Raw genomic sequence first — 115,343 nt, forward strand, 5'->3', positions numbered from 1 at the left:
AATCTCTACTAATTTTTGTTTGCGATTTTCAAATGATTCACGGTGATGATCGCGAATGATGTAAGTCATTTCAGCTGCATCAGGTACACCCGTAAAATGATATAAGTGGTAAAATCCTTGACGTTCATCCGTTTTTTCAGGGACTTCTTCAGAGGGTAATTGATTGTGGAAATCAATACCAACTTGCAATGCATTAATCATCGTATCTTTAGCAGTACCAGGATGGACATTTTTCCCTTCAATTTTTAATTCCGCTTGCGCCGCATTAAACGTTTCATACTGCAATTCACCAACTGGACCACCATCCATTGTATAAGCAAAATCAACTGGAAATTCCGAAACCTCGAATTTATCCGCTCCAACACCGATTTCTTCATCCGGACCAAAGGCAACCATAATTTTCCCATGTTTAATCTCAGGATGGGCAATCAAATGTTCCATTGCTGTCATAATTTCAGCAATGCCAGATTTATCATCTGACCCAAGCAGCGTCTGTCCATCCGTTGTAATCAACGTTTGTCCCACATAGTTAGTTAAATTCGGAAACTCAGCTACCGATAATTCATACTTGCCATCTTTTCCTAAAGGGATGGTTGACTGGCCATCATAATTTTCAATGATTTGCGGTTGGACGTTTTTTGCGTTGAAATCAGCTGTATCCATGTGCGCAATAAACCCAATACTTCTCACATCATGTTTAACATTGCTTGGTAGAGTTGCTATCACAAAACCATTTTTTTCATTATAAAAAACATCTGACATACCGATAGTAGTTAATTCTTTTTCCAATTCTTTAGCAAAGGCAACTTGCGTAGGTGTCGACGGTGTAGTTTGACTGGCTGCATCCGAGCGAGTTTCTGTTTTCACATAACCTAAAAAACGATTGACTAAATTTTTATACATAATAATTTTCTCCTATTCTTAATATACTTTATTATTTAAATATAAAAGGATTCGTATTTGTCTGACTGACAATAAAATCAACATCCCAGTTCTCAGTTTTTTTCCATTGATTAAAAAGCGTTACAAACTGTTCTTTACAAACTTCTTCAATATAATGTCCCGGATCTATAACAGTTAACTTTTCTTCAATCATATCGTGTGCAGTATGATAATAGACATCTCCGGTAATATAAACATCTGCTTTTTTAGCTAAAGCATCATGGTAAAATTTTTCTCCACTGCCACCACAAATTGCTACTCGAGAAATCATTTTAGTCTCACGATCAGTTACAACACGCAAACCAGTTAATCCAAAGACTTCTTTTACTCTTTCGACAAAACTAGTTAACGGAATGGGTTGTGCGAGGTAACCAATTCGGCCAAGCCCGTAACGTTTGACTAAATGGTCGACCGTATAAATATCATAAGCCGGCTCTTCATAAGGGTGAACTTTTTTAACTGTCGTAATTACTTGATTCATAATTGTTTCAGGAAAAATAAACTCAATTTTAGTTTCCAAGACACGCTCTTCAACGTTTAAACTACCAATCGTCGGCTGGGCTTTAAACTTAGGACGAAAAGTTCCACTACCTTCATAGCTAAAACTACAATGGTCATAATCAGCTGAATACTCACCTACACCAATTGCAAAGAGAGCATCTTTAAGTACCTCAATAGACTCATCTGGTATCATGACCGCTAACTTTTTATAATGAACAACATGTGTCTGACGTAAAAAGTCATCCGCAGTAATATCTAATAATTGACAAAAATAATCATTTAATCCACCTTCAATAATATCCATATTCGTATGAGCAGCGTATACTGCAATATTATGTGACAATAAATCGGCATACATCTTTGTTTGGAAATTATCTGTGACTAAATTATTAAGCGAGCGAAAAATCGGAGGATGTTTTGCAATAATTAAATCAACCTGTTGCTCAATAGCCTCTTGTACTACTTCAGGTCGAACATCTAATGTCATCATGATTTTTTTGACTGGCTTATCTAATGTACCAATTTGCAACCCAACCGGATCACTCTCTTCTGCTAACCATTGGGGGCAAAATTCTTCAAATTTTCGAATAAAATCTGTACCCTTAATCATTCACTAAAACCTCCTCAATTTGCTGAATGTCTTGTTGCAATTTCTTTAATTTCTCATCTTGATTTTTAGTTGCTTGCTTTAATTGATCAATCACACGATACTTTTCTCGAACTTCTTGTTGCCATTTTTTAGCAAAAATCGGGTTTTTTCGAGTTAAGAGAACGGGACCAAATAATAATTCATTTGGTGTTAATTCAGTCATTTCTGTTGCTTTTTCTGCCACAATAATTTCGTAAAATTTATGATTTTCTTCAATCAATTCTTCATCAACAATTTGATAATTATGACTTACTAACCACTGACGTAGAATTTTTTCACCAACATTGGGCTGTAAAATAAGCCGTTCCTTACCTGTAAGAACACCATGTTGTATGCCACGATCTAAAATATCTCGAATCAATGTCCCACCCATTCCACAAATCGTAATCGCTGTGACTTGATCAGTTGGTTTAATAACTGCTAAACCATCACCTAGACGAACTGAAATTTTATCTATTAGGTTTAACGACTCAACTAAATGCTTTGCCGATTCGTATGGACCTTCAACGACTTCACCCGCTATGGCACCACTAATTTGATTTTTCAACATAAGATAAGCTGGTAAGTACGCATGGTCAGAACCAATATCCGCAATAAAATCTCCTTGTTGTATGTGTGTCGCTACCGCTTCTAGACGGTCTGATAACTGTTGATAGTCCATATAATTATTCTCGTTCCTTTCAAATTCATATATAATAACAGTATAGCATCTTTATCTTTCGAATCTATCCTATTGTTAGTGATTGGTATTAATTTTATCAAAATAAATAAAAAAAACAATAAGTTTGAAAAAATAATCAAACTTATTGTTTTGAATGTTTACCCTATAATTCATTTACTTTGCAATTTTTTGAACTCTTCGTTCTAGTACTGGTAAAACTTTTTTATAAACAACAGCAAAGACACTTCCTACTAAAACACCTTTAATTAAATTAAATGGAATAACTCCATACAAAACCATGGTTGAAATCGGCATGCCAAAATCCATTCTTAATAAATTTAGATAAAGCGGTGTAATAACAAAGTAGTTAGCAATCCCCATAAAAATAGTTAGAATAACCGTTGAAATAGTCAAGCTTTGAACTAAACTTTTAGTTGATTTATTTTTACTAATACCAAAATAAATAGGTAACATAAAAATAACAGATGCAACAAAGCCTGTCGTATCCCCAATTAAATTAGGTAAATTACCGCCAGTTGTTATAAAATGTAATGATGATCGAATAAATGCCGTCACAACACCACCAAATGGCCCATACAAAAACGCCCCAATCAAGACAGGAATATCACTGAAATCCACTTTCAACCAACCAAAAACTGGTAGGATAGGAAAATCGAACATCAATAATATAAAAGCCATCGCTGATAATAGTGACAAGACAACCATCTTTTCTGTTTTACCTTTTCTCATGAAAAAAATCCTCCTATTAGGATCACCTTCCGAGACTACTTGAGAACGAAAATAAAAAACGCCAATCCTTTGTCACTTCAGAGCATGACAAAAAACAGCGCTTCATTCAAGATATTCTCAAATAAGCTCTATCTTCTTTACTCCAGACTCTAACTGTCGGTTTTGGAATTTCACCAAATCGGCTACCTGATTGCTCAAGCAGTTCGTGGACTTTAACCACCGGTCGGGAATTACACCCTGCCCGTGAAGACGACCTTTTTTATTTTTTTATAACTTCATTATACATGAAGAAAAAAACAAAGCAAGAAAAAAATACTAATCTTTTTTAGCTGCTACATATAGTTGACTGACTTCTTTTTTGTTAACTCCCGATAATCACCAGAAGTTAGACCATGAAGTGTTAATTCACCAACTTTTTCACGTTTTAACTTCATTACAGGATAACCCAAAGCTTCAAACATTTTCTTAACTTGGTGGTTACGACCTTCGCGAATCACTAACTCAACAATTGATGTACCTTTTTTACGATCAGTTGATAAAATTTTATATGAGGCTGGCGCTGTCTTTCGTTTATCAATGACAATACCCGTTTGTAAAGGTTTTAACTCTTTATTATGTGGTGTACCTTCAATTTTTGCGACATAAGTCTTTGTCATTTCATGTTTGGGATGCATAAATAAATTAGCAAATTCACCATCATTCGTCATAAGAAGAGCACCTGATGTATCATAATCTAAACGACCGACTGGAAAAATTCGTTCCGCTACGTGAGGAAAGAAATCTGTCACAACTTTACGACCTTTATCATCAGATACAGCTGAAATCACGCCTCTTGGTTTATAAAGTAAAAAATACACTGGCTCTTCTTGATAAACAGGTACTCCATCGACTTCAATTCGATCATTTTTGCTGACCTTTACACCCTGTTCTTTAATAACTTTCCCATTAACAGAAATACGACCTTGAGCAATTAAGTCTTCTGACTTTCGTCGTGATGCGACACCACAATTTGCTAATACTTTTTGTAAACGTTCCACTATAACTCCTCCTCAATTTGACTACCTTCGTAATCACTGTCTAATTCATCAAATTTTTCTTTAAAACGATCAAAAAACAAATCCGTTGATTCAATAACAGATGCTTCTTCTTCTAGTTCTTGAATCGATGGTAAATCTTCTAACGATTTTAAACCAAAATAATCCATAAAATAATCAGTCACTCCATATAGTATAGGGCGACCTGGTCCTTCAACTCGACCTTTTTCTTCAATTAATTGGCGACTTGCTAAACGTTGCAATGGACCTGAAGATTTAACCCCCCTAATCTGATCGATTTCAGCACGCGTAATCGGTTGATTGTAAGCGATAATTGCCAAACATTCAATTGCAGCTTGTGAAATCGACTGTTTTATAGAAGATTGAGCATATTCTTTCAACAGGTCAGCATGCACGGCCTTAGTCACTAAAATAAATCGGTGATTGACCTCCATAATCTTCAAAGCACTCATATCATTTTTCTCATAATCTGTTTTAAGTTCTGTTATCAATTGAAAACATGTTTCTGTTTTTTCGTTTAAAAAATATGCTAATTCATTTAGCGTTAAGCCTTCATTGCCAGAAACAAATAATAATGCTTCAAGTTGTGTTCTTTTATTCATATGTCGCCTCTACTTATTAAAATTTCGATATAACATGATTGGTTGATGACTAGCCGTTTGTTTAGCGACTACCATACCAGCTTTCATTAATTCTAAAATCGCCATAAATGTCGTCACAATCTCAGATCGGTTGGCCACGGTAAATAGTTCAGAAAAAACTAATGCCTCTTGTACATCTAGCCGTGTCAGCCTCTCGCTAATATTAGCAAGTTTTTCTTCAATTGTATACGAGTCCGCTGTAATACTGACGTCGTCATAATATTCAACCTCTTTTTTTCGTTGAATAACCTCATGAACAGCTAAAAACAAATCAATCATTGTAATTTCATTTTCTTCTAATGGTACAAAATCTGCTTTGACATGCTCTAAATTCGCCGGTTCTCTTGTGAAAAACTGTTCTCGGACACTCTCTTTTTCACGTAAAACGGTAGCAGCATATTTATACTTTCGATACTCTAAAAGCTGTGTAACTAACTGCTCTCTCGGATCGACTTCTTCACAATAATCACTATCAGTAGCAATTGATTCTGCAACTTGTGGGATTAATAGCTTACTTTTGATTGACATCAATGTTGCTGCCATTACAATATAATCACCAGCTATTTCCAAATCCAAGACTTTCATGGAATGAATATAAGCCATGTACTGATCGGTAATTTGAGCAATTGGAATATCATAAATATCAATTTCTAAGGTCTTAATTAAATGTAGCAACAAGTCAAGCGGTCCCTCAAAAACATCTAATTTAACTTTTAATTCTTCCATAACCATTCAAACATCCTATTCATTTAAACTATGCACGCGGGAAATACTGTTTATAAACATCAGCCATACGCTGCTTACTAATATGCGTATAAATTTGGGTTGTCGAAATATCCGCATGCCCGAGCAACTCTTGAACAACCCGTAAATCAGCTCCGTTCTCAAGTAAATGAGTTGCAAAACTATGGCGCAGAGTGTGTGGTGTAACAGTTTTCGTAATTCCAGCCGTTAGAACATATTCTTTCAGATTTTTCCAGATTCCTTGACGTGAAAATCCAGTTCCTTGATAATTCAAAAAAAGAAACGTCGGTGAGTCTCGTCGATTGTGAGCTAACAAACTAGGACGTGACTCACTTAGATATCGATTAATCCAATTAATTGCAACGTCGCCCAAAGGAACAATTCGCTCTTTATCTCCTTTACCTATTGTGCGAAGTAGTCCCAAAGACAAATGCAGATCATCTAATTTCAGCGTAATTAATTCAGTCACCCTTAGCCCTGTCGCATACATCACCTCTAAAATCGCTCGGTCGCGGATTCCTAAAACTGTTGATGTATCAGGCGATTCAATGATCCGTTCAACCTCAGCAACTGATAACGTTTGGGGTAATGTTTGCTTTTTTTTTGGTGTATCAATATGCTGCATAGGATCAATATCTGTAAACCGTTCTTGTCTTAAAAACTGATGAAACTTACGCAAGCTAGAGACCATCCTGATAATTGTAGCGGACGACTTACCATCTGTTCTTAATTTTTCTAAAAAATCAAGAATAATAAAACGATCTAACTGGTCCCAATTAAGCTGATTAGTCTCTTTTAAATAAGTCAAATATTGCTCTAAGTCTCGTCGATAACTTGAAATAGTATTTTCAGACAGACCACGCTCAATTTTTAAATAATGAATATATTCTTCAAGCTCATTCATTGCTATCCCTCACTTATCGTTCTTCATTGTAACAGGTTATAGTTGCAAATACTATTATTATGTTAACTATTTTTGATTATTTTCTATTTACTGATAGACTTTTTTTACGTATCCATATACAATAAAGCTATTGCTAAAAAAATAGGGGGGAACTAGGTGTTTCCAAAGAAGAGTGACTTTAAAAACTTGGAGCTCTTTCCGATTATTGGAGTTAATGCGGATAATTATCTTAATGAAATTGAAGACATCTATCAAGAAAAAATCAAATTTTTCAAGATGTCACTTCTTCTAATTTTTCCAATTATTATCGTTTTAACTTTTTTCTTCTACAATCATTTTAAATTATCATTATTGATGACTGGCTTCTACTTGGTATTGCTATTATTAACTAGTTTTTTCATGATTTCTATTCCTATTTACAGATATTTAACTGCTGATTTAAGATTTCAGGAAAATAACCTTAAAGAAACGATTGATACTCATTTAACAGAATTAGCTAATCAAGAGTATTTCACAAAAAATGCTCGTGCAAAGCGCTTGTTAAATCAAGAATTCCAACTCATTAAATTGCAACCTGTTAAAAAAACTGATATTAACATGATTAAGTGGAACGAAAAAATTTCTAGTAAAACGATGAGCTTCTACCATATTGAAAAAACAACTGATTTAATTAAAGAAACACACTGTTTTTATCAAAATCGTCCGTTAAAACCAATTGTTTTAGTGACTATAGCGATTCAAGATAAACAACATAAATTTAGAACATGGACAACTCTGCCAATTGAGTTTGAATTGGTTGACGGTCTTGTGAGTGAACAAATCACTTTTTTAGAGAAAGATGACTATATTGTGAACCCTAAGATATTAATTGATCGCTATCACTTTAGAGAACTTTATGATAATCGCTTAAAAAAATAAAGGCTTGCGAATGACTTCATTCGGCAAGCCTTTATTTAATTTTTACTTACTTGACAATGATAACAAATTCCATGAAACGTTAAACGATGATCTGTAACCTTAAATCGGTAATCACGCTCCACAATTTTTTCAACATCATCCAATAAATCCTCTTCAATTTCTTCAATTGCACCACATTCGACACATAATAGATGATGATGAAAATGTTTGGCACCATCTTTTCGCATATCATACCGTGATAATCCGTCATCAAAATTTACTTTATTCAAAATATTTAAATCAGTCAACATTTCTAATGTCCGATAAACTGTCGCTAACCCAATATCAGGCGTTTTTAATTTAACTAACATATAGATTTCTTCAGCAGACAAATGGTCTTTTTCATTTTCTAACAAAACCAGCACAGTCGCTTCACGTTGAGGCGTTAACTTATAATTTGCTTCATGTAGTTTTTTTTTGACTTTATTTAAAGCAGTTAATGTTTGCTCCACCACTTAACGCTCTCCTTTTTAAACTTATTATAATATAGAAGTAGCATTCACAGACTTCATTTAGACTAATTATAATTTATTGCCCCAGTAAAATCAACTACTCTTCTGAAGAATCCACTGATTCAATTAAATAGGTATACTCATCATCTTGTTTAATTAAACCATTTTTCAATAAATTGCCCAAAGCTCGTTTAAATTGGCCTTTACTAATTGCGAACATTTGTTTAATATCTTCTGGTGATGACTTATCCGTAAATTTTATTTTATGCTCTGGTGACCGTTTTAAGAAAGTCAGAATCATTTCAGCATCAGACGAAATCACTTCGTGCGCACGTGGTTTTAACGATACATTTAACACACCATCTGGACGAACACCAATTACTCGTCCAGCCACTTCCTCGCCCAAACGCGGTTCAACAAAACGCTCAGACGGGTGAATGAAGCCAATGTAATAGTCACTCGTAATAAAATAAGTTCCTACCAATTTTAGACGATAAACAATGCCTCGAACATCTTTATTATGCATTGCTTCAGCCGTCGCTGGACGTGACATAGCTAAAAATTGTTTGTCATCAGCTAAAGTGACCCATAGACGTGACTTGTCATCAACAGTTAACATAACTAATACGTGATCGCCTTTCTTAGGCCAAAGCTCTTTCATTGTTGGTAGCTCATCAATCGATAAAACTACCTCTTTATCCGGTAAGCCAATATCAACAAAGGCACCTAAATCTTTTCTAGTAGCAACCACTTTTGCAAATCCAAAAACACCTTTTCTGACATGAGGTAACTTCGTTGTGAATTTTAAAGTATCTTGCTGATTTCGATACCCAAAACCTTCAACCATATCACCAATTGCAAATTGTTCTTCTTCTGTTTTGTCCAAACTAAATGTCATCCCATTTTTTTGAACAAAATAATGCGTGTCATTCTCATCAGTAATAAGACCTTGCCACACATTCCCTAATAATTCTTCCATCTTCATCATCCTCTCGATTGTTTAGTATATCATAATTCACTTAATAATTTAGGATTTATCATGTGATATAAAGAAATTAAATAGTGATTCAAATCAAAATCCGGTCTTGCTTGAATGGTCAATGTCAAAATAACAAACTCGACACCTAATAAATTATACTGTAGAGATGTTTTAATGGCTCCATTTTTAAAATAAAAATCTAGTCGTCGCTCTCTGATAGATTTTTCCTCGGTAGTTGTAGCCACAATCGGATCTTCACACTCCAAAATAATCGTATCTGCAATGCGTTGGTCTTTCATCCAAGTAATCATCTGACTCCCAATACCTTGTCCTCGATATTTTGGATTAACCGCAAAATAATCAAGTAACTTGAATTTTTCATCTTGCCAAACAAAACATGCGTAGCCTAGACACTCGTTTTCTTTTTCTAAAATATAACATGCATACCTGCCTTGTTTCATTAATTTTTGAATTAAAGCAAGCGGCTTCAACTCATCTGCTGGAAAGTCATTGACCATAAAAGTCAGATAAATATCCGATAATTCAGTAAGCGTAATTTTTTTAAACATCTTAGCTAGTACCTCCCAATCTAATATGACTGTGATAAAAAGGCTAGATAAAACAATTCTGTTTTATCTAGCACCCGTTGATATAAAAAATTCCAAAAAATTAATTGGTTGTTTTTTTCCAAAACATTGATAGCATTGTTGTAAATAATAAAATCAATGCAGAAACATAATATGGATAGAAATGATTAATATCAAATAAAATCCCAGAAGCCATTGGTCCAAGAATATTACCAAAACTTGTAAATGTTGAGTTTAAGCCATTAATTGTTCCCTGGTTATCTCCAGCATGACGTGATAAATAGGTCGTAATTGCTGGACGTAGCATATCAAACGCTAAAAATACAACGAATGTACTAACAGCCACGACCCATTTATTATGATTGACTGCTATAACACCAATAAAAATAGCACTAGCTAGGAAAGAAATACGAATTAAACCAACTTCACCAATTTTACGAACGATTGGATCAAAGAAAGCTAACTGAAAAATCAAGGCTAGTACACCACTAACCGTTATTAACATAGCTATCTCTGCAGTTGAAAAGCCAAAGTTAATCGATGCCATCACACTATAAATTGACTCAAATGCTTGTAATCCAAAACTTGAAATTAAAATAATGACAAACGGAAATGCAAAGATTGGATTTTTTAACGTTTCCATAAATGAACCCTTAGGTGTTGTATGATCACGAACAATTTTCTTCTCATACTCTTTAAGAACAAACATTGCCATTAAACCACCTAAAACAGCTAAAAATCCGGCTACAAAGAAAGGTACACGAATGCCAAAATGAGCAATAAAGCCACCCAGACCAGGTCCTATGATAAAACCACCACTAATCGCAGCGGATACTAGTCCCATTGCTTTAGGACGTTCCTCTAGTGTCGTAATATCAGCCACATAAGCTGTAACCGACGGCATAATTAATGCTGCTGCAATTCCGCCTAAAAAACGCGAAAAATATAGCCACGCAACATTTTGCCCTAAACCAAAAATAACTTCAGAAAGAGCAAAAACGAACATCCCTGCAACAATCAATTTTTTACGACCAAATTTATCTGATATATAACCTGCGATAGGTGAAGCAAGTAATTGAGAAAAAGCTAGCACTGCCACCAAGGCGCCCATAGTGGTTCCGGTCAGCCCCATCTCTTTTTGTAGCATCGGTAATACTGGTACAATCAAGCCGACACCTAAAAAAACTAAAAATAAATTCATAATAGCTAAATACAACATTGTTTTTTTATTTTCCATATAGACCCCTCCAATCAAATTCAACCCTTTCAGTTTACACTATTCTTCCTAAATTTTGCCAATATTAAGATAGATTATGAGTAAAATCTTAGATTTAGATAAAAATAATAGTAAACAGTTGACAAAGCAGCTAACCTAAAAATAAGATAGCTGCTTTGTTTGAGATGTCTGAATTTAACTAATGAGTCGTTCATTTTAAATATAAATTAAGTTAAGTTTTTAAATGTTTTTAGCACAAATAGCGAGCTAATAACAAGTAAAACTAATAAACAAATTAAAGCGACAATGGATCCTTGACTTGTTCCAATGACTTTGTTTGTAGCCGTACTTTGAAAGATACCGACAATAATTGCCACAAACGATGTTGCAACAGCACCCATAAATTGTTGTAGTGTACTAAAAATAGCATTACCATCATTTTGTAACTCTTTTGTAATTGAAGAAAGACCAACTGTCATAACATTACTATAAGACAAGCCGACACCTATCATAAAGATAACATGAGATAAAATAATTAGTGGAACACTTGCAGTGTGAATAATGGCAATTAATAATGACCAACCGATGATTGCTAACGAACACCCTAATCCTATTGGTTTTTTAAAACCAATTTTATCTAATATTTTACCTGAAACTGGTGCAAACAGAGCACCTACCAAAGCACCTGGAAACATCATCATTCCAGCTTCAGATGCAGGAACATCACCTACAATTTGAATGAAATTAGGTAAAATAAATGATACCCCTAGTAACAATCCTTGATAAACTAAAAAAGAAATTAAATAAATAGTAAAAATTTTATTTTTAAAAACAACTAGATTAAGTAATGTTTTTAATTTATTGGATTGATAGAAAAGAATGGCCCCAATAATACCAATTGCTAACGCAACCCACCCAATAATTGATGTTGCATAACTAAAGAAGCATAATAGGCCAGTAAACATCACAGAAAGATACAACACTGCTGAACCATTAATTTTATCTGTTTTACTAACTGGTTCTTTAGGAATAGCATATAAACCAATAATAGTCGATACAATCAAAATTGGAATTAGAAACTTATAAATGTAAGTCCAATCAAGCTGTGTTGTTAAAATCCCACCATACGTTGGACCCATTGCAGGTGCAATTGACGTCGTCAAATTTCCAATACCAATCATCATGCCACGCTTTTCAAGTGGGACACGAGTTAAAATAATGTTAAACATTAGAGGTAATGCAATCCCTGTAGCAACCCCTTGTAAAATTCTACCTAAAAGTAACATCGAAAAATTAACTGAGTAAGCGTTAACTAAAACACCTAAGATAAAAAACAGACTAGATACTATAAATAATTGGCGCTTACTAAAATTTTTAATTAAAAATGATGATAACGGAACAACAATTGAAATCATTAATAAATAGATTGTCGTCACCCATTGCACTTGCGATGTGCTAATTTGAAACTGATCCATCAACGTTGGAAAGGTAACATTCATTGCTGTTTCAATTAAAACTCCTGCAAAAGCCATCATCCCCGTTGCTAATACAGCTAGGTTAACGTGAAATTTTTTTTCTGACATAGTTTTTCCTCCTTACGACAAACAAAGAGACGACATTTATCTAATTAGATAAACCTCGCCTCTATCTCGGCACAAAATGTGCTATCTGTACGAATTTCTATAAATTCATTCTATGAAATATTTTTTAAAATGTCAATAATAATTTAGATAAAAAATACCTAAATTAAAATTTCACAAGTTATTAACGACAAAATCAAACATAGCAAGCTCTTTTTTCTCAACATCAAAAGCAAAATCAGGATGCCACTGGACGCCAATCCATCGACAGTCCGAATGACGTGCTTCGACCCCTTCGACCATTCCATCCTCACTAGTTGCAGTAACACGCAATTCATCTGCTACTATTTTTAATGCTTGAAAATGAAATGAATTGACCATCGTTTTTTAACCATAGACATTAGCTAACAAACTATCAGGCACAACATCAACAGGATGTGTCAAAATGTGTCGTTCAAGGGGTGCCTGCATGTGCTTAATTACTTCATCCTGACTAATATCTTGATACAAAGTTCCACCAAGTGCGACATTTAATAACTGCATTCCACGACAAACGGCAAAAATTGGTTTCTTTTGACGAATAGCTTCATTAATCAGTGCTAGCTCAAATTCGTCACGTGCTGTATTCATTAATGTGTGATCAAAAATCGGCGTTTCGCCATAAAACATTGGATTAATATTTTGTCCACCAGTCATAATTAATTTATCAATCTGCTCGACATAAGCTTTCGCATCATCAGGATGCGAAATGGGTAACAAAAATGGTAAGCCACCACTTAATTGAACGCCTTTTACATAACCGGCAGGAATATAACTAATTGGTAAATGATGTAGTGTCTTACCAGAATCGTTAATCTCATTGGCTGCAATACCAATTTTTATTTTTGTCATTTGTGCATACTCCTTTTCAAAAAGTTTAATGCACTGACTATATCAAAGGAATTAAAGCTAGTCAATTATCACAACTTATAAATCACTACTTCATTTTTTTCATTTGTTTACTTCTTAGCTGACCACAAGCAGCATCAATATCAGTACCATGTTCTTGACGAATTACACAGTTGATTCCATGTCGTTTCAATTCTTGATAAAAAGCCAAAATATCATCTGATTGACTTCGCTGATAATTATCATGCTCATCAACTGGATTATAAGGAATTAAATTAACATAGACTAATTTTTTCTTATTATGCAGTAATTGTGCTAATTCACGTGCGTGTTCTATACGATCATTAACATGTGATAACATGATATATTCAAATGTAATACGTCGATTCGTTTTAGCTAAATAATAATCAACAGCATCCATCAATTTTTCCAATGGATAAGCTTTATTAATCCGCATAATCGCTGTTCGAACGTCATTATTAGGAGCATGTAATGAAATTGCCAGATTAACCTGCAATCCATTATCAGCAAACTGTTTAATTTTTGGTACAATACCACTGGTCGAAACTGTCATATGTCTGGCCCCAATTGCTAAGCCTTTTGGATCATTCATAATATATAAAAAATTCATTACAGCATCATAGTTATCAAAAGGTTCACCTATTCCCATGACCACTATGTGACTAACCCGTTCATTTTGTGATTTTTCATCTAAGTAATGTTGGACTTGCATAATTTGAGCCACAATTTCACCAGTCGTTAAATTACGTTGTTTTTTCAGTAAACCACTTGCACAAAATGTACAGCCAATATTACAGCCAATCTGTGTCGTTACACAAACAGACAAACCATATTGATGACGCATTAAAACAGTTTCAATCATATGCTTATCTTCCAGTTCGAACAGGTATTTAACTGTACCATCTGAAGATTCTTGAGCAACAACCTCTTGTAAAGGATTTACGCTGAATTCCTCTGTTAAGCGACGAATCAATTCTTTAGATAGGTTAGTCATTTCTGTAAAAGCCTGCACGCGTTTAACATATAGCCAGTCCCATAATTGCGTGACTCGAAATTTTTTCTCACCGTTTTTTACTAACCAGTCAGCCAGTTCTTGTTGGGTTAAATTATAAATTGATGGTTTCATTTATATTCCTCACTTCCATATAGTTCACCTATTCACTATAAAAGATTGATTTCAATATTACAACTAGCTGACTAGAATTTCATGAAAATCAAATGAATCTTATAAAAAAACTTGTCTAAGTAGTAACTTAGACAAGTTTAATCGTTTTATTTATCTTCTAAAGAATGTCCTAATACATCACCTAAAGTAAATCCTGTTGATTCTTCAGGCATTTGATACTCTTCTTCCACTTCAGGTTCTTCTTTTTCTTCAAGAGCTTTGATACTAAGACCAATTCGTTTACTTTCTTCATTAACGTCTAACACTTTAACTTCAACTGTTTGACCTTCTTGTAATACTTCATGAGGTGTCGCAATATGTTTGTGTGAAATTTGCGAAATATGTACAAGTCCTTCAACGCCAGGGAATACTTCAACAAACGCACCAAATGACGTTAGACGTTTAACAACACCTGTCAAGATAGAACCAACTGCTGCTTTTGTTTCGATGTCATCCCATGGTCCAGCTTGTGTTTCTTTAATTGATAATGACACACGACCAGCCTCAGGATCAACAGACAATACTTTAACTGATACTTTATCACCAACTGCTAAGACATCTTCAGGCTTGCCAACGTGCTCATAAGAAATTTCAGAGACGTGAACTAGTCCATCAACGCCACCTAGATCAACAAATGCGCCAAAGTCTGTTAAACGAGCGACAACACCTTCAATAATATCTCCCGCTTGAATTGTTGCGAAAACTTCATCTTTCAAACGATTTTTTTCAGTTTCTAAAACTGCACGACGAGATAGAATCAGGCGATTTTCAGACGGCTCGATTTCAATAATTTTACAGATTAACTCTTCACCTTTATAACCAGAAAAGTCTGATACAAAGTGATCAGCCACCATTGATGCTGGAATAAAACCTCGAACGCCAGCGTCAACAACTAAACCACCTTTAACAACATTTGTGACAGTTGCTTTAATTAATTCATTTTTTTTCGTAAGATGCTTCAATATCTTCCCAAACTTTTTTTGCATCCACACGACGTTTAGATAATAAGTAGCTACCATTTTCTTTGTCTTTACCGATTTCAGAGATAACTACTAAATCCATAACATCACCAATAGATACAATATCGGTTACTTTATCGACTGGAATTGTTGAAAGTTCTTTAAGTGGAACTACACCTTCAACTCCAGCACCTAAAATACCAACGATAACTTGTTTGTTATCATCAATAGAAAGCACTTCACCTTGTACAGAATCACCGACTTTCACTTCCTGTACACTCTCCATAGCATCTAACATATCATTCATTTTTTCTGTCATTTTCTTTCCATCCTCCTAGACAACGGTTACTTATACTACTCAATTCATTTTACCTAAAATAATCGTACTTTACTAGCAAAAAATGTTCTTTTCTTGATTTAAATCAGATCTTTCGCTAAATCTAATATTTTATTCACCACATCGTTGATACTTAAACCTGTTGTATCAAGTAAAACCGCGTCTTTAGCTTGAACAAGTGGTGAATTTTTTCTTGTTGAATCGTAGTTGTCTCGCCAAGCGATATCTTTTTTTATTTCGTCAAAATCTGCCGGAATCCCTTTAGCTTGATTTTCTTTAAAACGTCTTTCTGCTCGTTCCTCAACGCTTGCGACAAGAAAAATTTTTAAATCTGCATTTGGCAAAACAACTGTTCCAATATCACGACCATCCATTATAATGCTATCAGATAGTGAGAACGTTTTTTGTCTTTTAACCATTTCTTCACGAATTTGCTTAAAAGCAGATACTTCAGAGACAGATTTCGTGACTTCAATGCTTCGAATCGCTAACGTTACGTCTTCATCATTTAAATAGACATGTTGACCATCAGCGAGTTGTTTAAATGTAATCTCTAAATGATTGAGTAGATTTAATAAAGCTTCTTCATCCTCTAAAGGAATTTCCTTTTGTAGCGCAGCAAGTGTTAAAGAACGATACATAGCTCCCGTATCACAATAAACAAACCCAAGCTGCTTTGCTAAAATTTTTGCTACAGTACTCTTTCCTGCCGAGGCTGGCCCATCAATAGCTATTTGAACAGTTTTTTTCATATAATTAAACACCTTTAACTTTAAATTAAAAAGTCGTCATACGACGACTTTTACTATTTAATCCGAATTGCTTGTCCATCTTGTAATGCTTGTGGATTTACTCCCGGATTTAATTGAAGTAACTCATCTACAGTCATACCGTTATTAATTGCAATACGATATAAATTAACATTACCACCTTGTCCTACAATAACTTCGCTACCAGTCGCCGCATTAGCATTAGGGCTTGTTGTATTAGCTTGTCCATTATTTTGTTGTTGTGCTTGATCAACAGGACGTTCAACATCAGCAAAAGTACTTGATGTTTCAGTTGTTGAAGGTGTTGTAGTTGTACTTGAGCTCGTAGTACTACTTGATGTCGACTCAGTTGTTGATGATGATTCTGTACTTGATTCCGATGTGCTTGATTCTTTTTTAACAACCATTGAACTTTCAACTTCTGGTTTTTTCGTGTTCATTTTTGCATTAACATTCCAATAGAGAATAGCAAAAGTTGTCACAATAACAACCAAAAACAGTAGCGTAATTAACGTGATCATGTACCAATTGCGACCTTCACCCTTTGTTCGGCGGTTTGCACGTGACGCTTCATCATCGTCATCGTATATTGGCTGTTCCCAAGGTTCTTGCTCGTTTTTTTGATCTTTCTTTTCTGTATCTTTATTATTTTTATCCACAATTATACCTCCTAGACACATCTTTAGTCATTTTATCATATTTAAAATAAATATGCCTTATATTTTTACAACAAAAATAGTTTTTTCAGTATTTCTTTAGAATTAGTTAGTCCCTGATCCTCTTTTATAGGTTGGTGATAGTTAATAGTTGGCATTTTCGCTTGACATATATCACAACACGGAATAATTATATCATATTTATCAACTTGATTGAAATATGTCAACAAACTTTTCCTTCGACAGGTTTGTCCGGTGATAAATTGTAAAATATCATATAAGCGATACGATTGTTGGTGTTTTTTTAATGCTAAATAGGCATCAAATGTTTCCCAATCCCAATTATTTTTTTTCAATTGATTGTACCATTTAACTTGTAAATCATTTAACTGCGGTAGATATTGTTCTAACTCACTATCCGTTTTATTTTTTAAAAATAATAAATCTGCTTTTTGATGATATGTTTCATCTTGTAAAAATAAATGTAGTCGTTCATCACCCGCATTGTAAAGTAAAATAGCCACACTTTGTTTACCATCCCGTCCTGCACGCCCGACCTCTTGAGTATAGTTTTCAAGACTATCCGGCAAGTGATAATGTATCACAAAACGAATATTAGTTTTGTTGATTCCCATCCCAAAAGCGTTCGTTGCACATAGCACTCGAATATCGTCATTAATAAATTGTTGTTGTAAATTAATGCGGTCATGGGGACTCATGCCACCGTGGTACGCTGCTACTTGAAAGGGACAGACCTGATTTAGAGCAGCAGCAATTTTTTCAGCCTCTTTTTTACTCGAAAAATAGATAATACCTGGGGCATCATGAGTCGATAGAAAATTCGTTAAATAGTCTAGTTTATCCTCCACTGATATCACTGAATAGTAAATGTTCGGACGATCAACTGATAATTGAATAAGTTTATATGGACGATGTTTAAATAATTGTTTAGAGATATCCTCTAAAACTGTTTCGGTTGCTGTTGCTGTCAGTCCCATTACAAGTGGTTCTTGTAGTTCTTGAATAATATGGTAAAGATGCAAGTAATCGGGGCGGAAATCATTCCCCCATTGTGAAATACAATGTGCTTCATCGACAACAAACAACGAAATATGACAAGTTTTTAAATGTTGAATTACTGTCTCTTGCACTAAAGTTTCAGGGCTTAAAAAGATATACTTATAGTCTGAAATATGTGATAACACAAAATTTTTTTCAAAAAAACTTAATTGACTATTAATCGCTACGACTGACTTTTCACCAAGTTGACGTAGCTGATTAACCTGATCTTCCATTAGAGAAATAAGTGGCGAAACAATGATTGTTTGTCCCGCTAGACAATCACTTGTAAATTGGTAGATCAAGGATTTACCCGTTCCAGTTGGTAAAACTGCGAGCGTATTCTCACCAGCTAAAGCCGCTTTAATTGTTTCTTCCTGACCGGGTTTAAAGCTGGTAAAGCCATATTTTTCATATAATAATTGCTCTAAGTTATTCACCATATTTTCCTTCTTTAATTTGTTTTATTTGATACAAGCGAAATTCATTAAAACTTAATCCATTAATTTTTTGTCGAAGTTGTTGATAGTCCCAGTTTCGACAATCAACAACCGTCTCTTTTGAAAAATGATTTAGCTCATCTAAATGACCAAACGGGTAAATTTTCAAGATATCGCTCTCTTGATTGGAAGAAATCGCTAGTTCAATTAAGTGATCACTGATTGTACTCTCTCTCAGCCCTCTAATTTTTGCAATGTCAGACAACGATTGCGTTCGCTGATAAATTTCAGCTGTTTTATCCACAGTATCAACTGGCAAATAACTAGCTTCATCTGTTAATATATTTGTCAGTACAGGAAAGTTTATCTGATTTTTAGTAATCAGCGTTAATAATTGATGTAGCCGATTTTTAAATTCTAAATATACTGCTAATTGAGTCGTTTCTAATTCACTCGCTAATTGAGTCATGGTCTGACCAGTGTGCTTGTGACCTGAAAATTGACTAACTAAAATATAGCTTTCAAGTTCGCCAATAGTTGACATTAATGAAACTAACTCATCTCGAAAGGCGATAGCTGTCATTTTATTTTGGCTCTGATACCATTTTTTAAAAACAACCAGACGAAAAGGGCTAGTCTCAACTGGTAAATACATGGTATGACCATAAGCTTGTTCGGAATAGACTTGTGTTGTTAACACTAAGCGTTGCCAAAATCGATTATCTAGACGGTGATAAGTAAGACTAGATAAATGAGATAGTTCCAACTGTTTATACCCAGATGATGTTAACAGATCAAGACCTTTAGGCGTAATGGTGACATGCTGTTCATTTAGTTGCAACAATTGATTTCGACTCAATTCCATAATATATTGATTAAATTGTGACTCATCTAACTTAGGAAACAACTTAAAGTAATCTAGTACAGCGTAAAAATAGCCGTAGACCAAGACAGAAGCAGTTTTTTTCCCAGTTAATAAATGATACAATGTACTATATCGAACTGTATAACCATGTTTAAAACATGAAAGAATAAAGTATTTCATTTTTATCACCTCACAAAAAGGAGTTTTTATCTATGTTATGTCAAATTATACCAGAAAAATGTATTGCGTGTGGACTCTGCCAAATCAAGGCACCTGAGCGCTTTGACTATTATGACAACGGAATTGTTAAATTTAAAGAAACAGATGCCTTATCACTAACTATTCCTGGTACAAAACAAACGATACCAGCTGATATCCTTGAGGCTTATCGCCACTGTCCAACACGAGCTATTCTGTTATCTGAAGATACGAAAAAATAATGGTTGGAATTTGCTAAAAAGCAAATCCCACCATTATTTTTCTATTTAATATCTCTCACAGCATATCTTGTTTCTTCTAAAGCACGCTCAGCAATAGCCGTATAACGAGCTTTCTTATCACGGATACGCTCTGGTAATTCTGGGAATAAACCAAAGTTTACATTCATCGGTTGGAAATGTTTTCCTGATGTGTGCGTTATGTAATGAGCCATGCCACCAATCGCCGTTTCAACCGGTAAAACAACTGGGTCTAACCCTTTCGCCAAACGTGCTGCGTTATTTCCAGCGACAATCCCGCTAGCTGCACTTTCTACATATCCTTCAACACCAGTCATTTGACCAGCAAAAAATAATTGACTATTTTTTCTTGATTGATACGTTGGCTCTAATAATTCTGGTGAATTCATAAAAGTATTTCGATGCATCACACCATAACGGACAATTTCAGCATTCTCTAAACCTGGAATCATGCGAATAATACGTTTTTGCTCGCCCCATTTTAAATGCGTTTGGAAACCAACAATATTGTAAAGAGATGCTGCTGCATCATCTTGACGAAGTTGAACGACCGCATACGGACGTTTACCCGTTTTAGGATCTTCTAGACCAACTGGTTTTAACGGTCCAAATGTCATCGTTTTCTCACCACGATTAGCCATTACTTCGATTGGCATGCATCCTTCAAAGAATTTCTCCTTTTCAAAGGCTTTTAAAGGTGCCACTTCAGCATTAATTAGCTCTTCACGAAAAGCATAAAACTCCTCTTTCGTCATCGGGCAGTTAAGATAGGCCGCTTCACCTTTATTATAGCGTGATTTCAAATAAACCTTATCCATATCAATAGTTGATTTTTCAATAATCGGGGCTGCCGCATCATAGAAGTACAGTCCATCAGATTCTGTAAATTCTTTAATACTCTCAGCCAACGGCTCACTTGTTAATGGTCCGGTTGCAATAACTGTAATCCCTTCAGCAGGAATTTCTGTAATTTCTTCATGATGTACTGTAATATTTGGATGATTGCTTACTTTATCAGTGACATATTGAGAAAATGTTTCTCGGTCAACTGCTAATGCTCCACCAGCGGGTACTTGAGTGGCATCAGCTGCTTCAATAATAATTGAGTCATATTGACGCATCTCTTCTTTTAGTAGACCTGCGGCATTAGTAATACCGTTTGCACGTAAAGAATTAGTACAAACTAACTCAGCAAATTTATCCGTATGATGAGCTGGTGTTTTTTTTATTGCACGCATTTCGTACAAATCCACTTTTACTCCTTGTTCAGCTGCTTGCCATGCGGCTTCACTACCGGCAAGTCCAGCACCGATGACCGTTACTTTTTGTTCAGGCATAATCATAAACCTCTTTCTCAATTTATTGTCTGAATGAAAAAGGACTGAAAACAAAGCTGTTTTTAGTCCTTAATACTTATAAATTATACACAATTTTGCTTAAATTGCTACATTTTTATTTTTGTTGTGTTTCCTTATAATCACAGTTACTACACTGAATTTGTAGACTGCCTTTAGCCTTTTTCTCAACTAGGTAATGATGGCACTTCGGACAATCACGTCCAACTGGTTTATCCCATGAAGTAAACTCACACTCAGGATAACGATCACAACCATAAAAAATCCGATTTTTCTTGGTCTTTTTCTCAATAACGTCACCTTTTTTACATTCAGGACAAGTCACACCAATCTTTTTCACGATGGCTTTAGTGTTACGACACTCGGGAAAATTACTACAAGCGTAAAATTTACCATAACGTCCTAATTTTATCACCATCGGATGGCCACAGAGTTCACAATCAAAGCCTGCTGGTTCATCTTTGATTTGTATTTTCTCCATGTTAACTTCTGCTTCGGTTAAGACTTTTTCAAAAGGTTGATAAAAACGGTCGACTACGTCTACCCATTTTTCTTTAGCAATCGCAATATTGTCTAAATCTTTTTCCATCTCTGCTGTAAAATTCGTATCAACAATTTGTGGGAAGAATTCACACATCAATCCATTCACAATTTCACCTAATTCAGTAGGCTCAAAGCGACGCGCATTTAATTTAACATAATAGCGTCTTTGAATAGTCTCGAGAGTTGGCGCATATGTTGATGGACGTCCCACGCCATTTTCTTCTAACGTTTTAATGAGAGTTGCTTCACTAAAACGAGCTGGTGGCTGAGTGAAATGTTGTTTTGGCTCGATATCCGCTGATTTAACTTGTTCACCTTCTTCTAGATCAGGTAAGATATTTTCTTTTTCTTCCTTACCTTCATCATTGCCTTCAATGTACACTTTCATAAAACCAGGAAATTTAATTTTCGAGCCATTAGCGACAAACTTCACGCCATTTTGTTCTAAATCAACGCGCATCGTATCTAAAATAGCTGGTGACATTTGACTTGCTACTGTTCGTGACCAAATCAAAGAATATAACTTAAATTGATCTTTATCTAAAAATTCTTTAACTGAATCAGGCGTACGCAAAATACTTGATGGTCGAATCGCCTCATGTGCATCTTGTGCCCCTTTGGCATTCTTGCCTTTTTTCGGATGGTTAGCCACATAATCAGAACCATATGTTTCTGTAATAAACTGATGAGCTTCTGTCACTGCGGTTTCAGACAAGCGAGTCGAATCTGTACGCATGTAAGTAATCAGACCAACTGTCCCTTCACCTTTACCAAGCTTAATTCCCTCATATAACTGTTGAGCTGCCATCATAGTTTTACGCGTTCTAAAATTTAATTTACGAGCAGCCTCTTGTTGCATACTACTCGTTGTAAATGGTACAGAGGGATTACGTTTGCGTTCTTTTTTCGTAATTTTAGTGATGTCATAATCACGACCAGTTAAACGGGCAGTAATTTCTTTCACATCTTCAGCTGTGTGTAATTTGGTTTTTTTACCATCAACACCATAAAAATTTGCTTTAAATTTCTTACGTCCTTTAACAAAATTACCTGCAATACTCCAATATTCTTCTGGCTTAAATTTTCTAATCTCTTCTTCACGGTCAACAATAATTTTTAAAGCTACCGATTGAACCCGACCAGCACTCAAACCTTTTTTCACTTTTTTCCATAATAATGGGCTAATTGAGTAACCAACCAAACGATCGAGAATCCGACGCGTTTGTTGTGCATCAACTAAATCAATGTTAATGGCACGTGGTTCTTTAAACGCTTGTTTAACTGCATCTTTTGTAATTTCATTGAAAACCACACGATTTTTATCAGCTAAATCCAAATCTAAAATGTGGGCTAGGTGCCAAGCAATGGCTTCACCTTCCCTATCCGGATCGGCTGCGAGATAAACTTTTTCAGCTTTTTTAGCATACTTTTTTAACTCTTTAATAACAGGGCCTTTACCACGAATATTAATATATTGTGGATCATAATGATTTTCAAAATCGATACCCATTTTACTTTTTGGTAAGTCTCTAATATGACCGACACTTGCAACCACTTTATAATTTCGGCCTAAATACTTTTCAATTGTTTTGGCTTTTGCTAGGGATTCAACAATGACTAAATATTTATAACTCATAAGATAATCCCTTTCTTTTCTACTATTATAATAATAAATTATTTTTGTTCAACAATCGTAAACAATCTTAGTCTATTAAATAGTCATTTGTCAAGAAAGTTATTTAATATCTTGCCATTCTTCTAAAATATCTTGAGCCGTAATGACGCATTTTGCCCCTTCTTGAATTAACTTCAAACACCCTTCAGAGTTTTCAGCTAAAGGGGTACCAGGTACCGCAAAAATATCACGTCCTTCTTCTAATCCGATTTTAGCTGTAATCCATGTGCCACTCTTTTCCTTGGCCTCAATGACACAAATACCACGTGAGAGTCCTGCAATAATCCGATTACGACTTGGAAAGTGATACGCGTTCGGTGGTGTTCCAGGTAAATACTCCGTTAGTACAAGTTGTTTTTTCATCATAAACTGTTGTAAACGCTCATTTTCTTTTGGATAGTATCGATCAAGCCCACAACCAATCACCCCTATTGTCCGACCGCCATGACGAATACATGCTTGGTGAGCAGCAGTATCATTACCTTTAGCTAAACCACTGACAATGACTACTTCATTTCCCACTAAACTTGGCATTAATTGATCAACCATCTTTTTCCCAAACTCTGTTCCTTTACGCGTACCAATCATTGCTAATTTCGTCTTTTTTACTAGCGATATATCCCCACAATAAAATAACGCAATTGGCGGATTAAAAATAGTCGTTAACTCCAGCGGATAGTCATGAGATAAAATAGTAATCATCTTATATTTCCTTAAAAATTCTTGGTAAAAATCATAAGATAATTCTGTGAAAACTTTCTGATAAGATAATTGAAAACGCTCTAAATGTTGTGGTTTAACTTGTCCAATTTGACTAAAACGTTGACAAAAAAATACATCATTCGGGTGTTCTAAGTAATAAGCTAAAATCCGTAATAAGCCTTGGTTCCCTATACCTTTTAAATGCTTCAAACGAAAAATAAAAAACTGACTATCAAACATAAAAACTCTCCTTAGCTACTTATTCTTAACTTAAAGATAAGTAATTAAAGAGAGTTATTTTTAAATCATGTCTTTAATTGGAGCAAAAGATTGCCGGTGAATTGGACAAATACCAAGTTGATTTAAGCCATCTAAATGTTCTTTCGTTCCATAACCAGCATTTTTAGCAAAACCATAACCTGGATACTGTTCATCATAGGCAGCCATCATTCGGTCACGCGTAACTTTAGCTACGATACTCGCACAAGCAATCGACAAACTCCGTGCATCACCTTTAATAATCTTTTCTTGACTAATCGGCACCGGTAAAGTCATTGCATCAATTAACAATTTATCTGGTGTCAAGCTAAGGTTATCAACGGCTTCTAACATTGCCAATTTTGTTGCTTCATAGATATTCACACGGTCAATAACGTGCTCATCCTTCATGCCAATTCCTACTGCCAAAGCAACTGATAAAATTTTATCATACAATTCATCACGCTTTTTCCCACTTAATTGTTTTGAATCATTGACTTCAATTAAATCAAAATTCATTGGTAAAACAATCGCACAAGCGACAACTGGGCCTGCAAGTGGACCACGCCCAACTTCGTCAATACCAGCAATCACTTGGTAGCCCTCCATTCGAGCTTTATTTTCAAATACAGACATGTCATCAAAATGTTGTCTGAGTGCTTCTTGCTTTTCTAAACGTCTGATAGTCGCTTTAATCGCATTCTGTACACCTTTACGGTCATCTTGCTGATAATGTCTCAACAAATCATCTTGCAAGGTTGTCACAATCTCTAACTGCTTTTTGATTTCCTGAACAGTCTCTTTACTCATACTAAACCTCGACCTCTGATACGTGGTCCAGTGTATAGCGTCCTAAACGACCATCACGAATTTCTGTGACTACCATTTTACTGGCACGTTCATAATCCTCTTGAAACCCACGACGTTCTGAAATTAATAACAGTAAATCTACCGGGGCTAGCTGTAACTCGTCATTCGTAAATTTATACCGTTCTGCCAATTGGTTTGGATAATGCTCTTGAAAGAAACTTAAACCGAATAGCGCCAAATCATCCATATGTAGCAACGTATCTTTAATGGCACCAGTTAAAGCTAATTTTTTACCAATAAGTTCATCATCAAATTTGGGCCAAAGAATCCCTGGGGTATCAAGTAGTTCTAAATCACCACCTGATTTTAGCCATTGTTGCCCTTTTGTCACACCAGGTGTATTGCCCGTACGTGCCATATTTTTTTTTGCCAAACGATTTAATAAAGTTGATTTCCCAACATTCGGAATACCGATACACATTGCTCGAATCGCACGAGGCTTAATTCCGCGAGCTTTTTGACGCTCAATTTTTTCAGCCAGTATTTCTTTTGATTTAATGATAATTTTATTTACGCCTTTACCTTGACTAGCATTAATTGTCATACAATACAAGCCCTGACTTTCAAAGTAAGATTGCCACTCTTTCGATTGTACTGGATCAGCTAAATCACCTTTATTTAATAAAACCAATCTTGGCTTTTGTTGGATAACTGAATCTAACATTGGGTTTCGACTGGAAATTGGCAATCGTGCATCGACAATTTCGTACACAATATCTACTAATTTTAATTTTTCCGCAACCTCACGACGCGCTTTAGCCATGTGGCCTGGAAACCATTGAATTGTCACTCTATAAACACTCCTTAATTTAAAAAAACTTCATATTCCATACTGGATAGTATACCATTCTTACTTTCCCAATAATATCATTTGTTGAAATTGTCCCAAACGAGCGACTATCTTTACTTAATCGACGATTATCTCCCAAAACAAAATATTGATTGTCAGGAATTTTGTCAACACCTAATAGTTCACTTGATTTCAAATCCGTCGTATAGACTAATTCATTTTTACGTTTTTTTATACCAGTTAAAAATTTTTCAGGCACTTTTTTACCATTAACATATAATTGGTCATTTTTGTATTCAATCTCATCACCAGGAAGACCAATGACTCTTTTCACATAGGTACTGCCATCAGGTGAATCGAAAACAATGACATCAAATCGTTTGATTTTAGTAAAACGTTCCATCACAATAAAATCATTTTGTTTCAGAGTTGGTGCCATTGAGTTACCGCTAATACCCATTGGAACAAAAATAAACGCCCGTAAAAACATTGCAATTAAAAATGACAAAAAAGCCATTTTGACCCAATGCCAAAAGATATCGATTAATTTCTTTTCTTTACCCACACAATTTGTCGCTCCCTCCATTAACAAATGAGTTTCTTACTTTTGAGTTAGCTCATTGTACCTCTTCATTTATAGTACTATATTCAATTTAAATAAGAAATAGCAGATGTATAAAAAAACGAAGACCAGCCAGACGTTTGTCCAACCGGTCAAAATATTTTTTAGTACTATTAGTATTGCAGATGTTTCTAATCATTTCGATTGACGAGCAGCTTATTGCACGTTTACGCCATCTTGATACACATGACATAACTTAATCTGACTATCTGGCAATAGACTTTGAAGTGGTTGAATCACTTGATGACTTTGATTTTTAGGGGCAAATACTAATATAGTCGGACCTGCACCACTAAGTACAGCACCATAAATACCTAATTCGACTTTAGCTAAACGAATTTTTTCTAACTCTGGAACTAGTAATAGTCGATAAGGTTCATGCCATCTGTCACACTCTAGTAACTTAGTCATTAATTCTATATTATTTGTTAAAAATGCCGTTAAAAGTCCATTAGCAATTGAACTAGCTGCGACTGCTTGTTTAAACGATAAGTCAACGGGAAGTACTTGACGACTGGCTTTTGTTAATAATTTATACGGTGGAATAACAGCAATTAAATCAACTTCAGTAAAATGATGCGTTGTTGCAAAATAACCCTCTGCCACACTTCCTGATACAGTGAATCCACCATAAATCGCTGGTGCCACATTATCCGGATGACCTTCAATCGTTGCTGCTAATGTTAATTTATCTTGATTTGATAATTGCCACTGATTTAGTTGATTAGCTATTTCAATACCAGCCACAATAGCTGCCGAACTACTTCCTAACCCCCTAGCTGTTGGTATCTGACTCATCATTTTTAAGCGGTGCGGAGGCGTTCCGGGCGCCACATCACAAACTGTTTGAATAATTAGGTTAGTCGCATTATGTGGTAATCCTGGGATTTGATGCTCAATGAACCATTCATCAGCTGGTCCACAAACAGTGACTTCTAAAAACATGTCTAACGCTAAACCAAATGAATCAAAACCCGAGCCAAGATTAGCTGTTGTTGCAGGAACAATGATTTTCATAACGTCTCCCCCTTTTCTATAACACTTTATAATAAGCATGAACAACAACATCGGGAATATCTCGAAAGGCAGCTAAAATGCAATCACGTTGTGCCAAAGTCATCTCATGAGTAATTAATGCCACGTGAGCTGCATCCGGACTAAACACTTCTTGATTGATTTGTTTTAAGCTGACTTGCTGATTTTCCATAATTTCAGCAATTTTCTTGAAGATACCCATTTCATCAGGAACGCTTAGCGAAAAATAATATTTTCCACGAGTTGATTTTTTAGGAATTAGTTTAGTATCCGTATCAAACGTGTGAAATGACTGACCTAGTCTTCCACTTTGCCACTCTTTAGCAATAGTTAATACATCACTCAAAATACTAGTTGCTGTGGGAGTTGCACCTGCACCAGGTCCGTAATACATCGATTCCCCAATTCCTGTACTTTTGACAAAAATAGCATTCATTTCATTTGACACACTGGCTAACGGATGAGTTTTCGCAATAAAGACTGGTGCGACATCAACAGCTACTCCCTCTTTTGTGATCAAAGTTGTTCCTATTAATTTGATAACGTAACCTAATTTACGAGCAGACTGAATGTCAGAGGCAGTCACATGTGTAATTCCTTGGCGTGTCACGTCGTCAATCTTTATAGTCATCCCATAAGCAAACTGTGTCAGAATAATCATCTTATAAACAGCATCGATTCCTTCGACATCATTTGTTGGATCTTGTTCAGCAAAGCCTAAGCGTTGTGCTTCAAGTAATGCTTCTTGGTACGTTAAACCAGATATTGTCATATTTGTCAGCATATAGTTAGTGGTACCATTAACAATGCCGTAAACTATTTCAATTGCATCAGATGAGAGACTTGATGAAATTGTCCGTAAAATAGGAATACCACCCGCTACGCTCGCTTCATAGTAAAGCGCACATGCATTTTCTTTGGCAAGTTGCTGTAGTTCTATACCACATTGCGCCATTAAATCTTTATTTGCAGTCACGACATGTTTTCCAGATTTTAACGCTTGACTAATTGCCGTTTTTGCTGGTTCAATTCCACCAAGAACTTCAATGACCACATCAATAGTCGGATCATTGATTATCTCAGCCATATCTGTCACTAAAGTCAAATGATGACGCTCAGCTAATGCCTTTTTTCTGTGACTATTTCGAACAAAAACTTTTGCTAAACAGCTATCTAGTCCAGTGATTTGTTGTACTTTATAACGATAATTCTCAAATAATTCAACTACACCAGTTCCAACCGTTCCTAGACCTAACATACCAATTCTCAATTTTTTTCCCATACAGCTGCCTCCAGTTTTTTCATGATAAGTTCATCATATTTTAATCTTATTCTTTATTATACAGAACTACTAAAAAAAAACTAGACTATTTCCATCTAAACGATACGTCTGGCTAAGTATCATCGGAAAATAGTCTAGTCTCATATTTAATGATGTGCTAAATGTTTAAATGTTTGCGTTAAAATATCCATAACGTGGTGGTCATCAATCGAATAAAATACCGTTTTTCCTTCTTTACGTGGTTTTACAATGCGATGATCACGCAAAAGTTTTAACTGATGCGATACTGCAGACTGCTCCATACCTAAATGATCAGTCAATGCTGTCACGTTTAACTCCTTGCTCGCTGCTAGAGCTAATAAAATATTGACACGTGTTGGATCACTCAATGTTTTATAAAAGCGACCAATTTGTTTTACTTGTTCTTCTGTCACGTCGTTAAATCCCATAGTAATCCCCCCAAAAGATTTTCGACTAATTTAGTTTTGTTCTGCAATTAAAGTATTAACACTTGCAAGAACATTTTCAAAAATGTCTTCTGCCTCTTCATTTGTTTTAGCAGTTGCACCAATGTAAAACTTAATCTTTGGCTCTGTACCCGATGGTCGAATGGCAATCCAGCAACCATTCGCTAAAATAAATTTCAGTACATTAGCATGTGGTTGCCCAAGTGGTTTTACTTCACCATCGGCATCTGTAGACTCACCCGTCGCATAATCTTCCGCATAATCTACTAAATACGATCCAAAGGTAGTTGGTTTCTTAGCACGTACAGTAGCCATTAAATTTTTAATTTTATCTAATCCCTCAATACCATCCATAGTAATTGAAATTGTTTTTTCAATAAAATAACCAAATTCTTGATAAAGATCTCGTAATCCATCATATAAAGTTTTTTGCTGATCCTTATAATATGCGGCCATTTCAGCAAGTAAGACTAACGCCTGGATAGCATCCTTATCACGAGCAAACGGTTTAATCAAATAACCATAGCTTTCTTCAAAACCAAAAATAAATTCTTTCGTCCCATTTTGCTCATACTCTTTAATTTTTTCCGCAATAAATTTAAAACCAGTTAGCACGTTTACCATCTCGACATTAAAGTTTTTACAAATTGTCGTAGCCAACTCGCTTGAAACAATTGATTTTAAGGCGACTGCTTGATTAGATAGTTGATTGGCATTTTTTTTAGCCACAAGAATATAGTGTAACATTAAGCTACCCAATTGATTTCCTGTCAACACTTCATACTCACCATTTGGCATGCGAACTGCAGCTCCAAGACGGTCAGCGTCAGGATCAGTAGCAATTAATACATCTGCATTTTTTTCTTTTCCTAGTCGAATCGCATATTCAAAAGCTGAATGTTCCTCTGGATTTGGTGACGCAACAGTAGAAAAATCTGGGTCAGCAATCGCTTGTTCAGGCACTAATTCGACACTATCAAATCCGGCTTGTTTCAAGGCACGTTCACCTAACATTTTCCCTGTACCATGTAACGGTGTGAAAATTAGGGTTAAATCTTTTCCAACACGCTCAACTAATTCATGATTAATCGTCACTGACTCCATCATTTTTAAATAGCGACGATCCATATCCTCGCCAATAATCGTAATATAATCTTTCGCAGACTTTTGATCCAATATATTAATATCAAGTGGGTTAGTCACACTACGAACATAATTTGTCACCGCATCAGCAGATTGGGGTGGCATTTGACCACCATCTTCGCCATAAATTTTAAATCCATTATAAGCAGCAGGATTATGACTTGCAGTAATCATAATTCCAGCAATACAGCCTAGTTCACGTACAGTAAATGATAATTCAGGCGTAGGTCGTAAACTCTCAAACACAAATGACTTAATACCATGAGCAGCTAAGGTTTCAGCAGCTGCCATAGCAAATTCTGGTGATTTATGCCGACAATCATAGGCAATTGCTACACCACGTTGTTTAGCTTCGTGACTTTTAGAATCAATAAATAATGCTAATCCTTCCGTCGCTTGACGAATCGTATAAACATTCATCCGATTAATCCCTGCACCAATAATACCTCGCATTCCTGCTGTACCAAACTCTAGAGGTGCAAAAAAAGCATCTTCTAATCGTTCAGCGTTTCCCTCAATCTTTTCTAAATCTACCCTAACTGATTCTTCAAGTGCATCAAAATTTTTCCACTGTTGATAAACATCTTTCCAAGACATATACGTCACCTCAAATTTTCTACTTACTACTAAATTAGTCCCATTATAACATTTTATTTCAGTGAATTGGAATAAAAAAAAGCGAATTCATTGCTAATCTAGCAGACTAGCAATGAATTCGTTAATCATATGTCCTTACGCATTCTCTTGAATATAATTATAAACTTCTTGACCAGCAATACTACCGTCACCAACTGCGGTTGCAATTTGACGCAGAACCGTTTTGCGTACATCGCCCACCGCATAAACACCTGGAACAGCCGTTCTCATGTGCTCATCAGTTAAAATCCAACCATCTGTGTCAGTAATACCCAGATTAGTAAATGGTTCAGTTAATGGATCTAAACCAATGTAAATAAATACTCCATCTGCTGGGAAACTAGTTTGTTCTCCAGTTAAGGTGTCTTTTAGTGTAATCGACGTCACTTTCATTTCATCACCTTGAATATCAACGGGCACTCGATTCCACATGAAATCAATTTTATCATTTTTAAATGCTCGCTCTTGTAAAATCTTTTGCGCTCGAAGTGCATCACGACGATGAATAATTGTGACTTTGCTTGCAAATTGTGTTAGGTACATCCCTTCTTCAACAGCTGAGTCACCACCACCGATAACAACTAAATGACGGTCTTTAAAAAAAGCACCATCACAAACGGCACAATATGACACACCGCGCCCTGCATATTTCTCTTCACCTGGAATACCGATTTTACGGTGTTCACTACCCGTAGCAATGATTACAGTCTTACCTTCATAAGACTCATCTTCACAAATTACTAATTTAGTCGCACCTTTATCTTCAATACTTTGAACGGTACCATAAGTGTTTTCAGCACCAAATTTTATCGCATTTTCGTACATTTTTAATGCTAACTCAGGGCCTTCAATCAAATCAAAGCCAGGATAATTTTCAACCTCACTTGTATTCATCATTTGGCCGCCAGGTGCACCACGTTCAATAATTAAAACCGACAAACCGGAACGTGCAGCATAGAGTGCGGAAGTCATTCCAGCAGGGCCAGAACCAATAATAATTACATCATACATAAACTAATTCCTCCAATTCATAGTACCATTACTTTACCCCCAGCTTATTTAAATGTCTATCTTTTTGTTTACTTTTAATGACACATCAAATACTCACTAAAACTTATTGACTTATTCTTAGAAACAGCTAAAATACTAACGGAGTACCTATTTTATGTAAAGGAAGGGAAGGTGACTCAGTGGTAACAATTAAACGTTTTTTTAGTCGACAAAACATCTCTGACAAAGAATTACTATTTTTAAGTTGGCCCATTTTTGTTGAGTTATTTCTAAGAGTTTTTATCGGTAACGTGAACGTTTGGATGATTGCTCAATATTCAGAGCCTGCCGTAGCGGCTGTTGGTTCTGCTAACCAATTATTAAATTTATCAGTTTTTATTTATGGTTTCATTACTGTTGGTGCTCAAATTATTATTGCACAATTAATTGGAGCAAAAAAACATGAGGAAATTATTCACGTTATTACAACGGCGCTAATTGGTTCCTTGGTTTTAGGAATTTTAATCAGCAGTGTTTTCATGTTATTTCCCGAGCAACTATTGTTTTTTATGAATTTACCGCCTGAAATTATTGAAATCGGTGTCAATTATTTGCAAATCTATGGTGCTAGTTTATTTATTAGTTCAGTCATTGCTGCAATTATCGCAACACTCCGCAGTCATGGTCAAACTCAAGCAGCCTTAATTATCCCAACAATTGCTCTCTTCTTCGCCTTACTCGGAAATTATATTGCTTTATATAGTCCCTTTGGCTTACCACATTTAGGCGTTGAAGGTCTAGCTATGTCAGCCGTTTTCAGTAACTTTATTGCCTTGATTTTTGCCTTTATTATTTTAAATCGGGTTATTGGTTTTAATATTTTAAAATTAAAATTTTCCGATTTTTCACGGGCAATGTTGAAACGAATCTTAACACTTGGCTTACCCTCTTCAGGAGAGAATTTGTCTTACACAGCGTCACAAGTTGTTGTTACCATGATTGTCGCTTCGCTAGGTCCGAATATGCTAATTGCTAAATCTTACGTTACTGCAATTACACAATTTGTCTATCTTATTGCGGCCTCCCTTAGCCAAGGAAACCAAATAATGATTGGACGGAATGTAGGGGCTAAAGAATTCGACCGTGCGTATAATCGTGGCATGCGAACGGTTATCATTGCCATTATTTGTACAGCCGTGATTTCCGTCATCACATGGTTTGCGATCGTGCCTATCATGCATATTTTTACTTATAACGAAGAAATCATTGCTATTGCTAAAATTATTTTCTTGATTGATATCTTTTTAGAGATTGGTCGAACAATTAATATGGCAATGGTCGGCTCACTAAATGCTGCAGGAGATGTTAAATTCCCATTAATTTGTAGTTTAGTTGTTTTATGGGTAATTAGTTTACCATTTTCTTATTTACTAGCGTTACCACTACATATGGGCTTAGTCGGCGTATGGTTAGCCTATACAATTGATGAAGGTCTTCGTGCTGTTTTTATGATTAAACGTTGGCGTTCTGGTATCTGGCGAACTAAAAGTAATATTTAATAACATAATGATGTCTATCAAAAAAGCGGCTAAGTCAATGTGACTCAGCCGCTTTAATATTAATCAGTAAGAAGTTTATTTAAATTTAACATAATCACCCGATCAACTTTAGTAATTACTGGATCATCTCTAAAACGTTGAGTCCCTGATTCAAAGATAGTATATAACTGACCATCATGTGCCGTAATTTGTTCTAGATAGGGTGGTGCTTCAATCGTTTTAATCACTTCTTTATCTAAATATCGAGTTGATTTTTTAGTATCTGGATAAATTAAAATTTTTGAATTTTCCGGCCCATAAGATTGCGATAAAAGTAAATAATCACGATAAAAGGTAATCCCTTGAATTCCGTGAACAATTTTTGCTAATTCACTAGGTTTCAACCCTTTATTTTCCAGAGTTAACCGCGTTTGATTTTTTAAACCTTTAATTAATTGGCCATGTTCATCTATGTGGTATTCTCCTAATACACCTTCTGCTACTTCAGAAAAATAACCTACATATATTTTTTGATCATGATACGTAATAAATGATGCTCGGTCAATATCATCTAATACAACAAACTGACCATACTTAACAGGTTGTTTATTGGGTTTTAGGTGATAGTTTTCCAACGTTTGAAGACTAATTGACGCAATTGCTGCCTTTCCCTCTGGAGTAATATCGCACACCCAAATATTTTTTGTCTGATGGTCATATGTTAGCCCGCCAACATGAGGTTTTCCTTGTAAAACAACAGTTTTTAAATAGCTGTGTGTCTGCCTATCGAGTACATAGATAACAGAATTATGTTCTTCATCATGACTATACGCACTAATCAAGAGATAATCTTCAGTTACTGTTACTCCTTGTGGATCCATTGATTTGCTCTGACTGAGTTGCTTATTTTTGTGAAGCATTAAAGATTCTGTTTCAATCAATCCAGGAATAATATACGTACCGAATTCTTTTCCAGAACGTTTGTCTAGATTACTAGCTTGATAAAAAGCCGGATAAGCAGCTAGAGCATGTCGTTGTTCTTCCAAATTATATAGTGTGGCGTTGACATTAGTTCCCTCTTTCAGACTAGCTTTGTTGTCATTGAATCGACAACCATTAAGACCTACCAGACACACGAATAATATCATAATAACTTTTAAATATTTCAATTAGTATATCCCTCCCGATAAAACAAAATCTATTCTAACTTATTTATCACATTTTTTCCAATTTTATTCTAAATTAAGTACTTTTCACATAAACAAAATATTATTATTTTTATTGTAAAACAATAAAAAAATATTGACTTACCATATATTTTTAGTGTAAAGTTACCTTATAGATTTTAAACGCGTCTTATAAAGGGGAATCATTATGGTTAAAACAGTGCTGTCAGTTAAAAATTTATCAAAAAAAATTAACGAGAAAATCATTATCCATCGCCTTAATTTTCGTGTTCAATCAGGAGAAATTTATGGTTTTTTAGGACCAAACGGGAGTGGTAAAACGACAACCATTCGTATGATCACAGGATTAATTAAACCTTCGGCTGGTCATGTTACTATTTGTGGACATGATATACAACTAGAACCAAAAAAAGCATTAGCAAATATCGGTGCAATTATTGAAAATCCAGAATTATACCCGTATATGACAGGCAAACAAAATTTAGATAATTTTGCACGAATGTACCCAAAAAAGATCTCTCAAAAACAAATTCGTCGAATGATTAGTTTAGTTAATTTATCTGACGCCATTCATCAACCAGTTAAAAATTACTCACTAGGTATGAAACAACGCTTAGGAATTGCTCAAGCTCTTTTACATCAACCGAAAGTCTTGATTCTAGATGAACCAACCAATGGCCTTGATCCGGTGGGGATTCGTGACCTACGACTATACCTAAAAAAATTAGCACATCAAAACGACATTGCAATTATCGTCTCTAGTCATTTACTAAGCGAGATTGAGTTAATGTGTGATCGTGTGTTGATTATTGATCATGGCAAATTTATTACTGAAAAAGACTTAAGTAGCTATCAAACAAACAACAGCAGACAATATACGTTCAAAGTATCCAATACAACACATATTTCCAATTTTTTTAGTGCTACTACCATCAGTGATATAAACCACTTTACTATTAACTGTTCCGAGGAACATATTCCTGAAGTAATAAAAAAACTTGTTCAATCTAACATTGATATCTTTAGTATTACCCAACAAAAAACGTCACTTGAAGAAGACTTTATCAATATGACACGAGGTGAAAAATAATGGCACAATTAATTAAAAATGAACTACTTAAAATTGGTTATAAAAAAACAATTTTTGTTTTTTTTATCTTTATCCTTTTTTTACAGATAACTTCCGCTTTTTTTATTCGAAATTGGTTGCCAGTTACTGAGCGTTTTTCAAGTTTTGCCACTTTCACGCAACTAAATTTCACTTTTTTAATGCCATTACTCACGATTTACTGTATCAGTTTAATTGTTCGGTCAATTGCGGAGGAATATTCCCAAGGAACTATTAAACAACTACTGATTCGACCGCACTACCGGACAAGTATTTTATTATCTAAATTAATCGCTATTTTTTGTATTAGCTTACTATTAATAATTAGTATTCTACTATTTTCAAGTCTAATTGGCGGTATCCGCTTTGGCTTTGTCACTGATGACTTTTCGATAATTTTACTTTTGCGCTACACTATTTATAAAACGATACCAGTAATTTTTTATACAACATTAGCTTTTCTAATTGTTACGATAACTACAACTACTATTTTACCAATGACCATTTCTTTACTTATCGTGTTGACTCAAGATACCTTAAACCAATTAGTTAGCCTGGCACTAAAAAAGCAAACAGATTTTTTTATTCTAACGCATATGAACATACATACATTAGATAAAGAACCATTACTATCAGAAGGTGGTAGTATGTTAAAAAATCATTTTTCACTTCTATCCTCGCCACTTTATATTTTGGCTCACCTTATCTTGATGATTATGATTGCTTGTATTATCTTTAAACGACGGGATGTTTTATAATTTATCCTAAAAAAATTGACTAATTTTTCTTTTTCATAGAGAAAAATTAGCCAATTCGTTATTTTATTTTAAAATTTTACCAAGTATTATTTTAGTGTAATTGTTTTTCAAAAATTAATTTAATGACAGGAGGAATCGAAGAAACAATAGAAATAACATCTGTTATTGTAACGATTTCATAATGTTCAATTGTTTCACCAGTAGCCTGCATAAACTCTTTTACAAAAGTTTCTTTTAAGACATACTGTAAGAAATCTGAGCCCGTATGTCGACGAAAACTATGCCACTCAGAATATACTGTCTCTTTTTCATGACTAAATGCGCGATCAAGAACTTGCATTGCAATCACTTCATCAAAAAAAATAGTAATTGCTGGTAAATATGGGTCTATTTTTTCTAATGAACTATCCGCAAAACTAAAATCACTTTGACTAGACGACTGCATGAATTCTTCTTTAGCTAGTTGTTGGACATCAATTTGAACGCTATTTTTACCATAAGAAATTTTACTAAGCATAATTTCATTTGATATACCTGTCAATTGCTTATAAATCATTGTCAACCCTCCTAACTAATACAAGATACCTTAAAATTAATATAACACATTTGTTCATTTATAAAAAGACGTTTGTCGATATTTTTATATCATTATTTTATAATAATTGAAATTAAAGAGACGTTATAAAAAAGGAACGTCTATAAAACAGCCCGCTCCTCATTCCTTATAATTCAATTAAATCGTGCGATAAGTAAATCATATTATCAATTCCGTCAGCAGTAATGACAACTTGATCTTCGATTCGCACTCCACCCCAATTGGGTATATAAATTCCAGGCTCAATTGTCAAGACCTGATTTTCTTTTAGCACAGCTTTAGAATCTGCTCGAATATGTGGTAACTCGTGTAACTCTAAACCAATCGCATGACCAATATTCCAATAATGGTAGTCAAAATAAGGTGTTCCTTTAATAGGATTAATTGACTGCTGATAAATATCAGTTACAGGGATACCTGCCCTCATAGCTTCTTCGGATAAACGAACCATTTCTTTTTCAAGTTCGTAGACTTCACGTTGCTGCTCATTTGCTTGTCCAACGACTACTGTACGTGTCATATCCGATAAATATCCATTAAATTGGCAGCCAAAATCCAATAAAACAAAATCACCGTATTGTATGGCACGATTTGATGGAATCCCATGTAATAATGATGTATTCGGACCCGAAATCACAATATTTCCATAAGGTTGCGTATCTGCTCCTTCAAAAACCATATATGCTGCTAACTTAGCAGCAATTTCTTTTTCAGTCATACCTACTTGAATATCTTCTAATATCCGGTTAAATGCTCGACAAGCAATATCACAAGCAGCTCTTAAATTAGCAATTCCATCTGGTCGCTTAATCACTCGAAGACTATCGACTTTTTGATCTAATGGTACTAGCTCACAGGTTATTTTTTTTATTAGGTCGTTGAACATTGCCACTGTGACTGAAGTATCTTCAAATCCAATCACTTTTAGTTGTTCTTTCTCGATGATTTCCTTAATACTATCTCCTAACGTACGACCTGGCGTTCGCCAATTAATAATCTCGAAGCCTCTTGTTTCCTGATTGGCCTGTTCGATATACCTAGCATCAGTAAATAAATAGTGTTTACTTGGTAATATTAGTAAATAAGCATCCTCTCCATGATATCCACTAATGTAACGTACATTTGCTTTTTTTACGATTAAACAAGCATCTAAATGATTCTCCTTTAAAACTTGATACAACTCCTCAATTGCCACTACTTAATCCCCTACTTTCTCGAGTGTCTTAATTATTATCTATTATTCTGTAACCACTGACTTAGTAATGTTTGATAGGCCTTATGTTCATCCACAAAAGGCATATGTCGACTTTTTTGAAATAACTCCCAGCGCGAATTAGGAATACGATCATACATTGTTTTAGCAATAAATGGTGTACATAAATCGTCAGTCCCACTTGTAATTAATGTTGGTACTTTTATTTCAGCTAATTGATTTGTATAATCAAACTCTTTTAGTGTCCCCGTCGGTTGATATTCGTTAGGCCCCCATGCGGTAACATACGCTTCAATCCCAGCCTGTTTTTTCCGTCTTAACGGTTCAGGAGATGAAGCAGAAGGCTGATCGGCAGCATGACGTTGCATAAAATGATCATTCGCCAGTAGATAACGAGATTGCGTGTAATCACCAGTCAACTCAGCTTGTTGAATGGCTTGCTGTTCTTCTAATGGTAAGAGTTTAATTAGTCGTTGTTGCTCAGTAGCCCATAATTTTGAAGATGGTAAAGTACTCGATAAAATTAAGCTTTTAATTCCTTCTGGTTGATAGTCACAAATATATTGAATCGCCATCATGCCACCCCATGACTGGCCTAGTAAATGTATTTCGTCTAACCCTAAATACTTACGTAAAGCGATTAATTCCTCAATCCAGGTCTCTGCTGTCCAAAGATCTGGGTTAGAAGGAATACTTGACAATCCACATCCTAGTTGGTCATACATAATTAACTGATGACCGGACTCCACCAAGCCATCAAGTACCTCAAAATAATTGTGGGTTGAACCAGGTCCACCATGTAACAAGACAAGTGGCGCTTTATCTGGTTGTCTTTTCCCTACTATGCGATAATATGTTTGATAGCCTAAATAAGGCATATATCCTTCAGTAATTGTCATCTATCATTCCTCATTTCTTTCTGGATAATCACATTATTTTATCATATAAACGTCATAATTTACTAATACTACTAGAATAAATACTAACTAATTTTTAGGACAACTTAAATTTTTTTTATCCTCTTTTCTAAATATGCCTTTTTTTGTTATACTTGCTAACAGTGATTAAAGGAGGCTATTTATCGTGGTAAATCGAAGTGATCAATTAAAACAGGCAGAAAAAGGGGCATACGTCAGTCTAATTGCTTATATAGCAATGGCTTTGCTCAAAATAACGGTCGGAAATTATGCTAATTCAGAGGCCCTTTCTGCAGATGGGATTAATAATTTTACAGATACCATCGCTGCAATTACAGTGATTATTGGTTTACGATTATCACGTAAACCTGCAGATAATGACCATCGCTATGGCCATTGGAAGGCTGAAAATGTTGCTAGCTTAATTACATCATTTATTATGTTTGTTGCTGGTTTTCAAGTCTTATCGCAAGCTTTGACTAATATTATTCATCGTCGAATCGAATCTCCAGAACCCATTGCAGCAGCTGTCGGTCTTTTCTCTGCCGTTGTGATGATTGCCGTTTATTTGTACAATATGAAACTAGGTAAACAATATACTAGTAGCTCTTTAGTTGCTATGGCAAAAGACAACTTAAGTGATGCTTTAACGAGTATCGGGACTGCCATTGCTGTATTTGCTTCAACATTTAAACTACCAATTCTAGACCAAATTACAGCGATTGTCATTGGATTAGTCATTTTAAAGACTGCTTTCGATATTTTTAAAGAAAGTTCGTTCTATCTATCAGATGGTTTTGATTTAGACCTACTTAAACTTTATAAAGAAGATATCTTGACCGTCGATGGTATTAAAGAAGTTCCTGTCCTTCGTGCACGTAATCTAGGAGCCAACATCTTTTTAGACGTAACGGTTCGAATGAATCCTAACTTGACTGTCAAAGAAAGTCACGATATTGTTGATGATATGGAACAACAATTACAAAAAAAATTCAACATTTTTGATATTGATGTTCATGTTGAACCTTATGAAGGAGACGAGATAAAATGACTCAAAAAATTGCCGTCATTGGTGGGGGTATTGTAGGATCAACTGCTGCTTTTTATTTATCCAAAAATCAACAGGATATTTTACTTTACGACGATAGTCTTGGTCAAGCAACGAAAGCGGCCGCTGGAATTATTTCACCTTGGCTTTCACAAAGGCGAAATAAGGAGTGGTACCACTTAGCAAAATCTGGGGCAGCCTTTTACCAACAACTAATGACTGATTTAAATTTACCTGACCACACGTCAATCTACCAACAAACTGGCACGATTTTATATAAAAAAAATCAAACATTGCTTGATAAACTGACCCATCTAGCGCAAACACGCGTTATAGAAGCACCTACAATTGGGGAAATCACGCAATTATCTCCGGATACGATTAAAGAATTGATACCCCCGATTGACAGTGAGCAACCAGCTTTATTTATTTCAGGTGGCGCAAAAGTAGATGGTCAGTTGTTAATTAAGGCCCTACAAGACTCATTACAAACTATTATCCGCGACCGTGTCACTCAAATTGATTATCTGAATACCGGACAATGGCGAATCCGAACAGCATATTCTGAGAATCTCGTTGACAAAATTATTCTCTCTGTTGGCGCTTGGCTACCTGAATTACTAACTCCACTAGGTTATGAAGTTGATATTCGACCTCAAAAAGGACAATTGATTGAATTACAATTGTCAGATGATACAACTAATTGGCCTGTTGTAATGCCTGTTGGAGAAATTGATTTAATTCCATTTCAAAATGGCCGCTTAGTTGTCGGGGCTACTCATGAAAATGATCAAGGCTATGATTTAACACCTGACCCAAACCTATTAAAACACTTGCAAAATTCAGGTGCAAAATGGATGCCACAGACAGCAACGCTACCTATAGAAAAAATTCGAGTAGGTACCCGTGCCTATACATCTGATTTTTTACCATTTTTTGGTGAAGTAACAACACTTCCAAATATTTTAGTTGCTTCTGGATTGGGTTCGTCAGGTCTGACAACGGGACCAGTCATTGGTAAATGCCTAGCAGACTGGATACTAGAAAACGATACGGCCTTTGAGTCGTACCGTTATCGTCCGAATGACTATATTAAAAAGTCATAATCTTTTCATATTTTTTTGTTACACTAGTTTTTAGGGATATTTAAGAGAGGAACGATGACCATGGGATTGACTTACCGTAAAAAAGATAGCTTAGAAAAATTATTTGAAGAATTTGCTATTGATCCAGATGCTAAAAAGGATACTAAAAAAACAGACCTGTCGAAAAATGAATTAGACAAGCAAAAAATCACCGACATCACAACGTTATACTGTAAATGTGGAGTCTAGAAAATAGCGTAAAAAAACCAATCTTTCACTAAATGAAAGATTGGTTTTTTTATAGATATTGCTCAATTGCTGCCCAAGCAGCCTCTTTGCCCATACCAGTTTCTGAAGAAAAAACGACAAAATCATCGGCTGGATCAAATTCCAATTTTTTCTTGATTGCTGACTCATGTTTATTCCATTTTCCACGTGAAATTTTATCTGCTTTTGTTGCCACAACAATTACTGGAATATTGTAATATTTTAGAAACTCATACATTTGAATATCATCTACACTTGGATCATGACGCATATCAATTAGTGAGATTACGGCTTTTAATTGTTCGCGTTGTGTTAGATAAGTTTCAATCATCTGACCCCATTTCGCACGCTCAGTTTTTGAAACTTTTGCATAGCCATACCCTGGCACGTCCACAAAATGTAAGGCATTTTCAATTAAATAAAAATTTAGTGTTTGTGTCTTTCCTGGTTTACTGGACGTACGTGCCAGCCCTTTACGGTCAATTAGAGTATTTATAAATGATGATTTACCAACGTTAGAACGCCCTGCTAGAGCAATTTCTGGTAACGGTGTTTTAGGATATTGTTCTGGTTGCACCGCGCTAATCACGATTTCTGCATTATGTACTTTCATGTCATTCACTTCTTTCTATTAAAATCTCTTCTATCATAACAAAAAAAAGCTAGAATGAACACAGTTCTCGTTCACTCTTTGCTTTCTATTGGTATTTTAACAATTACCGTTGTTCCTTCACCAAGTTCACTAGTTAATTTAACGGTACCACCTAAAATTGAGACATAGTGCTCAACAATTGATAATCCTAGACCAGATCCCCCAGTATTACGTTGCCGTGATTGGCTCACTCGGTAAAAGCGTTCAAAAATACGTGCCATATCTTTTTCAGAAATACCAACACCAGTATCTTCAACAGTAAAAATAAATTGTTGCTCTTGCTCAACTAGATAAATAAAAATTTGACCTTGTGGATTAGAATATTCTATTGCATTTTCCAATAAATTTTTAACAATTAACTGAAAAGCATTCCCAGGTAATAAATATTTCTGCGTTACAGCACTATCAAATGTAACCTTTATTGCTTTTTCAGCTAATTTATACTGATAACGTTCTAATTCTTCTTCAATCACTATTTTAGGACTAGTCGAAACTGAATCTAATAAATAAATATCTTTTTCTGTTTTTAACAGCATCATAATATTTTGAATCAAATTTAATAAACGCTGACTTTCCGCTTCAATAATTGTTAGAAAATCAGTGGTTACTTCAGGATCATCTTTTGCACCATTCAATAAGGTTTCAGCAAACCCCATAATAGATGTCGTTGGCGTTTTTAACTCATGTGAAATATTGCTAATAAAATCTTCGTGCAAGCGTTCAATTTGGCGAATATCAGTAATATCATAAATAATTCCGACATATTCAATTTCATCAGTATCAGACTCTAACAATTGAATTCTAACATTTAAATACCGCACCTTAGGCCCAGTTAACTTGATATCCCCTTGAGTAGGTTGCTGAGTTTCTTTGGCCTCCTTAATCAAATTAGACAATTGCTGATGCTGAAACCATTGATCAAATGGCATTACACTAAATGATTGATTAAATAGTTGCTCAGTCACACGATTCGCTAATACAACATCAAGTGATTGATTTAAAATAAAAATACCAATTGTCACATTTTCAAATAAAAAATGCAGTTTGGTTTCATTTTGAAGTTGCTTATAATATAACATAGTTGTCTCATCCATTAATTCATAGACTGTTTGATATAATTCTTCCCATTCTTCAGGTGCACTTACAACTGCTTGTTTTTGTTGGGGATGCCGAATCGCATTTTTTAAAATAGGTAAAATAAATTGTAACGGTTTTTTCGTTTGCTTGATAATATAAAGATACATCACTAAAACTGCCAATCCTATCAATAAAAAGACTCCAAAAAGATTCCATTGAAATTGTTTTAAATGACTAGAGATGCCAGTATATTTTTCAGACAAACGCATGATGCCAATCAATTGATTCTCATGATAAATCCCTTTAGCCACGTAAAGATATTTTTCACCAATCGTTTGGCTTTCTCGAATTGCCACCCCAATCTCCTTTTGATTTTCTAATATTATCTGAATTTCAGGCCGCTTATCTCGTGACCCTTTAGCATTTAATTGTTGGGACGAATCATAAATAATTGTTCCTGTTACATCTAGAATCGTTAAGCGCTCATTATCAGGAATACTTTGGTTAAATTCTCTTGTAGGAATAATCAATTTCCCTGATTGATTGACAAATGGAACTAACACATCAATTTCAGTCTCTAATTTTTCTTGCTGCTGATTAATCACTTCTGCTTTAAAAAAATAGGTGGTATAAATACCACCCACAATAAATAGTGTTGCAACAAATAAAACAATCAAGCTCGGTTTAAAAATCTTTTGTTTATTTTTCATGACGCTCTGGCTCCTGAAATTTATAACCAAAGCCGCGGACGGTAATAATATATTTAGGCTTTTTAGGATCAACTTCAATTTTTTCTCGAAGGTGACTCACATGAATATCAACTGTTCTCGATAAATGATACATATCATCTTTCCAAATCGACTGCATCAATTCATCACGACCAATAATCCGATTCACCCGTTGCATAAAATAAATAAGTAACTCAAATTCTTTTTTAGTAAAAATAATTTCCTCATCATTTTTCAAGACCCGATAAGCATCAGGGTAAGCAACTAGTTCACCTATTTCAATTGGTTTATAATCATTATCTGTCTGTTCAGTGGATTTTGGCAAATGCTCAAATCGGCGCTCGACCGCTCGAATTCTTGCAACCAATTCCCGTGGACTAAAGGGCTTCGTTAAATAGTCATCAGCGCCCATCTCTAACCCAATAATTTTATCAACTGTGTCATCTTTAGCAGTTAACATGATAATCGGCGTGTTTATTTTTTCTTTACGCAAGCGCTTAATGACATCAAAACCATTTAACTTAGGCAACATTAAATCTAGAATAATAAAATCATAGACCTGACTCAATGCTGCATTAACAGCTTCTTCACCATCGTAAGCAATATCTACGACAAAGTTTTCTTTTTCAAGATTATATTTTAACAGTGTTGTGATACTTGGTTCATCATCAACTACTAACATTCGTTTCATAATGGAGAAAGCATCCTTTCTAACAATTGTTTGCTTCAATTATAGCATAAGTTCAAACAATTCCTCGAAATTTAATTCAGTCGAGTCACTACTTAATTGTCCCATCGACAGACCGTTCAACTGACATACCATTAATTGGAATATAACCTAATTCTTTGACAACATTTTTTTGAACGTCATCACTTTTCACATAGTCAACAAAGTCAAGCACACCTTTTTTTGCATCTTTTTGGGTATACATGTGCTCATAAGCCCAAATCTTCCAAGAATTATCTTGAACATTTTCATCTTTTGGTTCGACATTATCAATAGCTAAACCTTGGATTGACTCGTCAATATATGAAAAAGCTAAATAACTAATTGCTCCAGGTGTCTCGGCAACAATTTTTCTAACTGTTCCTGAAGAATCTTGTTCTTGTCCCTTAGCAGGTTCTGCGCCCTCTAAAGCCCACTGCTCAAAAGTTGCACGCGTTCCACTTCCAGCAGCACGATTGATTAATTCAATTTTTTGATCTTTACCACCAACATCTTTCCAATTAGTAATCTTGCCTGTAAAGATGTCTTTCAATTGGTCAGCAGAAACAGTCTTCACACCAGTTTCTTTATTAACAACTGGAGCGACACCGACCACTGCCACTCGATGGTCTTCAATTTTTGATGAGTCAATCCCATCTTTTTCTTCAGCAAATACATCGGAATTCCCAATATCAACTGCTCCACTTGAAACCTGTGTTAATCCTGTCCCACTTCCTCCACCTTGTACAGTAATTGATGCATTAGGATTATCCGTCATATAAATTTCAGCAACCTTCTCAACTAATGGTTGTAACGCAGTTGAGCCAACCGCTGTGATTTCTACTTTCTCATTTGCTGTATCTTTCCCACTAGCACTGCTTTTCGTTGTATCGTTATTGCCACAAGCGGCTAAACCTACTAATAAACCAACTGTTGATAAAGATAATAAGATTTTTTTCATGTTTGTAATAGCTCCTTTGTTTTTTTATTACAAACGAAGTGTAACAAGTCTTTGTAAATTTCAAACCAATGATTGTGTAAAGTTACTGTAAAATCATTAAATTATGCCTGATAATTACTATTTTCACTTTAAAATACCCCTTTTACGTACAGTTAAAGTAAATTTTTAGTCGATTGTTTACAAAAAAAGAGCCAAGTTTAAACTTGGCTCTTCTAGATAATAAGCTTTATTTTTTTACTTTTTTCAAAGTTAATTCAGGTTGACCACTTCCGTCAACAGCTTCTTTGGTGACTGTGATTTTTTCGACATCTTCACGTGTTGGAATATCATACATAACATCCATCATAATATCCTCAATGATTGATCGCAAGCCACGTGCCCCAGTATTACGTTCAATTGCTTGACGTGCAATTTCGTTTAAAGCGCCTGGAGTAAATTCTAAATCAACCGCATCTAAAGATAATAATTTTTTGTATTGTTTAACCAAAGCATTCTTAGGTTCAGTTAAAATACGCACTAAATCAGCTTCTGTCAACTTCTCTAAAGAAGCCATCACTGGTAAACGACCAATAAATTCAGGAATTAAACCAAATTTTAGTAAATCTTCTGGAATAATTTGTGACATAATACTTTTTTCTAATGCTCGTTTTTGGTTAGTTGAGCCAAAACCAATCACTTTTTCACCTAATCGTTCTTTCACAATCGTTTCAATACCATCAAATGCACCACCAACAATAAATAAAATATTCGTTGTATCAATTTGAATTAATTCTTGTTGTGGATGTTTACGTCCCCCTTGAGGTGGCACGCTAGCGACAGTACCTTCTAAAATTTTCAAGAGTGCTTGTTGTACACCTTCACCTGATACATCACGTGTAATTGAGACATTTTCACTTTTACGAGCAATTTTATCAATCTCATCCACATAAATAATCCCATGCTCAGCTTTTTCAACATTAAAATCAGCTGCTTGTAATAATTTTAAAAGAATATTTTCAACATCTTCACCCACATAGCCAGCTTCTGTTAAACTTGTTGCATCAGCAATGGCAAATGGTACATTTAGTGTACGAGCTAAAGTTTGAGCTAGGAACGTTTTCCCTGAACCAGTTGGTCCAATCAAGCAAATGTTACTTTTTTGTAATTCCACTTCGTCATCTACAGATGTATCCGCATCCTCATGATCTTCAAGTGTCATTTGTTGTACACGCTTATAATGGTTGTAAACGGCAACAGCTAAGACACGTTTTGCACGTTCTTGACCAATCACATACTCATTTAAAATTTCTAAAATTTCTTTTGGTTTCAAAACATTAATTAAATCTGATGCCATATCATCTTGCATTTCTTCATCGATAATTTCTTTACATAAATCAATACATTCATTACAGATATAAACACCTGGTCCCGCTACTAGTTTTTTGACTTCATCTTGTGGCTTACCACAAAACGAGCACCGAACATCTGTTTTTTCTCCAGTGTTGTCATACATGCACACTTACCCCCTATTTAAAAAAGGCCTACTAAAAGGCCTAGACTATACAATTAATCTGTTCTTCATCTAATTTATAGTACCATAATAATGTAGCGATTGCATCAAAAAAGATGCGGAAAATAGCTTATCACAAATCATTTAATATGTCAAAACTCTCAACACCATAGACTAGAATTTTCTAGAATCTACAATGTTGAGAGCCTATTACAGATTAATTAACTAGTTATAAAGAAACTTAATAATTACGCTTCTTCTTTAGCTGTTGATGTAATAACATCAACGGCACGTTTCATTTTAATATCATGAGATAACATATCTTTACTTAATGCATTACGGACTGCATCTTCGTCAATGCCGTATTGTTCAGTTAATTCTTTAATTTCTGCATCAATATCAGCTTCTGTTACTTCATAATTTTCAGCAGCTACAATCGCTTCAATCACTAAATTAGTTTTCACACGTGGTTCAGCTTCGCCTTCAAATTGTTTATGTAAATCAGCTTCAGTTGTACCAGTCATTTGATAGTACAATTCAGGTGAGATACCTTGACGTTGCATATTGTTTAAGAAATCATTCATGCCACGGTGAACTTCATCGTGAACCATAACTTCTGGTAAATCAATAATTTCTGCATTTTCAACAGCTTTTGCAATTGCAGCTTCTTCAATTGCTTCTGCTGCAGCAGCTTCTTTTGATGAAATTAATTCAGCTTTTACTTTTTCACGTAATTCAGCTAATGTTTCAACATCTTCGTCGATATCTTTAGCAAATTCGTCATCTAATTCAGGTAATTCTTTAGCTTTTACTTCATGAACAGTTACTTTAAATACTGCTTCTTGGCCAGCTAAATCTTCCGCTTGGTATGCTTCTGGGAAAGTAACTTTCACTTCTACATCATCTCCAGCTTTAGTACCAATTAATTGGTCTTCAAAACCAGGAATGAATGAATTAGAACCTAATTCTAGTGAATAGTTTTCGCCTTTTCCACCTTCAAAAGCTTCACCGTCTTTGAAACCTTCAAAGTCGATAACAACAGTATCACCGTTCACAGCAGCCTCTTCTTTAATAACTAATTCAGCTTGGCTTTCTTGCTTAGCTTTTAGGTTAGCTTCAACCTCTTCATCAGTTACTGTACGATCTTGTGCAGGAACTGTTAAGTTTTTGTATTCACCTAATTTAACTTCTGGTTTAACTGTTACTTCAGCAGTAACTACCCAGTCTTGACCTTTTTCCATGCTAACAATATCGATTTTTGGTTGAGAAACTGGATCAATCCCTGCTTCTTCTACAGCTACCGAATACACTTCAGGTAAAATATGGTTTAAAGCATCTTCATAAAGTGCTTCTTCTCCATACATTTTATTAAACATTTGACGTGGTACTTTCCCTTTACGGAAACCTGGAATATTGATATTATGTTTAATTTTGTCAAATGCAGCTTTTAAGCCTGTTTCAACTTTATCTTGAGGAATTTCAATTGTTAAAATTCCTTCGTTTGTTTCTTTCTTTTCCCATTTTGCAGACATTAAATATACCTCCGAATTATCTGTTTTTACAAGTCATAAAGCTCTTGCACACCCCACAATATTACACCAATTCAGACAAATTGTAAACATTTTTAAATTTATGTGTTTCCAATTGTTAACAAAATTAAAGAATCAATTTGTTTTTGTTGTTTTTTTATGTCGGATAGTTCCGTTAGTGTCTCCATAATTTGCTCACGTTGGAGTAATTCATACTGTATTAAATCTGCCATGATCCAAGTAATCACAAATGAAGCGTCACATTTGATGAAAGGATAAGCATAGCCTACTTGAAGAGTGAGATGTTGTCGTAACTCGGGAATTAGTGACTGCTCAATTTGATACCGGTCAGCTAAATCAGTGAATGTCTTATGATAATAATTAGTTACTTCTTTAAGAGACTTGACATCTTTTGGGACTATTTCCCGTAAATTTTCTTCATAATCACTTAAAAAGAGTGGATTGTTCGATTTTAAAGAAACAAGTTGATTAAACCATTCAGTACGTATCGGACGTATAAGAAGAGGTTCTTTTAGTACTCTGTGGCATAAATTCACAAATGACTTTTGCGATAATTTTTCAATTTGTAGACTAATTATTAATTGTTGTTTAGGTTGATAAGTCGTGATTTGTAATAAATTATCGTAGCACTGCTGTATCTTAGCCGACTCGATTAATTCATATGCAGCTAAAACTTGATCAATTTGTTGACCAAGTTTTGTTTGACATTCAGTACTTAGTTGCTTCTTAATAGTTGCCAATGTTAGATATTTTTCTAATCCAACAGCTACTTGAATATAAGTCAAACTTAAAGCAACGTTGGACAAAAACAAGTGGCGATGATGCTGAATCAACACCCAACATGCTTGATAATCTTTTTCTGACAAGTAACAGTTACTTAATAATTCAATCACTTCTATATTTTGATTAAGTCGATATGCCTCTTCTAGATGTGTTAAAGCAGCTGTCTTATCACCTTCTTCTAGTTTTACTTTAGCTAAAGCTAAATGACGCTCGTATAATCTAGGTAATGATTCCATGATACTCATTCCTTTTTTTAGTATTTGTGACATAAAAAGAATCTGAGACGCCCTCGCTAAATAATTTAGGAGGCCATCTCAGACTCGTTAACTCTCATTAATCTTGTAATAATTCAAAAATTTCTAATGCAACTAGATCAATATCGTCAAATTGATACGTTTGTTGAGTAGCAACTTCAGTCAATTCAAACATGTCACTGTTACTATCAAAAGTAACAATACAACGTTCTTGTCCATCACGTTCAAAACGGCGAACTTGAATTTCACTATCATTAGACTCTATCATGGCACTCAATCTCTTAAGGATTGCTGCTAGTTGGGAATTTTTCATAGAGCTAGCCTCCTTCAAATTAGTTCTGTTTTATTGTAACAGAAAGCTTGCCAACATGCATTGAAAAGTGGCAGTTTTTTTTAAATTTATCAAATTTTTTTATTAATCCCACCAAAGTTTAATCAATGCTTGTGTTCCATCATTGCCAAATCCCTTAGATTCAAGCGATTCGTAAAGTTCACATGCTTTTTCTGTTGCAGGCAATGTCAAATTCATTTTGTCTGCTTCATCCAAAGCAATTTTTAAATCTTTCACAAAATGTTTCACAAAAAAACCAGCTGTATAATCCTCTTTTAAAATCCGTGGGGCATAATTCGTTAATGACCAGTTAGCTGCACTTCCTCCACCAACTGTATCTAAAACTGTTTCTAAATCCAGTCCAGCCGCTTCAGCATAGACTAAAAGTTCAGTCATGCCCGTCATCGTACCGGCAATCATAATTTGATTTGCCATTTTAGTATGTTGTCCGCAACCAGCTGCTCCTTGTAGATTAACTTTACTGCCAAACGCATTAAAAAGTGGCACAACTTGATTGTAAATTTCCTGATCTCCACCAACCATAATCGTCAACGTGCCTTTTTGCGCACCTAAATCACCACCAGATACTGGAGCATCTAAACTGTTTGCACCAAGCTTTTTGGCATGATTATACAGTTTTTCAGCTAGAGAAGGTGTACTAGTAGTTAAATCGACTAAGATTTTATCCCTAACATTCCCCTCAAAAATACCCTCTTTTTCAAAATAAATTGCCTCAACATCTTGCGGATAGCCCACCATGGTGAAAATTAAGTCACTTTGATTAGTTACCTCTTTAGGTGAATCACACCAAGTCGCTCCCATTGACACAACAGTATCAGCTTTTTTCTTAGTCCGATTATAGACAAAGACTTCGTAATTTTCAGCTAGTAAATGTTTAATAATCGATGAACCCATGACACCAGTACCAATAAATCCGATTTTTTTCATCTAATCACCTCATCATAATAATATAACTATTATAACAAATAAAAAAGAAAGTCGCCTAAAAAGACGACTTTCTTAACCAGATTTTATTTTTTTAGGTTTAATCACTAGTGCACCTAATCCTAACAAAATACCAACATAGTAAGTCACAATTCGCCAAAGTAAAATTGCAAAAGCCATCTTACTTGTTAGTGCGATATACGTGCCAAATAACAAGGTAAAACTGTACTCAGCCCCTCCTGTACCTCCAGGAATTGGAAAGAGGGAAATCACCATAATAATAAATGCATGAAAGACAATCACTTGAATTGGACTAACATCATTAACACCCAAAGCTAACAAAATAAAGTAAGGAACAATATAGTAGGCAACTAATTGTAAAATAGTTAATAAGCTAGCTTTAATCATTAAGAGTGGTTGATCCTTTAGATAGCGACTTTCTTCATAAAAATTCGTCATCTTCTCAAAGACACGACGTTTTAACGCTTTGGTTGTAGGCCCTTTTTTTACACGTGTCATCATATTAAAGAACCACGTCACTAATTTATTAGTAAAGGGATACCAGTACATGACCATTAATAAACAAACGACAATAATAAAATGAATAATAAAACTTAGTATAATTAAATAGGTCATTTGTTTTAAGTTAACCGAAATCCACTTAAAACCAAATAAAATACAAACAATAAAATTGATAACAATCCAGACCTGATATACGACAAACTTCATTAAACTGACTGATGTCGCTACACCTGGATCGACCCCTGATTTACTGAGGGCAACAATTTGGGCAGGTTGTCCTCCTGTTGAAAATGGAGTAATAGCATTAAATAAGTGCTCAATTAACGGAATCCGATAAGCATTCCAAAATGAATATTTAGGGTTGGTACGTTTTAAAAAAAGTTGAATGATTTTAGCTTCAATACCCCAGTGAATTAACATACACAAAAATGCAATAATTAGGTAAATGACATGAATATGATGCAATTCATCAAAAATGTCAGCTGATGATACTTCTTTAAATTCTTTGCCAATAACTAGGAAACCTAATAGAAAGGCAATGAATAAATACAAAATATTTTTCTTATTCATGCCAACCCCCTACTAAAATTTATTTTTTAAAAACTTAATGGCCGTCATGCCTTCATCATCTAAATCATTATCGAGCGTCTTATCTTGTTGAAATAAATAATAATGACGATTTGAATCTTCGTAAAATTGCTCGACACGTTCACCAAAGGCAACACTCGAAATATCGTATAGCTTTTTAGAAATATCAGCCTTATCTGGCAAATGTTTATCTTGAATGTATTCAATCAAAGTTGACGCAAATTGATTATTCTCCTCAAAAGTTTGTCCGAGACTTTTTTTATCAAATAGCCCATTTAAATAGCTATTCCCTTTCGCAACGACTTGTGTTCCAGCAGCCATGGCTTCAGTATATGTTAGTCCTTGCGTTTCTGAATCTGATGCACTCACGAAGACATCAGCAATTTGATAGAAAATCGACACTTTATTGTTGGCAATTTCTCCAGTAAAAATGACATGCTCTTCAATACTCAATGTTTTAACTAATTTTTCCAAATCTTTCTTAAATGGGCCATCACCAACAACTAATAATTTCACTTTTGGAAAAGCATTAACGATATCTGGCATACCATACAACAATGTCTGAATATTTTTTTCATATGAAATTCGGCTCACTGATAATAAGACGATCGCATCTTCATCTAAATGATAAGCTTCTTTTAGAGCAGTTTTCTCAATTTCTGCAACTGGACGAAATTTCTCAATATCAATTCCGGTTGGAATAATTCGTTTTGGTGTCTCAACCCCATATTCTTCTAATTTATCAACAACTCGTTGACTTGGGCAGATAACACCAGATAAATGCTGAATAAATAATCGACTAATATGCTTCACATGACTTGGTCGAATCAATTTCCCGTGAGCAATATAATGCAAATAATCTTCATACATAGTGTGATAGGTATGAACACATGGGATACCTAAACCCTTTGCGGTTAGTTTACCTAGAAGGCCAACACCAAATTCAGTATGAGTATGGATTAAATCTAACTCTAATTCTTTACATTTTGAATAAGCGTACGTCATGCCCCTAACCATAATTCGACGCTCTTTAAAATAAATAAACGGAATACTTGGCATCCTAATGACTCGTGGTTCATCATCACAAGCATTAGGGTCAGTAGTAGTAAAAATATAGACTTCATGCCCTCTAGCCTCTAATTCTTGTTTTAACGTACGGATTGACGTTGATACACCACTGACTTGAGGAAAATACGTATCCGTAAAAAAACCAACCTTCACTTTATAACTACCTCCTAATTAATTAAACTTATCACTTTTTATTTGCTACACTTGTATAAAATTTTTTCCAAAGAGATGCCACATTATTTTCACTATAGAATTGTGCGGCACGTCGCGATTTTTCCTCGTACTCAGATAATAATTGTGGATTTTCCTTACAGTCATTAATGACTTGGTCCATCTCTGAAACATCCTCACAAGGAAGATAGTCACCCTCAATAATTGAATGATATAAAGTCAAATTTCTTAGCATCACAGGCGTCCCACAATTAAAAGCCTCAAGGATACACATGGGAAACAGCTCATTATAAGAAGGTAATAAAAAAATATCTGCAATATTATAATATTGAACCATCTTTTCTCGGTCAACAATTCCTGGAAAAATCAAATTAGCAGGTGGATTTTTATAAACTTTCTGATAATCTTCATAGCCATCTGTCATTTTACCAAATGAGAAACCACCGACCCAAACAAATGTTATCTCAGGGTTCGTTTTGGCTAAATAGATAAAATCATCCAGACCTTTACGCTTTTGAATTTGCCCTGCCCCCATTACGATAAGTGAGGAATCAGCTAAAGATAATTCTTGTTTCCATTGTTGCTTTAACGAATCACTAACTTCATAAAAATCCTCGGTTGAAACAAAGTTAGGAATATACGTTACTCTTTCACGCTCAATACCAATTTTTTCTAACTCATCAATAAATGATGGATTTACAACAACTAACTCATCCATTCGTTGATAAAATTTAACTAAATACCAGTTAAAAACTTTTAAAAAAGGTGGATAAATTGACAAACTACCCTCTAAAGTTGCTGGTACGAAATGTACATATCCAACTAAGCGACCTCGTTTTTTTCTAAAAAAAGTCGACAAATAGTATGGTAAATCAACTGTGTGATAGTGTGAAATATCAGATGCTGAATATTGATTGATTTTAACAGAAAAATCATTTGAAAAGCGTTTTTTCAACATATTAATCAATTCATTGTATGCACTACCCACGCCCTGTCCCTTTACTTTATCAGCTGAAGAGAACATATTTATTTTTAGCAATTTTGTCACTCCTTATAATCTAAACTATAGCTAATTACTCTAAAAAATACATCAGACTAAGGTTTGATTTTAATTGTCACATTATTATAACACATCTCTCTATTTTACAATAAAACCTTAGTGAACAAAAGTGATTAACATGGCTAATAATTGAAAAGAAATAAGAAAAATAAAAAAAAGATTGAAAACACTTACCGTTTTCGCTATTCTTATAGAAGGAAAATAAAGGAGAGGTTTCATGCAAGTAGTAATTTATAGTATTGTCGGTCTATTATTTGGGATCATTAATTTTTTGATTTTTTCACCAAAAAAATGGCAAAGTCTGATTTATCAAGTTTTAAAGAGCTTTATATTGATTAATGTTACGTCCCTAGCGTTCATTCGTTTCGCTTTAGACAAAAAGTATGTTCTAAGCTCAGCTAATTATGCAACCAGTTTCATTTATAAATATTTTGCTGTAACATTAGTAGTTGGTTTTTTACTATTAATCATTCAATTATTCATGACTGGTATCTTCCAACTATCAAAAACGCAAGGCAAAAGACGGGTATCGCAAATTATCTTAAATGTTCTAGCATTTATTCTTTTTGCTCTTGGTGCCTTTCTATTTGTTGGTAGTGATTGGTTCATTTCTTATTTTGGTGAATTAACACCTGAACAATTTATCTTCAACTTCAATTCACCGATTACAGGGACTGCTTCTGATTTTTATGTCTCTATTTACAACGGACCTGTTTTAAAAGTGATTTTCATTGTTACATTATTTGGATTATTACTAGTTAATCCTTACGATTTAGTCATTAAGCATACAGCTACTGTACCTAATAAAGTCAGCAAATACATTTTATTGGCTACTAGCGTACTCTTGGCTGTTTCTGGTGTTTTATATAGCGTTCAACGGTTACGCTTAGTTGAAGTTTATAATGCTTACTTTGATGATTCACCATATATCCAAGATAATTACGTTAATCCAGATAAAACTAAGATTGTGTTTCCAGAAAAGAAACGTAATTTAGTTCATATCTATTTAGAGTCTTATGAAAATTCTTTTTATGATAAAAAAAATGGTGGCTATATGGATGATAATCTCATGCCTGATTTAATGGCTCTGACAAAAGAAGGCATTAGTTTTTCTGAATCTGATAAATTAGGAGGACCACATCAGACGTATGGCTCAAGTTGGTCAGTTGCTTCCATGGTTAATATGAGTACTGGTTTACCACTTAAAATTCCAATGAATGGTAATTCTTATGGGAAATCTGGTTATTTCTTACCAGGAGCTACCGCTATTGGAAACATTTTAAATCAGGAAGGTTATAATCAAACTATTATGTTTGGTGCTGATGCTGATTTTGGAGGATTAACTTCATTCTTTAATAACCATGAAGATTTTCATATTTATGATGTGAAATACGCACGTGAAGCTGGAAAAATACCAAAAGATTATAATGTTTGGTGGGGATTTGAGGATAAAAAATTATATGCATTCGCTAAAGAAGAGATGACCAGATTGTCACAAGAGGGCAAACCATTTAACTTTACAATGGAGAATGCTGATACACATTTCCCAGATGGTTATATTGAAAAAGATACGCCACGTCCATTTGAAAAGCAATATGCTAACGTGATTGCACATTCACAAAAAGAAGTCGTCGAACTTGTTCGCTGGATTATGGCGCAACCATTCTATGATAATACGACGATTGTTTTAACTGGTGACCACTTAAGCATGGATAAAAACTTCTTTAAGGGCTGGGACACTGATTATCACCGAACAACAACTAATTTGATTTTAAATGCTGATTTCTCAAATCACGATATTAAGACGTCACACCGTGATTTTGCCCCATTTGATATGTATCCAACTATTTTATCGAGTATGGGTGTTAAAATTGAAGGTGATCGACTTGGTTTAGGGACTGATTTAAGTTCATCTCAAAAAACTTTGATCGAGCGTGATGGATTAGACAAAGTTAATGAAGAACTCTCTCAAAATAGTAAGTTCTATAATCATGAATTTGTCTCTGAAAAAAATACCAAATAATTAATTTGAAAAGGTTTGATTGCCAGTTAGCAATCAAACCTTTTCATTATACAAAAAAACTTCTCAACTGAAAAATCAGTTAAGAAGCTTCATTAACAATTATTTAGTATATTCATTAACCAATGCTACAACTTCATCAGCTGTATCACATTCGGTAATAGCTTTATTAGCCAATTCTGCCATCTTAACAGAATCCAAACGCTTCATTAGACTACGTGTACGTAAAATACTAGTCGCACTCATAGAGAACTCATCTAAGCCTAAGCCCACTAATAGTGGTACTGCTGTTTGATCGCCCGCCATTTCTCCACACATACCAGCCCATTTCCCTTCAGCATGTGCTGAATCAATTACGTTTTTAACTAAACGTAAAATAGCAGGGTTATATGGTTGATATAAATAAGAAACGCGTTCATTCATACGGTCAGCAGCCATTGTGTATTGAATCAAGTCATTTGTTCCAATACTAAAGAAATCAACTTCTTTTGCAAATCGGTCAGCAATCACAGCTGCAGCAGGAATTTCAATCATAATACCAACTTGAATATCTTCTGCAACTTCAACGCCTTCATTCACTAATTTAGCTTTTTCTTCTAAAAGCATTGCTTTAGCATCTCTAAATTCTTTTAATGTTGCAATCATTGGAAACATGATACGTAAGTTACCATAAACCGATGCACGTAATAATGCACGTAATTGTGTACGGAACATCGTATCTTCCGCTAAACAGATACGAATAGCACGGTAACCCAAAAATGGATTCATTTCTTCAGGGAATTTTAAATAAGGAAGTTCTTTATCCCCACCAATATCCATCGTACGAACCACAACAGGTTTACCACTCATACCTTCTAAAACAGCTTTATAAGCATTAAATTGCTCATCTTCACTTGGAAAATCAGGTGAATCCATGTATAGAAACTCTGTTCGGTATAATCCAACAGCTTCTCCACCATGACTGATAACGCCTTCTAAGTCTTTAGGCGTACCAATATTCGCCGCCAATTCAAAGTGTTTACCATCAGCAGTTTCAGTTTTAGCATCTTTTAACTTGTCCCATTCGGCTTTCAAGTCTGAAAAGGCTTTTGTTTTCCCTTCAAAGTCAGAGACTTCTTCTGCTGAAGGATTAACGATAACAATACCTTCAATACCATCAACAGCTAACATATCACCTTCAACAACATGCTCAGTAATATCTTTAGTTCCTACAACTGCAGGAATTTCTAGAGAACGAGCCATAATCGCTGAATGTGATGTCCGCCCACCAATATTGGTAACGAATGCTTTCACAAAGTTACGATCTAGTTGTGCAGTATCACTTGGAGTCAAGTCGTCAGCAATCACGATAACTTCTTCGTTAATCATTGATAAATCTGGTAATTTAACACCTAGCAAATGGCTCATGACACGTTTAGTCACGTCACGAATATCAGCAGCACGCTCTTGCATATACGGATTATCTACCATAGATTCAAACATGCTAACAAAAGTATCAGCGACATCTTTTAATGCTGATTCTGCATTCACTTTATTGTCATTAATGTTACTTTCAATCGAACCAATTAATTCTGGATCAGCTAAAACCATTAAATGTGCGTCAAAAACTTGTGCTTCTTCTTCACCTAAACTTTTAGCTGCTTTATCACGGATTTTTTGAAGTTCTTTTGTTGATTGCGCTAGTGCATCAGATAGGCGAGCCTTTTCATTGTCAATATCACTAATTGTGATTTTTTCAAATGATAAATCCGGCTCTACTAAAAGATAAGCTTTAGCAACTGCAATCCCATCACTTACGGCTATACCTTTTAACTGTTTAGTCATTATTCAGATAAACCTTCTTTTTTCATTGTTTCTGCAATAGCTGCCACTGCATCTGCTTCGTCAGCACCTTCAGCAGAGATTGTTACGTCAGCACCTTGGCCAACGCCTAAAGACATAACACCCATGATTGATTTTAAGTTAACAGATTTACCTTTGTATTCTAAGTTAATGTCTGAGCTAAATTTGCTCGCAGTTTGAACCAATAAAGTAGCCGGACGTGCGTGAATACCTGTGTCTGCAATTACGTGAAAATCTCTTTTTTCCATAGTGATCTTTCTCCTTTAACAACTATATTATTTTGATGGATTACACTTTAAAATAACGAAAAATCATTATTAAAAAAATACAACCCTTTCAATCATAAAGAATACCATGTTTTACAGTTTCTTACAACTTTTTTTCAGATAATTTTAGAAACGATATGGTACTTTAAGAAAACTTTAACTATCTTTATCCAAGCGATACACAACATGTCCTTTATGTTGTGCCTCACCAATGATACGTTTTTTTTCAGGATGGTCTAACCATGCATCACGAAATGCAAGAAAATCAGTTGGTTCAATGTGAATTTCTGTCAAATCTCCTGAAACTAATTTATCAATTTCTACTTTAAAATCTTTCAACCAGATAGACACCTCCCATTCTTTTATATCTCTATTCTACCACAAATTAGGACTAAAAATCTGATAAGCGTCTTTCTTGAACTATAAAAAAAATTGGTATAATTAAGTGGAAGGTCAGAATAGGTCAACTAACTATTCGACTTATGTCTTACTAAAGGAGAGTGTACCTATGAAATGTCAAAACTGCCAAAAAAATGAAGCAACTATTCATTTACAAATGGATTTCCAAGGTCAAAGACAACAATTTGATATATGTCAGTCATGTTATCGGCATATAAAAAACTATGAATTATCAATGCAAAACAGACAACCGAGTGATCCTTTTGGTTTTAATTCCTTAAACGAACTATTTAGAAAATTAGCAGAACAAAAAGCGATGCAAGACGGAACAACTCCTCCCACACAAACTGGAGGTATGGGGCCTATTTCACCTAAATCAGGAAATAGCAATGGGTCTTTACTAAGTGAATTTGGTTCTAATTTAACGAACGAAGCAAGACAAGGAAATATTGATCCTGTAATTGGTCGTGACGATGAAATTACTCGTGTCATTGAAATTTTAAACCGTCGAACAAAAAATAATCCTGTTCTAATTGGTGAGCCTGGCGTCGGTAAAACAGCTGTTGTAGAAGGATTAGCCCTTAAAATAGCAGATGGCAATGTGCCACAAAAACTAAAAAATAAACAAGTTATTCAATTAGATGTTGTTTCCCTCGTTCAAGGAACTGGAATCAGAGGTCAATTTGAAGAACGAATGAAACAATTAATGGAAGAAGTCAAAAATGATCCAAGTATCATTCTTTTTATTGACGAAGTTCATGAATTAGTGGGTGCCGGTAATAGCGGTGATGGCAATATGGACGCCGGCAATATTCTAAAGCCTGCACTTGCTCGAGGAGAATTGCAAATGGTGGGTGCAACAACTCTCAATGAATACCGAATTATTGAGAAAGATGCTGCTTTAGAACGACGTTTACAGCCAGTAAGAGTTGATGAGCCATCTGAAGAAGAAACAATCGCAATCTTAAAAGGTATTCAATCACGTTATGAAGACTTTCATCATGTTGAATATACAGATGAAGCCATTGAAGCTGCAGTCAAATTATCAGTACGTTTCTTACCTGAAAGACATTTACCTGATAAAGCTATTGACTTGTTAGATGAAACTGGTTCGAAAAAGAATTTGACAATTCAATTTATTGATCCTAAAGAAATTGAAGAAAAATTACGACAAGCAGAATACGAAAAAAATCAAGCATCCAAAGAAGAAGATTTTGAAAAAGCGGCCTACTACCGCGATCAAATTAAAAAATGGCAAGATTTGAAAGAACAACAAGTCGCTTCTGAGGACATCCCTGTTGTAACAACGAAAGATATGGAAAAATTGGTCGAAGAAATGACAAATATTCCTGTTGGAGACCTAAAAGAAAAAGAACACACACAATTAAAATATTTAGATCGTGACCTAAAAGAAGCTGTCATTGGTCAGGATTCTGCGGTAGATCAAGTTGCTAAAGCCGTTAGACGTAATCGAATTGGCTTAAGCAATAAAAATCGTCCAATTGGATCATTTTTATTTGTTGGACCCACTGGTGTTGGAAAAACCGAACTAGCAAAACAATTGACCAAAGAACTCTTTGGCTCAATTGACCACATGATACGTTTTGATATGAGTGAATACATGGAAAAACACAGTGTGTCTAAATTAATTGGTTCACCTCCTGGTTATGTTGGTTACAACGAGGCTGGACAATTGACTGAACAAGTTCGCCGACACCCGTACAGTTTAATTTTATTAGACGAAATAGAAAAGGCACATCCTGATGTCTTACATATGTTTCTACAAATTTTAGATGACGGACGCTTGACCGACGCTAAAGGCCGAACAGTTAGTTTTAAAGATACAATCATTATCATGACCAGCAATGCAGGTACTGGTGCGATTGAAGCCAATGTTGGTTTTGGTGCGATTAAAGATGGTACAACACATTCTGTCTTAAATCAACTATCTGATTTCTTTAAACCCGAATTTCTTAATCGTTTCGATGGTATCATTGAATTTAGCCCATTGAGCAAGGAAAGCCTAACTGTCATTGTATCTTTAATGTTGGAACAAATGAACCAGTTACTAAGTGAGCAATCTATCCACGTTGATGTATCAGATGATGTCAAAGCCAAACTAGTTGAATTAGGTTATGATCCAAAAATGGGTGCACGACCTCTTAGACGAGTTATTCAAGAACATATTGAAGATGGTATTGCAGATTACTATTTAGACCATCCAAATACAAAACAACTAGAAGCCGTTCTAACAGACGAATCCATTACTATTAAAGAAAAAGATATGGTAATCGTTGGTAGTCAAGAAACAGCAACAACAGAATAGTCAATCAAAAAATACTAACCTATTTTTGTGTTGGTAATCATTTTTCTAGGAGTAGAATTATCTACTCCTAGATTTTTTATTATTAGTTATCTAATTTTTTTCTAGCGGATTCAGTTTTTTTATCTAAAGTCTTCAATAAGTTATCATTCTAAATGATATGTTTTTTATTAGTTTAGTTTTATTATTATCTACCCATTTTTACCATTTTTTGAATAAGTTGTGTTATACTTAATTCAACAATTAATGGGTATAATATAGGAGGGAACATTAATGAAACTAGTTGATGTAACAAACAGTTATGGGAATTTAGTATCAAAACAATTAGAAAATACTGATGCTAACTATGTCCGCGTTTATTCTTTTGGAAAGACTTTGGTTGTACATAGTGAAGCAAATACTCACACAGAGATAGTGATTGTTAATAAATCGAGAGACATCAAAGATTTTGAAATAGATCATGTTTTATCAAGCTTACTACATACAAGCGCTTCAAACCCTCGATTAGAAACAATTAAATCTAATGGACTAGTTGAACTTTCATTAAAGCATGTTCCTGTTAAAGAAAAAAAAGACGACTAATAATCACTATAGCAAGCATACAAGAAATAAAAAATAGATTAAATATAGCAACCCTAAAAACTTAGACTTTAAAGAGTGGAGAATTCCACTCTTTTTTTTACAATAATTTCCAACAGACGATAGACGTTTTTCAAATATGAGGTACAGAATTAAACAATTATCTATAATCAGTAGATTTCTTAGTACAATTCGCATTTTTTTCTAAACAATTAGCAATATCAGATTTTAAAAATAACGCACTATAGACGTACTAAAAAGTCATTCAGATAAGTGATTTTGTGGTATTGACTTCTACATCAGTGTCCTTTACACATTGATTTTATAATGAAAAGCAGATAAATATTGCGTACTCGTTAGCCCATTATAATTGATAGATCATTTTCTAATCGGCGTGCTTGTACCATCAACTGTTTTTTTATCGTATCTACACCCTTATAATCTAAACGATTAGTCGGTCCCGAAATACTAATTGCACAAATAATTTCACCTGACTGATTGACTATTGGAACTGCAAAGCAAGTCAGGCCATATTCGTATTCTTCTGCATCAATTGATAAACCTGTCGCTTTAATTTCTTGTGCTTGCTTTTTAAATTCAGCAACTGATGTAACCGTATTAACTGTCCGTCGCTTGCGATTTTTAAAATACTCAACTAACTCTTCATCAGTGTAATCACAAAGAAACAGCTTCCCCATACCTGAACAATACAGTGGACTAACTGGCACTAAGGCTGCTTGTAACTGATAAAAATCCCCTTCAACTGATTTAATAATAACTACTTGCTCTTCATATAAAATTCCTAAATTAACTGTTTCAGAAAACGACTGACACAACTCCTCCATATAAGGTGTTGCCATATCGGTCAGTTGATTATCTTTGAAAACGCTATTGGCATAACCTGCTAAACGATAATCTAAAGTATAGGTATCATTATCTAATTGTTTTAAAACACGGCTGTACTCTAACGTTTTAATAATTCTAAATACAGTCGTCTTAGGTATTTCTAATCGTTCTGCTAATTCTGATACACCACTACTACCTGATTCATTAATAATATCCAGTAGTCGAAAAGCATCTACAATATTTTTAATTACGGGACTTTTTTTATCCATTTTGTTAGACCTCACTCCACAATATTTTTGATTACTTTATACTTTACTATATTTATTCACAAAAAGAAATGATAAAAAAATCCTTTATTTTATCATAAATAAAATTTTTTTTTACTATTCCCTCTTGCATTTGTGATTAATTTAACTTATATTAATAATGTGGAACACGTTCCGAAAATAAAAAAATGGAGTTGACTAGTTATGAAAGTTAGTATTATTGGTGCAGGAGCAGTTGGGGCTACAACAGCCTTCTCGTTAGCAAAATCAGCATTAGTCCAAGATTTAGTGATTGTTGATTTAGACGAAAGAAAAGCAAAAGGTATTGCATTAGATATTTTACACGGATTATCATTATCACATAATCTGAATATTACTGCAGGTGACTACTCTGATACTGCAAATTCAGATGTTATTATTGTTACGATTGGCGTACCAGAAAAAGTAGGTGAATCACGCTTAATACCTCTACAAAAAAATGCTGATATTCTAAAAACTATTATTCCTCAAATTACCGAAGCAAGTCCAAATGGCATACTACTTCTTGTAAGTAATCCTGTTGATATTTTGGCTTATTTCGCACAACAAATATCCGGATGGAATCCAGAACGCGTCATAGGTTTAGGAACAACTTTAGACTCTGCACGTTTAAACTATCTATTAGCTAGAGATTGGAACCTTGCCCAAACAGATGTAAACGGCTTAGTTATTGGCGAACATGGGGATTCTCAAGTGGTTGCTTGGAGTCAAACAGCCATCAAAGGGACACAATTTGATGACTTTATTCAAGCAAATGGCTTTGATTTACCAGAAAATTATCATGCTGAGTTAGCACAAGAAGTTAAAGATACCGCTTTTGACGTATGGGAAATGAAAGGACCTAACTGCTATTGTGTGGCTTTAGCTATTGAGAAAGTTGTCAAAGCTATTGCTCTAAATGAAAATGTTATTTTACCGATTTCTCAACCTTTTTTAGAAGATGTTTATATTAGTTTACCTCACATTATTAATCGTAATGGCGTTGTTAGACCTGTTAACTTATCATACACACAAGCAGAACAAGAAAAACTTGAATTATCTTATAAAAATCTTAGTGACACAGCAGCACAAATAAAATTATAGGAGATCCATTATGAGACAGTCAGAACGTTTTGGTTTTTTTAAATTCTTAGTTGGTACACTTTTTGGTATTATTTTGGTACTAATCCCTTTTAATTTTTCAAATGGCATGGACACTATTCTATTTCATTATTTAAAATTATTTATTAATAGCTATCAAACAATTATCCAATCACTTTTAGTTATTTGCGTTGTCCTAAGTGCACTTTTATCACTGTATAACTTATTAGTGAAAGATAATTTTATCCAAAAAAATCGCCTGCTAAAAAAATTGTTTGCGACAACACCATTTTATGTCGCAAACCGATTTGCTGGAGCTGTTATTTCACTTTTGTGTTTCTTTAAAGTTGGACCTAATTTTATTATTTCTGTTGATACTGGAACAGCTATGTTAGACCTAGCAACGCAATTGTCTATCTTAGTACCTATGATGCTACTTTTTCAAACATTTATTTTAGAATTTGGTGCCATGGAATTTTTAGGTGAGCTTATTGGATTTATTGTTAAACCTTTATTCAAAGTGTCAGAAATCTGTGCTGTTAATATCATCAGTGCTTGGGTGGGACCTGGTAACGCAGCTATTTTAGGTACCCAAGAACTTTTCCAAAAAGGTTATTTTACTGTTAAAGAAGCTGCTGTTATTGGTAGCCAATTCTCAACATCTAGTGTTGGATGGGTCGTTTTAGTTAGTTCCGTTTTAGGATTAATGGATTACTTTTGGTTAATCTTTTTAGGTATTACGGTTATTGGTATGGTACTAGGTATAATCAGCGTCCGAATTCCACCAATTAAAAATTACCCTAATACTTATGTGGATGGTTCCACTGTTTCTAAAGTTACTACAAATGATTCAGGTAGCAAATTAGCTATTGCTTACAAAAACTCTGCCCATAGAGCAAATAGTGTTACATTAAAGAACTTCACTAGTAAAATCGATAATATGACCTTTTACGTTTTCTGGTTAACACCTATCATTATTTTTTGGGGCACTGCCGCACTAATTGTTTCTATGTATACACCAATTCTTGCATGGGTCTCTTTACCTGTTGAACTTATTTTAAATCTTTTTGGTGTTCCTGATGCATCAGTTACCGCAAGTGCTATTATGTCTGGTTTTGCAGATAACTACCTACCAGTCATTTTAGGAAAAGATTTAGTATCTATTGAAAGTAAAGCCATCATTGCCATGATGAGTATTTTACAATTAATTTTTATGTCAGAAATTGCAACACTCTTAAAATCATGTCAAATTATCAATAAATTCCGCGATATTATTATTATATTTTTAGAACGAACGTTTATTTCATTACCATTCGTTATTTTGTTTGTTAAGTTATTTATTAGTTAATCAAAAAGCTGTGAAGAATAATTCTTCACAGCTTTTTGCTACCATTAATAGCTCTATACTTTTTACTATGTGACACTAAAAATTAGTGGTCCTTTTGCCACATACAAAGGTAATAATATTACAAAACTTAAAAGCCACTTTTTTGAGTATAAGACGTTTTTACTAATATAGAATTTAAATCACTAGTCAACTTAAAAAACTGTCTTTAAACTATTAAAAAAGTCACAAATATTATGATGTCATCATACCTAAATAAATTCACTCAACATTTAGTTTACCCGTAATGGTGTGTTACCAGTTTCTAAAATCTCTAAGACAGAATTCAATGATATTCGCATAATATTTCTAACCGACACACATCAGAGTTAGACAGTCTATTAGAATGGACTTGTCTGACACTATAACTCTGAAGGTGGTTCTGTTGCAAAGTTAGAAATAAAAAACTGATTTCTAACTTTGCAACAGAACCGAAGATGGTATTCGTAATGCTCTTCTTTATGATTTTTCCAATGGAAAAATTGAAGCTAAGAATACCCATATAAAAACACTAAAAAGAGTTTCATACGGGTTCAAATCGTTTAACAATATGAGAATAAGAATTTTCTTGATAAACGACCTTATAAAAATTAAATAACTAAAAAAGATGATAAATCTGAGATTACTCTCAAATTCATCATCTTATAAATTTAACTCATCAGCCCAATTTGACAAAGAGCCAAAATTAGCCACATCTTAGTCTATTAGTTTAACTTAAATTCAAGATACCAAAACACATTAAATCACTAATATTTCTTAGAGTAAACTCTTCAATTCTACTTCTGGATATTTATCCGCAAACCAACGCATTGCAAACTGGTTTTCAAATAAGAACAATGGTTGGTCGAAGCGATCACGCGCTAGAATATTACGACTTGAACTCATTTTTTCGTCTAGCTGCTCCGGATCAATCCAACGAGCAATTTTCGTACCCATAGGTGTCATAATTAATTCAGTATTATATTCACCTGACATCCGGTGTTTAAAAACCTCAAACTGAAGTTGACCAACAGCTCCAATAATATACTCTTCAGTTAAATAAGTTTTATATAATTGAATCGCACCCTCTTGAACTAATTGGTATAATCCTTTATGGAATGATTTTTGTTTCATTACATTTTTCGCTGTCACCTTCATAAATAATTCAGGTGTAAAATGTGGTAGCTCTTCAAACTCAATTTTTCTCTTACCAGTAAAAATCGTATCACCAATTTGATAATTACCTGTATCATATAACCCAATAATATCCCCAGCAACTGCTTCTTGGACTGTTTCTCTTGAATCAGCCATGAACTGAGTCGAATTATTTAATTTAATTTTTTTGCCAGTTCGGAATAGTTCCACATCCATCCCTCTCTCAAATGTTCCAGAACAAATACGGACAAAAGCAATCCGGTCACGATGCGCAGGGTTCATGTTAGCTTGGATTTTAAAGATAAAACCTGAGAAGTCTTCTGAATAAGGACTAACTTCTTCACCATCTTTTGCTTGGTGAGCAGACGGTTTTGGTGCGAATTGTAAAAAGGTTTCTAAAAAGGTCTGAACACCAAAATTCGTTAATGCTGAACCAAAGAACACAGGAGTTAATTCTCCTTTAGCAATACGTTCTTCAGAAAATTCATTTCCCGCTTCTAATAATAATTCCACATCATCTAAAACTTGCGTGAAAACAGATTGCTCTTTTAATGGATGATCTTCAACTAATTGATGCGTGTCATCCAAACTTAAAAAGCGTTCGCCATTGAAACGTTCCGGACGATAAACTTCTACACGATTGTTATACATATCATATAGACCTTCAAATCCTTTTCCCATACCAATTGGCCAATTCATTGGATAAGAATCAATTTCCAAAACTTCTTCCAATTCTTCTAATAAATCTAAAGGTTCACGACCATCACGGTCTAACTTATTAATGAAAGTAAAGATTGGAATCCCACGCATCCGACAAACTTGGAAAAGTTTCTTTGTTTGTGCTTCAATCCCCTTAGCACTATCAATTACCATGACCGCACTGTCAACAGCCATTAAAGTCCGATAAGTATCCTCAGAAAAATCCTCATGTCCCGGAGTATCTAAAATATTAATTCGTTTGTCATCATAATCAAATTGCATCACAGAACTGGTTACAGAAATACCACGTTGTTTTTCAATATCCATCCAGTCAGATTTAGCAAAATTCCCTGTTTTTTTCCCTTTGACCGTTCCCGCGTTGCGAATCGCCCCACCAAACAGTAATAATTGTTCAGTAATCGTCGTTTTACCCGCATCCGGATGCGATATAATCGCAAAAGTACGGCGTTTATCGACTTCTTGTCGTTGTTTACTTTCCATAACTATCTCCCTTTTAATTCTATCTATATTTTCACCAGCCTAAAACATGGCACGCTTTAGTATATTAAATACTAACTATCTGTGATGCTAAGCTATTTATCGACTTCTCGTCATTATCTAGTTTACATAATTATCTCCCTTTTAATCCATTCTGTCTATTTTTCCTCAGATTAAAACACAGCACGTTTTAGTATATCATGATACTAACTATCTGTGAATGAAAATCATACATGTTTTAATGCTGGCAATTAAATTAAGTGAGGCTAGTTAGTCTAATAAATAAGACATGTGGCGGTGGTCGATTCCCGCGTCATCAAAAACCTCACCAAAAGCTCGGTAACCTAATTTTTCATAAAAACCCAATGCTTGAAGTTGTGCATCTAGCACTAACTCTTGACCATTAGCATTTTTTACATAATCTGCTAAATAAGTCATCAAGGCTTCACCAAATTTTTTACCACGTCCAGCTGGCAGGACTGCCACACGCTGAACTTTATAAACTCCTGGCGCTTTTTCATACATTCGAGCGGTTCCCATTGGGACGTTGTCTTCATATAAGACAATATGTACGCAACGTTCCTCATCTTCAACCTCTAGTTCAATCGGGACTTGCTGTTCAGCAACAAAGACCGCCAAACGAATCGTTAAAGCATCTTGATGAATTGCGTCATTCGCTAATTTAGTTTCTTTAATCATTATCATATAAATTCTCCCCTTTTAGCAGAAATATCAAGCATTCTATAAGTAAATATATTATACTAATAACTACAACGACTCAATAGAATCATGAGATGTTATAATTTTTTTAAAAGGAGATGACTTCATGCTAAAAAAAGTCCGAGACTCAAAATTAATGTTTTGGTCGCTTGAGTTATTAATTCTGGCTACTTTAATTTTTGTCGGCACGAAAATTAATTTCTTATTTCAACCCCTAGCAACAATGTTTACAACACTTTTTGCTCCAATTTTAATTTCAGGTTTCTTTTTTTACTTATTAAATCCATTAGTTGTCTTTTTCACCAAAAAAGGCATGAAACGTAGTCTAGCTGTTGCGTTAGTTATGCTACTACTTGTAGGAATTTTAGTCTTTTTATTTATTTTGATTATTCCAAATGTAGTGAACCAGTTATCGACACTGATTAGTCGAATGCCTGCTACAATAACAACTCTAGAACAATGGGTCAATCAATTGGCACATCATCCACTCTTACAAGATATTGATTTCCAATCTTATTTGGATAAATTCGGCGTATCCATTAGCGGAATTGCAAAATCAACACTTAATGGTTTAGGAAGCGGCTTTGGTTCATTCATCTCTTCAGTCGCTGGCGTTGTTGTTTTAATCGTAACTGTACCATTTATGCTGTTTTATATGCTAAAAGATGGCCAAAAATTCTTACCAATGATCAGCAAATATTTTCCAGAAAAGCATAAAGATGAAATTATCACTCTCCTAAATAAAATGAGTGGAACTATTTCTAAATACATCAGTGGACAAATGATTGAATGCGCCTTTGTTGCTGTCTTCACCTTTTTAGGTTATATGTTGATTGGTGTCGATTATGCATTTCTTTTTGGTATTATTGCAGGGACAACTAATATGATTCCTTATATTGGACCTTATCTAGGCTTAGCTCCTGCAGTATTAGTCACTGTCTTTGCTGATCCGTGGAAAGCTATTTTGGCTTGCATTGTTGTTCTAATCGTTCAACAAATTGATGGTAATATCGTGTATCCAAATGTCATTGGAAAAAGTCTAGATATTCATCCATTAACGATTATTATCCTATTACTAGTTGCAGGGAACATCGCTGGATTACTAGGAATGATTCTAGGTGTACCACTTTATGCAGTTTGTAAGACAGTTGTCATCTACGTGTATGATATCATTCAATTAAATAAATCTGACAAAGTCACACCACATAGTGAGTCTAAGTTAAAAGAATAACAATTGTCATGACAAGAATATTGCCAAATCATGGTAATTATGATACGCTTTTCTAGTATTATTGAAAGAACATTTTGAAGGAGAGAATAGCTTATGAACGCTGACCCCGATAGTCAGTCTGTAATAATTAATCTAATTATTTTAGTAGTGTTAACTTTATTAAATGCCTTTTTCGCAGCCGCTGAGATTTCCGTAGTTTCTGTTAATCGAAACCGTCTCGAATCACGTGTTGCTGAAGGCGATAAAACGTCTATTAAGTTATTACGATTAATCAATGATTCGAGTAATTTTTTATCAACCATTCAAGTCGGAATTACCTTAGTTACCCTTTTATCTGGTGCATCCTTAGCAAATTCGTTTGCTCGCGAACTAGCTCCACTTTTTGGTAATGTCCCTTGGGCAAAACAAGCCTCACAAATAATTGTGTTAATCTTATTGACCTATGTTTCCATTGTTTTTGGTGAGTTATATCCAAAACGTATCGCCATTAACAATCCTGAATCCGTAGCAAAATTTGTGATGGGACCTATTCGTTTGTTAGGACAAATCATGCGTCCTTTCGTATGGTTATTGTCTAGTTCAACCAATCTGCTGAGCCGAATCACACCGATGACATTTGACGACGAAAATGAAAAGATGACTCGTGAAGAAATGGCCTATATGCTGTCAAATGAAGGTGTGTTGGATTCTGATGAATTAGAAATGGTCCAAGGTATCTTGGATTTAGATACAACTCTTGCTCGTGAAGTCATGGTACCTCGTACAGAAGCTTTCATGATTGATATCCATGATTCAATTGAAGACAACTTAAATAAAGTCTTGAATCAAAACTTTTCGCGAATTCCTGTTTATAACGAAGATAAAGATAAAATTGTTGGAATCTTACATTTAAAAAACCTTTTAAAAGCAGCACATAAACAAGGGTTTGATAAATTAGATCTTCGTCAGGTCATTCATGAACCATTATTTGTTCCCGAAACAATTTATATCGATGATTTATTAGTTGAACTCAAGAAAACTCAAAATCATATGGCCATTCTGCTAGATGAATATGGTGGTGTTGTTGGTTTAGTTACTTTTGAAGATTTATTAGAAGAAATCGTTGGTGAAATTGATGACGAATCTGATGAGATTACTCTAGAAGAACAATATACCAAATTAGATGATGACCACTATATTATTTTAGGTAAAATGTCAATTGATGACTTTAATGAAAAATTTAAAACGAAAATTAAGATGAATGATGTTGATACAATGGCTGGTTTTGTTATTACTGAACTTGGTGTCATCCCTGAAAAGGATGAAAAACTATCAATCGATGTGAACCACATTACATTATCAACTTATAAAGCCGAAGGTACTCGTCTATTAGAAATTTTAGTGACGATTAATGAAATTCCAGAATCTGAAGACGATGATTACTATTATGAAGATGACAAATACCGTCGTATTAAGCAATCATCAAATAACTAAAAAATAAGAGGTCAGCTACTTTTTTGTAGCTGACCTCTTATTTTTTAGATTAATTTTTTTAGATACCACTTATCCATTGCCGAATGCTCAGTAATAATTAATGGTTGATTTAATAACTGAAAACCATAACCTTCATACAAGCGACAAGCTGTTTCTAATTTAGTATGTGTTTCAAGATAACACGCTTGATAATTTTTTTCAGCAAACCCCAATGCTTGATTCATTAACCTTTTTGCCAATCCTTGCCCACGAGCTGCCGTTGTCACATACATTTTTTGCAATTCACAGGTATTAGGATGTTCTAGTTCAGCAATCCCAACGCCACCAATAATTTGACCTTGATCCTCGATAACCCAGTAGTTTCTTGCCTTATTCGCATCATAATATTCAAATAAGTAAGCAAGATGTGGATCAGTATAAGCTGTGCCTGGTTTAGCCATATCTAGTTGTTCCAAAGACGTTCTAATTAATTGTGCTACAGCTAAATTATCGCATTCTTCCATGACTCGTAGTAACATCGGCTACGCTCCTCTCAGTATCTATCTGTAAAAATAGTTTACCTCATTAGACTTTGCGTAGCAATAATAGTTAATATTTATCAAAAATAAAGCCTGTAAGAACAACTAGTGACTAACTAAAATTCGATTAGTTATCTACTAGCTAATTGAGGAATCAATAGTATCATACCAATCGTCTGATACAGGCTCTAACCATTCTGGAATCCCAGCTGTAATTGCTAAATGTTCAAACCAGCTACCTTTCGTTGCCCCATGCCAATGTTTAACACCCTCATGTATCACAACCACGTCACCTGCACGTAAAAATTGAGCTGACGCCCCTTCTTCTTGGTACCAGCCTTCACCACCTGTTACTAAGAGGATTTGATACCCATTACGGTGAATATGCCAATTATTACGACATCCAGGTTCAAACGTCACATTCCCGACCGTTACTGGAACATGCGGATCATTCACTAAAGTATTCAAATAACTTTGACCAGTAAAATATTGTGCATAAGCATTATTTTTACTTCCTGCTGAAAAAACAACGCCTTTTTTAATTTCTTCAAATTTAGACATACCAGTCATTCCTCTCTATATTCATATCATTTTACGTTAATATTTAACTATCTAGATAAATACGGTAATCGTACTACCAACAACAATTAAGGCTAAACCAATCAAGGTATATGTTAACTCGTGAGTCGTTTTTTTCTCTTTTAAAATGACGAGACTACCTAAAGTAGAAACAACGACACTTAATTGTGAAATAATAAAAGCTGTCGCAACACCATTGGCTTGAGCTGAAAAAATATAGGCCAGTGCAGATAAACTAAATGTTAGCCCAATAATGCTTGTTTCCCAACTTTTTTTAGTAATTAATGTTTTAGGCGATTGTTTAAGTGCATAGACAACTGCACCAATAAATACACCTAACATTTGAGGGAAAAATATAGCTAAACCAGATGCATCGACAATTCGGGGTAAAGCACTATAAATCCAATACCCAATGCTCGTGCTCACTAAAATCAAAACACCTTTTTTCAATGATTGATTAGCAGACTTATTATCAGTTGTTGCAGTTAAAGTGGCACCTACAATTAATAAAATAATTGCTCCTAATCCAAATAGTTTATTTTGAATTCCTGGCCATTCTTTAAAAGCAATCACACTAATTAAAGATGTTCCAACTAACTGTAGCCCTGTTGTAATAGGCATCGTCTTAGCAACACCAATAATTTTTAATGAGTGATATTGTCCTGCTTGACCAATTACCCAAAAGGCCCCCGAAGCTAAACTAATGAAAAATACAGTTCGCGAAATCGGAGGGGGAGAAAAACCTACCTGTACGATAACTGCCACCAATAAAGCGCCAATTCCCGTACCAACAATTTGATTAACTGGCTTTCCACCTATCTTGGTTAAAATTAAGGGCTGAATCCCCCACCCAATTGCAGGTAGTAATGCCAATAAGATGTTCATATGCAGCACCTCTTTCTAAAATATTTTACTATTACTATTTAATATTCACCTAATTTATATTATACACTTTTTTAATTAAAAGTCCTTTTAATTTGATTTTCTTAATCTTTTTAATCTTTTAAATCTTAAAAGTAATATATGTAATTAGATTGATAACGAATAAATAAAACACGTCATCTAAAATACAAAAAGGCACCCACGATATGGGTACCTAAGACATTGGATTTTCAGTTAAAAACAAACTAACGGTAAACTAATCCACCATCAGTTAAAATTGCTTGGCCAGTAATATAATCTGCTTCATCCGAAGCTAAGAACGATACAAGGTTTGCAACATCTTCGGGCACTTGATAACGTTGTAAGGCAATTCCAGCGGTAAACTGCTCAAATGATTCACCAGGTTTTAACCTTCCTTGACTATGTTGAACCATTGCGGCATCAATTCGATCCCACATTTCTGTTTTGGCTATTCCTGGACAGTAAGCATTAACCGTAATTTGATGCTTAGCCAATTCTTTGGCTGCTGTGTGTGTAAATGAACGTACTGCGTGTTTAGATGCACAATACGTCCCAAGCATATCATACGATTCATGACCAGCAATACTACAAGCGTTAATGATTTTTCCCTTCTCACCTTGTTTGATGAATTGAGTTGCTGCTGCTTGTGTTCCAAATACTGTACCATTCACATTAATGTTAAAAATTGTTTGTAACTCTTTTTCTGTAATGTCTAATAACGGGGTGACAGCATCTACACCCGCATTATTAACTAACACATCTAATCGACCAAATGTTTCAACTGCTTGAGTGATTAAAGATTCTTGATCAACTTTTTTAGAAACATCACCAGTCACTCCAATTGTTTCAAATCCATTTGTTTTAAATTCTTCCACTGTTTCTGCTAATTTTTGACTATTAATATCATGTAACACAATGCTAAAACCATCTCTAGCCAATCTTTCTGCGATTCCTTTGCCTAATCCACCAGCTGACCCTGTCACAACTGCCACTTTTTTCATATGTCATTCTCCTCTAAGTTGTTAATCTAACCAAATTACTATCGGTCATTTAACTACTATGCAAAAAATATGCCAAATAAAAAAGTAGTAAACAAGCGACTATGCTCTAAGTCATCATACAAATTAGGACAACGACTGTCTCAAAATAAGACAGTCGTTGCGACATGAAACAAATATTGAGTTGTACAATTAGACACAAAAAAACCTCTGATTTCTCAGAGGTTTCAGACTGTAGACAAAGTATCAAAAATTTGATACTTTGTCTTTTTTTCTTGGTAAAATAGAGAAAAGGAGTTGCTTCCATGCTAAAAAAACAAGATATGAGCAAACGTAATCAAATTGGTTTTTATTCTCTAGAAGATTTAGTTCCCAAGGAACATCTATTAAGAGATATTGATAAATATGTAGATTTTAATTTTATTTATAAGTTAGTTGAAGATAAATACGATGAATCAAATGGCCGCCCTAGTATAGATCCGGTTCTATTAATTAAACTTCCGTTGATTCAGTATCTTTATGGTATAAAAAGTATGAGACAAACTATTAAAGATGTTGAGGTTAACATGGCTTATCGCTGGTTTTTAGGTTTGGATATCGAAGATGCTGTTCCTCACTTCTCAACCTTTGGCAAAAATTATTCTAGAAGATTTCGTGGTACAGATATCTTTGAACAAATATTTTACGGCATATTAGAACAGTGTATTGAAGCTGAATTAGTGGATACTTCTGAAGTATTTATTGATGGTACTCATATAAAAGCACATGCAAATAATAAAAAATATGAAAGTAACGAAGTTACTGAAGAAACTCTTTTTTATGTGGAATCACTACAAAAAGAAGTTGAAATAGATAGAGAAAAAAGATTAAAAAAGCCCTTAAAAAGAAGAGAGGAAAGTGAAAATCAGGTAAAACATAAAAAAATTAGTAAAACAGATGATGAGAGTGGTTGGTTCCATAAAGGAGAGCATAAACAGGTTTTTGCTTATGCTGCACAAGTAGCATGTGACAAGAATGGTTGGGTTTTAGGATATACAACTCATCCTGGTAATCAACATGATAGTCGGACATTCATCGATATCTATAATAAATTACAAAGTCACTTTACCTTAGATAAATTAGTAATGGACGCTGGATACAAAACACCTGGTATAGCCCATTTATTATTTCAAAATAATTTAACACCTATTTTTCCATATAAAAGACCTATGACCAAAAAAGGATTTTATAAAAAACATGATTATGTTTACGATGAATACTACGATCAATATATCTGCCCTAATGTGAAAATTTTAAGCTATACAACAACTAACAGAGACGGATATCGTGAATACAAAAGTAATACGTCTGATTGTAGTCAATGCCCTTTGATTGCCTATTGTACTGAGTCAAAAGAAAAGAGGAAATTAATTCAACGACATTTATGGGAAAATGATATGGAACGTTGTGAAGACATACGTCATTCCCTTGGAATGAAAGCTATATATAATAATCGAAAACAAACAATTGAGCGATTATTTGGAACGGCAAAAGAATTTCATGGCTTACGTTACACTAATTTAATTGGGAAAGAAAAAATGCACATGAAAATTGGGCTCACTTTCGCATGCCTTAACATTAAAAAATTAGCAAAAATGCTTAAATTAAGAGACCTGAAGGGCTCTATTTTTTTATCTATTTTGGGAATTTTATCAAAAATAATGATAAGATACAAAAAAACAAACCAATTACCCTTTATGAGCAACTGGTTTGTCTTCAATCTGAAACCTCTGATTTCTCAGAGGTTTTTTTCGTCTTAATATTGAATGATTAACGACGTACTTCTTTGATTCTTGCTGCTTTACCATGTAATGCACGTAAGTAGTAAAGTTTAGCACGACGTACTTTACCATGACGGATTACTTCGATTTGAGCAACACGTGGTGTATGTAATGGGAATGTACGTTCCACACCAACACCATTAGAGATTTTACGTACTGTATAAGTTTCGCTGATTCCAGCTCCACGGCGTTTGATAACAACACCTTCAAATAACTGGATACGTTCACGAGTTCCCTCAACAACTTTAGCGTGTACACGTACAGTGTCCCCTGGTCTAAAGTCTGGGATATCAGAACGTAATTGTTCGTTTGTAATTGCTTCGATTAATGGATTCATTTCCACATTCTCCTTATTCCAAAATACTCATATGAAATTATCTCACACAGCGGAGTATCGTAATAGATGAGCTCTTCACTCACCAAATTATCTTAACATAAAGAAAAACGTATGTAAAGACTTATTTCTTTACAAAAGGCCTTCTTCTTTTTTAATTTCTAACAATAGTTTTTCCATCTCATCTGTTAAGTCGATTTTTTCTAGCATATCTGGTCGACGTAACAAAGTGCGACGTAAAGACTCTTTTAATTGCCATTCCGCAATCAACTTATGATTCCCATTAGTTAACACACTTGGTACTTCTAGTCCTTCGTAATTAGCTGGTCGCGTGTACTGTGGGTGTTCTAACAAGCCCGTAGAATGAGAATCTCCTTTAGCCGACTCATTATTGCCTAACACCTCAGGTAATAAGCGTACGGTCGCGTCAATCATCACCATTGCGCCTAATTCACCACCAGTTAAAACGTAATCTCCTAAGGATACTTCATCCGTCACTAGCGAACGAATTCGTTCATCATAACCTTCATAATGACCGCAAATAAAAACTAAATTTTCTTCTGTAGCAAATTCTTCAGCCATCGTTTGATTGAATGGCTTACCAGCTGGATCTAATAAAATCACGCGTTGCGTCTGTCCTGATGTTTCTGTTTTAATTGCTGCTAAAGCATCAGCAATTGGTTGTACTTTCAGTAACATTCCAGCGCCACCCCCATAAGGATAATCATCGACTTGTTGATGTTTATTCGTTGAGTAATCTCGGAAGTTTTTTACGTGGATATCCAGTAAATTTTTCTCAACAGCCTTGCCAATGATTGATTCGGTCATGGGTCCGTCAAACATTCGAGGAAATAGCGTTAATACATCAATTCTCATTAATCTATCAGCCCTTCTGGTATCTCAACCACGACTTTTTGATTGGCTGCATCAACAGACAGCACAACTGATTCAATATAGGGAATTAAAATATCTTTCTGATTTTTCGCTGGTTGTTGGATAACCCACACATCATTAGCTCCTGGAGACAAAATTTCTTTGATAGTTCCTAAATGAGTACCATCTTCTTCAAAAACGTTTGCACCAATGATTTCGTGATAGTAAAATTCATTCGCAGGTAGCTCAGTTAAATCCGTCATAGCGACTTTTAAGATTCCATCACGATAATGTTCCACATCGTTAATCCATGGGTGATTGTCAAAACTCAAGATATCAAAGTTTTTATGTTTGCGATGTGACTTGATTGTCAATGGCATCATCGGTTTTTTATCTTGAAATAGGTACAATGTATTGCCAACTTTATAGCGTTCATCAGCAAAATCCGTTTGTGAAATAACGCGGACTTCTCCTTTAATTCCTTGTGTGTTCACTATTTTACCGACATTTAAATAGTCTGTCATCGATAAATTCCTCACTTTTACTTTTTTATTTTATATTGTATCACGAAACTATATCCATGACCAAAAATCAAACAAAAAACAGATTACTACTAACTATGTCAGTGGTAATCTGTTTCATTTTACGCTTCTTCACTTGTAGCATGCTCTAAAATATTTAAACGAACTTTTTTCGGTTCGTCCGTACGAATACTGTAAACGATTGTGCGGATAGCTTTCACTACTCGCCCTTGTTTACCAATCACTCGACCAATATCATCAGGGGCTACTGAAAGGTTGTACTCCATGAATTGCTCAGATTGAGTCACTTCAATAGAGACTTGCTCAGGATGATTAACTAACGGGCGGACAAGGGTTAATACCAAATCTTTTACATCAGTCATTCAAATCCCACCTTATTTTTTAGTGTATTTAGCTTCGTGATGTTTTTTCATAATACCTTCACGAGATAAAATGTTACGTACTGTATCAGAAGGTTGTGCACCTTTAGATAACCAATCTAAAATAACTTCTTCATTCACTTTTACTTCAGCTGGGTTTAGTAATGGGTTGTAAGTTCCTACAACTTCAATGTAACGTCCATCACGAGGTGAACGAGAATCTGCTACTACCATACGATAAAAAGGTTTCTTTTTAGAACCCATACGTTTTAAACGAATTTTAACTGCCATTATATAGGCACCTCCACATTTCTTTTCTTAAACACAAGACATAGTTTAACAGATTTAAAATGCCATGTAAAGTGTTTTTTCTTTACAGGTTAATTTTTTTATAAAATGGTGGCAATTTGAATTGATGATCAGCTTCGAATGCTTGTCCAACATCAATTAATAACTGATCATTTCCCTTTGCAGCCATCAGTTGAATCCCTATCGGTAAGCCGTTGTCAGCTATATGGGTTGGTAAACTAATCGCGGGTTGACCTGTTAAATTAGCTAATTGTGTATAAGGTGTCAACCATAAACTTTTTTCAAACATGTTATAAACTAATTCAGCTAACTCTAATTTAGTTAATTCGGCTGCTCCTAACATCGCTTGACGAATCTTATCACTTTGCAAATCAGTTGTAATTAAAGGAGCCGTTGTTGTCGCTGTTGGTGATAAAAATAAATCATAGTCGTCAAATAGAGTCTCCATAATGGCTGTTGCATCATCCCAAACTTGAAAAGAGGAAACATAATCGGCTGCTGATAATTTTAGACCATACTGATAAATTGTCCAAGTCATTAACTCCATATCTTGACGTGTTAGAGGACGATTTAATGCCTGACTAATATCAGCCATCATACTAGCCGTCTCGCCACCATTCATTTGATAGTAACTACGAATTAACTGCGTTCCATTAATGGGATAATCAATCAATTCAACTGAATGACCAGCTTTCTCTAAAAATTTAACCGCATTTTTCACCGCCATTTTTGCATCTTCTGAGACTGGATTGCCAATTGGAGATTCCCAACAAACAGCTATTTTAAGTGGACGATTTTCTTTAGGTAAACGCGGACGTGGCATGATAAATGGCGAGATCTGACTGTCTGGAGCCATCAAAGGTAGTAAAGTTGCCATATCACGCATCGAAACACCTAGTACAAAATTGACCGATGCTCCTTGCCAGTCACGCCAGCTATTAGGTCCATTACTAATCGCTCCACGACTCGGTTTCAAACCAATTAAACCACTAAAACTTGCAGGAATACGGATCGAACCACCGCCATCACTTGCGCCAGCGATTGGTGAAATACCCGAAGCCACTACACTAGCAGCCCCACCACTACTGCCACCTGAAAAATAATCTAGGTTCCACGCATTACGTGTGGGACCATAAATCGTAGCATCAGTAATATTTTTAAATCCATATTCTGGGCTTGTCGTTACACCAAACGGTATAAAGCCCGCTGTTTCAATTTTTTTGAACGTAATGATTGGTTTCATTTGCCCGAACCTCCCTAAATAATCGTGAACCAACTGTTTGCTTGAATCCCTTTTTGGCCTGACCTAAATCTTTTAAGGCAAATGGGACACCATAAAAAGGCTGGTTAGCTGATGAGAGCATTTTTTGGTTTAATTGTGCAAAAGCTAATTCAGGATTAAGTTCAACAAACGCATTTAACGCTTCCATCTTATGCGCTCTTTTGAGAGTTTCCGTTAGTAATTCACTCGGTGACAATTGACCAGTTTTAATTAGTTGAGCATAGTAAGTCGCATCTTTAATCATTTTTAGTCTCCATTCTCATTTATCATTAATTATAGTGTACATTTTTTTCATCTTCCCTTACAATAAAAAAGAAGATAACTAGTGTTTTTCATCTAAAACGCTCAAATATCATGGTCTATCTAAACAATTTTGTTTATTAATTTTTAAGGAGCTATCATATGATTAAAATTAATCAAGAATTACACTTAAAACCTTATCGTACAATGGACATCCAACCTATGTGGGAGCTAACTTATCAAAATGACTTAGAATGGATGAAATGGAATGGTCCTTACTTTAACGATCCAATTCTAGAATTAGGCTCTTACAAACATGAAGCCCATGCCTATTTTGTTAACTCACCTTTAACCGCTATCATTGAATACAAACATCAATTAGTCGGTCAAGTCTTCGCTTATTGGGATGATGGTGCCATGAAGCATTGGTTAGAAATTGGGATTTGTATTTACGATAGTCGCTTTTGGAATTTAGGCATTGGTGAAACCGCTATTAAACACTGGATTTCTTACCTTTTTAACAAATTGCCTACAATTACTCGAGTTGGCTTTACTACTTGGTCTGGCAATAAAGGCATGATGGCAATTGGTGAAAAGCTCAATATGACACAAGAAGCACGGATTCGTAAAGTACGTGTCGTGAATGATACTTACTATGATTCCATCCGCTATGGAGTCTTACGTGAAGAATGGCACATGTAGCCGATTAAACGTCTATTCCTCGACTTGTCAGCCACAAACTGACTTGTCGAGGATTTTTTAATTCGATAAATTTATCGGAATAGTCCCGGCCAACTAGTTTGTAATGCTTGCGACGACTACGACTACGTCCTTTGGCTAAAACCCACCAAATAAATGGCCAATCTATTTTTTCGATACATCCATCTGCCATGTCTGAACGTGTTTTGCCTTTATTTTGTCGGTAACGATTTAGCACACGCATGAGACAACGCAAACGAGAAAAATTTAAATAGATAATCTCGTCAGCCATGTCTAAACGTTCTTGCTGATAAAAACCTGTATAGTTACCGTCGATTACCCAACTATCATATATTGTCATAAACTCTTTAACTAATTGTTGCCCTTCCTCTTTTTCACGTATTACCCAGTTCGGTTGAAATTGGATGGTATCTAGATGAAGAACAGGTATTTGATAAAAAGAGCCCAACTGCTTGGCTAACGTCGATTTTCCACTACCACTAAATCCTAAAATAGCCAGTTTCATATATATCACTCCCTTTGTCTTTTTATTTGTCATAATAAAAAGAAGATGCCACATCTCGCGATATAGCAACCTCTTTGTGTTATCTATTTTTTCTTCTTATTTTTTTTATTCTTTTTAACTTTTTTCTTATTTTTCTTCATCATGCGATTCATCGCCATTTTCCCAAGTTTTCCTTGTACACCATTGCCAAACATATTTTCCATGCCAGCTGGCATATTGCCTTTTGTCATTTGTTGCATCATTTTTCGCGATTCGTTAAATTGCTTAATCATCCGGTTAACTTCAACAACACTGTTACCAGAACCAGCAGCAATTCGGCGGCGACGACTTGGGTTTAATAAATCTGGATTTTCGCGCTCAGCAGGCGTCATAGAAAACACAATAGCTTTTTTGCGAGCAACATCTTTTGGATCTACTTGTAAATTATCTAATCCTGGCACATTATTCATCCCAGGAATCATTTTTAGTAAATCTTCCAAGGGTCCCATGTTCATTACTTGGTCTAATTGCTCAATAAAATCATTGAAGTTAAAACTGTTTTCACGCATTTTCTTCGCAAGTTCTTCTGCTTGCTCATCATCGTATTCACGTTGTGCCTTTTCAATCAAGGTCAACATATCACCCATACCTAAAATTCGACTAGACATCCGGTCAGGGTGGAATTTCTCAACATCGGTTAGTTTTTCACCAGTCCCGATAAATTTAATTGGTTTACCTGTTACTGCACGAATAGATAGTGCAGCCCCACCACGAGTATCACCATCTAATTTTGTTAACACAATTCCTGTCACATCTAATTGTTCGTTAAAACTTTGTGATACAGTTACCGCATCTTGTCCAGTCATTGCATCAACGGTTAATAGGATTTCATCTGGGTGAGCATATTCTTTAATCTGTTGTAACTCACCCATCAGTGCTTCATCAATATGTAAACGACCAGCCGTATCAATAAAGACATAGTCATTTTTATTTTGTTTGGCTTGTTCTAAACCTTGTTTCACAATCTCAACTGGATTAACATCTGTCCCTAGCTCAAAAACAGGAATATCTAGTTGTTGACCAATAACTTTTAATTGATCAATCGCTGCCGGACGATAAACATCGGCCCCAATTAATAATGGGCGTGCGTTTTCATTTTTCTTTAAGAAATTAGATAATTTACCAACAAACGTCGTTTTACCAGCACCTTGTAAACCGACCATCATCACAACAGTTGGAATTTTTGGTGATTTATTTAATTCAGACACTTCTGAACCCAATACTTTAGTTAATTCTTCGTCAACCACTTTAACAATTTGTTGTGTCGGGTTTAACGACTCTAAAATCTCAACACCAACCGCACGTTCACCAACACGTTTGGTAAAACCACGAACCACTTGTAAGTTAACATCGGCCTCTAGCAAAGCCAAACGTATCTCACGCATCATTTCTTTTACGTCTTCTTCTCTAACTGTTCCTTTTTTCTTTAACTTACTCATTGCGACCTGTAAGCGGTCTGTTAAACTCTCAAAAGCCATATTATCGTACTCCTAATCTTTTTAATCTTCTTCTATTTCTTGAATCCGGTCCAACAATTCACTGATTGCTGTTGTATCGTTCGGTTCATTAACAAGTTTTTCTTTAATTACTTGAATGAGCTCACTGCGTACTACATAATTTGAATATAGATGTAGCTTTCGCTCATATTCTTCGAGCAATTTTTCTGTCCGTTTAATATTATCATAAACTGCTTGACGACTAACACCGTATTCTTCAGCAATTTCACTTAATGAATAATCATCAGCATAATATAACTCAATATAATTCATTTGCTTTACAGTTAGCAGGGTAGAATAGAACTCAAATAAGGCATTCATGCGATTGGTTTTTTCGATTTCCACCGTCACCCCTCCTTTTATAGTCAAACTAAGTCCATAACATTATATCACAAGATGAGACGTTTGTTGACGAACTATGAGAAAAAAGAGCCTCACTTATTGAGACTCTTCATTTTGCTGCTTATCAGTTGTATCATCCAGTCCATCTCGTTTTAAAGGAATATAGAACGTAAACGCAGATCCGTGATTAAGAACACTTTTTAACGTCATTTTCCCATCATAATTTTCAACTAATTGTGAGGCAATTGATAGGCCTAACCCATTACCACCAGTATGACGCGCTCGCGCTTTATCAACTCGATAAAAACGATTGAATACTTGCTCAATGTTTTCAGGTGAGATACCTTCACCAAAATCTTGAACCATAATTTCTAGATACTTATACGACAAACTCATAGAAATTAAAATTTCTTTGCGATCTGTCGAATATTTTACAGCATTATCTAAAAGAATAATCAAAATCTGCTCTAAATGATTCCGATAAATCTTGATTTCTTTCTCCTTAGACAAATCATCGTCTAAGTTAAACGTAAACTCTGGATAGAGCATCCGAAAGTTGTTAACCGTTGTATGCACAACTTCTTTCGCGTTAGAAACTCTATCTTTGTAATGAAAATCTGATTGCTCTGCTCGCGATAAATCAAGCATTTCTTGTACTAAACTTTTCATTCTGACAATCTCTTGTAAAGACGCATCTAGCGATTCAGCTAAGACTTGAGGATCATCTTTACCCCAGCGATTTAATAAGCTCAAGTGTCCTTCAATCACAGCAACAGGTGTCCGTAATTCATGCGACACATCTTCGACGAATTGTTGCTGTTGTTGTATAAAACGTTGCATACGCTCCAACATATTGTTAAAAGCCTTCGCTAAATCAGCAATTTCATCTTCTGCTTTTGGCACTGGCATCCTAACACCAGTATGCGGTGCTTCCTCAATACTATTAATTGTTTTCGCCATTTTACGCAAAGGATATGTAAAGTAAGTCGATAATAAAAAGCCAGCGACTAAACTGATAAACATCCCAACCACGCTAACCACAACTAACGTCTCTAATAATTTTTTCCGAATGGAATAATAATTCGTCAACTCAAAAAAGCCTTGAGCGTAACCAACTAAATCATCTCCTTCATGCGAATAAATTGGTCGTGTCATTAAGATTCCTGTCCGATTGTTAAATGTTTCAATCATCATTTTTCTTTGACCCTCAACATCGAATGGTAAATAAAAATTCTTTGTTTCGAATAAAACGACACCTTCATCACTATAAATTTTGACATTTAACTCAGGCTGTGATAACTCAGAAATAAAACTATTTAGATTCATTAAATTCGACTCTAACGTTTCACGGTCATAGTATTTATTCCCTAAAAAGTCCCCAGCAGTTTCTTTAAGATAAAAAACCGAGCTACTTAGCGTCAATGGATCACGTGATCGACCTAAGCGGGAAACAATTTCATCCATCGTCCGATTAAAATTAGCTTCTTCTTGGTTAACAATTACTTTACTTGTAATCTGATACGTCACAAAACCAAACGCGGTAAATAAGACAGAAATGGACAAAGCAGTTAGCAATGTCCATTTTAGTGTGATTGATTTAAACGAAAATTTTGATGACTCTCTTAATTTCTTAATGCGAGCTTTCATGAGCGCATCACATACCCAGTACCACGAACAGTCTGGATATAACTATCTTCACCAGCTACATCAATTTTATTACGTAAGTAACGAATGTAAACATCCACAACATTAGTTTCGACTTCAATTTCGTAACCCCAAACTTTATTTAAAAGCACATCACGTGATAAAACCACATTAATATTTTCCATTAAAATTAGTAAAAGCTCATATTCACGTTTGGTTAACTCAATAATTTCATCGCCACGGCGTACAACACGATTTTCTTTTTCAATTGTTAAATCGCGATAAGTCAATGTGGTTTGCTTCGTTACATTTTTATCGCCCTCAATATCAATTCGGCGTAATAATGCCCGTAAACGCGCTAATAATTCTTCAATCGCAAACGGCTTAACGATATAGTCATCTGCTCCATGATCTAATCCTGAGACACGATCGATAACTGAATCTCGAGCTGTCATCATAATAATCGGTGTATTTTTAACTTGGCGAATGCGACGGCATACTTCAAGCCCGTTTAATTCAGGTAGCATTAGGTCTAATAAAATTGCCTCCCAATCACCCTCAACAGCAGCCTCTAGTCCTGTCCGTCCATTATAGTGCACTTCTGTTTCGTAACCTTCGTGTTTTAATTCTAGCTCAACAAAGCGTGCTAGGTTTTTTTCATCTTCAATAATTAAAATTTTATTTGACATAAAGACACATGCCTTTCTACTTTTTTCCATCAGTAATTAATCATTACCTAATCATTATAACGATATCTTAATAAAAAAGCTACGTAAATGTTTAAATTAGGTTGTAACTTTTGGTTATGACTGCATAATAAAGCTCTCAACCTTATCAGATTGAGAGCTTCTCAATACTAACTATTTTGTTTCACCGTACCAATCGTAATGGAATACACCTTCACGATCTTTACGTAAATAAGTATGCGCACCAAAGTAATCTCTTTGAGCTTGAATAATATTAGCCGGTAAATCAGCTGTACGATATGAATCATAGTAGGCAATCGCTGATGAGAATGTCGGACTTGGCACACCAGATTGTACTGCTAATGAAACAACATCACGAACAGCTTGTTGATAATCTGTCGTAATTGATAAGAAATACTCATCTAATAATAAATTCTTCAATTTAGGATTACGTTCATAGGCTTCAGTAATTTTTTGTAAAAATTGCGCCCGAATAATACAACCAGCACGGAAAATCTTTGCAATCTCACCATAATTTAAATCCCATTGGTACTCTTCGCTTGCCATTCGCATTTGTGCGAAGCCTTGGGCGTAGCTCATGATTTTACTAAAATATAACGCTTGACGAATTTTTTCAATCATCGCTTGCTTATCCCCTGTAAATTGTGGGGCTTCAAATTGTGGAATTACCTTGCTAGCCGCAACACGTTCCTCTTTAAGAGCAGAAATATAGCGAGCAAAAACAGATTCTGTAATCAATGGCAATGGTGTTCCTAAATCTAAAGCATTTTGACTTGTCCATTTACCAGTTCCTTTATTACCCGCCGCATCTAAAATAACGTCAACGATTGGTTTACCAGTTCCTAAATCGTCTTTACGAGTTAATAAATCAGCTGTGATTTCAATCAAATAGCTATCTAATTCGCCAAGATTCCACTCTGTAAAAATGGCTGCTGCTTCATCAACAGATAAGCCTAAAACACGTGTTAAGATATCGTAAGATTCTGCAATCAATTGCATATCACCATACTCGATCCCATTATGTACCATTTTGACATAGTGGCCAGCACCATTAGGACCAATATAAGTCACACAAGGTTCGCCATCATTGGCTTTTGCTGCCATTTCAGTAAAGATTGGTGCTACTAAGTCATACGCTTCACGCTGTCCACCAGGCATCATAGCAGGTCCTTTTAATGCGCCTTCTTCACCACCAGAAACACCAGTTCCGATAAAGTTAATACCAGAGTCAGCTAACTCTTCATTCCGACGAATAGTATCTTTAAAGAATGTATTTCCACCATCAATTAAAATATCGCCTTTATCTAAATAAGGAAGTAAAGCTTGAATCGTCATATCAGTTGGTTTTCCTGCTTTAACCATCAACATAATTCTTCTAGGTCTTTCTAACGAATTAACAAACTCTTCAATTGTATAAGTTGCCACTAAATTTTTATCAGCATGCTCCTTAATGACTTCTTCCGTTTTCGAAGCCGAACGGTTGAAAATAGCCACACTGTACCCTCTACTTTCAATGTTTAAAGCCAAATTCTTGCCCATAACGGCCATACCGACAACGCCGATTTGTTGTTTTGTCATTAACTTACCTCCTAATGTATTAAAAAAAGTATTCTTTACCATTATACAGTATTTCCAACAAAAATATAAGTTTCAACATCAGATTAACCAAAAAACAATCGATTTATTTTAGTTTGACTAGTCAATTATTTAATTGTTAATTTTAACATATTAAGATTTTCTTTCATCACTGACAAATAATCTTGCCCAGCTTCTTGATCTTTTTTTGATAAACTTTCTAAAGGATTTAGCACTTTGAGTTCTGCTCCAGTTGCTGAGGATATTGTTTTAGCAATTTTAGCAGAGCCAATGTTTTCAACATAAATAATTGAGACTTGTTCTTTTTTAACTAAATCTTCAATTTGCTTTAATTCTTTTGGTGTTGGTTCTTGATCGGGATTCAACCCAGAGATTGGTATTTGTGTCAAATCATACTGATGTGCCAAATAAGAAAATGCTTGATGCTGTGTCACAAATTTACGCGTGGTTGCCCCTTTAAAAGCTGAAACATAATCATCATTTAATCCTTCCAGTTTTTTTGATAGTCTTGACTATTTTTTTCAAAATTCGCTTTTTTATCAGGAAATTTATCTGTTAAATTAGCTGTAATAGTCGCTACTTCTTGTTTAGCTAAAACTGGGTCTAGCCAGACATGTGGATCATAAGCATGGTCATGCCCTTCATGCTCATCTCCTTCTTCTTCATGTTGACCATCAAGCAACTTAATACCTTTAGATGCTTCGATGATTTGCACTTTATCAGTATCGATATTTTTTAAAACCGCTCCTACCCAAGTCTCCATCTCATTTGAATTATAAACAAAGACATCAGCTTCTTGAATCTTCGCCATATCTTTTGCACTTGGTTCATAATCATGCGGTTCAACACCGGCTTCAATTAACATTGATACATCTGCATCATCTCCAACAACCTGCTTAGTAAAATCATACATTGGATAAAATGTTGTGATGATTTTTAACTTCTTATCTGAGCTTGTTTTTGTGTCTTGCTGTGCGTTTTTACTCCCGCAAGCAGTAACTAGAAATAGCACTGACAATAAACCGATAAATGATAGTATTTTTTTCATGGTAATCTCCTCTAATACGTAATTATTACAATCTGTAATCCAGTGTAACTAGTTTTCAATTGTTTTTCAAGTAAAAATAAGCTTGTAGCAATAGATTAATTGACAATCCCTTGCTACAAACTTATTCACTTAGTTATTTACGTTTTTTTCCACCGAAAGCATCTTTCATTTTATCGAAAAAACCTTCTTCTTGCTCAACCACCGCTTTACCGCCACTTGCAATAACAAAATCACGTAGCGCTTGTTTTTGAGCATCATTTAAATCAGTTGGTGTTTCAATCGTCACAGTGACATGTTGATCACCGTTACTATTACCACGCAAACGTGGTGCACCTTTACCTTTCAAACGGAAAGTCGTTCCGGTTTGTGTTCCAGCAGGTATTTTCAGTTTTACTCGTCCATGAACTGTCGGTACTTCAACTTCATCACCTAGAGTTGCTTGAGCAAATGAAATCTTTTGATTGTAGTAAATTTCAGAACCATCACGTTCAAAAATCGGACTTTCTTCTACTCTGAAAATAACAAATAAATCACCATAAGGTCCACCATTGTATCCTGCTTCACCTTGGCCTGCTAAACGCATTTGTTGTCCACTTTCAACACCCGCAGGAACGGTTACTTTTACAGAATGTGACTTCATCATTCGACCAGAGCCATGACATGTTTCACATTTTTCTTTGATAATTTTACCAGTTCCATGACACTCATCACAAGTTTGACGGCTCATCATCCGACCTAGTGGTGTTTGACGTTCAACATTAATTGAACCCGCACCTTGACATTTTGGACAAGTTTCAGGATGAGTTCCTGGTTTAGCACCAGATCCACCACATGTCACACATTCATCTTCACGATTGTAACGAATATTTTTTTCTAAACCAAAAATAGCTTCATTAAAAGTCAAATCAAGTGTGTACTGTAAATCAGATCCTTGTCTCGCAGCTGTGGCTGAATTAGAACGACCGCCTCCGCCACCAAAGAAAGATTCGAAAATATCTTCAAAACCACCAAAACCGCCGCCACCAAAATCACTAAATCCGCCACCGAATCCACCACCAGCACCAAAATTAGGATCCGTACTTGAATGACCATACTGATCATAGGCTGCACGTTTTTGGGGATCACTTAAGACTTCAAAAGCTTCAGATATTTCTTTAAACTTATTTTCTGCGTCGGCCTCTTTGTTAATGTCTGGATGGTATTTTTTGGATAATTTACGATACGCTTTTTTTATTTCATCTTCACTTGCTGTTTTAGATACGCCTAAAACATCATAAAAATCCCTTTTTGCCATAGTATCTTACCCTCCATTTAAAGATGTATCTTAGTCCAATAAATCATATCATAAAATTGATTTATTCGATAGCATTTCATGCAAAAATCAAGAAAAGAAAAGCCAAAAGCTCAATGCTTTGGCTTTCTCTTATACTATGCACTTATGCCTTATTTTTTGTCATCATCATTGATTTCTTCAAAATCAGCATCGACAACATCATCTGCACCAGTTTCAGCTTGTTCTGGATTAGCTTCTGCTTGTTGTTGCGCAGCTTGTTCATATAATTTAACAGTCAATGCTTGAACGATTTCGTTTAATGCATCACGTTTTGTTTTCATTTCTTCGATGTTATTTGCTTCAACAGCAGCTTTTAACTCGTCTCTTGCAGCTTCAGCTTTTTTCACTTCTTCTGCGTCAACTTTACCTTCTAATTCGCCTAAAGTTTTATCAACTGAGAATAACAAAGCATCAACATCGTTACGTAAATCAACTTCTTCTTTACGTGCTTTATCTGCTTCAGCATTGGCTTCAGCATCTTTAACCATTTTTTCAATTTCTTCATCTGATAAACCTGAAGAAGATTTAATTGTAATAGTTTGTTCTTTTTGTGTACCTAAATCTTTTGCACGAACATTTACGATACCATTTTTATCAATATCAAATGATACTTCAATTTGTGGTACACCACGAGGAGCAGCAGGAATATCAGTTAATTGGAAACGTCCTAATGTTTTGTTATCCGCAGCCATTGGTCGTTCACCTTGTAAAACATGAATATCTACAGCAGGTTGATTATCAGCAGCTGTTGAGAATACTTGTGATTTACTTGTTGGGATCGTTGTATTACGATCAATTAACTTAGTAAATACGCCGCCCATTGTTTCAATACCTAATGATAATGGAGTTACATCTAATAAAACAACATCCTTCACATCACCAGAAATAACGCCACCTTGGATTGCAGCTCCCATTGCTACTACTTCATCCGGGTTAACTGATTTGTTTGGTTCTTTGTTAGTTTCTTTACGTACTGCCTCAACAACTGCAGGAATACGTGTTGATCCACCAACTAAGATAACTTCATCAATTTCAGAAACAGTGATACCAGCGTCTTTAATTGCTTGACGTACAGGAATTTTAGTACGTTCAACTAAGTCAGATGTTAATTCATCAAATTTAGCACGAGTTAGAGTTACTTCTAAGTGAAGTGGTCCAGCTTCTCCAGCTGTAATAAATGGTAAGCTAATTTGTGTACTTGTTACACCTGATAAATCTTTTTTAGCTTTTTCAGCTGCATCTTTCAAACGTTGTACAGCCATTTTATCTTTAGATAAGTCAATACCGTTATCTTTCTTGAATTCATCAACTAAGAAGCTAATGATTTTTTCATCAAAATCATCTCCACCTAAGTTGTTGTCACCAGCTGTAGACATAACATCAAATACGCCATCACCTAGTTCAAGAATTGATACGTCAAATGTACCCCCACCTAAGTCAAATACTAAAACTTTTTCTTCACGGTCAGTTTTATCTAAACCATAAGCCAACGCTGCAGCTGTTGGTTCATTCACGATACGTTCAACTTCTAAACCAGCAATTTTACCAGCATCTTTAGTTGCTTGACGTTGTGCATCATTGAAATAAGCTGGTACAGTAATAACTGCTTTATCAACTTTTTCTCCTAAATAATCTTCAGCAAATCCTTTTAAATATTGTAAAATCATCGCTGAAATTTCTTGAGGTGTATAGCTTTTGCCGTCAGCTTCAACTTTATAGCCAGCTTCTCCCATATAACGTTTAATAGAAGAAATTGTATTTGGGTTAGTTACTGCTTGACGCTTAGCAACCTCACCAACTTGAATTTCACCATTTTTAAAAGCTACAACTGAAGGAGTCGTACGGTTACCTTCAGGATTAGTAATGATTTTTGCTTCTCCACCTTCTAAAACAGATACAGCAGAGTTAGTAGTTCCTAAGTCAATTCCAATAATTTTAGACATATATATTATCCCCTTTACTCTTTAAGTTTATTATTTTATGTAGTTAATCTATTTAATTTATTGCGACACAACAACCATCGTTGGTCGTAAAATACGATCATTTAATTTATATCCTTTTTGCAAGACTTGCACAATTACATCAGAATCTTGGCCATCTTCAGCTGGTACTGTTTGGACAGCTTGATGCAAGTTAGGATCAAATGGATGACCCATAGCCTCAATTTCTTCAACATTGGCTTCTTTTAGGGCGTGTAGGATGCTCTCGCGAACCATCTCAATACCTTTTTTCATGCTTTCACCGTGATCATCAGTTACTTCAATAGCTAATGCACGATCCAAGTTATCTAACGCTGGTAGTAAATCTTTAGCTAAATCTTGTGCACGATATTTTGCTGCTTCTTCGCGCTCCTTACGATTGCGATTACGCATATTAGCCATTTCGGCCTGTGCACGTAAAAACTTATCTTCCATTTCTTGTAGCTGTTCTGTTAATTCTGCTACTTGATTAATTTCAACTGATTCGTCATTGTTGCTTACATGATCATCTTGATTGTGTTGACAACAATTTTCAGATTGGCAACCACACTTTTCTTCAGACACTTCTTCTTTCATTACGTCTTCTTGATGATTTGTTGTTTTTTCTTTACTCAACTTCAGCCATCTCCTTTCTATTAACGGGTTATTTTACGACATATCTAAATTTCGATAATACGTTTCTAATTGGCCCGATACTTCAACGGTTAAAGTATCAATTAATCCTAACAATCGTGAATAGGACATTGTCGTCGGGCCAAGTAATGCGATGACACCACTACCGTGATTAGTGACATGATAGGTCGCCGTGATTAAACTCATATCTTTTAATAGTAGGTTACCTAACTCATCCCCAATCCGAATAGCTTGATTAGACTGACTCGGTAAAATGAGTTCAGTTATTTGCTCACGGTCATTCAAAAAGGAATAGAGTGACTTAAACTGTTCCACATTGGTCATATCAGTTGTGTCAAGCAAATTCATTCCGCCGCTGATGTAGACATCTTCATCAAATAATTGATGAAAAACGTGACCAAATAAAGCAAGCATATCAGATGAATTAGAAAAATAACGCTGTAATACTAATGGTATTTCTGTTCGTAATTGCTGATAAACAGTAACTAAACTCTTACCAACTAAACGCTCAGTAATCACTCGTGTCATTTTTTCTAAATCTTCTACCGTAATCATCGCTGGTACTGCAAATACTTGACTTTCAACTGACCCCTTATCTGTGACTAAAATAGCTATAAGCTGACTTCGATTTAATTGAATTAGTCGAAAATCTGTCAATCGCTTGTCCTTAACATCAGGACCTAATGAAAAAGCAGTGTAGTTAGTCAAATCCGATAATATTTCCGCCGATAAAGCAAGAATCTCATCTGTGGCATTGTACGGTCTATCCAAAAGCTTTTTAATCTCGTATCGCTCGTCAACTGGTGGATTTGTTGGCTTCAATAAGTAGTCAACATAAAAACGATAGCCTTCAATCGATGGCATTCGACCCGATGAGGAGTGTACTTTTTGGATTAACCTCATATCTTCCAATCTAACTAACTCATTTCGAATGGTCGCGGAGCTCGCGTTAATACCATTTTTCATTAATGTGTTAGAGCCAACAGGCATTTCGGTTTCAGTATATAAGTCAACGAGTAGTTTAAAAATTGCAAGTTGTCTGTCACTGAGCACTAATATCACCTTCTTTTTAGCACTCTTTAAATCTAAGTGCTAACTACATTTATTAATATACCAACTATTAAAATAAATGTCAATAGATATTACTCATTTTTTTAGCACTCAATAGCAAAGAGTGCTAAAAGTTCAAATAACCGCATATTTCTGCTCTGTGTAAGGCATTGAGACAACTCTTGAACTAACACTAAACTGTAGAAATAAAGAAAACATATAACTATTAGTAGGTGCCTAATAATTCATATGTTTTCAAATACTTTCATTATTTACTTAATAAAAATTGTTCAAATACATTATTACCTAAAATCAAACCTTGATTGCTTAGTGCTAGCCAATCACCATCTTGATTAAGTAATCCTTCTGCTAATAAACGCTTAACAGTTTCGCCATAAATTTGATTAAAGGATTGTTGGAATTTTTCTTCAAAATGTCTCATTGATACACCTTGACGTTTTCTTAAACCAAGGAACATTTCTTCTTCCATCTTGTTTTGTAAAGTCAAAACTTCCTCAGTAATGACCGGCAAGCTATTTTGCCGTAATGGCTCAAGATAATGTTGAATTGGCCCATGATTTTTATAGCGGATACCATTCAAATAGCCACTTGCACCGGCACCTAAGCCATAATATTCTTCATTATTCCAATACACTAAATTATGTTGGCTTTCATGTCCAGGTTGTGCAAAATTGCTCACTTCATATTGTTCTTTACCAGCTGCCGTCATCCGTTCGATTGCTCGCTCAAACATGTCACCTTCGACATCTATTCCTGGTAAATGCAACCGACCTTGTCGCGCCCAATTGTAAAACATTGTTTTATTTTCTAAAATCAATGAGTACAATGAATAATGTGGTAAGTCTAATGCTAACGCCTTATCTAGTGTATCGTTAAAGCTTTCCATTGTTTGATTGGGTAAAGCATAAATCAAATCAATACTGACGTTTCTAAAATCAGCTTGCTCAAAAATAGCCATGGTATCAAAAACATCCTGTGCGGTGTGCTTGCGCCCAATTTTCTTTAATAAGCGATCATCAAAGGTTTGAACTCCCATTGATAAACGATTCACACCATAATTTTGTAGAACACGTAATTTATCAAGTGTTAAATCTCCAGGATTCGCTTCAACCGTAAATTCATTTTTCTCATCAAATGGTAGCTCAGATCGAATTCCTGCTAATAAGACATCTAGTTGTTTAGCAGATAAAGATGTCGGTGTTCCACCACCAATATAAATCGTTCGAGTATCACTAGCTGGATGAGCTTCCCGCAATAATCTTGTCTCTTTAATCAATGCTTGAATATACTCATCAACTGGTTGCCCTTCAATAAAAACTTTATTAAAATCACAATAAAAACAGATATGCTCGCAAAACGGAATATGGATATAAGCGGACAATTCTTTTGTGGGTAATGTATTGTCTTTTGTCATTCTATAATCTCTCCTAAATTTGTTAATACCAAACGACTATGTCGCTACCCCGATTAATCAATAGGTTAGCCCAATCAAATTATTTACAATCATCTGACACGTCTCCCAATTCTACCACAATTAAAAAGAGGATTATAGTAACGAGCATATCATACTTCTTATCTAGTTTATTTTAACCTTTGCCACCTTGGAATGCAGGATACAACGTCATTCCACCATCAACAAACAACGTAATACCAGTCACGTAACTAGCTTCATCTGATGCTAACCATGCAGCAGCAGCAGCGACTTCTTCTGGATTTCCAATTCGTTGCATTGGAATAGTTTCTTTAGTTGTTTGTAATTGTTCTGGATCAGCAAATTTTTCAGCATTGATTGGTGTTTTAATTGCCCCAGGTCCAATATTATTCACACGAATATTGCGATTAGCATATTCCATTGCGACTGTTTCAGTTAATAACTTAACCCCACCTTTTGAAGCAGAATAGTGTGCAAAAGTTGGCCAAGGAATTTGTTCATGCACTGATGAAATATTGATAATATTACCTTTTTTATTGTTTTCAACAAAGTAACTTAGCGCGGCTTTAGTCCCTAAAAAGACACCAGTTAAGTTAACGTTAATCACACGTTCCCAATCTTCTAATGGTAATTTGTGTGTTTCACATTGATTTTCCATACCAGCATTATTAATCCAAAGATCTAATGTACCATATTCAGATAAGGCAACATCAACAAGCTTTTGAACGCCTTCTTCACTACCGACATTTGCTTGAACAGCAATTCCATCACCACCAGCAGCTTTAACAGCTTCGACAGCTTGATTGGCTCCAGCTTCATCTGAATGGTAATTCACGACAACCTTCATTTTTTCTTTACCTAAACGTTCTGAAATTGCTGTCCCAATACCCTTTGATCCACCAGTAATTACAGCAACTTTGCCATTTAAATCTTGATACATAAACGCATCACTCCTTAGTTTATTTAGGTGGTTTTAGCTAACTCTGTGTATTATTAAGTTTCATCGACTAATAATACAATTATTATTAACTACCTCCTTTTTATTCTTATAGTCATTATAAACCTAAATACCCCGTTTAAATCAAGCAAAAGGGTATAAATTAACTATTTTTTCACATTTGTTCATGAAAAAGGCGTAATTACGATTAAAAAAAGACATTAGATCGTATAAAACAATCTAATGTCCATCAACCTATTTAATTAAAATATGTGCGAGTATGCTCTTCATCCATCTGCAATTGCTTGATTAAACCGTCCATACCTGAAAACTTCATTTCTGGACGTAAAAAATGGTTCCATTGGACAGCAACGTGTTCACCGTAGATATCTTGATTAAAATCAAGGATGTTCACTTCAATAGTCATTGGTCGATCTTTTTCGAATGTAATATTGTGACCAATTTGCGCCATGCCATTGTACCATTGATTAGCAACTTTAATTTTAACCGCATAGACACCAACTTTTGGAATCAAAGACTGAAATGTCGGTTTAATATTAGCAGTAGGATAGCCTAATAAACGCCCTCGCTTATCTCCATGAACGACGATACCATCAATTTCATAAGGATAGCCTAAAAAATGATTCACGTCTTCCATTTGACCATCAGCCATCATTTGCCGTACATTGGTTGAACTAATTTTTAAATCAGCTTCTTTCTTTTCCGAGACAGTCACGACTTCAAATCGACCTTTCGCATAATTTGGCAATGTCTGCATATTGGCTACGTCTGCTTTTCCATAAGTATAATCAAAACCTGCCACTGCAATTTTAGCATTTAAGCCCACAATATATTGATCCACAAAATCTTGCGGTGACAAACTAGCAAATGACGAGGTAAACTCAACAACATATAAATAATCAACGCCCAATTTAGCCATTAATTTAGCCTTCTGCTCAACTGTTGTTAAATATTTTATTTGTGAGACGTCAACTTTTTGAAAGACAACTGACGGATGATGATTGAATGTCATCAATGCCAATTTTAATCCTTTTTTATTTGCTTCTTCACGAGCTATTCGAATCACTTCTTGATGACCTCGATGGACACCATCAAAAAAACCTAAAGCTAACACAACATCATCTGACGGAATTTGATTCTTCCGATACGGATGATGAATATCAATCACTTTCATTATTCACTACTCCTTTAATCATTTCGAAATACTTTTATTGGTTTAATTAATCCAGTTTTAGTTGGATGACTAGCATATATACAACGCGCAGACTCTTGATAGAAAATAGCAACCGGTTCATCAGAAACGACCGTGCCAAAATAATCATTTGGTAAAATAGCGCCATTTTTAACTTTAGCATATTGAGCTTCAGTTATATCGAGTCGTTTAAATTCACTTAGTGCGGTTTCAAGAGCAAAGAACGTTTCTTCAATCTTACCATTACTTACAATTTCTTGAACTTCTTCAAGTGTCAAACTATCAACAGCTGTATAGCCCCCACTACTTAAACGGGTTAAATCCGACATATGCGCAGCAACACCCAATTTTTTCCCAGTATCTACTGCTAATGTCCGGACATATGTTCCTTTGCCACATTCGACTTCAAACGACCATTTTTGCGTTTGAGTATGCGCATCATAAATTATATCACTCGTTCTTTGATAACGATAAATTTGAGCTTGTCGGATTGGTCGCTCCACAGTTTCACCCGCACGAGCATATTCGTATAAGCGTTTACCATTAACTTTAACAGCCGAATACATCGGAGGTTGTTGATTAATTGTCCCCACAAAGCTTGCGATGGCCTCATCTATCACTTTTTCTGCGAAAGGGGTAGTGATTGGCGTTTCCTCAATGACTGCACCACTCTTATCTTCTGTCTCAGTAGAAAAGCCTAATGTAACCTCCCCTTGATAGACCTTACGTGAATCTTGCAAATATTCAACAACTTTTGTTGCGCGTCCGACACAAATTGGTAATACGCCATCGACATCAGGATCAAGCGTGCCACTATGTCCAACTTTTTTAGTTTTTAATATTTTTCGTAGTTTAAACACGCAATCATGACTTGTCATGCCACGTGGTTTCCATAATGGTATAATTCCGTTCATTTAAACGCTCCCTTATAAAAAATTCTCTATCATTATAACACAGTTCAGTCACTAGGTAATGATATAAGCGCTTGCACGTTATTATACAATATTGTTTTTATTTTTAGTTAAAAACCTTTTAATCACACACTTTTAAAACCGTCAATCCATAATTCCTCTAGTAATCACACAAAAAAACTAGTCAATTGACTTTTCTTCGTTATAATCAAAAGCGTATTAATTAAAGAAAGAGGTTTTTCATTGTGAAAAAAAATTAATTGCATTATTATCTATTGTAACACTAACAACTCTAGCTGCGTGTGGTAAACAAACATCTGATACCACCCAATCTAAGAAAGAGTCTGAAAATACGGATAAAAAAGAGTGGGTTGTTGCAACCTCAGGAACACTTTTCCCATCATCTTACTACAATGATGACAATAAATTAACCGGCTACGATGTTGAAATCGTTAATGAGTTGGCAAAACGGTTGGACAAAAAAGTAACCTATAAAGAATATAATGTTGACGGTATGTTAACATCTGTCCAAAAAGGCTCGGCCGACTTTGCAGCTAATGATTTTTCTTTATCTGGTAAACGTAAAGACAAATTTGCTTTGTCAATTCCCATTAAATACTCATTTGGTAGTATGATTGTCCGTGAATCAGATGATTCTGGCATTAAGTCCCTAAATGATTTAAAAGGTAAAAAATCGGCTGGTGAAGCTACGACATCTTATATGAAAATCGCAGAAAAAAAAGGTGCTGAGCTTGTCAGCTACGACAATGCAACAAATGATCAGTATCTAACTGATGTTGCAAATGGACGGACAGATGTTATCTTGAATGATTACTACAAACAAAAAATGGCTATTCAAGCCATGCCTGAGATTCCAGTTAAAATTTTAGAAGACGTTTATTTTAACGAAGAACAAAGCGGATTGCTCTTTAAAAAAGAGAATGTTGCCTTACGTGAAGAAATCGACCGCCAATTGGAAGCCATGAAGAAAGACGGTACATTGAAAAAACTTTCTGAACAGTTTTTCCAAGCCGATGTCCTTGAAAAACCAGACGTAACGATTACAGAAACCATTGCAGTTGACTAACGATGCTTATGACGTACATACCTACACTTGATATGACACTATTTTTCGAATCAATCCCTTTTGTTTTACAAGGGCTTCCTTATACGATACTCATTAGTTTATTATCGTTTCTTTTTGGAAATATAATCGGCCTAATATTAACAACATTATCCATGGTTAAAATAAAACCTTTGACGTTATTAATCCGTTTTTACATCTCCTTTTTACGTGGGACACCTGGAATTGTCTTACTATTTATTTTATACTTTGGCTTACCTATTCAATTACACCCAGTTGTCGCTGCGATTATTTGTTTCAGTTTAAGTAGTAGTGCTTTCTTAGTTGAAATTTACCGTGGTGCCATCTACGGTGTCGATAAAGGACAATGGGAAGCAGCAACGGCACTTGGTTTACCTTTTTTAAAAATTATGCAAAAAATTATTTTGCCGCAAGCCATGCGACTGGCTATTCCATCACTAGGAAATGTTGCTGTCGATATATTAAAAGGCTCATCACTAGCCGCAATGATTACCGTTCCAGATATTTTTCAAAAAGCCAAAATTGTTGGTGGTCGTGAATTTGATTTTCTAACTATGTATCTACTGGTAGCATGTATTTACTGGATACTATGTTTGCTAATCAACTTTATTCAACAGCGTCTCGAAAAGCGCTTCAATCAATTCTATCAACAAGCTTAAAAAAATAGTTGCCCCTAACCTTTAGCAGTGGGGCAACTATTTTTTATTAATCAAGTGGATGTAACAGATGGTTTAGTCGTGATTCAGTTAGTGAACGCAATAGAGCTAGTACTAATTCTTTAGCGGCAAGATAATCGTCTAGCGATACATAACAATGATGTGTATGGGCATAACGTACAGGAATACCCACAACAATAGCTGGCGCCCCATTATACCGCGTAATTGCTGCACCGTTTGTTCCACCACCACTACGCACCGATACTTGGACTGGAATTTGATGTTCTTTTGCAATATCTAATGCGTACTGTTGCCATTCTGGATTGGTAATCATCGAGACATCAAAATAACGTAACATAGGACCTTGATTAAGGGCCGATTGAACCAAGAACTCATCAACTGATGTATCGTCGGCTGGACAACCTTCAAACACAATCGCTAAATCAGGTTTTACCCGCTTTGCCGCTACTTCAGCTCCGCGCAAACCAACTTCTTCCTGTGAAGTTAACGTACCAACAACATCATAAGCAGCATCCCTTAATTCATCAGATGCTAACTCAGCCAATACTTCCATCAAACAAGCAACACCTATCCGACAATCGAAAGCTTTACCAGTAAAAAGTCCATTGCGTTCATTAAATGAACACTCAACATCAGGAACTATCGGTGAACCAATTGTCACACCATAATCAGTTAGTACTTCTTCTTTCGAGGAAGCACCGACATCAATTGCTAGAGATTGCATCGAAACGCCCTGCGCTCTTTCCGTCTCTGTCATAAAATGTGGTGGTTTACTGGTAATAATACCCGAGATGTATTCTCCACTACTATTACGAATTTTAACTTTTTGAGCAGCTAAATTGCTAGGAATCCAACCACCAACTGGTAAAAATTGAATTAATCCATTTGGCTTAATCGCTTGAACAATTAACCCCACTTCATCGCTGTGCGCATCTAATTGAATCAGCGGCCGATTCCAACTATTTTTAGGTAATTCAACATATAAATTTTTCAAACTATCGGTATGTGTATCACCAATTTTCTGCCAATCTTCTCGCACAAAACGGACAACGTCATCTTCAAAACCTGACACACCAGGTAAATCAGATAACTGCTTAATTCGCTCAATTTGCTTTTTCATCAAACAACCTCCTACGTTTAATCAATTATAATGTCCAGCCCCACTCTTGACGCATTTCATCCATCAAATGAATCACCCGATTGGTCACTTGCCGATGATCGACAATCAATGAGTCACCTTGATAAAGAGTATTCATATGATCCATTTCATAAGTAAAAACATCTTGCGCATTTCCTTCTGATATTTCAATTATTTGACCATCATTTAAATAAATCACACCATTAGTTGCTCTTGGAAAATCATCAATTACTAGATACCCTAAATCTCCTGAGAGAATAATTTGTTTTGGCATTTTACCTCTAAACGACAACATCACACTTGCTAACTCACCCGTTGATGTTTTCAAAATGGTACTTGATTTTTCATCAACACCACTCTCAGCCATAACAACATCGCTTGCTACTAACTTAATATCCGTCCCTAATAAATAAACCGCTGCTGATAAACCATATGGCCCAATATCAAATAAAGCTCCACCACCTTTATCTTTAGAGAAAAAACGATTTTCTGGATCATATTCTTTACAACTACCAAATGACACGTTGACACCACTTAGCTTACCTAACACACCATCGGCTAATAATTCTTGAACTTTAGTATAAAGTGGCATATAAAATAAGCTAACAGCTTCCAAAAGAATCAATTGTTTTTCTTCTGCTAAATTGAAAAGCTCATGTGCTTCAGCACCAGTTAAGACCATTACTTTTTCACATAAGACATGTTTACCAGCCTTTAATGCCCGTAAAGCATACTCATAATGCGTTTGATTGGGCGAACCTATATAGACGACATCTAAATCAGGTTGTGCTAGGAAAGCATCATAATCAGTAAAGCCATTTGTTATCTGTTGCTCCGTTAAAAATCGCTCGAGTGATTTTGGATTACGGTTATAAATACTATGGATTGTATACTTATTTTGATCAATTTGTGTCACGAATTCTGTCGAAATCCAGCCGGTACCAATGACGCCAATATTTTTTAACATGTTGAATCAGCCTCCTTCTATTTTAAAAAAAGACCCAGAGATATCCTCTCTAGGTCGTTCATCACTTTATGGATAAATACGGTGTAATAAACGTGGGAATGGGCTAGCTTCACGTACGTGATCAATACCACAAACCCAAGTCACTGTTCGCTCTAAACCTAAACCAAAACCAGAGTGAGGAACTGGACCGTATTTTTGTAAATCTAAATACCATTCATAGTCTTTACGATCTAAACCATCTTTTTCAATTTGTTCTACGATATAGTCATATCCAATAGCACGTTCGCTACCACCGATAATTTCACCATAGCCTTCTGGTGCAATTAAGTCAGCACGAATCACAACATCTTCACGTGTTGGATGTGGTTTCATATAGAAAGGACTCATTGATTTTGGATAATTTAAAATAAAGACCGGTTTTTCAAAATGGTTTGCAATAAATGTTTCATGTGGTGAACCAAAATCGTCACCCCAAGTAATGTCTTCAAAACCATTTTGTTGTAACAACTCAACCGCTTCGTCATAAGAAATGCGTGGGAAAGGTAATTCTGTATATTTTTTCAATAAGTCTTTATCACGTTCTAATACATCTAATGCATAGTCACAATTTTCTAAGACTTTAGTAATCATAAATGCAACATATTCTTCTTGAATTTCTAAACTTTCATCTTGAGAAACAAAAGCCATCTCTGGTTCCATCATCCAAAATTCTGTCAAATGACGACGAGTTTTTGATTTTTCTGCTCTAAATGTCGGTCCAAATGAAAAGACTTTACCAAACGCCATTGCTGCTGCTTCTAAGTAAAGTTGTCCAGTTTGTGACAAGTAAGCTGGTTCACCAAAGTAATCTGTTTCAAATAATTCAGTTGTGCCTTCAGGTGCACTACCAGTTAAAATTGGTGGGTCAATCTTAATGAAATCACGATCATTGAAGAATTCATATGTTGCACGAATTAATTCATTACGTACTTGCATAACCGCATGTTGTTTTGATGACCGTAACCATAAATGACGATGATCCATCAAAAAGTCAATCCCATGTTCTTTTGGTGTGATTGGGTAATCATGACTTTCACCGACAACTTCGATACCAGTAATACCAATCTCATAACCAAATTTTGATCGTGTGTCTTCACGGATTTCTCCAGTAATCATCACTGACGTTTCTTGAGGTAAATTTTTTGCTACATCAAATAATTCTTCCCCAACTTCATTTTTTACTAATACGCCTTGGAAATAAGCTGTTCCATCACGTAATTGTAAAAAGGCAATTTTTCCACTTGAACGCTTATTAGCAACCCAAGCACCAATTTTCACTGTTTCTCCTACATGATTCTTAGAATCAATAATTTGTATCGTTTTCATGCCAACGCTCCATCCATTTATCTATTATTAATTTTTTGTTCAACAAACTGATGTATTCGACTAACCGCTTCTTTTAATGTTGCCATATCAGTCGCATAACTTAATCGAATATTATTAGGTGTTCCGAATCCTGCACCCAGGACGACTGCTACATGTGCTTCAGCCAACAAATCATCAACCCACGCACTGACCGTTTGGTAGCCACATAGCTTCACTGTTTCCGAAACGTCTGGATACAAATAAAAAGCACCATGTGGTTTAATGATTTTAATACCAGGAATCGTTTCAATCAGTGGATAAATCGTATTCAAACGATCTTCAAACGCTAATCGCATTTGTTCAATACTTGACTGATTTCCTGTCAATGCTTCAACTGCTGCATACTGACAAACAGTTGTTAGGTTACTGGTTGATTGGCTAATAAGTTTACCCATTTGTTTCAACACGCCCGCATCACCCATTGCATAACCAACGCGCCAACCAGTCATCGAATAAGACTTAGACACACCAGTTACAACAATCGTTTGGCGCCGTATTGCGTCAGAAATACTTACAATTGGCGTAAACCTATGTCCATTATAAACAAGTTTACCATAAATATCATCTGCTATGATTAAAATATTTTTTTCAACAGCCCACTCACCAATCGCTTTTAACTCATCATATGAATAGACCATGCCCGTTGGATTAGACGGTGTATTAATAATGACTGCTTTAGTTTTCTCAGTTAAAGCAGCCTCTAATTCCACAACGGTGACTTTATAATTATTTTCAAGACTAGTCTCAACAAATACTGGCGTACCTTCTGCCAACTCAACTTGTGCCTCATAACTCACCCAATAAGGTGTAGGTATAATTACTTCGTCTTGGGGATTTAAAATTGATTGAAATAAAGCATATAAAATAAATTTAGCACCCGTTCCAATCACAATTTCATCCGACTCATACGTCACACCATAATCTAGCTGAGTCCTATGCTGAATGGCAGCAACTAATTCTTGAATACCCGTTGCCGCTGTATAAAAACTCGCACGACCATCCTCAATTGATTTAATCGCAGCCTTCTTAATATTCTCAGGTGTTTGAAAGTCCGGTTCACCGATTGTTAAACTCAACACATCAATGCCTTGGCTCTGTAATTCTCTCGCCTTCGCAGCTGCAGCTAGCGTTGCTGAAGGTTTTATCTGACTAACCCGCTTTGCAATCTCCATTCACAATTCATCTCCTACACATTTTTAATCTCTTGGACTACCTTTCCATTCGTGTAGTCTAGTAAGTAATAATTTAAGCCACCATCTTGACTAGTCGTGACAACCTCCCAAACCGGTTGCTTCTTTTGCATACCGAGTGAGATTTTTTTAATTCGCTTGACCCCATCAAATTCGAGCACAGATTGGATAATATCATCTTCAGTTGTTCCCTTGGCTTGATCCATTACTACTGCTTCACTGCCATCATCGGGAATAAAAACTGTCAGATTAGTTCCCTTAGTATCAGAACCTAAAATAGTAAAATAAGTTTTTTCTCTAGTAAACCAATAAAAATCAGTTACTCGGTCAATTCCTGCAATATCAGCGGCAATCTTTTTCGCTTCAGATTTAGCTTTTCTAACTGGACGATTTGCAATATGAATAATAGCAAGACTACTAACAATAATAACAATAATTAGAGCTGTAACAATTTTCAATAATTTTTCATGTTTTTGCTTTTTCATGTGTCACCTCACTCATTTTTCCATTATAGCAGAAAATTAAATTTTTTCAGTTATTTTTCTTAAAAAAATCAGTTACCGTATCAACAATTTCAGTTGTTGATGCTGTGTTGATTGGTAAGCCTTTTGGTAAGTAGCTTTTCAGATACTCATGATAACTAGACGACATAAGACGTTGATCTAAAATCAGCATGATACCTCGGTCAGTTTCTTTTCTCAAAAGTCTACCCAACCCTTGTCTTAAACGCAAGCCAGTTTTAGGCAAGACTTCTTCATAAAAAGGATTTTTTCCCTGTTCAATCAGCAAATCATTTTTCGCTTTAACTAATGGTCTGGAGGGCGGTTCGAAAGGTAATTTAGTAATCAATAAAATATCTAGAGAATGTTTAGATAAATCGACCCCTTCCCAAAAACTATCTGCACCCAAGACAATCACTCGATTACTCTTTTCGTAACGTTTCACGATTTTTTCATTACTACCAGTCAAATTTTGAGCCAATAATTCGATACCTAGTTGTTGACAAATGGGGGATAATTGACGATAGACTTGTTGTAATACTTGATGCGAAGTAAACAGGATTAAAAATCGATTCACACCATCAATAGCAAGCAGTTGCTTAATCATCTCACTAATCAGATGACTATAAGCATGACTATCACCAAAATCAATAGGGTCTTGATAAACTAAAAATTTTGCGTGATGTGTATAATCAAATAAATCAGCCGTCTTATGTTTAATCACATCAGTTAGACCTAATTGGTTTTCAAAATAAGTATCTTCAACAGTAAGTTGTAACGTACCACCAGTAAAAATAACTTTGTCAAATTGTTGATACCAAGTTAAATCTTCAAGATCAAATAATTCTAAATCAAATTGTGAAATCACCAAATGATTAGAATGGTAACTAAACCATTTGACGCAATGAGGTGAAAATAATTTGAAATAGTCATGAACAACAACTAACTTTTCATGAAGTTGGTCGATCGTGGACCAGTGCGACTTAATCATATGACCCAAATGTTTATCTAGCATATAAGAAGTCAATTCTTTTTGTACTTGCTGACTTTCTTGAATTAAGACCTGTACTTGTTTTAACTCACGTCTCATACCTACTGACCAATTATCTTTTAAATCTTCTTCAGTAAAATAAAAATCTTTTGTTATCTTACCTTGCTTGTTCACTCGGTAATGTTTAAAAATAAAATTTTCTATTAATTGTAGACCATCTTTTAACTCGTTTAACATCAACTGGTACATCTCTGTTAATTCATGTAACCTATCAAAGTCTTGTCTATTGGCTCCTTGTTGGTCATCAAAAGTCATTCCTTTTAATTGATTCATAAAATAATATATCTCTTTAAATGAGACTCTTGCAGTCCCTTTATGCTCAATCACTGGTAATAATTTATGTGCCTCATCGACAACTAGACAGCTAACATCCCTTAAATCATGCATATCCGTCATTAAAAAAGCATGATTAATTAAAATAATATCCGCATATTCTTTCTTCTGGTATAAATACCGGACAAAGTCATCTAGATAAAAAGGGGATTTTTTTGATAAAGTTGACAAGCCACGATGATAAATATCGTCATAAAAAGGGTGTTGCATATTTAACGAAAGTTCTGATAAATCCCCTGTATCCGTTTCAAGTAACCAAACTAAACAAGCCATTTGGTATAAGCCATATTGCTTTTGTTTAAAAGGAGCCTGTAGAGTTAACGCAAAGCGACTTAAATCAATAAAATGCTGGCTGCTCTTAAATACAACTCCTTGCCAATCATATTGCGTAATTTGAGATAATTTAGGCAATTCTTGCGTAAGTATTTGGTGTTGCAACATAATAGTCGACGTTGAGACAACTAACGGTTTTTTACTACTTAAAACGGTTGGTACTAGATAACCTAATGTTTTACCGATACCTGTACTTGCTTCCAAAATCAAGTTTTTTTGTGGTTTTTCTATCAAAAAATCAAACACCCAATCCATCATTTGGACTTGTGGTTCTCGAAGATCAAATGTCGGTTCAAAGAGCGTTTGCTTGGCCTCTAAACTTTTCGGATAAGCTAACGTTATTGAATCACGATGCTCCATAAATTGATAGCTTTTCTTTTTCAAGACCAACTCACTAATTACCGTATAGCCTTCTGTCACATATTCAACATGATAATTTTCGGTCAAAAATAACGACAAAAATTGATGATTATTCATTCCTAAAACATCAGACAACTCAACAATTTTTTTCATCGTCAACTGTGGTAAAGTTTCTAACTTTTGAGTCAGTTGAATAAAAATTTCAGCCGTCACTAGAGCATCGCTCAACGCTTGATGTGGTTGATCGTGACTAATACCCAAGTAATGTGCTAAGTCATTGACACGATGACCTGGCGAGCTTGGGTAGACAATCTGTGATAGTTCAACTGTATCTAAGCTTTCGACTGCTAGTTCTCGTTCTTGACAACGCGCGAATTCACTATTCAAAAACGATAAATCAAAATAAGCATTATGCGCTACAAACACGCAATCCTCCAACAGTTGGCGAATAAAATAAGACACATCCTCAAAATAAGGCGCCTTAGCTACTTGTTTATTTGAGATACCTGTTAACTGCTCAATGGCCTTTGGAATGTGGCAGAGCGGATTTAAATCAGTTGAAAACTGATTTATCACTTGGCCATCCTGAACAAGAACACAGCCGAATTGAATAATCTTATCCTGTTCTAAATTAGTGCCTGTCGTTTCAATATCGACAATTGCAAATATTGAGTGTCTATTCACTATTACTCTCTCCCTTGTTCGTGTCAGTATCTTTTGTATTATACTATAAAATTTGAGGTTTTTCATAATATTCATCATTAATCACTATGAATTAAGTAGCTAGACGCTATCTGTGATTGTGTTAAGTTTTAATTTATGGTTAAATAGATAATAAGAGATTAACTAATTTATTAGGTGGATATATAACATGAAAAATTTGCGACTAACAGCTCTAATAGTGACAGTCTTGTGGGTCATTGCGTTATGGTTTTCATATAACCCCTCTCTTTTTTGGTATGCTTACCTGTTTTTATCTGGTATAACACTTACATTTGCATTTTTTCTCTTATATCAAATTAAACTAAAACAAACATATCAACAAAGCAATGAACAAAAACGTCGTAAAGCGACAAGAAAGCGTTTAAAATTATTAACTTACTTCAGTAAACAACAACGATTAACTGGTGACAATTCAACTAGCCAGCCTGACCCAAATGTTAAAAGTCGTCGTTATATTGAAACAACAAACCGACCACGTAAAAATGCCCAAAACAATCTATCTTTTTTTACAACAAAAGATAAAATGTCTTCAATTAAAAATAAAGAATATTTGCATAGTAAAATCCCTTTACTCTATCAAGGTAGTATGCAAGAAACATTGTCTCAAGCCATTCAACAGTTAAAAGAGCAACACTATTTTACGAGCTTTTATGGCAATGTCACCAATAACGACTTAATTCTACACTTTGAAGAATACGAAGGACGCAATATTTTTGAACTGTATGATAATATTATTCCAAATACATTTGCAAAAGTTCTTTATGATCCAAATACCGATACTAATCGAATTGGTATTTTTTTACACATCGTTCCGAAAAACTGTTTAAGTGAACCGATAATGGATGAAGATAGTCAAGAAGAATCGACTGATATCATGCTTGGTTTTATTGCAATGGAGGATACTCATCGTGCCAATTTATTACTAAAAAAATACGATAATATCCAAGTTTTCGCAACAATTGTTGGCGGAACATATAAACGCGTTTACCAAAATGAACTTGGCGAAATCAGAATCATTAAAGATTTTATTAATTATGATTTGACTATTTCATTAGCTTTTTACAATAGTTGATGACCAAATAAAAAAGCAAGTTGCCTATGACTTAACTAGACAACTTGCTTTTTAACATTTTCAAGCTATATCAAGCGATTTAATTTTGAGGTTTAGCTGCCAATAAATCAATTTCAATAGATAATTCTGGCAAACCTAAAGCTGTGACATAAACAATCGTCATCGATGGATTTTCTGGAAAAAAATCATGCCATATTGCATCAAAATGCTCCCAATCAATTTCTTCAACCGACCAAATATTAACTTTAATCACATTTTCTGCTGTCAATCCCTCAGCATCTAATACTCGGCGCATATTGGCAAACGTATACTCTACTTGTTGCCGATGTGTTTTAGGTATTGTTCCAGATGAATCAATACCAATTTGACCTGAAAAAGTATATAAAGTACTATTTGCTGGAATCACTGTTACGTGGCTATATTCACCCACCGGTGCGGGAACTGCATTGGGGTTACGTCTGATAATTTTATTCGTCATGTTATTTTCCTCTATTCTTTTTATTGTCTAACTCATGAATGATTAAATTAGTCAATCTAATAACTAATCTAAGTAAAAATAGTTGATAACTTTTTTAGTCACCAGTTAGACGATTTTAGAAGAAAACAGCTGTTGAATAACCAATACCAATTGATAAAAAACCTAAAATTCTTTTTTTCATTGATTACTCACCTCTCTTTCACTTCAAATTGTAGCCAATCCTAAAATATAAGTCAACAAATAACCTAATTGATCCTCCTGTATACAACAAACTATGCTAAAATAAACTCTATGTCATGTACAAGAAAAGAGGTATATTATGGACGGAAAAACTCGGAGCAATCTTAAAGTAGGTCAACTTGTCGATATTGTTTTAAAAAAAGATCAACGAACCGGAAACTTAACAAGAGGCCATATTAAAAAAATTTTGACAAATAGCGCGAATCACCCACATGGGATTAAAGTAATGCTTGACGAACAAAATCAAGTTGGACGTGTCAAACAAATCATCTCTAACTAATCAAGCAAAAAAGTAACAAAAAAATGATAGTTCGACATCATTTTTTGTTACTTTTTATTGCTTTTCCTTAGTACTAGGTACTGTCTTTTTCTCAGCGAAAATAGCTTTTTTAGAGATAATGTAATTAATTACAATAGCTAATACTTGTACTAATAATGCAAAAATAAATTCATTTAATAGCGCCGCATTGCCTATGAATCTGACTAAAATAGGATTACTAAAAAAGAATGATTCATAATTAAATTGATCAAAAAACAGAAAGTGAATAAAAAAATCTGAATACTGATCAACTGCAAACCATGTAATACCAATATCTAAGAAAAACACAAAAAGACGGCCAATAATAAAACCAATTAATTGTGTCAAAATTGCAATTGGTTGCCAATTCTTATCTTGAAAGACAAAAATTTTATTGGTAAAATAGGCAAATAAAATAGCAGTAACTTGAGCCCATATCACTGCTCGCATCGAGTTTTCAGTTATTGCAATAACTGAAAATCGGGTGATAAAGTATACCGCAGTAGTCAAAATACCAAAAATCAAATAAGTGATTGTTTCACGGTTAACAAATCGTTTCAATTTATTCACTTCCATTTATCAAAGATAGTTAATTAATATATATGTTTAAAACATACTACTAAATATACTATTTAAATATTTTAACGTCAAACATTTCCTAAAACATAAAACGTAAATTTTCAAGATAAATTCAAAAAAATAGAAACTCATTAAAAATCATGTTATCATTATTATAGAAAATAATTTAGGAGTGATAGTTATGAAAATGGCACATACTTGTGTACGTGTAAAAAATTTAGATGATTCATTAAAGTTTTACAAAAATGCATTTAACTTTGAAGAAAGTCGTCGTCGTGATTTCCCAGAACATAAATTTACCTTGGTTTATTTAACACTACCTGGTGATGACTACGAACTAGAACTAACTTATAACTACGATCATGAAGGTTATGATTTAGGTAATGGTTACGGACACATTGCAATCGCAACTGAAGACTTGGAAGGTTTACACGCCAAACAAAAAGCAGCTGGATTTGATGTAACTGACTTAAAAAACTTACCTGGCGTACCACCTTCTTATTATTTTATTACTGATCCTGACGGCTATAAAGTTGAAGTCATTAGAGTTAAAAAATAATATCACCAAATGAAGCTTATTTCTATTATTTAAAATGACAAATCGCATGAAAATGGTTTAATTAACCATTTTCATGCGATTTTTTAATATATATTCTTTATTATTAACGATTAATTAATAAGGTACCAGCTAAAACTAAAACAATCCCAATGACACTAGTCATACTGATTGTTTCTTTTAAAACAAATGCTGATCCAATTAAAATTAAAATATTTGTTAGACCTAAACCTAAAGGAACTACAATATGAACATCTGATTTAGAAATAATCATCATCCATAAAACAAAACTAACTAAATAACATGATAAGCCCACTAAACTTAAAAATGGGAAATTCATATTTAATTGATTATCTAATAATTTGATAGATAAATCAGTTGAGCCCAGTTTAAATAAAATAATCCCTGATGATGATAGGATAACATAAATTATAAATAGTATCATTGTTCTTTATTTTTCTCCTCAATTTCTTTTTTTAATAGTGACACTTCTTGAACCAAGCTTTTAATATAGTTTGATTGCTTTGTTAAACTCATAGTAAACAAAATCAACTGAATCAGACAAAACAATACAGCAGCAAACAATAAAAAATTAGATGTCACTTCAAAGCCAAATATTTTAGCTAGATATGCCGGTATGGCTGGAAGAAGAGAAAAAATTAGTAACACAACCCCAACTAATAACCAGGTCAATGCATAATTAATAGTAAATGTATCATTACGAATCAAGCGAATAACAAACCATAAAAAGCCGATTGAAATGAGCGTCATAACAAGTGATAATATCGTCATTTACGACTCCCCTTTCCAAACAATAATAAAATAGACGTACAAACTTCAGCCATATAAACTACTGACTTTAATTGAGTAATTGATGATTGACCTTCTAAACGCTCAAACATATTAGCACCAATCTCAGATACACGATATTTTTTCTGAATTAATTCTGCTGTTAACTCAGGTTCAGGATATTTTAATGGATAGTCATGAGCAAATAAGTCAATAATTTCCTTATTAGCCGCCCGATAGCCTGAGGTAACATCGTATACCTTTTTTCCAGTAACTAATTTAATACAAAAAGAAATAATCTTGATACCCATTCTACGCGAAAATGATGTTTTGAATTCTGAAGGTGAATCCGTTGTAAACCGTGAACCAATAGTAAAATCGGCTACATCAGTCAGAATCGGCTGTACTAAATTATTGATAGATCTAATATCATGTTGACCATCACCATCAAATTGTACAGCAATGTCATAATCATGATAATAAGCGTATAAATAACCAGTCTGCATAGCACCACCGATGCCTAAATTTTTAATTAAATGAACGGCATTTAATTTGTTTGTTTCAATTATTTCTTTTGTTTTATCTGTTGAACCATCATTAACAATAATATAATCCAACTGAAATGGTAATTCTTGTTTGTAACTCTCAACTTTTTTTATATTGTCGAGTATATTTCCTTCTTCATTATATGCAGGTATGACGAGTAACACTTTCTTCATATTTAATGTTTTTCTCCTTCTCTATTACTACTCATTGCTAACACAAGTAGTAAAGGTGTAAATAAAACTAATGGCAAGATATATCTAATATACCCTAAAGTAATTGGCCCTGCAATTAAAGTTCCTAAAAAAGCACCCATTGGAATCACAATAGCCGCCAATAGAAATTTCTTTTGACGTAGCCATAAAACAAACACTGCTAGCATCACAAAAATATATGTACCATAATTATTTATTTGTGACAATAACGGTAACCTATCCCATAACTGATAAAGCTTCACTCTACCACGGTTGAGTTTTACTGATAATGAATTATCAGTCAATCCAATTTTACTAACGCGTTCTACTTGGTTTTCACCATCAGAATCAATCAAGCCATTGGAATAATACCAATTAACAGAAAGATTTAAATTAAATAAATTTGAATGATTTGCCATAACAGATTCAACTAAGACAAAAGGGTGTTTTTTAATTTGTCTGCCTACTAAATTAAAATACTGTGACATTTCAGCTTTTGTAGCATTCTCATCATGAGTCCTTTTTACCGCATCAGAACGATGAGGCACATAACTTTTTCTTATCACATCGTATTTTAACACATTATTAATTATTGCTTTATCATTTGAACTAATATCATCTTCATGATACTTAATGTAACGTGCTGTATGTTGAAATGGTAAAGATAGCATCTCACGTCGATTTGGTTTAGGTTGTGCTTCTGCAAATTGACTAACGAAAATATTATTAATTAGCGTCCCACAAACTAACCCTAAAATCATCATTGGAACAATAGTTAATGGTAAATATATTTTTCGACGCAAAATTAAGCCACCAATGATATAGACAACTAACGTTAATGCAATAAAGTGCAGTGTATTATAACGGAATAATAGCATCAATAAAACACTTAAAAAAGTCATTATAAACATTTTATTTTTTCGGTACATCTCTTGGTTGAAGAAATACGTTGCGGTAGTTGTCATGTATACCACAAAAAATACAGAAAAAATAATATCTTTAGTCGCCAAAATCACAGAAGCATTTACCATAGGAATAAATGTCATCACTACAGTAACTATCATCAACATTTTTGTCTTCAAAGTAAGCTTATACACAGTACTAATAGCATATGCCATAGAACTAGCAACTAATGTCACTTGTAAAATAGTAAAAATAAATAGTCCAATATTAGGATGATTTATTATAGCACCAAATTTAACTAAACTTCCAATGAGCACTGTCGATAACACAGGATGTGCCGCTGTTCGAACTTGGTAGTGAAAATATTGTTCTATCTGATCAAGGGTGTCTCCCATGAACACACTTGGATAGGCTGTTACAGCAATGTATAACCAGACACACATCATAAGCCCAAAAGGCACTAAAAAAGGATGGTTTGCAAACGTCACTTGAAGTTTGCGACTGATTGGTAATTTAATTGTTTGGTGCTCTGTTGTACTAAAATATGTAAGGATTTTTTGCAATGATTCAATAATTAAGTAAAAACTCACAACAAACAATATACTGTACAGCAAACTAATAGGATGGTGAAAAACTTTATTAGCAGTATCAATTCCGGCTTCATATATCGTTGTAAACCATGTACAAATAGCAAAAAATAATGATACAATTTTCTGTAAAATATTTGTTTTTTGTTTCAAACGATCAACTAAAATAAAAAAAAGTACACAGCCTACTAATGCAAAGGTTGTGAGATAAGGATCATTCGTTAAAGTTTTATAGATTAATGAATAACCTTCTGTCGTCTTTATATTTTTAAAAGAGACTGTTAATCCCAATGCTACAATAACTCCTTGTATCACTTTTTTCATAATGTTAAATTGCCTCCAAATTTTAAAATTGAATATATAGTATAGTATATCATAAAAAATTAATATCAATTTATAAATAAAAGCCCCTTTTATTTATAAATATAGACTTCTAGATTTGACGTATTAAAAAAGTAATAACTATACAAGTTATTACTTTTTTTAAACTAGTGATTCTAAATTAAATATAAAATAAATTTTCAGATGAAAAGACTGCATCAGTTGTCACATCAATACCAAGTTTTTTCAAAATTTGCTCATCATCTTTATTTAATATCACCGTTGAATGAGCTTGTGTCCCAACTAATTTTGTTAACTGCTCATATGCCAATTGAGCTGTTGGATTAGTCACCGCACTCATGGCTAAAGCAATTAATACCTCATTTGTATTTAATGCTGTAATTTTACTGTGTAATTCTGATACTTTCATTTTCTGAATAGTCTCTAAAATAACCGGTGATAATAATAAAATATCGTCACTAATACTTGCTAAATGCTTAACTGAATTTAAGATAGCTGAGGCTGAAGCATCCATTAAATGAGTTGAACGACCTGTTATAATTTTACCATCAGGTAATTCAAATGCCATAACCGATGTAATCGCAAGATCATCTTTAACCTGACCTCTTTGTTTT

109 protein-coding genes, 5 pseudogenes and 1 riboswitch (2 of these 115 cut by a window edge) are annotated in these 115,343 nt (G+C 34.8%); of the genes and pseudogenes, 23 read left to right on the forward strand and 91 right to left on the reverse strand.

Going from position 1 to position 115,343, the window contains the following annotated elements; genetic code table 11:
* The 8 genes from pepT to xerD form a co-directional block, all read right to left on the reverse strand.
* Positions 1 to 903 carry the 5' portion of a peptidase T gene (gene pepT, locus BW732_RS01055; RefSeq protein ID WP_077275048.1) on the reverse strand. 330 nt of this gene lie to the left of the window's left edge, so only the first 903 of its 1,233 coding nucleotides appear in the window; it begins with the start codon at positions 901 to 903; its stop codon lies beyond the left edge, outside the window.
* A gap of 31 nt (positions 904 to 934) precedes the next feature.
* The gene (locus tag BW732_RS01060) at positions 935 to 2,053 is read right to left on the reverse strand and encodes a Nif3-like dinuclear metal center hexameric protein (RefSeq protein WP_077275049.1); all 1,119 of its coding nucleotides are present in this window, start codon (positions 2,051 to 2,053) and stop codon (positions 935 to 937) included.
* Positions 2,046 to 2,753 (reverse strand): tRNA (adenine(22)-N(1))-methyltransferase, encoded by a 708-nt coding sequence (locus BW732_RS01065; RefSeq protein WP_077275050.1) that lies wholly within the window; start codon positions 2,751 to 2,753, stop codon positions 2,046 to 2,048. Before BW732_RS01065 ends, BW732_RS01060 begins: the two co-directional genes overlap by 8 nt.
* A gap of 174 nt (positions 2,754 to 2,927) precedes the next feature.
* Positions 2,928 to 3,503 carry an ECF transporter S component gene (locus BW732_RS01070; protein WP_077275051.1) on the reverse strand — a complete coding sequence of 192 codons (576 nt, stop codon included), beginning with the start codon at positions 3,501 to 3,503 and terminating at the stop codon, positions 2,928 to 2,930.
* Positions 3,504 to 3,629: 126 nt separating this feature from the next.
* Positions 3,630 to 3,758: riboswitch (FMN riboswitch) on the reverse strand.
* Positions 3,759 to 3,835: 77 nt separating this feature from the next.
* The gene (locus BW732_RS01075; RefSeq protein WP_077275052.1) at positions 3,836 to 4,540 is read right to left on the reverse strand and encodes a pseudouridine synthase; all 705 of its coding nucleotides are present in this window, start codon (positions 4,538 to 4,540) and stop codon (positions 3,836 to 3,838) included.
* Positions 4,540 to 5,160 carry an SMC-Scp complex subunit ScpB gene (gene scpB, locus BW732_RS01080; protein WP_077275053.1) on the reverse strand — a complete coding sequence of 207 codons (621 nt, stop codon included), beginning with the start codon at positions 5,158 to 5,160 and terminating at the stop codon, positions 4,540 to 4,542. Before scpB ends, BW732_RS01075 begins: the two co-directional genes overlap by 1 nt.
* A 9-nt stretch (positions 5,161 to 5,169) precedes the next feature.
* Entirely contained in the window at positions 5,170 to 5,925 is a 756-nt protein-coding gene (locus BW732_RS01085; protein ID WP_077276836.1) for a segregation and condensation protein A, read from the reverse strand.
* 28 nt (positions 5,926 to 5,953) lie between these two features.
* A complete protein-coding gene (xerD, locus tag BW732_RS01090; protein ID WP_077275054.1) occupies positions 5,954 to 6,847 on the reverse strand; it encodes a site-specific tyrosine recombinase XerD in 894 nt (297 codons plus the stop codon).
* Positions 6,848 to 7,003: 156 nt separating this feature from the next.
* On the opposite strand from xerD, the gene BW732_RS01095 reads away from it, so the two are divergent.
* Positions 7,004 to 7,765: a hypothetical protein gene (locus tag BW732_RS01095; protein ID WP_077275055.1), complete on the forward strand. Its 762-nt coding sequence runs from the start codon at positions 7,004 to 7,006 to the stop codon at positions 7,763 to 7,765.
* Positions 7,766 to 7,800: 35 nt separating this feature from the next.
* On the opposite strand, the gene fur is transcribed toward BW732_RS01095, so the two are convergent.
* The 12 genes and pseudogenes from fur to BW732_RS01155 all read right to left on the reverse strand — a co-directional run bounded on the left by fur (position 7,801) and on the right by BW732_RS01155 (position 19,958).
* The gene (gene fur, locus BW732_RS01100; protein WP_077276837.1) at positions 7,801 to 8,256 is read right to left on the reverse strand and encodes a ferric iron uptake transcriptional regulator; all 456 of its coding nucleotides are present in this window, start codon (positions 8,254 to 8,256) and stop codon (positions 7,801 to 7,803) included.
* A gap of 97 nt (positions 8,257 to 8,353) precedes the next feature.
* Positions 8,354 to 9,235, reverse strand: coding sequence for a CvfB family protein (locus BW732_RS01105; protein WP_077275056.1), 882 nt, complete (start codon positions 9,233 to 9,235; stop codon positions 8,354 to 8,356).
* 29 nt (positions 9,236 to 9,264) lie between these two features.
* Positions 9,265 to 9,804 carry a GNAT family N-acetyltransferase gene (locus tag BW732_RS01110; protein ID WP_077275057.1) on the reverse strand — a complete coding sequence of 180 codons (540 nt, stop codon included), beginning with the start codon at positions 9,802 to 9,804 and terminating at the stop codon, positions 9,265 to 9,267.
* A gap of 100 nt (positions 9,805 to 9,904) precedes the next feature.
* Complete coding sequence (locus tag BW732_RS01115) at positions 9,905 to 11,059, reverse strand: MFS transporter (RefSeq protein ID WP_077275058.1); 1,155 nt, start codon at positions 11,057 to 11,059, stop codon at positions 9,905 to 9,907.
* 206 nt (positions 11,060 to 11,265) lie between these two features.
* Positions 11,266 to 12,621 (reverse strand): MFS transporter, encoded by a 1,356-nt coding sequence (locus BW732_RS01120; protein ID WP_077275059.1) that lies wholly within the window; start codon positions 12,619 to 12,621, stop codon positions 11,266 to 11,268.
* A 171-nt stretch (positions 12,622 to 12,792) separates the two neighbouring features.
* Positions 12,793 to 13,509 (reverse strand): annotated as a pseudogene (locus BW732_RS01125) (gamma-glutamyl-gamma-aminobutyrate hydrolase family protein).
* Between the two features lie 85 nt (positions 13,510 to 13,594).
* The gene (gene rlmN, locus BW732_RS01130; RefSeq protein ID WP_077275060.1) at positions 13,595 to 14,653 is read right to left on the reverse strand and encodes a dual-specificity RNA methyltransferase RlmN; all 1,059 of its coding nucleotides are present in this window, start codon (positions 14,651 to 14,653) and stop codon (positions 13,595 to 13,597) included.
* Between the two features lie 146 nt (positions 14,654 to 14,799).
* A pseudogene (gene rpsA, locus BW732_RS01135) lies at positions 14,800 to 15,970 on the reverse strand (30S ribosomal protein S1).
* 98 nt (positions 15,971 to 16,068) lie between these two features.
* Positions 16,069 to 16,740, reverse strand: a complete 672-nt coding sequence (cmk, locus tag BW732_RS01140; RefSeq protein ID WP_077275061.1) for a (d)CMP kinase — start codon at positions 16,738 to 16,740, stop codon at positions 16,069 to 16,071.
* Between the two features lie 53 nt (positions 16,741 to 16,793).
* Positions 16,794 to 17,417, reverse strand: a complete 624-nt coding sequence (locus tag BW732_RS01145; RefSeq protein WP_077275062.1) for a LysM peptidoglycan-binding domain-containing protein — start codon at positions 17,415 to 17,417, stop codon at positions 16,794 to 16,796.
* A 65-nt stretch (positions 17,418 to 17,482) separates the two neighbouring features.
* The gene (locus BW732_RS01150; RefSeq protein WP_077275063.1) at positions 17,483 to 18,916 is read right to left on the reverse strand and encodes a RecQ family ATP-dependent DNA helicase; all 1,434 of its coding nucleotides are present in this window, start codon (positions 18,914 to 18,916) and stop codon (positions 17,483 to 17,485) included.
* On the reverse strand, positions 18,906 to 19,958 hold the full coding sequence (locus BW732_RS01155) for a YpbB family protein (RefSeq protein WP_077275064.1): 1,053 nt from the start codon (positions 19,956 to 19,958) through the stop codon (positions 18,906 to 18,908). Before BW732_RS01155 ends, BW732_RS01150 begins: the two co-directional genes overlap by 11 nt.
* A 32-nt stretch (positions 19,959 to 19,990) precedes the next feature.
* Here BW732_RS01155 and BW732_RS01160 point away from each other — a divergent pair, with 32 nt between their 5' ends.
* Positions 19,991 to 20,218: a ferredoxin gene (locus BW732_RS01160; protein WP_077275065.1), complete on the forward strand. Its 228-nt coding sequence runs from the start codon at positions 19,991 to 19,993 to the stop codon at positions 20,216 to 20,218.
* Positions 20,219 to 20,259: 41 nt separating this feature from the next.
* On the opposite strand, the gene trmFO is transcribed toward BW732_RS01160, so the two are convergent.
* From trmFO to trxB, 11 genes are all read right to left on the reverse strand, one after another.
* Positions 20,260 to 21,573 (reverse strand): FADH(2)-oxidizing methylenetetrahydrofolate--tRNA-(uracil(54)-C(5))-methyltransferase TrmFO, encoded by a 1,314-nt coding sequence (trmFO, locus tag BW732_RS01165; protein WP_077275066.1) that lies wholly within the window; start codon positions 21,571 to 21,573, stop codon positions 20,260 to 20,262.
* A 115-nt stretch (positions 21,574 to 21,688) separates the two neighbouring features.
* The gene (gene topA, locus BW732_RS01170) at positions 21,689 to 23,770 is read right to left on the reverse strand and encodes a type I DNA topoisomerase (protein ID WP_077275067.1); all 2,082 of its coding nucleotides are present in this window, start codon (positions 23,768 to 23,770) and stop codon (positions 21,689 to 21,691) included.
* Between the two features lie 99 nt (positions 23,771 to 23,869).
* Positions 23,870 to 24,751, reverse strand: a complete 882-nt coding sequence (gene dprA / locus BW732_RS01175) for a DNA-processing protein DprA (protein ID WP_077275068.1) — start codon at positions 24,749 to 24,751, stop codon at positions 23,870 to 23,872.
* A gap of 60 nt (positions 24,752 to 24,811) precedes the next feature.
* Positions 24,812 to 25,579, reverse strand: coding sequence for a ribonuclease HII (locus tag BW732_RS01180; protein WP_077275069.1), 768 nt, complete (start codon positions 25,577 to 25,579; stop codon positions 24,812 to 24,814).
* A 1-nt stretch (position 25,580) separates the two neighbouring features.
* A complete protein-coding gene (ylqF, locus tag BW732_RS01185; protein ID WP_077275070.1) occupies positions 25,581 to 26,429 on the reverse strand; it encodes a ribosome biogenesis GTPase YlqF in 849 nt (282 codons plus the stop codon).
* 19 nt (positions 26,430 to 26,448) lie between these two features.
* Entirely contained in the window at positions 26,449 to 26,994 is a 546-nt protein-coding gene (gene lepB, locus BW732_RS01190) for a signal peptidase I (protein WP_179946098.1), read from the reverse strand.
* A gap of 213 nt (positions 26,995 to 27,207) precedes the next feature.
* On the reverse strand, positions 27,208 to 28,068 hold the full coding sequence (thrB, locus tag BW732_RS01195) for a homoserine kinase (protein WP_077275072.1): 861 nt from the start codon (positions 28,066 to 28,068) through the stop codon (positions 27,208 to 27,210).
* Positions 28,069 to 28,084: 16 nt separating this feature from the next.
* The gene (locus tag BW732_RS01200) at positions 28,085 to 29,368 is read right to left on the reverse strand and encodes a homoserine dehydrogenase (RefSeq protein WP_077275073.1); all 1,284 of its coding nucleotides are present in this window, start codon (positions 29,366 to 29,368) and stop codon (positions 28,085 to 28,087) included.
* A gap of 146 nt (positions 29,369 to 29,514) precedes the next feature.
* On the reverse strand, positions 29,515 to 29,817 hold the full coding sequence (locus BW732_RS01205) for an ArsR/SmtB family transcription factor (protein WP_077275074.1): 303 nt from the start codon (positions 29,815 to 29,817) through the stop codon (positions 29,515 to 29,517).
* Positions 29,818 to 29,847: 30 nt separating this feature from the next.
* The gene (locus BW732_RS01210; protein WP_077275075.1) at positions 29,848 to 31,575 is read right to left on the reverse strand and encodes a phospho-sugar mutase; all 1,728 of its coding nucleotides are present in this window, start codon (positions 31,573 to 31,575) and stop codon (positions 29,848 to 29,850) included.
* 135 nt (positions 31,576 to 31,710) lie between these two features.
* Positions 31,711 to 32,625, reverse strand: a complete 915-nt coding sequence (gene trxB / locus BW732_RS01215) for a thioredoxin-disulfide reductase (protein ID WP_077275076.1) — start codon at positions 32,623 to 32,625, stop codon at positions 31,711 to 31,713.
* Between the two features lie 179 nt (positions 32,626 to 32,804).
* Here trxB and BW732_RS01220 point away from each other — a divergent pair, with 179 nt between their 5' ends.
* Positions 32,805 to 34,163, forward strand: coding sequence for an MATE family efflux transporter (locus BW732_RS01220; protein ID WP_126844229.1), 1,359 nt, complete (start codon positions 32,805 to 32,807; stop codon positions 34,161 to 34,163).
* Between the two features lie 59 nt (positions 34,164 to 34,222).
* Here BW732_RS01220 and BW732_RS01225 read toward each other — a convergent pair whose 3' ends face one another.
* Positions 34,223 to 35,311, reverse strand: coding sequence for a YncE family protein (locus tag BW732_RS01225; protein WP_077275077.1), 1,089 nt, complete (start codon positions 35,309 to 35,311; stop codon positions 34,223 to 34,225).
* 205 nt (positions 35,312 to 35,516) lie between these two features.
* Between BW732_RS01225 and BW732_RS01230 the strand changes: the two genes are divergently transcribed.
* Together BW732_RS01230 and BW732_RS01235 are read left to right on the forward strand one after the other, a co-directional pair.
* A complete protein-coding gene (locus tag BW732_RS01230) occupies positions 35,517 to 36,419 on the forward strand; it encodes an ABC transporter ATP-binding protein (RefSeq protein WP_077275078.1) in 903 nt (300 codons plus the stop codon).
* A complete protein-coding gene (locus BW732_RS01235; RefSeq protein ID WP_077275079.1) occupies positions 36,419 to 37,195 on the forward strand; it encodes an ABC transporter permease in 777 nt (258 codons plus the stop codon). The genes BW732_RS01230 and BW732_RS01235 overlap by 1 nt, the downstream gene beginning before the upstream one ends.
* A gap of 91 nt (positions 37,196 to 37,286) precedes the next feature.
* Here the strand turns inward: BW732_RS01235 and BW732_RS01240 are convergent, their stop codons facing one another.
* The 3 genes from BW732_RS01240 to pepI form a co-directional block, all read right to left on the reverse strand.
* Positions 37,287 to 37,751 (reverse strand): hypothetical protein, encoded by a 465-nt coding sequence (locus BW732_RS01240; protein ID WP_077275080.1) that lies wholly within the window; start codon positions 37,749 to 37,751, stop codon positions 37,287 to 37,289.
* Between the two features lie 166 nt (positions 37,752 to 37,917).
* Complete coding sequence (locus tag BW732_RS01245; RefSeq protein ID WP_077275081.1) at positions 37,918 to 38,985, reverse strand: M24 family metallopeptidase; 1,068 nt, start codon at positions 38,983 to 38,985, stop codon at positions 37,918 to 37,920.
* A 35-nt stretch (positions 38,986 to 39,020) separates the two neighbouring features.
* Positions 39,021 to 39,902: a proline iminopeptidase gene (gene pepI / locus BW732_RS01250; RefSeq protein ID WP_077275082.1), complete on the reverse strand. Its 882-nt coding sequence runs from the start codon at positions 39,900 to 39,902 to the stop codon at positions 39,021 to 39,023.
* 181 nt (positions 39,903 to 40,083) lie between these two features.
* Here pepI and BW732_RS01255 point away from each other — a divergent pair, with 181 nt between their 5' ends.
* Genes BW732_RS01255 through BW732_RS11460 form a run of 3 tightly spaced genes read left to right on the forward strand, consistent with a single transcriptional unit; the run spans position 40,084 to position 42,302 of the window.
* Entirely contained in the window at positions 40,084 to 40,971 is an 888-nt protein-coding gene (locus tag BW732_RS01255) for a cation diffusion facilitator family transporter (protein ID WP_077275083.1), read from the forward strand.
* Complete coding sequence (locus BW732_RS01260; RefSeq protein ID WP_077275084.1) at positions 40,968 to 42,074, forward strand: NAD(P)/FAD-dependent oxidoreductase; 1,107 nt, start codon at positions 40,968 to 40,970, stop codon at positions 42,072 to 42,074. The genes BW732_RS01255 and BW732_RS01260 overlap by 4 nt, the downstream gene beginning before the upstream one ends.
* A gap of 60 nt (positions 42,075 to 42,134) precedes the next feature.
* Positions 42,135 to 42,302 carry an SPJ_0845 family protein gene (locus BW732_RS11460; protein ID WP_169834148.1) on the forward strand — a complete coding sequence of 56 codons (168 nt, stop codon included), beginning with the start codon at positions 42,135 to 42,137 and terminating at the stop codon, positions 42,300 to 42,302.
* A 49-nt stretch (positions 42,303 to 42,351) separates the two neighbouring features.
* Here the strand turns inward: BW732_RS11460 and yihA are convergent, their stop codons facing one another.
* The 12 genes from yihA to BW732_RS01320 form a co-directional block, all read right to left on the reverse strand.
* Positions 42,352 to 42,933, reverse strand: coding sequence for a ribosome biogenesis GTP-binding protein YihA/YsxC (gene yihA, locus BW732_RS01265; protein WP_077275085.1), 582 nt, complete (start codon positions 42,931 to 42,933; stop codon positions 42,352 to 42,354).
* Positions 42,934 to 43,004: 71 nt separating this feature from the next.
* A complete protein-coding gene (locus BW732_RS01270; RefSeq protein WP_077275086.1) occupies positions 43,005 to 44,759 on the reverse strand; it encodes a sensor histidine kinase in 1,755 nt (584 codons plus the stop codon).
* Positions 44,749 to 45,468, reverse strand: coding sequence for a response regulator transcription factor (locus BW732_RS01275; RefSeq protein ID WP_077275087.1), 720 nt, complete (start codon positions 45,466 to 45,468; stop codon positions 44,749 to 44,751). The genes BW732_RS01270 and BW732_RS01275 overlap by 11 nt, the downstream gene beginning before the upstream one ends.
* 88 nt (positions 45,469 to 45,556) lie before the next feature.
* Entirely contained in the window at positions 45,557 to 46,444 is an 888-nt protein-coding gene (locus tag BW732_RS01280) for a phosphate ABC transporter substrate-binding protein PstS family protein (RefSeq protein ID WP_077275088.1), read from the reverse strand.
* 226 nt (positions 46,445 to 46,670) lie between these two features.
* Complete coding sequence (gene clpX / locus BW732_RS01285; RefSeq protein ID WP_077275089.1) at positions 46,671 to 47,936, reverse strand: ATP-dependent Clp protease ATP-binding subunit ClpX; 1,266 nt, start codon at positions 47,934 to 47,936, stop codon at positions 46,671 to 46,673.
* 245 nt (positions 47,937 to 48,181) lie between these two features.
* Positions 48,182 to 49,465 (reverse strand): trigger factor, encoded by a 1,284-nt coding sequence (gene tig, locus BW732_RS01290; protein ID WP_077275090.1) that lies wholly within the window; start codon positions 49,463 to 49,465, stop codon positions 48,182 to 48,184.
* A gap of 98 nt (positions 49,466 to 49,563) precedes the next feature.
* A complete protein-coding gene (locus tag BW732_RS01295) occupies positions 49,564 to 50,502 on the reverse strand; it encodes a hypothetical protein (RefSeq protein WP_077275091.1) in 939 nt (312 codons plus the stop codon).
* 97 nt (positions 50,503 to 50,599) lie between these two features.
* Positions 50,600 to 50,833 (reverse strand): YkuJ family protein, encoded by a 234-nt coding sequence (locus BW732_RS01300; RefSeq protein WP_077275092.1) that lies wholly within the window; start codon positions 50,831 to 50,833, stop codon positions 50,600 to 50,602.
* Positions 50,834 to 50,935: 102 nt separating this feature from the next.
* Positions 50,936 to 51,799, reverse strand: a complete 864-nt coding sequence (locus BW732_RS01305; RefSeq protein WP_077275093.1) for an NAD(P)-dependent oxidoreductase — start codon at positions 51,797 to 51,799, stop codon at positions 50,936 to 50,938.
* A gap of 72 nt (positions 51,800 to 51,871) precedes the next feature.
* Positions 51,872 to 52,888, reverse strand: coding sequence for a lysylphosphatidylglycerol synthase transmembrane domain-containing protein (locus BW732_RS01310; RefSeq protein ID WP_077275094.1), 1,017 nt, complete (start codon positions 52,886 to 52,888; stop codon positions 51,872 to 51,874).
* A 12-nt stretch (positions 52,889 to 52,900) separates the two neighbouring features.
* A complete protein-coding gene (locus tag BW732_RS01315; protein WP_077275095.1) occupies positions 52,901 to 54,127 on the reverse strand; it encodes a glycosyltransferase family 4 protein in 1,227 nt (408 codons plus the stop codon).
* A 31-nt stretch (positions 54,128 to 54,158) separates the two neighbouring features.
* Positions 54,159 to 55,184, reverse strand: coding sequence for a glycosyltransferase family 4 protein (locus tag BW732_RS01320; RefSeq protein WP_077275096.1), 1,026 nt, complete (start codon positions 55,182 to 55,184; stop codon positions 54,159 to 54,161).
* A gap of 238 nt (positions 55,185 to 55,422) precedes the next feature.
* Here BW732_RS01320 and BW732_RS01325 point away from each other — a divergent pair, with 238 nt between their 5' ends.
* Complete coding sequence (locus BW732_RS01325) at positions 55,423 to 57,228, forward strand: LTA synthase family protein (RefSeq protein ID WP_077275097.1); 1,806 nt, start codon at positions 55,423 to 55,425, stop codon at positions 57,226 to 57,228.
* Between the two features lie 99 nt (positions 57,229 to 57,327).
* Here BW732_RS01325 and ptsP read toward each other — a convergent pair whose 3' ends face one another.
* The 3 genes from ptsP to BW732_RS01340 all read right to left on the reverse strand — a co-directional run bounded on the left by ptsP (position 57,328) and on the right by BW732_RS01340 (position 59,672).
* Positions 57,328 to 59,049, reverse strand: a complete 1,722-nt coding sequence (ptsP, locus tag BW732_RS01330; RefSeq protein ID WP_077275098.1) for a phosphoenolpyruvate--protein phosphotransferase — start codon at positions 59,047 to 59,049, stop codon at positions 57,328 to 57,330.
* On the reverse strand, positions 59,049 to 59,315 hold the full coding sequence (locus BW732_RS01335) for a phosphocarrier protein HPr (RefSeq protein ID WP_077275099.1): 267 nt from the start codon (positions 59,313 to 59,315) through the stop codon (positions 59,049 to 59,051). The genes ptsP and BW732_RS01335 overlap by 1 nt, the downstream gene beginning before the upstream one ends.
* Before the next feature lie 174 nt (positions 59,316 to 59,489).
* On the reverse strand, positions 59,490 to 59,672 hold the full coding sequence (locus tag BW732_RS01340) for a hypothetical protein (protein ID WP_077275100.1): 183 nt from the start codon (positions 59,670 to 59,672) through the stop codon (positions 59,490 to 59,492).
* 169 nt (positions 59,673 to 59,841) lie between these two features.
* On the opposite strand from BW732_RS01340, the gene BW732_RS01345 reads away from it, so the two are divergent.
* A complete protein-coding gene (locus BW732_RS01345; RefSeq protein WP_077275101.1) occupies positions 59,842 to 62,058 on the forward strand; it encodes an ATP-dependent Clp protease ATP-binding subunit in 2,217 nt (738 codons plus the stop codon).
* A gap of 270 nt (positions 62,059 to 62,328) precedes the next feature.
* On the forward strand, positions 62,329 to 62,637 hold the full coding sequence (locus BW732_RS01350; protein ID WP_077275102.1) for a DUF1827 family protein: 309 nt from the start codon (positions 62,329 to 62,331) through the stop codon (positions 62,635 to 62,637).
* 353 nt (positions 62,638 to 62,990) lie between these two features.
* Here BW732_RS01350 and BW732_RS01355 read toward each other — a convergent pair whose 3' ends face one another.
* Positions 62,991 to 63,749, reverse strand: a complete 759-nt coding sequence (locus BW732_RS01355; RefSeq protein WP_077275103.1) for an IclR family transcriptional regulator — start codon at positions 63,747 to 63,749, stop codon at positions 62,991 to 62,993.
* A 201-nt stretch (positions 63,750 to 63,950) separates the two neighbouring features.
* On the opposite strand from BW732_RS01355, the gene BW732_RS01360 reads away from it, so the two are divergent.
* The 3 genes and pseudogenes from BW732_RS01360 to BW732_RS01370 all read left to right on the forward strand — a co-directional run.
* Positions 63,951 to 64,868 carry a lactate/malate family dehydrogenase gene (locus BW732_RS01360; RefSeq protein WP_077275104.1) on the forward strand — a complete coding sequence of 306 codons (918 nt, stop codon included), beginning with the start codon at positions 63,951 to 63,953 and terminating at the stop codon, positions 64,866 to 64,868.
* Between the two features lie 10 nt (positions 64,869 to 64,878).
* Entirely contained in the window at positions 64,879 to 66,213 is a 1,335-nt protein-coding gene (locus BW732_RS01365) for a YjiH family protein (RefSeq protein WP_077275105.1), read from the forward strand.
* Between the two features lie 469 nt (positions 66,214 to 66,682).
* Positions 66,683 to 66,847 (forward strand): annotated as a pseudogene (locus BW732_RS01370) (transposase); the annotation flags it as partial.
* A gap of 158 nt (positions 66,848 to 67,005) precedes the next feature.
* On the opposite strand, the gene BW732_RS01375 reads toward BW732_RS01370, so the two are convergent.
* Both BW732_RS01375 and BW732_RS01380 read right to left on the reverse strand, forming a co-directional pair.
* On the reverse strand, positions 67,006 to 68,583 hold the full coding sequence (locus tag BW732_RS01375; RefSeq protein WP_077275106.1) for a peptide chain release factor 3: 1,578 nt from the start codon (positions 68,581 to 68,583) through the stop codon (positions 67,006 to 67,008).
* Between the two features lie 267 nt (positions 68,584 to 68,850).
* The gene (locus BW732_RS01380; protein WP_077275107.1) at positions 68,851 to 69,285 is read right to left on the reverse strand and encodes a GNAT family N-acetyltransferase; all 435 of its coding nucleotides are present in this window, start codon (positions 69,283 to 69,285) and stop codon (positions 68,851 to 68,853) included.
* A 121-nt stretch (positions 69,286 to 69,406) separates the two neighbouring features.
* On the opposite strand from BW732_RS01380, the gene BW732_RS01385 reads away from it, so the two are divergent.
* Positions 69,407 to 70,531 carry an AI-2E family transporter gene (locus BW732_RS01385; protein ID WP_077275108.1) on the forward strand — a complete coding sequence of 375 codons (1,125 nt, stop codon included), beginning with the start codon at positions 69,407 to 69,409 and terminating at the stop codon, positions 70,529 to 70,531.
* A 93-nt stretch (positions 70,532 to 70,624) separates the two neighbouring features.
* Positions 70,625 to 72,004, forward strand: coding sequence for a hemolysin family protein (locus BW732_RS01390; RefSeq protein ID WP_077275109.1), 1,380 nt, complete (start codon positions 70,625 to 70,627; stop codon positions 72,002 to 72,004).
* A gap of 44 nt (positions 72,005 to 72,048) precedes the next feature.
* On the opposite strand, the gene BW732_RS01395 is transcribed toward BW732_RS01390, so the two are convergent.
* From BW732_RS01395 to BW732_RS01410, 4 genes are all read right to left on the reverse strand, one after another.
* Positions 72,049 to 72,522 (reverse strand): GNAT family N-acetyltransferase, encoded by a 474-nt coding sequence (locus tag BW732_RS01395; RefSeq protein ID WP_077275110.1) that lies wholly within the window; start codon positions 72,520 to 72,522, stop codon positions 72,049 to 72,051.
* A gap of 138 nt (positions 72,523 to 72,660) precedes the next feature.
* Positions 72,661 to 73,083 (reverse strand): cupin domain-containing protein, encoded by a 423-nt coding sequence (locus BW732_RS01400; protein ID WP_077275111.1) that lies wholly within the window; start codon positions 73,081 to 73,083, stop codon positions 72,661 to 72,663.
* Between the two features lie 51 nt (positions 73,084 to 73,134).
* Positions 73,135 to 73,986 carry a GRP family sugar transporter gene (locus tag BW732_RS01405; protein ID WP_077275112.1) on the reverse strand — a complete coding sequence of 284 codons (852 nt, stop codon included), beginning with the start codon at positions 73,984 to 73,986 and terminating at the stop codon, positions 73,135 to 73,137.
* A gap of 242 nt (positions 73,987 to 74,228) precedes the next feature.
* Positions 74,229 to 75,005: an acetoin reductase gene (locus BW732_RS01410; RefSeq protein ID WP_077275113.1), complete on the reverse strand. Its 777-nt coding sequence runs from the start codon at positions 75,003 to 75,005 to the stop codon at positions 74,229 to 74,231.
* 302 nt (positions 75,006 to 75,307) lie between these two features.
* Here BW732_RS01410 and BW732_RS01415 point away from each other — a divergent pair, with 302 nt between their 5' ends.
* Positions 75,308 to 76,801, forward strand: a complete 1,494-nt coding sequence (locus BW732_RS01415; protein ID WP_077275114.1) for an IS1182 family transposase — start codon at positions 75,308 to 75,310, stop codon at positions 76,799 to 76,801.
* 10 nt (positions 76,802 to 76,811) lie between these two features.
* On the opposite strand, the gene rplS is transcribed toward BW732_RS01415, so the two are convergent.
* The 6 genes and pseudogenes from rplS to BW732_RS01445 form a co-directional block, all read right to left on the reverse strand.
* The gene (rplS, locus tag BW732_RS01420; RefSeq protein ID WP_077275115.1) at positions 76,812 to 77,159 is read right to left on the reverse strand and encodes a 50S ribosomal protein L19; all 348 of its coding nucleotides are present in this window, start codon (positions 77,157 to 77,159) and stop codon (positions 76,812 to 76,814) included.
* A 129-nt stretch (positions 77,160 to 77,288) separates the two neighbouring features.
* Entirely contained in the window at positions 77,289 to 78,032 is a 744-nt protein-coding gene (gene trmD / locus BW732_RS01425) for a tRNA (guanosine(37)-N1)-methyltransferase TrmD (RefSeq protein ID WP_077275116.1), read from the reverse strand.
* Positions 78,032 to 78,553, reverse strand: coding sequence for a ribosome maturation factor RimM (rimM, locus tag BW732_RS01430; protein WP_077275117.1), 522 nt, complete (start codon positions 78,551 to 78,553; stop codon positions 78,032 to 78,034). Before rimM ends, trmD begins: the two co-directional genes overlap by 1 nt.
* Positions 78,554 to 78,672: 119 nt before the next feature.
* Positions 78,673 to 78,933, reverse strand: a complete 261-nt coding sequence (locus tag BW732_RS01435) for a KH domain-containing protein (protein ID WP_077275118.1) — start codon at positions 78,931 to 78,933, stop codon at positions 78,673 to 78,675.
* A 12-nt stretch (positions 78,934 to 78,945) separates the two neighbouring features.
* The gene (gene rpsP, locus BW732_RS01440; protein ID WP_077275119.1) at positions 78,946 to 79,221 is read right to left on the reverse strand and encodes a 30S ribosomal protein S16; all 276 of its coding nucleotides are present in this window, start codon (positions 79,219 to 79,221) and stop codon (positions 78,946 to 78,948) included.
* 82 nt (positions 79,222 to 79,303) lie between these two features.
* Positions 79,304 to 80,762 (reverse strand): annotated as a pseudogene (locus BW732_RS01445) (amidase).
* Positions 80,763 to 80,923: 161 nt separating this feature from the next.
* Between BW732_RS01445 and BW732_RS01450 the strand changes: the two are divergent.
* Positions 80,924 to 81,463, forward strand: coding sequence for a GNAT family N-acetyltransferase (locus BW732_RS01450; RefSeq protein WP_077275120.1), 540 nt, complete (start codon positions 80,924 to 80,926; stop codon positions 81,461 to 81,463).
* 4 nt (positions 81,464 to 81,467) lie between these two features.
* On the opposite strand, the gene BW732_RS01455 is transcribed toward BW732_RS01450, so the two are convergent.
* From BW732_RS01455 to truB, 15 genes and pseudogenes are all read right to left on the reverse strand, one after another.
* Positions 81,468 to 81,986, reverse strand: a complete 519-nt coding sequence (locus tag BW732_RS01455; protein WP_077275121.1) for a P-loop NTPase family protein — start codon at positions 81,984 to 81,986, stop codon at positions 81,468 to 81,470.
* An 83-nt stretch (positions 81,987 to 82,069) separates the two neighbouring features.
* On the reverse strand, positions 82,070 to 83,503 hold the full coding sequence (gene ffh, locus BW732_RS01460; protein ID WP_077275122.1) for a signal recognition particle protein: 1,434 nt from the start codon (positions 83,501 to 83,503) through the stop codon (positions 82,070 to 82,072).
* 21 nt (positions 83,504 to 83,524) lie between these two features.
* The gene (locus BW732_RS01465) at positions 83,525 to 83,866 is read right to left on the reverse strand and encodes a putative DNA-binding protein (protein WP_077275123.1); all 342 of its coding nucleotides are present in this window, start codon (positions 83,864 to 83,866) and stop codon (positions 83,525 to 83,527) included.
* Positions 83,867 to 83,959: 93 nt separating this feature from the next.
* Entirely contained in the window at positions 83,960 to 85,510 is a 1,551-nt protein-coding gene (locus BW732_RS01470) for a sensor histidine kinase (protein ID WP_077275124.1), read from the reverse strand.
* Entirely contained in the window at positions 85,507 to 86,196 is a 690-nt protein-coding gene (locus BW732_RS01475) for a response regulator transcription factor (RefSeq protein WP_077275125.1), read from the reverse strand. Before BW732_RS01475 ends, BW732_RS01470 begins: the two co-directional genes overlap by 4 nt.
* 171 nt (positions 86,197 to 86,367) lie before the next feature.
* On the reverse strand, positions 86,368 to 87,792 hold the full coding sequence (gene gndA / locus BW732_RS01480; RefSeq protein WP_077275126.1) for an NADP-dependent phosphogluconate dehydrogenase: 1,425 nt from the start codon (positions 87,790 to 87,792) through the stop codon (positions 86,368 to 86,370).
* Between the two features lie 125 nt (positions 87,793 to 87,917).
* Positions 87,918 to 88,858 (reverse strand): annotated as a pseudogene (locus tag BW732_RS01485) (metal ABC transporter substrate-binding protein).
* A gap of 133 nt (positions 88,859 to 88,991) precedes the next feature.
* Positions 88,992 to 90,152 carry a molecular chaperone DnaJ gene (gene dnaJ, locus BW732_RS01490; RefSeq protein WP_077275127.1) on the reverse strand — a complete coding sequence of 387 codons (1,161 nt, stop codon included), beginning with the start codon at positions 90,150 to 90,152 and terminating at the stop codon, positions 88,992 to 88,994.
* A gap of 149 nt (positions 90,153 to 90,301) precedes the next feature.
* On the reverse strand, positions 90,302 to 92,134 hold the full coding sequence (gene dnaK, locus BW732_RS01495; RefSeq protein WP_077275128.1) for a molecular chaperone DnaK: 1,833 nt from the start codon (positions 92,132 to 92,134) through the stop codon (positions 90,302 to 90,304).
* Positions 92,135 to 92,191: 57 nt separating this feature from the next.
* Positions 92,192 to 92,746, reverse strand: coding sequence for a nucleotide exchange factor GrpE (grpE, locus tag BW732_RS01500; RefSeq protein ID WP_077276840.1), 555 nt, complete (start codon positions 92,744 to 92,746; stop codon positions 92,192 to 92,194).
* Between the two features lie 72 nt (positions 92,747 to 92,818).
* Positions 92,819 to 93,856: a heat-inducible transcriptional repressor HrcA gene (hrcA, locus tag BW732_RS01505; RefSeq protein WP_077275129.1), complete on the reverse strand. Its 1,038-nt coding sequence runs from the start codon at positions 93,854 to 93,856 to the stop codon at positions 92,819 to 92,821.
* Between the two features lie 265 nt (positions 93,857 to 94,121).
* Positions 94,122 to 95,288: a radical SAM family heme chaperone HemW gene (hemW, locus tag BW732_RS01510; protein ID WP_077275130.1), complete on the reverse strand. Its 1,167-nt coding sequence runs from the start codon at positions 95,286 to 95,288 to the stop codon at positions 94,122 to 94,124.
* 172 nt (positions 95,289 to 95,460) lie between these two features.
* Positions 95,461 to 96,246, reverse strand: a complete 786-nt coding sequence (locus BW732_RS01515; protein ID WP_077275131.1) for a glucose-1-dehydrogenase — start codon at positions 96,244 to 96,246, stop codon at positions 95,461 to 95,463.
* A 256-nt stretch (positions 96,247 to 96,502) separates the two neighbouring features.
* Positions 96,503 to 97,438, reverse strand: coding sequence for a riboflavin biosynthesis protein RibF (ribF, locus tag BW732_RS01520; protein WP_077275132.1), 936 nt, complete (start codon positions 97,436 to 97,438; stop codon positions 96,503 to 96,505).
* A 14-nt stretch (positions 97,439 to 97,452) separates the two neighbouring features.
* On the reverse strand, positions 97,453 to 98,370 hold the full coding sequence (gene truB, locus BW732_RS01525) for a tRNA pseudouridine(55) synthase TruB (RefSeq protein ID WP_077275133.1): 918 nt from the start codon (positions 98,368 to 98,370) through the stop codon (positions 97,453 to 97,455).
* A 256-nt stretch (positions 98,371 to 98,626) separates the two neighbouring features.
* Between truB and BW732_RS01530 the strand changes: the two genes are divergently transcribed.
* Positions 98,627 to 99,454: a transporter substrate-binding domain-containing protein gene (locus BW732_RS01530; protein ID WP_077275134.1), complete on the forward strand. Its 828-nt coding sequence runs from the start codon at positions 98,627 to 98,629 to the stop codon at positions 99,452 to 99,454.
* A gap of 2 nt (positions 99,455 to 99,456) precedes the next feature.
* Positions 99,457 to 100,131 carry an amino acid ABC transporter permease gene (locus BW732_RS01535; RefSeq protein ID WP_228414954.1) on the forward strand — a complete coding sequence of 225 codons (675 nt, stop codon included), beginning with the start codon at positions 99,457 to 99,459 and terminating at the stop codon, positions 100,129 to 100,131.
* Between the two features lie 46 nt (positions 100,132 to 100,177).
* On the opposite strand, the gene BW732_RS01540 is transcribed toward BW732_RS01535, so the two are convergent.
* From BW732_RS01540 to BW732_RS01565, 6 genes are all read right to left on the reverse strand, one after another.
* Entirely contained in the window at positions 100,178 to 101,269 is a 1,092-nt protein-coding gene (locus BW732_RS01540; RefSeq protein WP_077275135.1) for a M42 family metallopeptidase, read from the reverse strand.
* Positions 101,270 to 101,294: 25 nt separating this feature from the next.
* Positions 101,295 to 102,254 carry a Gfo/Idh/MocA family protein gene (locus tag BW732_RS01545; RefSeq protein WP_077275136.1) on the reverse strand — a complete coding sequence of 320 codons (960 nt, stop codon included), beginning with the start codon at positions 102,252 to 102,254 and terminating at the stop codon, positions 101,295 to 101,297.
* 66 nt (positions 102,255 to 102,320) lie between these two features.
* Complete coding sequence (asnS, locus tag BW732_RS01550; protein ID WP_077275137.1) at positions 102,321 to 103,619, reverse strand: asparagine--tRNA ligase; 1,299 nt, start codon at positions 103,617 to 103,619, stop codon at positions 102,321 to 102,323.
* 17 nt (positions 103,620 to 103,636) lie between these two features.
* Entirely contained in the window at positions 103,637 to 104,830 is a 1,194-nt protein-coding gene (locus tag BW732_RS01555; RefSeq protein ID WP_077275138.1) for a pyridoxal phosphate-dependent aminotransferase, read from the reverse strand.
* Between the two features lie 14 nt (positions 104,831 to 104,844).
* A complete protein-coding gene (locus tag BW732_RS01560; protein ID WP_077275139.1) occupies positions 104,845 to 105,333 on the reverse strand; it encodes a cell wall elongation regulator TseB-like domain-containing protein in 489 nt (162 codons plus the stop codon).
* Between the two features lie 46 nt (positions 105,334 to 105,379).
* On the reverse strand, positions 105,380 to 108,109 hold the full coding sequence (locus BW732_RS01565; protein WP_161485493.1) for a helicase C-terminal domain-containing protein: 2,730 nt from the start codon (positions 108,107 to 108,109) through the stop codon (positions 105,380 to 105,382).
* A gap of 187 nt (positions 108,110 to 108,296) precedes the next feature.
* Between BW732_RS01565 and BW732_RS01570 the strand changes: the two genes are divergently transcribed.
* Positions 108,297 to 109,220: a hypothetical protein gene (locus BW732_RS01570; protein WP_077275141.1), complete on the forward strand. Its 924-nt coding sequence runs from the start codon at positions 108,297 to 108,299 to the stop codon at positions 109,218 to 109,220.
* 79 nt (positions 109,221 to 109,299) lie between these two features.
* Here the strand turns inward: BW732_RS01570 and BW732_RS01575 are convergent, their stop codons facing one another.
* Positions 109,300 to 109,698 carry a RidA family protein gene (locus BW732_RS01575; protein ID WP_077275142.1) on the reverse strand — a complete coding sequence of 133 codons (399 nt, stop codon included), beginning with the start codon at positions 109,696 to 109,698 and terminating at the stop codon, positions 109,300 to 109,302.
* 319 nt (positions 109,699 to 110,017) lie between these two features.
* On the opposite strand from BW732_RS01575, the gene BW732_RS01580 reads away from it, so the two are divergent.
* Positions 110,018 to 110,218, forward strand: coding sequence for a YwbE family protein (locus BW732_RS01580; RefSeq protein ID WP_077275143.1), 201 nt, complete (start codon positions 110,018 to 110,020; stop codon positions 110,216 to 110,218).
* Positions 110,219 to 110,272: 54 nt separating this feature from the next.
* Here the strand turns inward: BW732_RS01580 and BW732_RS01585 are convergent, their stop codons facing one another.
* Positions 110,273 to 110,797, reverse strand: a complete 525-nt coding sequence (locus tag BW732_RS01585) for a GtrA family protein (RefSeq protein ID WP_161485494.1) — start codon at positions 110,795 to 110,797, stop codon at positions 110,273 to 110,275.
* A gap of 199 nt (positions 110,798 to 110,996) precedes the next feature.
* Here BW732_RS01585 and gloA point away from each other — a divergent pair, with 199 nt between their 5' ends.
* Positions 110,997 to 111,374 carry a lactoylglutathione lyase gene (gene gloA / locus BW732_RS01590; protein WP_077275145.1) on the forward strand — a complete coding sequence of 126 codons (378 nt, stop codon included), beginning with the start codon at positions 110,997 to 110,999 and terminating at the stop codon, positions 111,372 to 111,374.
* 103 nt (positions 111,375 to 111,477) lie between these two features.
* Here the strand turns inward: gloA and BW732_RS01595 are convergent, their stop codons facing one another.
* The 5 genes from BW732_RS01595 to BW732_RS01615 all read right to left on the reverse strand — a co-directional run.
* Positions 111,478 to 111,816: an EamA family transporter gene (locus BW732_RS01595; protein WP_077275146.1), complete on the reverse strand. Its 339-nt coding sequence runs from the start codon at positions 111,814 to 111,816 to the stop codon at positions 111,478 to 111,480.
* Complete coding sequence (locus BW732_RS01600; protein WP_077275147.1) at positions 111,813 to 112,163, reverse strand: DUF2304 domain-containing protein; 351 nt, start codon at positions 112,161 to 112,163, stop codon at positions 111,813 to 111,815. Before BW732_RS01600 ends, BW732_RS01595 begins: the two co-directional genes overlap by 4 nt.
* Entirely contained in the window at positions 112,160 to 112,879 is a 720-nt protein-coding gene (locus tag BW732_RS01605) for a glycosyltransferase family 2 protein (protein ID WP_077275148.1), read from the reverse strand. The genes BW732_RS01600 and BW732_RS01605 overlap by 4 nt, the downstream gene beginning before the upstream one ends.
* 2 nt (positions 112,880 to 112,881) lie before the next feature.
* Complete coding sequence (locus tag BW732_RS01610) at positions 112,882 to 114,711, reverse strand: DUF6020 family protein (protein WP_077275149.1); 1,830 nt, start codon at positions 114,709 to 114,711, stop codon at positions 112,882 to 112,884.
* A gap of 178 nt (positions 114,712 to 114,889) precedes the next feature.
* A protein-coding gene (locus BW732_RS01615) for a DUF1846 domain-containing protein (RefSeq protein WP_077275150.1) crosses the window boundary here: on the reverse strand, positions 114,890 to 115,343 show its 3' end. It continues 1,067 nt past the right edge of the window; the window shows 454 of its 1,521 coding nt (coding positions 1,068-1,521); the start codon falls outside the window, past its right edge; it ends in the stop codon at positions 114,890 to 114,892.

This window comes from Vagococcus penaei (assembly GCF_001998885.1).
GTDB lineage: Bacteria > Bacillota > Bacilli > Lactobacillales > Vagococcaceae > Vagococcus > Vagococcus penaei.

What these genes read in the sequence shown, in the direction of transcription:
- ribF (WP_077275132.1), bottom strand. Translation starts at nt 97,438, where the DNA reads ATGAAAGTGATTGATATTCATCATCCGTATCGGAAGAATCAAATTCCG.
- clpX (WP_077275089.1), bottom strand. Translation starts at nt 47,936, where the DNA reads ATGTATGACAACACTGGAGAAAAAACAGATGTTCGGTGCTCGTTTTGT.
- rpsP (WP_077275119.1), bottom strand. Translation starts at nt 79,221, where the DNA reads ATGGCAGTTAAAATTCGTTTAAAACGTATGGGTTCTAAAAAGAAACCT.
- BW732_RS01450 (WP_077275120.1), top strand. Translation starts at nt 80,924, where the DNA reads ATGATTAAAATTAATCAAGAATTACACTTAAAACCTTATCGTACAATG.
- BW732_RS01600 (WP_077275147.1), bottom strand. Translation starts at nt 112,163, where the DNA reads ATGACGATATTATCACTTGTTATGACGCTCATTTCAATCGGCTTTTTA.
- dnaK (WP_077275128.1), bottom strand. Translation starts at nt 92,134, where the DNA reads ATGTCTAAAATTATTGGAATTGACTTAGGAACTACTAACTCTGCTGTA.
- BW732_RS01060 (WP_077275049.1), bottom strand. Translation starts at nt 2,053, where the DNA reads ATGATTAAGGGTACAGATTTTATTCGAAAATTTGAAGAATTTTGCCCC.
- BW732_RS01260 (WP_077275084.1), top strand. Translation starts at nt 40,968, where the DNA reads ATGACTCAAAAAATTGCCGTCATTGGTGGGGGTATTGTAGGATCAACT.
- BW732_RS01160 (WP_077275065.1), top strand. Translation starts at nt 19,991, where the DNA reads ATGTTATGTCAAATTATACCAGAAAAATGTATTGCGTGTGGACTCTGC.
- BW732_RS01150 (WP_077275063.1), bottom strand. Translation starts at nt 18,916, where the DNA reads ATGGTGAATAACTTAGAGCAATTATTATATGAAAAATATGGCTTTACC.
- gloA (WP_077275145.1), top strand. Translation starts at nt 110,997, where the DNA reads ATGAAAATGGCACATACTTGTGTACGTGTAAAAAATTTAGATGATTCA.
- BW732_RS01350 (WP_077275102.1), top strand. Translation starts at nt 62,329, where the DNA reads ATGAAACTAGTTGATGTAACAAACAGTTATGGGAATTTAGTATCAAAA.
- BW732_RS01475 (WP_077275125.1), bottom strand. Translation starts at nt 86,196, where the DNA reads ATGTCAAATAAAATTTTAATTATTGAAGATGAAAAAAACCTAGCACGC.
- BW732_RS01390 (WP_077275109.1), top strand. Translation starts at nt 70,625, where the DNA reads ATGAACGCTGACCCCGATAGTCAGTCTGTAATAATTAATCTAATTATT.
- trmD (WP_077275116.1), bottom strand. Translation starts at nt 78,032, where the DNA reads ATGAGAATTGATGTATTAACGCTATTTCCTCGAATGTTTGACGGACCC.
- BW732_RS01300 (WP_077275092.1), bottom strand. Translation starts at nt 50,833, where the DNA reads ATGAAAAATTCCCAACTAGCAGCAATCCTTAAGAGATTGAGTGCCATG.
- BW732_RS01110 (WP_077275057.1), bottom strand. Translation starts at nt 9,804, where the DNA reads ATGTTTAAAAAAATTACGCTTACTGAATTATCGGATATTTATCTGACT.
- BW732_RS01360 (WP_077275104.1), top strand. Translation starts at nt 63,951, where the DNA reads ATGAAAGTTAGTATTATTGGTGCAGGAGCAGTTGGGGCTACAACAGCC.
- BW732_RS01595 (WP_077275146.1), bottom strand. Translation starts at nt 111,816, where the DNA reads ATGATACTATTTATAATTTATGTTATCCTATCATCATCAGGGATTATT.
- BW732_RS01400 (WP_077275111.1), bottom strand. Translation starts at nt 73,083, where the DNA reads ATGTCTAAATTTGAAGAAATTAAAAAAGGCGTTGTTTTTTCAGCAGGA.
- BW732_RS01235 (WP_077275079.1), top strand. Translation starts at nt 36,419, where the DNA reads ATGGCACAATTAATTAAAAATGAACTACTTAAAATTGGTTATAAAAAA.
- BW732_RS01310 (WP_077275094.1), bottom strand. Translation starts at nt 52,888, where the DNA reads ATGAATAAGAAAAATATTTTGTATTTATTCATTGCCTTTCTATTAGGT.
- ptsP (WP_077275098.1), bottom strand. Translation starts at nt 59,049, where the DNA reads ATGACTAAACAGTTAAAAGGTATAGCCGTAAGTGATGGGATTGCAGTT.
- BW732_RS01070 (WP_077275051.1), bottom strand. Translation starts at nt 3,503, where the DNA reads ATGAGAAAAGGTAAAACAGAAAAGATGGTTGTCTTGTCACTATTATCA.
- BW732_RS01580 (WP_077275143.1), top strand. Translation starts at nt 110,018, where the DNA reads ATGGACGGAAAAACTCGGAGCAATCTTAAAGTAGGTCAACTTGTCGAT.
- BW732_RS11460 (WP_169834148.1), top strand. Translation starts at nt 42,135, where the DNA reads ATGGGATTGACTTACCGTAAAAAAGATAGCTTAGAAAAATTATTTGAA.
- BW732_RS01180 (WP_077275069.1), bottom strand. Translation starts at nt 25,579, where the DNA reads ATGAGTAAAGAGACTGTTCAGGAAATCAAAAAGCAGTTAGAGATTGTG.
- BW732_RS01105 (WP_077275056.1), bottom strand. Translation starts at nt 9,235, where the DNA reads ATGGAAGAATTATTAGGGAATGTGTGGCAAGGTCTTATTACTGATGAG.
- BW732_RS01545 (WP_077275136.1), bottom strand. Translation starts at nt 102,254, where the DNA reads ATGTTAAAAAATATTGGCGTCATTGGTACCGGCTGGATTTCGACAGAA.
- BW732_RS01365 (WP_077275105.1), top strand. Translation starts at nt 64,879, where the DNA reads ATGAGACAGTCAGAACGTTTTGGTTTTTTTAAATTCTTAGTTGGTACA.
- BW732_RS01345 (WP_077275101.1), top strand. Translation starts at nt 59,842, where the DNA reads ATGAAATGTCAAAACTGCCAAAAAAATGAAGCAACTATTCATTTACAA.
- scpB (WP_077275053.1), bottom strand. Translation starts at nt 5,160, where the DNA reads ATGAATAAAAGAACACAACTTGAAGCATTATTATTTGTTTCTGGCAAT.
- hemW (WP_077275130.1), bottom strand. Translation starts at nt 95,288, where the DNA reads ATGACAAAAGACAATACATTACCCACAAAAGAATTGTCCGCTTATATC.
- rplS (WP_077275115.1), bottom strand. Translation starts at nt 77,159, where the DNA reads ATGAATCCATTAATCGAAGCAATTACAAACGAACAATTACGTTCTGAT.
- BW732_RS01540 (WP_077275135.1), bottom strand. Translation starts at nt 101,269, where the DNA reads ATGAAAAAGCAAATTGAGCGAATTAAGCAGTTATCTGATTTACCTGGT.
- BW732_RS01470 (WP_077275124.1), bottom strand. Translation starts at nt 85,510, where the DNA reads ATGAAAGCTCGCATTAAGAAATTAAGAGAGTCATCAAAATTTTCGTTT.
- gndA (WP_077275126.1), bottom strand. Translation starts at nt 87,792, where the DNA reads ATGACAAAACAACAAATCGGCGTTGTCGGTATGGCCGTTATGGGCAAG.
- BW732_RS01385 (WP_077275108.1), top strand. Translation starts at nt 69,407, where the DNA reads ATGCTAAAAAAAGTCCGAGACTCAAAATTAATGTTTTGGTCGCTTGAG.
- BW732_RS01065 (WP_077275050.1), bottom strand. Translation starts at nt 2,753, where the DNA reads ATGGACTATCAACAGTTATCAGACCGTCTAGAAGCGGTAGCGACACAC.
- BW732_RS01575 (WP_077275142.1), bottom strand. Translation starts at nt 109,698, where the DNA reads ATGACGAATAAAATTATCAGACGTAACCCCAATGCAGTTCCCGCACCG.
- BW732_RS01305 (WP_077275093.1), bottom strand. Translation starts at nt 51,799, where the DNA reads ATGAAAAAAATCGGATTTATTGGTACTGGTGTCATGGGTTCATCGATT.
- trxB (WP_077275076.1), bottom strand. Translation starts at nt 32,625, where the DNA reads ATGTATGATGTAATTATTATTGGTTCTGGCCCTGCTGGAATGACTTCC.
- BW732_RS01415 (WP_077275114.1), top strand. Translation starts at nt 75,308, where the DNA reads ATGCTAAAAAAACAAGATATGAGCAAACGTAATCAAATTGGTTTTTAT.
- BW732_RS01325 (WP_077275097.1), top strand. Translation starts at nt 55,423, where the DNA reads ATGCAAGTAGTAATTTATAGTATTGTCGGTCTATTATTTGGGATCATT.
- truB (WP_077275133.1), bottom strand. Translation starts at nt 98,370, where the DNA reads ATGAACGGAATTATACCATTATGGAAACCACGTGGCATGACAAGTCAT.
- trmFO (WP_077275066.1), bottom strand. Translation starts at nt 21,573, where the DNA reads ATGCCTGAACAAAAAGTAACGGTCATCGGTGCTGGACTTGCCGGTAGT.
- BW732_RS01405 (WP_077275112.1), bottom strand. Translation starts at nt 73,986, where the DNA reads ATGAACATCTTATTGGCATTACTACCTGCAATTGGGTGGGGGATTCAG.
- BW732_RS01085 (WP_077276836.1), bottom strand. Translation starts at nt 5,925, where the DNA reads ATGGAAGAATTAAAAGTTAAATTAGATGTTTTTGAGGGACCGCTTGAC.
- BW732_RS01605 (WP_077275148.1), bottom strand. Translation starts at nt 112,879, where the DNA reads ATGAAGAAAGTGTTACTCGTCATACCTGCATATAATGAAGAAGGAAAT.
- BW732_RS01380 (WP_077275107.1), bottom strand. Translation starts at nt 69,285, where the DNA reads ATGATAATGATTAAAGAAACTAAATTAGCGAATGACGCAATTCATCAA.
- cmk (WP_077275061.1), bottom strand. Translation starts at nt 16,740, where the DNA reads ATGAAAAAAACTGTTCAAATAGCTATTGATGGGCCAGCCTCGGCAGGA.
- BW732_RS01210 (WP_077275075.1), bottom strand. Translation starts at nt 31,575, where the DNA reads ATGTCTTGGAAAGATGTTTATCAACAGTGGAAAAATTTTGATGCACTT.
- BW732_RS01555 (WP_077275138.1), bottom strand. Translation starts at nt 104,830, where the DNA reads ATGGAGATTGCAAAGCGGGTTAGTCAGATAAAACCTTCAGCAACGCTA.
- BW732_RS01515 (WP_077275131.1), bottom strand. Translation starts at nt 96,246, where the DNA reads ATGTATCAAGATTTAAATGGCAAAGTTGCTGTAATTACTGGTGGATCA.
- BW732_RS01120 (WP_077275059.1), bottom strand. Translation starts at nt 12,621, where the DNA reads ATGTCAGAAAAAAAATTTCACGTTAACCTAGCTGTATTAGCAACGGGG.
- BW732_RS01240 (WP_077275080.1), bottom strand. Translation starts at nt 37,751, where the DNA reads ATGATTTATAAGCAATTGACAGGTATATCAAATGAAATTATGCTTAGT.
- asnS (WP_077275137.1), bottom strand. Translation starts at nt 103,619, where the DNA reads ATGAAAACGATACAAATTATTGATTCTAAGAATCATGTAGGAGAAACA.
- pepI (WP_077275082.1), bottom strand. Translation starts at nt 39,902, where the DNA reads ATGACAATTACTGAAGGATATATGCCTTATTTAGGCTATCAAACATAT.
- BW732_RS01200 (WP_077275073.1), bottom strand. Translation starts at nt 29,368, where the DNA reads ATGGGAAAAAAATTGAGAATTGGTATGTTAGGTCTAGGAACGGTTGGA.
- ffh (WP_077275122.1), bottom strand. Translation starts at nt 83,503, where the DNA reads ATGGCTTTTGAGAGTTTAACAGACCGCTTACAGGTCGCAATGAGTAAG.
- tig (WP_077275090.1), bottom strand. Translation starts at nt 49,465, where the DNA reads ATGTCTGCAAAATGGGAAAAGAAAGAAACAAACGAAGGAATTTTAACA.
- BW732_RS01610 (WP_077275149.1), bottom strand. Translation starts at nt 114,711, where the DNA reads ATGAAAAAAGTGATACAAGGAGTTATTGTAGCATTGGGATTAACAGTC.
- BW732_RS01335 (WP_077275099.1), bottom strand. Translation starts at nt 59,315, where the DNA reads ATGGAAAAAAGAGATTTTCACGTAATTGCAGACACAGGTATTCACGCA.
- BW732_RS01560 (WP_077275139.1), bottom strand. Translation starts at nt 105,333, where the DNA reads ATGAAAAAGCAAAAACATGAAAAATTATTGAAAATTGTTACAGCTCTA.
- BW732_RS01230 (WP_077275078.1), top strand. Translation starts at nt 35,517, where the DNA reads ATGGTTAAAACAGTGCTGTCAGTTAAAAATTTATCAAAAAAAATTAAC.
- BW732_RS01280 (WP_077275088.1), bottom strand. Translation starts at nt 46,444, where the DNA reads ATGAAAAAAATCTTATTATCTTTATCAACAGTTGGTTTATTAGTAGGT.
- BW732_RS01275 (WP_077275087.1), bottom strand. Translation starts at nt 45,468, where the DNA reads ATGAAACGAATGTTAGTAGTTGATGATGAACCAAGTATCACAACACTG.
- yihA (WP_077275085.1), bottom strand. Translation starts at nt 42,933, where the DNA reads ATGAAAGTACATAATGCAGAAATCGTGATTAGCGCGGTGCAACCAGAA.
- BW732_RS01355 (WP_077275103.1), bottom strand. Translation starts at nt 63,749, where the DNA reads ATGGATAAAAAAAGTCCCGTAATTAAAAATATTGTAGATGCTTTTCGA.
- BW732_RS01570 (WP_077275141.1), top strand. Translation starts at nt 108,297, where the DNA reads ATGAAAAATTTGCGACTAACAGCTCTAATAGTGACAGTCTTGTGGGTC.
- BW732_RS01395 (WP_077275110.1), bottom strand. Translation starts at nt 72,522, where the DNA reads ATGTTACTACGAGTCATGGAAGAATGCGATAATTTAGCTGTAGCACAA.
- dprA (WP_077275068.1), bottom strand. Translation starts at nt 24,751, where the DNA reads ATGTTTGATAGTCAGTTTTTTATTTTTCGTTTGAAGCATTTAAAAGGT.
- BW732_RS01375 (WP_077275106.1), bottom strand. Translation starts at nt 68,583, where the DNA reads ATGGAAAGTAAACAACGACAAGAAGTCGATAAACGCCGTACTTTTGCG.
- BW732_RS01115 (WP_077275058.1), bottom strand. Translation starts at nt 11,059, where the DNA reads ATGGAAAATAAAAAAACAATGTTGTATTTAGCTATTATGAATTTATTT.
- grpE (WP_077276840.1), bottom strand. Translation starts at nt 92,746, where the DNA reads ATGAAAGAAGAAGTGTCTGAAGAAAAGTGTGGTTGCCAATCTGAAAAT.
- BW732_RS01410 (WP_077275113.1), bottom strand. Translation starts at nt 75,005, where the DNA reads ATGAAAAAAGTGGCAGTTGTGACAGGGTCAGCTGGTGGATTAGGCAAA.
- BW732_RS01435 (WP_077275118.1), bottom strand. Translation starts at nt 78,933, where the DNA reads ATGACTGATGTAAAAGATTTGGTATTAACCCTTGTCCGCCCGTTAGTT.
- xerD (WP_077275054.1), bottom strand. Translation starts at nt 6,847, where the DNA reads ATGAATGAGCTTGAAGAATATATTCATTATTTAAAAATTGAGCGTGGT.
- rimM (WP_077275117.1), bottom strand. Translation starts at nt 78,553, where the DNA reads ATGACAGACTATTTAAATGTCGGTAAAATAGTGAACACACAAGGAATT.
- BW732_RS01295 (WP_077275091.1), bottom strand. Translation starts at nt 50,502, where the DNA reads ATGGAATCATTACCTAGATTATACGAGCGTCATTTAGCTTTAGCTAAA.
- BW732_RS01155 (WP_077275064.1), bottom strand. Translation starts at nt 19,958, where the DNA reads ATGAAATACTTTATTCTTTCATGTTTTAAACATGGTTATACAGTTCGA.
- BW732_RS01270 (WP_077275086.1), bottom strand. Translation starts at nt 44,759, where the DNA reads ATGAAAAATAAACAAAAGATTTTTAAACCGAGCTTGATTGTTTTATTT.
- BW732_RS01205 (WP_077275074.1), bottom strand. Translation starts at nt 29,817, where the DNA reads ATGGGATTTAACGACGTGACAGAAGAACAAGTAAAACAAATTGGTCGC.
- thrB (WP_077275072.1), bottom strand. Translation starts at nt 28,068, where the DNA reads ATGAAAATCATTGTTCCTGCAACAACAGCTAATCTTGGCTCGGGTTTT.
- BW732_RS01455 (WP_077275121.1), bottom strand. Translation starts at nt 81,986, where the DNA reads ATGAAACTGGCTATTTTAGGATTTAGTGGTAGTGGAAAATCGACGTTA.
- rlmN (WP_077275060.1), bottom strand. Translation starts at nt 14,653, where the DNA reads ATGAAACCATCAATTTATAATTTAACCCAACAAGAACTGGCTGACTGG.
- BW732_RS01535 (WP_228414954.1), top strand. Translation starts at nt 99,457, where the DNA reads ATGCTTATGACGTACATACCTACACTTGATATGACACTATTTTTCGAA.
- topA (WP_077275067.1), bottom strand. Translation starts at nt 23,770, where the DNA reads ATGAGTTATAAATATTTAGTCATTGTTGAATCCCTAGCAAAAGCCAAA.
- dnaJ (WP_077275127.1), bottom strand. Translation starts at nt 90,152, where the DNA reads ATGGCAAAAAGGGATTTTTATGATGTTTTAGGCGTATCTAAAACAGCA.